The organism is Cupriavidus mimosae, from assembly GCF_023952485.1.
GTDB lineage: Bacteria > Pseudomonadota > Gammaproteobacteria > Burkholderiales > Burkholderiaceae > Cupriavidus > Cupriavidus taiwanensis_C.
This window is the reverse complement of record NZ_JALHRY010000004.1, coordinates 169,038-284,380: the sequence shown is the minus strand read 5'-3', so window position 1 is coordinate 284,380 and position 115,343 is coordinate 169,038. Positions and strand designations below refer to the sequence as shown.

Sequence of the window (115,343 nt, the reverse complement as noted above, 5' to 3'; positions counted from 1 at the left end):
GCGATCAGCGTCTGGCCCAATATCATCCCGCCCGGCATCTCGATCTGGGAGGCCGCGGGCCCGCCGCAAAGCCAGGGCTTCGCGCTGGTGGGCGCGCTCTTCATCGTGCCCTTCATCCTGATGTACACGGTGTGGGCCTACTACGTGTTCCGCGGCAAGGTCCGCCACGGCGAGGGCTATCACTGATGGTCGCGCCGCACACGGAAGCCGGCACCCGCACCGGCACCTGGCTGCGCCGCATCGGCTGGCTGGTGCTGATCTGGGCCGTGAGCGTGGCGGCGCTGGGCGTGGCCGCATGGGTGCTGCGGCTGATCATGCGGGGCGTGGGGTTCCACAGCTGACGCCCCGCGCTGCGTGCGTAAGCCTCAGAGCTGCACCGAAGCCTCGCCGATGCCATCAAACGCCACCGTCACCAGGTCGCCCGCCGACGCATCGAGGATGCCGACCCAGGTGCCGGTGGTGACCACCGTGCCGGCCTCGACGCGAGCCCCGTCGCGCGTGGCATGGCGCAGCCACTGCGCCAGTCCATAGGCCGGATCGCCGAGCGCGTGGGTGCCACGGCGCTCGAAAGAATGCGCGCCGATCTGCACCAGGCAGCGCTGGCTGGCCCAGTCGCGCGCGGCATAGTCGCGCCACGCGCCCAACACCAGCGCGCCATGCGCCTGCAGATCCGCCAGCTTCAGCAAGGCGGGTGCGGCCACGTACTGCTGCCAGCGTGAATCGACGATCTCGATGGACACCGCCATCGCCTCGACCAGCGCAGCCGCACCGGCATAGTCAAGGCCGGCGGCTTGCGCCGCATCCACGCCCTGCCCCAGCCGCAGCGCAATCTCCGCCTCGATGCCGCGCCATGTGAAAGGCCAGTTGCCGGCGTTGGCGGGACTGGTCCAGACCCCGGCCGCCGGCAGACGCGCATGGGTCAGCGTGGCTTCGCGCGAGGGGCCGCCGGATTTCCAGTACGCGGCTCCGGATTCCTGCCAGCCCAGAGACTGCGCAACGATGGCTTGCACTGCGTAGGCCTGCCCGGCATTCTCCAGTGCCGTGGCGAACGGCTGCGCATCAACGCAGCGCTGCTCGCGCCGTGCTCCGAGCAGCGCCTGGGCGACCTGGTCGATATGGGTGGATGTCATGACTTGGTTGGTTCCTTGTGGATTCATGGATATGTCTGGCAAGCCGCGCCCGCACCACGCTGGCCGGCGCGGCCGCGGCTTCAGGAAGCGCTGGCGTTGGCCGTCTCGGCGCGGACCTCGCGCTGGCCATCCGCGTCATCGTCGGTCTCGCCCATGGCGCGGCCGAAGGTTTCCGGCGCGAACTGCACCGCCAGCGCAAACACGCCATACATGGCCGCCAGCATGCTGAACATGCCGCCGACGCCGTAGGACTCGAACACACGCCCGCTGACCAGCGGTGTCAGCGCCCCCGCCAGCGTGCCAAGCGCCAGGATCAGCGAGGTGCCGAAGGCGCGCACATGGGTAGGATACTGTTCCGGCGCGAAGATCCAGATCGAGGTATTCAGCAACACCACGCAGAACGTAAAGGCCGCGCCGAACAGCAGCACCAGCGCTACGTTATACGTCAGGAAGCCAAAGCACAGCCCTGCGGCGCAGGCCAGGCCCGCGCCGACGGTCAGCACCCGTTTGCGCGGAATGTGATAACCGCAGTACGACGCCGCCAGCGCGCCGAACAGGCTGCCGCTCTGCATCACCATGGTGAAGAGAAAGCTCTTGGAGATGGTATAGCCCTGCGCCATCAAAATGGTCGGCATCAGCGTCAGCACCGAGATCTGCGCGCCGTAGGTCATCGACACCGCAATGCCCAGCGCGATGGTGCGCCGTCCCAGCCGGCCCTTGAAGATATCGCTCAGCCGCACTTTGGCGCGCGGTGCTTCGTCCTGCATCGCCGCCTTGATGTAAGGCGTCGGCTCGCCTTCGAGCTTGCCCAGGCGGCCCGATGCCAGCACGGACAGCACGCGGTTGGCCTCGTCGACACGGCCCTTGGACAGCAGGAAGCGCGGGGTCTCCGGGATAAAGCGCCGGTAGAAGATGACGAAGAACGCCGGCAGCACCAGGCAGGCAAAGAGCCAGCGCCAGCTGTCCGGTCCCGGAAACATGGCGAAGACCGCCAGGCCGAACGCGGGCGCCAGCATATTGCCGAGGCCGCCGCTGCCAACGCTGACCAGCCCCACCGCCGTGCCGCGGAAGCGGGTCGAGCACAACTCCGCCAGCATGGTGACGGCGATCGAGATCTCGCCGCCAAGGCCGATGCCGACGATAAAGCGGCCCGCCGCCAGCACCCAGTAGTTCGGCGCCAGCGCGCAGATGATGGCGCCCAGCGTGAACAGCAGCAGGTTGGCGCTCAGCATCGCGCGCCGACCGTAGCGGTCGGCGATATAGCCGGAGCCGATGCGTCCCAGCGCGGCGGCGCTGAACGTCAGCGTGTTGAGAAAGCCGATTTCCGCCACCGAAATCCCCCACTGCTCGCGCAGCATGGGACCGATCAGGCCGACGGCGTTCTGCTCGAACACATCGAACATCACGCCCAGCATGATCATGAAGATGATCTTCTTGTGCGAGGCGGTCACCCCGATGCCGTCCATGGCCCGGTCCAGCTCGTGTTGCTGGGGGGAATCCGGCGATTGAACTACAGTTTCTGCGCCCATCTTTTGTCTCCTCCTCGTCTAGAGGTCGCCGCGGTGTGTCCGCGACGGTGGCGCCGCCGCGAGCGGCGGGCATTTGTCGAGCAGCGATAAAACTTCGTTCCGGCGCGCCGTTACTCCAGGGCCGGCGTCGAGTGCGGCGGCCGGCGGGCCTGCAAGGTCTGCTCGGCCGCGAACGCCAGGCGTATCAGCACGGGTTCCGTGAAAGGCAGGCCGAAGAATTCCAGCCCCACCGGCACGCCCTGCGGCGCATTGCGCTCCGGCGCGGAAAAACCGGCCGGGATGACGATGGCGGGGAAGCCGGTCGCCGACGCCAGCACGCCGTTGCGCTCGGCCTGGGTCTCGCCGACCGGAACCACCAGCCGCCGCTGGTGCGGAAACACCAGCGCATCAAGCCGATGCCGCGCCATCAGGTCGCGCAGCCACTGGCGCAGGGTGTGCTGGCGCTGCATGCGCTCGCGGTATTCGGCCTGCTGGTCGCTCAGCGCGACCGCGGTGGCCAGCGTTCCGGCCACGCTGGGATGCACGCCGCCCGCGGCGATGATGTCCTGCATGGACCGCACCCGCACGCCGGGCGCCAGCTGCGACAGGTAGGCGTCGAGATCGCGCGCCATCTCGTAGTGGTGCACCAGCGTGGAAGCCAGCAGTTCGTCCGGGCTGATCGCGTCGTCGATGTCGACCAGCGCGGCGCCCTGTGCGGCGATGACGGCCAGCGCCTGCTGCATCACGGCGTTGACCGGTCGATGCACCTCCTGGCCGCCGAAGAAGCTGCGCAGCATGCCGATGCGCGCGCCCCTGAGTCCGTCGCGGTCGAGGCTGGCCGCATAGCTTGCCGGGATATGGCCGGCGCCTTCGCTGGTGACCGGATCGGCCGGGTCATGGCCGGCGATGACGTCGAGCACCAGCGCGGTATCGGCAACGGTGCGGGTGATCGGACCGATGGTGTCCTGCGTCAGCCCGCACGGGACCAGCCCGGCCCGGCTGATCAGCCCCATGGTTGGCCGCAGTCCGACCAGGCTGTTGGCCGACGCCGGCGAGCGGATCGAATTGACCCCGTCGGTGCCGAGGCCAAGCACGCCGAAGCTCGCCGCGATGCCGGCGGCGGTGCCGCCGCTGGATCCACCCGGCGTGCGTGCCGGGTCATAGGGATTCAGCGTCTGGCCGCCCAGCGTGCTGACGGTCTCGCCACCGGAGGCCAGCTCGTGCAGGTTGGTCTTGGCCAGCACCACGGCGCCCGCCTCGCGCAGCCGGCGGATGACGAAGGCATCGCTGGCGGACTGGTTGCCGCGCAGGCAGTCCGCGCCCGCCGTGGTGGCCGCGCCGGCGCACTCGATGTTGTCCTTGACCAGCACCGGCATACCATGCAGCGGCGCCAGCGGTTGCGAGGGATTGCGCGCCGCGATGGCGTCGAGGCGGTCCGCTTCTTCCAATGCCTGCGGATGGACCTGCAGGATGCTGCGCAGCGCGGGGCCGCGCTGGTCATAGGCGGCGATGCGGTCCAGGCAGCCGCTGGCCAGCTGGCGCGCCGTCAGCGTGCCGGCGCGCATCGCGGCATGCGCGCCGGCAACGGTGGCTTCGACCACGCTGAACGGCGCGTGCTGGCCCGGGCCGGGCGGCGCCGATTGGTACGAGGTTTTCATGAGGGAATTTCCATGCGCCGGCACGGGCGCGCGTAGGGTTGGTGGAAGCGCGGCGGGGCCGCGGCAAGGTGGCCGCGCCCCGCCTGGCCCGGCTATCGGTTGACCAGCCTGGCGGGAATGGTCCAGATCGCGAAGGCCCCAAGGACCAGCATGCCGGCGATCATGTAGTAGGCGCTGTTGCCGCTCTGGGTCACGTCGCGCAGGTAGCCGATCATGTAGCCGCTGGTGAAGCCGGCCAGGTTGCCGATCGAATTGCTCATGGCAATGGCCGTGGCCGCCGCCGCGCCGCTGAGGAATGCCGTCGGCAGGGACCAGAACAGCGGTGTGCAGGTCAGGATGCCGGCAGCCGCGATCGACAGGAACACCAGCGACAGCGCGGTGCTGTGCATCACCCAGGGCAGCGCCAGGAAGCCGATCGCGCCCATCATGCAAGGGATGATCAGGTGCCAGCGCCGTTCGCGGTGCTTGTCGGCGCTACGGCCGAAGAAATACATCGCGACAATGGCGGCCATGTACGGGACCGCGCTCAGCAGGCCGATATGGAGCGGATCGCTGACACCGGTCGACTTGATGAAGGTTGGCAGCCACAGCGTGATGCCGTACTGGCCCGTGACATAGCAGAAGCAGATCAGGCTGATCAGCCAGACGCGCGGATCGGTGAAAACCTTGCCGACGCGGGCCTGCGGGTCCGCCGCCTTGACGTCCTCCGCCTTGGCCTGCTCGAGCACGCGCTTCTCGTCGCTGGTGAGCCATTTAGCCTTGGCGATGGAGTTGTCGAGGTAGTAGAAGCAGAAGCAACCCAGCAGCACCGCCGGCACCGCCTCGATGATGAACATCCATTGCCAGCCGCCCCACCCGCCCACGCCGGCCATGCTGCCCATCAGGAAGCCCGACAGCGGATTGCCGATGATGCCGGACAGCGGCGAGCCCATGCAGTAGATCGCCATGATCTTGGCGCGCCGGTGCGACGGATACCAGCACGACAGGTAATACACGATGCCGGGCGTGAAGCCGGCCTCGGCCAGGCCCAGCAGGAAGCGCAGCGTGTAGAACTGGGCTGGCGTCTCGACGAAGGCAAAGCACGCGGACAGTATCCCCCACGTGATCATGATCCGGCCGATCCATACCTTGGCGCCGAACTTGTGCAAAGCCAGGTTGCTCGGCACCTCGAACAGGAAGTAGCCGATAAAGAAAATCCCGGCGCCCAGCCCATAAACCGTTTCGCTGAAGCCCAGTTGCTGCGACATCTGCAGCTTGGCAAAACCTACGTTGACACGGTCGAGATAGGCGATCAGGAAGCACACCATCAAAAATGGCACCAGCCTCCAGCTCACCTTGCGATACGTCGCATCCTCGAACGTCCTGATCCTTGTTCCCGCCTGCAGGGTCGTATCCACAGCGTCTCCTCTGTATTTTTGTCAGGTACGGCAGTGCTGCGCTGATCCGTTGCGATCAGTTTCCGTCTGGGGCGGCGCATGGGCCTGCCCCGGTCCGGATGGGAAGAGCTGCGTCAGGCTGCAGCCTGGAGCGACAGCGGCACGGTATGCGCTGCGAGGTAATCCATAGCGGCAACGGTGCCGCTGGCGGCGACCGGCACGCCGGAAATCTTCAGCCCCATCTCGCAGCCGGCCAGCGTGGCCATCAGCGTGAGGTCGTTGCAGTCGCCCAGATGGCCGATGCGGAACATGCGGCCCTTGACCTTGCCCAGGCCGGCGCCCAGCGACATGTTGAAGCGCTCGTAGATGTGGCGGCGGACCACATCCGCATCGACGCCGTCGGGCATCATCACGCCGGTCAGCACCGGGCTGTAGACCGACGGATCCGCGCACTGGATCTCCAGGCCCCAGGCCCTGACCGCGCGGCGGCAGGCTTCGGCCAGGCGCTGGTGGCGGGCAAAGACGTTGTCCAGCCCTTCCTCCAGGATCATGTCGAGCGCTTCCGACAGCCCGTACAGCAGATTGGTGCTGGGGGTGTAGGGCCAGTAGCCGGTCCGGTTCATCTCGATGATTTCATTCCAGCCCCAGAAGCTGCGCGGCAGCCGGGCCGAGCGCGAAGCCTCGATGGCCTTGGGCGATACCGCGTTGAAGCTGATGCCCGGCGGCAGCATCAGGCCCTTCTGCGAGCCCGACACGGTCACGTCGACGCCCCACTCGTCATGGCGGTAGTCAGCGGAGGCCAGGCCCGAGATGGTGTCGACCAGCAGCAGCGCCGGGTGTCCGGCCGCATCGATGGCGCGGCGCACCGCGGCGATATCCGACGTGACGCCGGTCGAGGTTTCGTTGTGCACAACGCATACGGCCTTGATCGCATGCGCGGCATCGGCGCGCAGTCGGGCCTCGATCATGTCGGCCTGCACCCCGTTGCGCCAGCCTTCGATGCCGGGCAGGCCGAGGAACTCAGGGCGGATGCCCAGGTTCTCGGCCATCTTCTTCCACAGCGTGGCGAAATGGCCGGTTTCGAACATCAGCACGGTGTCGCCGGGACTCAGCGTATTCGACAACGCCGCCTCCCATGCACCGGTGCCCGAGGCCGGATAGATCACTACCGGGTGCTCGGTCTTGAAGATCTTCTTGATCCCGTCCAGCACCTTCAGGCCCAGCGCGCCGAATTCAGGGCCGCGATGGTCGATGGTCGGGTAGCTGATGGCGCGCAGGATGCGGTCCGGGACCGGGCTGGGACCGGGGATTTGCAGGAAGTGACGGCCGGCGGGGTGAAAGTTGAGATTCAGCATGGAACTCCTCCGTTTGAGTTTTGAATGCAAAATCCTCTATCAAAGGAGTGGCAAAAAAACAGGGGCTGTCCGGGCCTTTTTAGCTAGCGTTTACCCGGTCACATGGCGGGTAATCGGGGTTTACGATCAATCTGGCATTCCTGTTAAGTGGCTGCTAAACTTGCATTCAATCTGTCCATCGGACGAATTGAATGCAAATCCAAGCCGATTCCAACCCTGACCTGCCGCGCCAACTCCCTCCGCTGGAACGTCAGCGCCTGCACGACACCGTGGTGACCCACCTGCGCACTTTGATCATCGAGGGCGCGCTGGAGCCGGGGCGCAAGCTCAATGAGCGCGAGCTGTCGGAAACCCTGGGGATCTCGCGCACGCCGCTGCGCGAAGCCCTGAAGGTACTGGCGGCGGAAGGGCTGATCGAGATCTCGCCCAACCGCGGCGCCAGCGTCGCGCGCCTGTCCGCCACCGAGATCCGGGACACGTTCGAACTGCTTAGCAACCTGGAGGCGTTTTCCGGCGAACTAGCTTGCGAGCGCATCACCGCCGTGGAGCTGGCCGAACTCAAGGCCCTGCACTACGCAATGCTGGCGTGTCGCGCACACGAAGACCTGCCCGGCTACTACCGCCTGAACCACCAGATCCATGACCGTATCAACCTGGCGGCGCGCAATGCGGCGCTGCGCCAGACCTACCTGTCGGTGAACCGGCGGCTGCAGGCGCTGCGCTTTCGCTCCAACTACCGCAAGCCCAAATGGGACAGCGCCATCCATGACCACGAAGAAATGCTGGCGGCACTGGAAGCCCGCGACGGCAAGCGCATGGCCGAGATCCTGCGCCAGCACCTGCTGGACAAGCGCGACGCCGTGCTGCTGATGCAGGCGGGCGTGGGCGGCGAAGCCGGGGGCACGCCGCAGGCCTAGCCCACGCTCACCCGGTCCCCCTCAAGAATCCGAATAGCCCCATCAGCATTCTTTGCCCCGCTGTCACCACGGTGACAACCCCGTTTCTTACTCTGCGAGCGCATTGCGGCACACGCAATCCGCCGCGCGGCCATTGCCGCCGGCGCACAACAACGCAGATGAACAGGGGAATGAACGATGGCAGGGAACCTTGCACCGGGCTGGCTGGCGGGCTGGTTGTCGGCGACGGCGCGCGGCCGTGTGCTGGCGGGCACCGTCATGGTCATGCTGGCCGCGACGCTGGCAGGCTGCGGCGGCGGCGACAGCGCGCCGTCCGGCGCGCCCAACGATACCGACACCAGCAAGCCCGCGCCGGAGCCTGACCGCGCCAGCGGCCCGCGCGTGCTGCTGGTCGGCGTCGACGGCGCCACGTATGCGCAGGTGCAAGGCGCGGTATTGCGGCGCGAGCTGCCGAACCTGGCCAGCCTGAACCTGGTGCCGACCGCCACCGGCGGCATGCCCGGCACCATTACCGCCCAGCCCACGCTCGACGCGCCCAGCTGGGCCACGGTGCTGACCGGCGCCTGGGCCAACCGCCACGGCATCGACGACGAAACCGGCAGCATCGCGCTGCGCGCGCCGACCGTGTTCCACTACCTGCGCGCAGCCGGCAAAGCCGGCGGGCAGCAAGGCGCGGTGGTCAGTGCACCGGCACTGCCGGTGCTGCTCAAGACCGCCCAGGAAGCCGGCGTGCTCGATACGCTGGTCGATTGCGCGGGCGTCGACCGCTGCATCACGCAGAATGCCGTGCGCCAGGTGCAATCCGGCTATGGCGTGGTGTTCGCACAGTACAGCGCCCCGGCGCAGGCCGCGCAAGCCAGCGGCTTCGGCAACGGAGACTATGCCACCGCGCTCGGCGAGACCGACCAGGCGCTGGGCGAACTGCTCGCCGCCGTGGCCGCGCGGCGCCAGGCGCAGCCGGGCGAGGACTGGCTGGTGCTGGTCACCACCAGCCACGGCCTGGATGCCACCGGCGCCACCACCACGGTGCCGACCGTGGAGAACCGCACCGCCTTCCTCGCCAGCAACAAGAGCCTGAACAGCGCACTGGCCCGGCCCGGCGCCCCGGCCCCCGACACCCCGGCGGACCTGTCCGCGCTGCCGACCGAGGCCGATATCGTACCGACCATCCTGGCCCACGCCGGCGTCGCGCTCGACCCCGCGGCAACGCGCCTCGACGGCTCCGCGCTGACCACCAGCACAGCGGGTGTGCGCGCCATCGGCGCCAGCATCAGCCAGTACAACGACGCCATCACCCTGAGCTGGCAGAACCCGAGCCCGGCTTACGGCATCACGCGGGTGCTGCGTGACGGCGTGCAGATCGCCGCGCTGGGACCCGAGGTGCGGACCTTCACCGACAAGGGCTTCGACATGCCCACGGGCCTGTACCAGTTCAACTACACGCTGGTGCGCAACGACGTGCCGGTGTCGTACCTGGCGCAGATCCACTACGTCAAACCCGTGACGCTGATGCCGTCGCTGCTCACTGGCCTGGCGTCGTATTTCAGCCTGGACAGCAAGCCGTTCGCCGACGCAAAGAACGCGGCCACGCCGGGCCCGTGGGTGGCAAGCCTTGACGGCGGCACGCTGGCCGCCGACAACTTCGGCCGCCAGTCGCTGCAGCTGGACTCGCGCATCGACAGCTACCAGCTCAAGCACAACGCGGCCGATATCGCGCAAAGCCCGCAATTCACCATCGGCCTCTGGTTCCGCACCGACTGCACCCAGGGCAACAGCACCGGCGAGCCGATCCTGTCGAACAAGAACTACATCTCGGGTGGCAATGCCGGCATCGCCATCGCCCTGTTCGGCAGCTGCGAGATCCGCTTCAACCTGGGCAGCGGCAGCGGCAAGCGCGACGACATCAACGGCATGAAGGTGTCGGCTAACCAGTGGGCCTACCTGGCGCTGTCGGTGGATGCGGCGGCGAAGCGCTTCAGCGCCTATGTCGTCGACCCGGTGCTGGGCCTGCAGAAAACCGAGAACAAGGCGATCGCCAATACCGACGTGACCAAGCTGGTTGGCCTCGGCACCGGCTGGGGCGTCAACGACGATGCCACCCACAACTACGTCGGCAACAACCCGGGCGCGCTCAAGGGCGTGATGGGCCTGAACGACCTGGCGATGTGGACGCGCGTGCTGACGCTCGACGAGCTGAAGGCCATCACCGGCGCACGCCAGCCGCTGTCGACGCTGAATCCCTGACCCCTGAATTTCTGGATCCCAGAATCCGGCGGGGACCCGTTTCCTGAGCAGACGGGTGCCGGCCGGCCATCACCCTCCCCGCACCCCTCCCTGCAGGAGATTGACACCATGACCTTTCGACCTTCCACCCTGGCCCGCCCGCACTGGCTGGCCGCCTTGCTGCTGAGCGCGGCGCTCGCCGGCTGCGGCGGCGACTCCGGCGAGGGCACCAGCGGCGCCCCGGCCGCCGCCCCGACCACGCCCGGCGCGCCCGGCACCGGCGGCAATCCCGGCCAGGGGAACGGCAGCGACCAGCCTGGCGAGACCCCGGCGGTCAAGCCGCAGCTGCGCTGCGCGCCCTGAATCCGGCCTGGCCTGTCTACCTCCCCGCAACCATCCGGCACGAATCCAATGAACCCCCAAAGCAGACGCAACTTTCTCAAGCTCGCCGGCGGCAGCGCCGCCGCCACCGCGGCGCTGGCGGCGTTCCCGCCATCCATCCGCCGCGCCCTGGCGATCCCGGCCAACAACGCCACCGGCACCATCCGCGACGTCGAGCACGTGGTCATCCTGATGCAGGAGAACCGCTCGTTCGACAACTACTTCGGCACGCTGCGCGGCGTGCGCGGCTTTGGCGACCGCTTCCCGATCCCGCTGGCGGGCGGCCTGAACGTCTGGCAGCAGACCTATACCAACGGCAGCACCACCCGCACCGTGCTGCCCTACCACCTGGACAGCAGCGCCGGCAACGCCCAGCGCGTCAGCGGCACCCCTCACTCGTATCCCGACGCGCAGAACGCCTGGGACCTGGGCCGCATGAACAAGTGGCCCACCTACAAGCAGACCCAGTCGATGGGCTTCTACACCGAGGCCGAACTGGATTTCCAGGTGGCGCTGGCCAATGCCTTCACGCTGTGCGACGCCTATCACTGCAGTTTCCATGGCGGCACCAACCCCAACCGCCTGTTCCACTGGACCGGCACCAACGATCCGGCCGGTGATTTCGGCGGCCCGGTGATCGACAACAGCGGCGACTCGTTCACGGGCTCCAACACGCCCTACACCTGGAAGACCTACCCGGAGCGGCTGGAAACCGCCGGCGTGAGCTGGAAGGTCTACCAGAACATGCCGGACAACTTCACCGACAACCCGCTCGCGGGTTTCAAGCAATACCGCGACGCCAATGCCGCGCGCGGCAACCAGGCCAACGGCAGCCCTTATCCGCCGTACACCAGCGCCGACGACGCGGTCAGCCCGCTGCTCAAGGGCGTGGCCAACACCATGCCCGACGGCGGCTTCCTGCAGGCGCTGCGCGACGATATCGCCGCGGGCCAGCTGCCGCAGGTGTCGTGGATCGTTGCGCCGGCCACGTACTCGGAGCATCCCGGGCCGTCCAGCCCGGTGCAGGGCGCCTGGTACACGCAGGAGGTGCTCGACGCCCTGACCGCCAATCCCGCGGTCTGGAGCAAGACCGTGCTGCTGATCAACTTCGACGAGAACGACGGCTATTTCGACCACGTCCCGCCACCCTGTGCGCCCGCCTATGATGGCGACACGCTGGCCGGCGCCACCACGCTCGACCCCGAACAGGTCAGGCCGGAATACCACGTCGACAAGCATCCCTACGGCCCCGGCCCGCGCGTGCCGATGTACGTGGTCTCGCCGTGGAGCCGCGGCGGCTGGGTCAACTCGCAGGTGTTCGACCACACCTCGGTGCTGCGCTTCCTGGAAGCGCGCTTCGGCGTGACGGAACCCAATATCAGCGGCTTTCGCCGCGCGGTGGCGGGCGACCTGATCTCGGCCTTCAACTTCGTCAGCCCCAACACCAACCCCCTGCCGGAACTGCCGAGCCGCGACAAGGCCAGCGCCGACGCCATCCGCACCGCGCAGGGCGTGCTGCCGCAGGTGCCGTTGCCGCCGGCCGGCAGCCAGCAGATGCCGCAGCAGGACCCCGGCACGCGCCCGTCGCGCGCCCTGCCCTATGAACTGCACGTCAGCGCGCGCGAAGACGCCCGCGACCAGCGCGCGGTGTGGCTGCTGTTCAGCAACACCGGCAAGGCCGCGGCGGTGTTCCACGTCTACGACCGGCTGCACCTGGACCGCGTGCCGCGCCGCTATATGGTCGAGCCGGGCAAGGAGCTGCATGGCAGCTGGGACGTCTTTGCCACCGACGGCGGCAAGTACGACCTGTGGGTGCTGGGCCCGAACGGCTTCCACCGCGCCTTCCGCGGCGACGTGGCGGCGGTGACCGCGGCCGGCGCCAGCGCGCCGGAGATCCGCGTCTGCTATGACATTGCCAACGCCGCGGTGTACGTGGACATGATCAATACCGGCAGCGCCCCCTGCACCTTCACGGTCCAGGCCAACGCCTACCGCACCGACGGCCCGTGGACCTACGAAGTGCCCGCCGGCATGCAGCTGCAGCAGCACTGGCCGGTGGCGCGCCAGGGCAACTGGTACGACTTCACCGTCACCACCGCGCAAGGCGGCTTTACGCGCCGCTTTGCCGGGCGCATCGAAACCGGCAAGGACGGCGTGTCCGACCCGGCGATGGGCGCGGCCGGCTGACGCAAACCGTCGACCCGGCGCAACGCCAGGCCCCGCCCCGGCTGGTCCCAAGCGGACCGGCCCGGGCGGGCGTAGCCGTTTTGTCATATTGGGCCGCTAGACTGCGCGGTCGTCCGGGCCGGTCCGGACCCCTTCCCCAAACTCCGCGCGGATGACCATGCTAGGCGACCTGCTGATGACCTTTTTCGAAGTGGCGCGCCAGGGCAGCATCACCATGGCGGCACGGCAGTTGCGCGTCAGCCAGCCCACGGTCACGGGACGCATCCGCCAACTGGAGGAAACCTACGGCGTGGAGCTGTTCCATCGCCGCGCCAGCCGCGTCGACCTGAGCGACGTGGGCGTGGCCCTGATGCCGGTGGTCGAGCAACTGATGCAGCAGGAAGGCAATGCCGACTACCTGTTGCGCAACGCGGGCAACCTGCGCTTTGGCAACCTGCGCATCGGCGCCACCGGGCCGTATTACATCCTGCGCGCGGTGGCGGCGTTCCGGCAGCGCTATCCGGCGATCGACGTGAGCCTGGATATCGGCAATTCGCAGCAGATGCTCGAAGCGCTGTTCGAATACCGCATCGACGCGGCGGTATCCTCGCACCCCGTGGACGATGACCGCCTGGCCAGCATCCGGCTGGCGAGCGACCCGATGGTGCTGGTGGTCCATCCCGAACATGCGCTGGCACGGCTGGCGCAGATCGACCTGCCGCAGTTGCGCGGCTATCACCTGCTGGTGCGCGAGCACGGCTCGATGACACGCAGGACGATCGAAACCGCGCTGGCTGCGTGCGGGCTGGAATTGCCACCGCACACGGTAATCGGCAGCCGCGAGGCCATCTACGAGGCGATCCGCCAGGGCCTGGGCGCCAGCGTGGTGCCGCTGGGCGAGGTGCCGCGCGACCCGCTGCTGCGCGTGGTACCGTTTGCGTCGGGTGCGCCGGTGCTGCATGAATACCTGTACTGCCTGCAGAGCCGGCGGCAGACGCGGCTGGTCGGCGCCTTCCTGCATTGCGTGGCGCCGGATGCCGCGACGCTCACCGCCCACGCTGCCTGACCCGGCGGTTTTCATCTTCGGAGCCCCGCTGCATGCCAGCCGCACCACGCCTTGTCCCGTTCAATCTCATGGCCGCCACCCGGTGAGCCCATGCACCCGCGCACCGACTTTCCGGAATATGACCAGTTGCTGACCTTGCTGGATGCCGGCGGCCACGTGCTCGAAACCCAGGTGGTGTGCGAGACCACCGTGCAGGGCCACCGCTTTGGCGTGCATGTCGCCACCCTCGGCAGCCGCGACCCGGGTGCGCCTGCGATCGGCATCTTCGGCGGCATACACGGCCTGGAGCGCATCGGCACGCAACTGGTGCTGGATTACCTGCGCTCGGTGCTGTCCCGACTCGCCTGGGACGAGCTGCTGCACCGCGAGCTGCAATCGGTGCGGCTGGTGTTCATGCCCATCGTCAACCCCGGCGGCATGTGGGCCGGCACGCGCGCCAACCCCAACGGCGTCGACCTGATGCGCAACGGCCCGCAGGATGCCGACGCGCGCGTGCCCTTCCTGGCCGGCGGGCAGCGCATCGGCGCCTGGCTGCCGTGGTACCGCGGCGCCGCCGGCGCGCCGATGGAGCTCGAAAGCAGCGCCCTGCTGCGCGTGGTCCGGCAGGAACTGCTGCCGCGTCCCCTCAGCTTTGCGGTGGATTGCCATTCCGGCTACGGCTGGCGCGACAGCATCTGGTTTCCATACGCGCGCACGCGCCGGCCGATGCCGCACCTGGCCGAGATGTACCTGCTCAAGACCCTGTTCGAGCAGGCCCACCCGCATCATGGCTATACCTTCGAGCCGCAGAGCCACCAGTACCTGCTGCACGGCGACCTGTGGGACCATGCCTATGACCTGGCCCCGCGCGGCAACCTGTTCCTGCCGATGACGCTGGAGCTGGGCTCGTGGCTGTGGATCAAGAAAAACCCGCGCCAGCTGTTCTCGCGCGAGGGCATCTTCAACCCGATCAAGGCGCACCGCACCGCGCGCGTGCTGCGCCGGCATGTCAGCCTGTTCGACTTTCTCGGCCGCATCGCCTTTGCCTCGGACCGCTGGCTGCCCCGCGGCGCGCAGCGCGACGAGCTGCTGCGGCAGGCGCGCGCGCACTGGCACACGGAGCCACCATGAGCCGATGGGTATTCTTGCGGGGACTGACGCGCGAATCGCGCCACTGGGGAACGCTGCCGGCGCGCTGGGAGGCAGCCGGGCTGGGACGGCCGCTGTTGCCTGACCTGCCCGGCAACGGCGCGCTCTCGGCGCAGCCCGCGCCGTGGAGCGTGCGCGACATGGTGACGGCGGTGCGGCGCCAGCTGACCGCCGCCGGCGTGCCGGGACCGTACCGCGTGCTGGCCATGTCGCTGGGAGCGATGGCCGCGACCGAGTGGGCCAGTAAGTATCCGGAGGAAGTGAGCGGCCTGGTGCTGGTCAACACCAGCATGCGGCCCTTCTGCACGCCGGCGCAACGGCTGCGTCCGCGCAACTGGGCCAGGCTGCTGCGCGTGGCGCAGCGCTGGCAGGATCGCGCGTATTGCGAGCGGACCATCCATGCCATCACCTGCGCGCGCACCGACACGCTGGCCGGCGACCTTGCGCAGTGGCAGGCCATCGCGGCGGACGCACCGGTCAGTCGGCAGGCCGCGCTGGCGCAATTGCTGGCCGCCGCGCGCTATTGCGCGCCAGCCGAGCCGCCGCGCTGTCCGGTATTGCTGCTGGCCTCGGCGGCGGACCGCCTGGTCAACCCGGCCTGTTCGGCGCGCATCGCGCAGGCCTGGGACGTGCCCTTGCTGACGCACCACTGGGCCGGCCACGACCTGCCGCACGACGATCCGCAGTGGGTATGCGATGCGGTCGCACCCGCCCGATCAGGCTTCGGCTAGCGCCTCTTCAACTGGCATGGCGCTGACCAGCAGCGCCGCCGCGGCATCTGCACGTTCCCACGTACCGAACAGCCGCGCGCTGATAAGCCCGTTCTGCAGCGCGCCGAATACCACCTGCGCCAACTGTTGCGGCGGCAGCGAAAACGGCGCCGCGCCCCGGGCGGCGGCCTGTTCGAGCAGACGCGCCAGCCATTGCTCGTTAAGGCGGGTGAAGTCCTGCATCGCGGCGCGCACGGTATCAGGCATGGCCAGCACGTCGGCCGACAGCATGCCCACCACGCAAGCCTGGTCAGTGCAGGCACCGTCGCGCAGTGGCTGCAGGTATTGCCGCGCCTGCTCGGCACACGGCAGGCTGGTATCGATAGCCTGCAGCCGTGCCCGCTTGCGCGCGCTGTATTCGCGCACCGCTTCGAGCACCAGGTCGTCCTTGGACGGGAAGTAATAGTGGATGCTCGAGGTCTTGACGCCGACCAGTTCGGCCAGGTCGCGGTAGCTGAAGCCGTTGAACCCCCGGCGGCGGATCAGCACCAGCGCGTGTTCGACCAGTTGCTCGCGTACGGTTGGGGTATTCATGGCATCGACTCCTCGGCTTGCCGCCGGGCCATTCAGGCCGGCAGCGTTTGTGCGATCAGCGTGATGAGGGACCCGCTTGCAAGGCAAAGTCCGACCCATCCGCCCAGGATCAGCGCAGTGTCACGCCAACGCATGATCTACTCCTGAAGCGGGGCCGCACCTGGCGGCCCGGTGTATGTTGATGGCCGGCACCAGGCCGGCCGGCTCTCAGGCGATGGCGCCGTCGGTGTAGGGATCAGCCTTGCCGACGCGTGCACCGTCGGTGTACGGATCGAAACTGCGGGCCGGCGCCGCCGACACGTTGCTGCGATCCAGGCCGGCTACCGTGCGGGCGCCGTCGGTGTACGGGTCAGCCTTGCCCACGCGTGCACCGTCCGTGTACGGGTCGAAACTGCGGGCCGGCGCCGCCGACACGTTGCTGCGATCCAGCCCGGCTACCGTGCGGGCGCCGTCGGTGTACGGGTCAGCCTTGCCCACGCGGGCACCGTCGGTGAACGGGTCGGCCTTGCCGCTGCGGAAGTTGTAGCCGTAGCTGTCGGCCGGCACCGTGGCCGCGATCGTGCGTGCGCCGTCGGTGTACGGGTCAGGCTTGCCGACGCGTGCGCCTTCGGTGAAAGGATCGAACGTGCCGCTGCGCGCACCCTCCGTGAACGGGTCGAACTTGCCGGTGCGGGCTCCGTCGGTAAAGGCATCGGCGCTGCCGACGCGATAGCTGTAGCCGTACTTGTCGCCGGCGTTGGCGTTCACGCTGGCGGCCTGCGCGACTCCGCCGGCGAGCGCGGCGGCAAGGGTGGCGGCGGTGATCAGGGTCTTGGCGGTCTTGGTCATGATGGGCTCCTGGGTGCGATGGTTCGGGATCGCGTCAAATCCGGTATCAGTGGCTGTTGCAGTCCTTCTTCTGATTCCGCATCTATCAGTAGATAGACATCCGGTCTCAAAAAAATGACCGCTTCCGGTCGTGCAATGGGATCGCCGGGTGCCGCCTGGTCTTGCTTGTTGGAGGCGGTGCAGCGTTTCCATGGACTTGATACTATCTACTACTAGGTAGAGAGTCAAGGAAAAACATTTCTATCGATGCGATAGCTGTTTCGCATGACGCGTTACTCTCTTGTTTTTAAACTGATTTTCCGCAGGCAGAGGGCCGCGCGGCGGGCCATAAAAAAACCGCCATGCGGCTTGCGCCACATGACGGCTTCGGACGCGCCACTGATATCGCGCGCAAACTCAACCGGATACGGCAGCCATCAGCGTGTCGGCAGCGGCTTCAACGCGGTCCGAGGTGCCGAACAGGCGTGCCGCAATGAGCCCGCTCTGCAGCGAGCCGAATACCACCTGCGCCAGCCGCGCCGGCGGCACCGGGAACGGCGTACTGCGATGCGGCTGGGCGCGCTCCAGCAGCCCGGCGAGCCATTGTTCGTTAAGCAGGAAGAAGCCCTGCAGCATCTTGTGCACGGATTCGGGCAGGCACAGGGTCTCGGTCGACAGCATGCCGCACAGGCAGATCTGGTCCGAGCCGCAGCTGGCGCGGAATGGCGCCAGGTAGATGGCGGCCTGCTCGGTGACCGGCAGGCTGGTGTCGATGGCGTTGATGCGCTCGGACAGGCGGGCGCTGTATTCCTTCACCGCTTCCTGGACCAGGTCTTCCTTGGTCGGAAAGTAATAGTGGATGCTGGAGGTCTTCACGCCGACCAGCTCCGCCAGGTCGCGGTAGCTGAAGCCGTTGAAGCCGCGCCGCCGGATCAGGATCAGGGTGTGCTCGAGCAATTGCTCGCGTACGGATTGGGTTTTCATGCAAGCAGTTTATCTACGCGAAGATAGACGCTCAAGTTGAAATGCCCCGGGGCTGGGGTAATTCCCTAGCCTCGGGGCACAGTGCACTACATGGGCGTTAGCCAGGCAGGACCTGCGCGGCGAAGGTAATCATCGAGCCACTCGTCACGCAGAGTACCAGCCATCCGCCAAGCAACAGGATGCTGTCACGCAAACTCATGATGGACTCCATCGGACGGCGGCCACGTGCCGCCATCGTAAGTTGTGGGCCGCCGGCCGATGCCGGCGGCAATCAGGCCAGGGCGCCGTCGGTGTAGGGATCAGCCTTGCCGACGCGCGCACCGTCCGTGTACGGGTCGAAGCTGCGGGCCGGCTCGGCCGAGACGCCGATGCGGTCCAGGCCAGCCACGATGCGGAAGCCGTCCGTGTACGGGTCGGTCTTGCCGACCCGTGCGCCTTCGGTGAACGGATCGAACTTGCCGCTGCGCGCACCCTCCGTGAACGGGTCGAACTTGACGGTGCGGGCACCGTCGGTAAAGGCATCGGCGCTGCCGACGCGATAGCTGTAGCCGTACTTGTCGCCGGCGTTGTCCTGCACGCTGGCGGCCTGCGCCACACCGCCTGCGAGCGCGGCGGCAAGGGTGGCGGCGGTGATCAGGGTCTTGGCGGTCTTGGTCATGATGGGCTCCTGGGTGCGATGGTTCGGGATCGCGTCAAATTCGGTGTCGGTGGCTATTCGCTGGGTCGTTTTCCAGGCTCGCATCTACTAGTAGATAGATCCTCGGGCCTGAAAAAATGACCACTAAGGTCATGCAATGGAATCGCCACATTTCCGTGCCTTCTTGCTTCCGTGGGCAGTGCAGCGGTGCCATGGAGTGAATGCTATCTACTGATAGGTAGATAGTCAAGGAAAAAGATTTCTATCGAAGGGATAGCCGCCCCGCACCCGCCAGGGAAAAGCGCTCCTGAATGAACAATTCTTCACTTGCAGAGCACAGCCTGCTAGCCTGAAGAAGATGACTCCTGACCCCCGCCCCCCGTCTCAAACCACGCGGCACCGCTGGCTGGCCGCGGCAGCCGGCATGGCCGTTGCGGCCGGGGTCGCGCGGCATCTGCTGTTTCGTGCGCTGGAGCGCAAAGCCTTTGTCACGCCAACGGATGAGACAAGCCACGCGGAACCACCCGACAATTCCGCCCCTATGGTGCGGCACGCCACCTTCGCCAGCGGCGACCGCCTCCTCCACGCGGCCTACATGCCGGTGGCACACCCCGAAGCACCGGCCCTGATGGTGTGCCATGGCGACAACGAATGCCTGCCGGACTGGGCACCGGTGCAGGCCATGCTGGCCGCTGCGGGCATCGCTTCCTACGTGTTCGATTACAGCGGCTATGGGCGCAGCACCGGACGGCCAAGCGTGCGCCGGCTGCGGCAGGATGCGATGGCCGCCTACCAGCAGTTCATCGCCGCCACGCCGCAATCGAAACGGCGCGTGGTACTGGGACATTCGCTGGGCTCGGGCATTCTGCTCGATGTGGCACGGCGCTTCGAGCCACAGCCGGATGGCTATGTGATAGCCGCGGGCTTCAGCTCGGCACGGCTGGCCGCGGTGCAGACCGGGCGCATTCCCGCATGGGCGGCGTGGCTGCTGCCGGATCCGTGGAACAACGCAGCGCGTGCGAGCAAGCTGGAACGGCCACTTCTGGTGGTGCACAGCCGTGACGACGTGGTCATCGTGCCGCCCCACGCGGAACGCGTGGCAAGCGCTGCCAGGCATCTGCATGCGCTGGTCATGCATGAGGCCATGCCACACGATGCGGCCATATTGCCAGAGCATATCGACACCTTCTGGCCGCCGATCCTGCGCTTCATGCACGCGCACGCGACTGGTCCCGAAGCGCCATCGCAGCAAGCGCGCGATGCCGGTCCCATCAATGGCCGATCACATGGGCGATTAATCTAACGTAGAGTCCCGCAAGCGGCAATCATCCTTGTGGGCGAGGCGCCACGGCCAAGTGTCCGAGGGACGCGTGATCGATTTCTTGTCTATATTGGTCCTCATGGCGAAAGCCCGCAAACTCGCTGTTGACAGCACTGGAGGTACTGCCATGCGTTGGCTTGCAAACTTGTTCAGTCCGCCGACCCCGGAAAAAATTGCCGAAAGGGAACTGCAAGACATGAGGCTGACGCTATTCCAGGCCGAACGGCGCTTGCTCGAGGCACAGATGCAGGTCGCCTACTACCGCGATATGGTGGCGTTCCTGGAAGATGTCGCGGCCAAGGGCGTGGAAGACGTGGTCGACAAGCGCCGCGCCACACCGCCCGCCATGCCCGAACTGCCGGCGCGCACGCCCGGCCTGACCACGGTGCCGATCGTTCCGTCCGCGGCCTGAAGCGGACCTAAGCCGCGGCGCGTGCCAGGGCAAGCGGCAAGGCAGGTCCGGACCTGTGCGATACTCGCGCTGCCTGACGCCCCCGTGGCGCAGGCAGACCACCCACAGGAACCGGCCCCATGAGCGAACTGCTGCCCGCGATCGAAATTGAAACCGCGCCCAATCCCGGCTGCGCCGTCATCTGGATGCACGGACTGGGCGCCGATGGCAGCGACTTCGCCCCGGTGGTACCCGAGTTGCGGCTGCCGGCCGCGCCCGGCGTGCGCTTTATCTTCCCGCATGCGCCGGCAATACCGGTGACCTGCAATGGTGGCTATGTCATGCCGGCATGGTATGACATCGTTTCCCTCGACCAGGCAGGCCGCCGCGCCGACGAGGCCGGCATCCGCGCATCCTGCGAGGCCATTCGCGCGCTGATCGCACGAGAAAATACGCGCGGCATCCCAAGCGGGCGCATCGTGCTGGCCGGCTTCTCGCAAGGCGGCGCCATCGCCTACACCGCCGGACTGACCCATGCCGAGCCGCTGGCCGGCATCGTGGCACTGTCGACCTACCTGCCCGCACCGTCGACGCTCGCTGCCGAAGCGAACCCCGCAAATGCCAACACGCCGGTGTTCGCCGCGCACGGCACGCAGGACGATGTGGTGCCGCTGGCCATGGGCGTGGCCGCGCGCGATTTCGTGCAGGCGCGCCCGAATCCGGTGACATGGCACAGCTATCCGATGGGCCATGCGGTGTGCCTGGAAGAGATTGCCGATATCGGCGCCTGGCTGGCATCGCGCTTTGCGCAGGCCGGCGCCGCGCCCGCCTGATCGCCTTCGACATGACCACGGCCGGCCCGCTGCGCCGGTCCGCACCAAGCTGCCAGCATGACCCTCGCCCCACCCCGCCGGATCGATTTCAATACCCGCAAGGCGCTGCTGTTCGCGCTGGCCGCGGAACGCCTGTCGGCCTACTACGAACACCGCAAGTGGATGACCGATGCCCAGGGCGCCACGCTGGCCGGCGAATGGCTGTCGCGCTCGAAGCTGCAGTTGCCACTGTCGGAACGGCGCCTGCTGTCCGAACTGAGCGACCAGTTTGCGCGGCAGCTCGCCGACACCCTGTCGCGCGAAGCCGGCCTCTATGCCGCGCACGAAATGATGGAAGCGCTGGACCCGAACTACCAGTCCGCGTTCGCCTACGACATGCTCGAGGAATGCGAGCGGCTGCTGCACGAACACGGCGTCACGGAATAAGGACGACGGCCAACGAAGCCCGCAAGGCGGCTGCGTTTGCAAAGGTTGACAATCGCCCGGCGTATGCGCGCTTAAACTTCGCGCACCAATGACGCCCCACTGTCCGCCACCATGGAACGCAAGCACTGCCTGGCCTGGATTGCGCTGAGCATGATCGCAGCAGCCTTGCTGACGCTGCTGTGCCTGATCCTGAACGACCACGCCGAAACCCAGGCGCAGAAGCGCGTCGAGCAAATGGCTGTGCGCGTCAAGCCGGCAGGCGCGCTCCGGCCCGCAACTTCAGAACGACGACCAGATAGTTAAGAAGGATTGCGATGCGGACCGGAGCGCGGGCTCGAGTGTAGACGCGCCCCCTCCCGGCAACTGCAAAGAATTGACAACGCACTGGCCCGCGCACTCATGCGGCCGTTGCAGGCCATTGCAGCCCTGCAACCACAGCCAGCGCCTGGTAGGAGGTGGCCAGATGATAGGGCGAGGTCGAAGGCATCTCCGCACGCACCACGTCGCCGGTCGGCGCCAGGCACTCATGCCAGCCCTGCGCGTGCAGGAAACGGCTGCGGAACTGCGCGGCCCAGTCAGCCAGCGTGGCCATCGACTGCGCCGAGCCTTCCACTGCCAGCGCGCGCGCAAACTCGGTCTGCGCCCAGATGCGCTCGGTGCCGTCGATCTTTGCGCCGTCCGCCTCCAGCGCCGCGCAGACACCCAGCGTGCCGGCGGCCACGCCGTGCTGCCGCGCGAAGGCGAAGGCGCGGCGCAGGGCATCCGCTAGCGGCAGATCGCCAAACAGCGCCGGCCTGCCGGCCACCAACGAGAACCATTCGAACTGGTGCCCCGGTTCGATGCGATTGTCCGCGCTGCCTTGCGGCAGCTCCGCCACGCAGCCTCTGGCGGGATCGACAAAGCGCTCGTGCACCGCCATCGCAATCTCGCGCAGCCGTTCCGCATACCACTCGTCGCCGGTGGCATCCAGCGCGGCCAGGTAGGCCTCGGTCAGGTGCATGACCGGGTTCTGCAGCACACCCGCCCCCTTGGGCCGGAAGTGCTCGGTCAGCGCGGCGTGGTACAGGCCCTGTCCATCGGCGAAGCGGTCCTCGACGATATCGACGGTTTCATCGAGCACCTCCAGCGCATCCTCGTTGCCGAAGCGGGCGTGATACGCGGCGCAGGCGAAGATCACGAAGGCATGGGTGTAGAGATCGCGTGTGCTGTCGAGCGGCGCGCCGGCCGGGTCGACGCTGTAGATCCACGCGCCCTCGCCATTGCCGAAATAGGCCTGCAGCGAGCCGAACAGCGTATCGGCATGCGTCTTCTGCCCTGCCAGCGAAAACACGTACAACTGGCGCGCACATGCCATGGCGCGATAACGCGCCGGCGGCAGCGGCGCGGCGCTGCCACCGTCGAGCCCTTCATAGGGCAGCAACAGTTCGGGATTCCAGCCGGAGGCGGTCCACAGCGGCAGCACGACGGCATCGTAATGCGCCGTCAGGGCGGCGATCCGTTGGTTAAGCTCGGGCGAGAGAGGCATGTTCGGGCGACAAGATCCGGCGCGGCAACTGCCGCAAAGGCCGTATCTTGCCATGGCGCGGCCGCAATGCCTCATGGCATTTGCGGCGCACACTTGCTAGCATCAATGCGCCAACCTGCGAACGGGAGACACCCATGTCGACTTTGCCTCTCACGCTGACCGACAATCACCGCACCCTGGTGCTCCATGTCCTCGAGGACGGGACGGGCCAGTTCACCTGGCGCATCGTCATGGAAGAACGGTGCGGCGCCGCCGACGAGGACTGCACGGTCGCAGCCCCGGGCACTTACGGCTCTTATGCGGAAGCCGAAGCCGCATGCTGGGCCGCCGGCAATGGCATCCTGAACGGCCCGCGCGCCGCAGGGGAACTGCGCATCACCTGACCTCTGCAAATTATCGCGATTCACTTGCACTACGCGCCGCGTGACCTAGTCTGGAAGCGTGGCAGTGGCAACGCGGGCGATGCATTGCCCGCGATTATTCATTCCGGCCACGTCCCGGGCACACACCGCTGCCCGGTGCGCTTTTCCGCCACCTGCCTGTCATCTTCCTGGCCTTTACTGGCCTGGTCGCCATACCGCGCCAAGAAACGGGTACGGTGGCCAGGGCCGCAGGAGCATGCAATGGACAAGCCGGTCGTCACGCCCCAGCGCTTCGTTGAACTGATGAACGAACGCCTCACCAAGCATCCCCTGTTCCGCGAGGGCATGCGGGTCTACGCCATTCCGCAGCACAGCGATCATCCGCGCAGCCTGGTCTGCGTGGGACCGCGCGGCACCGAATGCGTATGCGCCACCATTGAGAGCATCGTGCGCGGCGAATGCGAGGTCTTTCCCGACATCGGCCCGGACTGGCATCACCCGCCCAGGACCGCAACGCCGCCCGAGGTGCGGGCGCGCTAAATCGACGCGGCGCCGTATGGCGCCGCGTGCGTTTCAGACGTCGATGGCCGAATCCGACTTCACCTTGCGGCGCAGCTCGAATTTCTGGATCTTGCCGGTGGAGGTCTTGGGCAACGGCCCGAAGTAAACCGCCTTGGGCACCTTGAAGCCCGCCAGCAGCTTGCGGCAATGCGCGATCAGTTCTTCTGCGCTGACGCTGGCCCCGTCCTTCAGTTCGACAAAGGCGCACGGCGTTTCGCCCCACTTGGCATCGGGCTGCGCCACCACCGCCGCGGCCAGCACCGCCGGATGCCGGTAGAGCGCGTCTTCCACTTCCACACTCGAGATGTTTTCTCCGCCGGAAATGATGATGTCCTTGCTGCGGTCCTTGATCTTGACATAGCCGTCGGGCATGCACACGCCCAGGTCGCCGGTATGGAACCAGCCGCCGGCAAAGGCTTCGCGCGTCGCCTTTTCGTTCTTCAAATAGCCCTTCATGCAGATGTTGCCGCGGAACATGATCTCGCCGATGGTCTCGCCATCGGCCGGCACCGGCTGCATCGAATCGGGATCGAGCACGGCCACCTGCGACTGCAGGTGATAGCGCACGCCCTGGCGCGCCTTCCTGACCGCGCGGTCCTGCTCGGACAGCATGCTCCAGTCGTCCTGCTCGGCGCAGACCGCAGCCGGGCCGTAGACCTCGGTCAGGCCGTAGACGTGGGTCAGCTCGAAGCCCATCGCCTCCATCTGCGCCAGCACCGCGGCCGGCGGCGGCGCGCCGGCCACCATGCCGCGCACCGGCCCGCGCACGCCCTCGCGCCACGCAGCGGGCGCATTGACCAGCGCGGTATGCACGATCGGCGCGGCGCAGTAGTGGGTCACGCCCTCGTCGCGCATCAGGTCGAACACCAGCCTGGGCTCGAACTTGCGCAGGCACACGTTGACGCCCGCGCGCGCCGCCACCGTCCACGGGAAACACCAGCCGTTGCAGTGGAACATCGGCAGCGTCCACAGGTAGACCGGGTGCTTGGGCAGGTCCCACTCGAGGATGTTCGAGATGGCATTGATGGCCGCGCCGCGGTGATGGTAGACCACCCCCTTGGGATCGCCGGTGGTGCCCGACGTGTAATTCAGCGCGATCGCGTCCCACTCGTCAGCAGGCAGTTGCCATGTGTACGACGGGTCGCCGCCGGCGAGGAAGGCTTCGTAATCGGTCTCGCCGAACGGCGCCTCCTGCGGGCCCAGCACGTCGCGCACGGCAATCACCTTCAGCCCCGGAAGCTCCAGCGCCATCTGCCGCGCCACCTCGGCAAACTCGGTATCGGCCAGCAGCACGCGCGCCTCGCCATGGCGCAGCATGAACAGCAGGTTGGCGGCGTCGAGGCGGATATTCAACGCATTGAGCACGGCACCGGCCATCGGCACGCCGAAATGCGCTTCCACCATCGCCGGCGTATTCGGCAGCAGCGCGGCCACGGTATCGCCCTTGCCGACGCCGGCACGTGCCAGCGCGCTGGCCAGGCGCCGCGCGCGCGCATAGGTGTCGCGCCAGTTCTGGCGCAGCGGACCATGCACGATGGCCAGCCGATCGCCATACACCTCGGCGGCGCGGACCAGGAAATCAATGGGTGTCAACGGCACGAAGTTGGCCGCGTTGCGGGCCAGGCCGCTGTCGAAATCGGTTGGCATTGCTAGTGTCTCCGCCTTGTCGGGGTCGTTCCGAATCATTCGGGCGCTACTGGTTCGCGCGCCTTGCGGCGCTGTCACTTTTTCCGGCACAAGGCTATCATCGCACACGCCGGCGCACTGTCGTCGAGACGACAAACCTGCCGCAAACCCGCGCCAGGCAAGGCTTACACGATTCTTACAGGATGCGGCGCAGCCCGCCCGTCCGTACCATGAGCGAACCCGCAGACCCCACCTCCCTCCCCGCCCCTGCGCCCGCCGCAATCCTTGCCGGCCATGCCTGGTTCGGCGAACTGGCGCCGGCGCACCAGACCCTTGCGGCGCGCGAAACCCTGCTGCAATCCTTTGCCGCGGGCAGCTTCATCGCCCGGCGTGGCGAGCCTTCGCGCCACTGGATCGGCGTCGACAGCGGCCTGATCAAACTGGCGGTGTACACGCCCGACGGCCGCGGCTGCACTTTCTCGGGCGTGCCTGCCGGCGGCTGGTGCGGCGAAGGCAGCGTGATCAAGCGCGAGGATCGCCGCTATGACGTGATCGCGATCCGCGACTCGCAGGTGCTGCTGGTGCCCGAGCCGGTCTTCAACACATTGCTGGCCCAGAGCCTGCCGTTCGCCAGCTTTGTCGTGCGCCAGCTCAACGAACGCATGGGCCAGTTCATCGCCACCGTTCAGAACGACCGCCTGCTAGGTGCCGATGCGCGCGTGGCGCAAGCCATCGCGCAGCTATTCCATCCGGACCTGTATCCGCGCACCAGCCCGGTCCTGGAACTGTCGCAGGAAGAAATCGGCCTGCTTACCGGACTCTCGCGCCAGCGCGTCAACCAGGCGCTGCGCCGGTTGGCCGATGCAGGCATGGTGCACCTGTCGTACCAAAGCATCCGCGTGACCGACCTGCCACGGCTGCGCCACTTCGGGATGTCTGACCTGTAACGGGGCAGCCACCAGGTGCCGGGCCGGCCGTAAACCGCTGTCCGCGGCCTTGCGCCGCCCGCCGAATCCTGCGACAGTTACCCGCCGCACCGCCGCCAGCTTCCGGGTCGTTTTCCGCATGCCGCTTGTCAGCCGTCACCACGTCCGCTTTGCCCGCCTGCGCTTTCCCTTTGCCGTCCATGTGCAAGCCCTGCACGGCACGGCCAGCCTGCGCGACGCCAACGCGCGGCGCGAAGTACGGCCCGGCGACCCGTTCGTGGTGCACGCCTTCGCCCACTTCGACTGCGACCTGCCCGGTACCTGGCAACAACCCTGCGCCATCGTCCTGACCGCCGTACCGGACAGCGACTGCCCGCGCCTGGCAGGCAAGCCCGCGGATCGTCCGTGGTCGCGCCAGTTTGCCGGCCTGGTCTTTTCCCGCCCCGACACCGACTGGAACGCCGAGCGCCTGGCGGCGCAATGGCAAGTGCCGGCGCGCCTGGTGCGCGCGCGCCTCTTTGCCGAAGGCGAGGCGCTGCATCCGCTGCTGCGCGAGCAACGAGCCGCGCATGCGCTGCACGCACTGGCGAGCGCCGGCGGCCTGGTGCCCGCACTGGACCAACTGGCCGCCCATGCGGGCCTGCGCTCAGCCAGCGCGCTGGCGCGCGCCTGGCACGACTGGTTCGGCATCGACGCCATGCGGCTGCTCGAAGATTGCCGCGCTGGTGGCCGCGCGCTCGCGCCGACGGCGACCTGGCCCGGGCTGGTGCGGGCGGCCGCCTGATTCGTCCTTCCTCGGCGGTAAGCCGCCCGCCACGCCGCGCGTGGTTTGTCAATCACCTCAACGCGGGTTGGGCACGCTGCCACCCTTCACGCAAAATCGCGCCCGCAGGGCGGGTCAGCCTCCCTGTGGGCGGGGTCCTGCATGAGCCAGTGTTCCACCACGCAGCGCCCTGCCATAACAAGAAAACCACAGAAATCAAAACTGGGATGAAAACAAAACATCTGTTTTTGACGGGTCTGGCGGCGGCCGTATTGACGGCCTGCGGAGGCGGCGGAGGAGACTCCACGGCCACGGCACCCGCCGCTACAAAGATCACCGGCACCGCAGCCGTGGGCGCTGCGTTGGGCGGTGCCACGGTCCAGGCCAAATGTGCAACCGGCAGTGGCACGGCCACTACCGCCTCGGACGGAACCTTCACGCTCAGCATCAGTGGCGCCACGCGCCCATGCGTGCTCAGCGTCAAGACGCCTGACGGCACCACGCTGCATTCAGTGGTCGAGGCCGGCACCGGCACCACCGCCGTGGCCAACATCACCCCGCTGACCGAACTGGTAACCGCATCGCTGGCACAGGGCAGCACCACGGCCTTCTTCGACCAGTTCGACGCCACCGCGCAGGCCAAGCTGACTTCCGGCAACCTGACCAGCGCCACAGAAGCGGTTCGCCTGGTGCTGACCGGCGTGGTGGACCTGACCAGCGTCGACCCGCTCAAGGATCCGCTGGTGGCCGCCAACGGCGCCAACGCCGGCAATGCCCAGGACAAGCTGCTCGACCAGCTCGGCGATCGCCTGGAAGCGTCGCAAACCACGCTGGGTGAGTTGTCCTCCGCGGTCGCTGCCAAGGCCGACGCCGCGGCGGTCCAGACCGCGCTGCAGCCGGCGGCGGCAACCTGCGCCGGGCTGAAGACCGGTAAATACCATGTAATCGGACTGGGCTCCGCAGCGGCGGAAGCCGGCGACCTCGACGCGGCCGCGCTCAAGCTGCAGGTCGGCAACGAGACCGTCCCCTTCACCGCCGTTGCCGGCGATGCCTGCCGCTTCACCGTACCGGGCGCAAACGGAACCACCAATACCGTCATGGTGGCCAAGTCGGGCATCGCGCTGGCCGTGCCGCCCGCGGGCCCGATGAGCGATCTGCCCACCCTGCTGGTGCCCGCACAGTCCGTTGCCCTGGCCGACCTGGCGGGCGACTGGAACGGTCTCGGCATGGAGCGGGACAACAGCGGAACGCCCTACGCATCCCGCCGCGTGACCTTCAGCATCGATGCCGCGGGCAAGCTGACCAAGGGTGCCGACTGCTCCGGCGTGAACACCTGCGAGGCATGGCTGCCGGAAGAACTGCCGACGCTCAGCGCCAACGCCGACGGCAGCTTCAGGATCACCGACAGCTTCGGCTCGCAGCTTGCCTATGCATTCAAGGGCACCGACGGCCAGGTGACGGTCGTCATCACCCACGACGATGGCTTCATGCTCGCCGCCAAGCAGGTGGTACGTCCCCTGCCGGTGGTGGGTGCGACCAATTCGTACTGGGACACGGTCATGTTTGGCGGCCTGGTGCCCACGCTGCAAAATGCCGGCACGTGGTCGACCGTCGTGACTGTGGTGGATGCGCAGACCGGCAGCTACACGCGCAAGCGCGTGGAAGACGGCCGCCTGGACAGCTGGAAGGTTAACAGCCCGGCCAACGGTCTGCGCTATCGTGCCGCCAGCAGCAACGCTTCCGAGATGATCTCCCTGGTTCCGGGCAATACCGGCCTGGGCCTGGGAATCGCCGTGAACGGATCGTTCTACGATATCTCTGTGAATCGCCCGTAACTTGCCCCGCGAGGCGCCGGCCCGGGCGTGTTGCGCCCGGGCCGGGTAAAGCCGGCGCCGCCATGCGGTGCCGGCTTTTTTCTTTTGCACCGGCACCTGGCGTGGCGCGCTCAAAAAAATACCCACAGCCGGGTGGTAGTGGGTAACAAAAGTGGTGCGGGCACGTCGCGGAACTGCCCACGCTCGCATCTTTGCACCGGGTTTCCCGCGCGCCAATAATCTTTCCGGACTAGTTGCGCCCCCACACTGGTTGCATGGACAAGCGCCCGCGATTCTTGTCCAATAGATCGCCCCTCGCACCGGCTATCTTCGATGCCCGACGCCCGCCTGCTGCTGATCGACGACCATACCCTGTTCCGCACCGGCCTGCGCCTGGTGCTGGCCGACAGCCCGAGCGTGGCGCATATCCTCGAGGCCGGTTCGGTCATGCAGGCGGTGCAGGACCACGGCGGCGCGGCGCTCGACATCATGCTGCTCGATATCCAGATGCCCGGCCTGAACGGCATCGAGGGTGTCAAGGTGTTGCGCCGGCATTTCCCGGCGGCGCGCATCTTGATCGTGTCGGGCACTTCGGGGCTGGAAACCATCCCGCCGGAAGTACGGCGCGAGATTTCGGGGTTCCTGCCCAAGTCCGCCGACGCATGCGAGATCGAGGAGGCGATCGCGTGCTGCCTGGCCGGCGGCACCCATTTTTCCGGCGAGGCCGATGCCGCGGCACCGCCCCAGCAGTCCTACGCCGCGAGCACGCTCACACCGCGCCAGTTGGAGGTGCTGCATCAGTTGACGCTGGGCCGCTCGAACAAAGTCATTGCCTACCATATGGGCCTGTCCGAGAACACCGTGCGCGTCCATGTCGCGGCCATTCTCAATCATCTCGGCGTGGTCAGCCGCCTTGAAGCCATCCTCGAAGCCCAGCGGCGCGGCTTGGTACAGGCGGTGCGATGACCGTGGAGACAAACGACCCGGCCGCCCCCGCGCGCAGCCCGCTGCGCTGGCTGCCCCGCTACGATGCGCCGCGCCTGCTCGCGGCGCAGATGAACCTGATCGACCAGAGCTTCGGCTGCGCGATGGCAGGCTGTTCGCTGGCAGCCCTCATCCTGGCGGTCGGCCTGACCCTGAACGGGGACCGCCCCGGTGCCCTGCCCTGGGCGGGCGCGATGGTACTGGTTTGCGCCGTGGCCTACTTTGGACGGCTGCGGTTGCCCGGGCGCCTGACCGAAGCCGGCGCCACGCGCTATGCGCGCGGCATGACCGCCATGCTGGTGCTGATCGGCGCGCTGTGGGGACTGGTGGCATGGCTATACCTGGACGTGCGCATGCCGGCGGTGGTGATCTGCATCCTGTCGCTGATCGCCGGGATGAGCGCTGCCGCGCTCGCGGTATTCTCGGCATGCCTGCCGGTGGCGATCGGCTTCTTCGTGCCGGCGATCGTGCCGGTATGGATCGCCTTCCTGGCCACCGGCGATATCGAATACTTGCCGATGTTCCTCGGCACGCCGCTGTACCTGTGCGTGCTGCTGGTCTTCGCGCGCAACTATGCGCGTGTAGCGCGGCAATCGATCGCGCTGCGCTTCGAGAACGTGGAACTGATCTCGCAGCTGCGCGAACAGACCGCGCGCGCCGAGGCCGCGCAGCACGCGGCCGAGGACGCCAGCCGCGCCAAGTCGGTATTCCTGGCCTCCGCCAGCCATGACCTGCGCCAGCCGCTGCACGCGATGGGGCTATTCCTGGTATCGCTGGGCCGCACCTGGCTGGATGAACGCCAGCGCCAGTTGCTGGCGCATATCGAAGCCTCTTCCGGGGCCGCGCGCGAGATGCTGAACTCGCTGCTGGACTTCTCCAAGCTCGAGGCCGGCGTGATCACCCCGCGCGCGCGCGCGTTCCGCCTGCAGCCCCTGCTGCACAAGCTGGAGAACGAGTTCGCACCGCAGGCCGAGGCGCGCGGGCTGGTGTACCGCACCCGGGATACCACCGTCACACTGCATGGCGACCCCACGCTGGTCGAACTGGTGCTGCGCAACCTGATTGCCAATGCCATCCGCTACACGCAGCAAGGCGGCGTGCTGGTGGCTTGCCGCCAGCGCGGCGTGCTGGCCACCATCGAAGTCTGGGACACCGGCATCGGCATCCCCGCCGCACAGCACCGCGACATCTTTCGGGAATTCCATCAGCTGGGCAATCCCGAGCGTGACCAGCGCAAGGGGCTCGGGCTGGGGCTGGCCATTGTCGAGGGCCTGGCGCGGACGATGCAGACGCGCGTGACCCTCGCGTCCAGCCCGGGACGGGGCTCGGTGTTTCGCTTCAGCCTGCGGCAGGCATGGGAGCCCCCGGAAGAGAGCCCGCTGGTGCCGGCAGCGCGCGCGCTCGATGGGCTCCGTGTGCTGGTGATCGATGATGACGAGGCCATCCGCAGCGCGATGTCCGAGCTGCTGTCGGCCTGGCGCTGCGAGTGCCGCACCGTCGAATCCGAAGAACAGGCGCTGGCGTCGCTGGCCGGGTTCACACCGGGGCTGGTTCTGGCCGACTACCGCCTGCGCGGACACCGTACCGGCCAGCAGGCGCTGGACGCGATCCGGCAGCGGCTGGGCCGGCACGTGCCGGCCATCATCATTACGGGGGATACTGCGGCCGACCGCCTGCGCACCGCGCACGCGACCGGCACGGCATTGCTGCACAAGCCGGTGGTACCGCAGGAATTGCAGGCGGCCATCGACACCATGCTGCGGGAATTCCCGGCACAGGGCAGAGGCGCCGCGCACCGCCAGGCAGCGGTGACGTAGTGAACGAAGCCCCGGTCACGCCGGGGCCAGGGCCATCAGCCGCCCGAATGCAGCGGCGACAGCGAATAGGCCAGCACCAGTCCCGCCACGATCGCCGGCGAGCCGAGCCTTATCGCCGTGCTGCGGGACAGTATGCCCAGATACACATACAAACACACCAGCACCATCGCAGTCACATACAGCAGGCTGTCATAGACTTGCATGGACGTCTCCCTTGCCATTGTTCTTATTGCTTTACTTCGGTGGGCTGCCAACGGGGCGGGATGCGTGGGGTATTGCGGAACTGCGTGGGGGCGCTCCGTCGACAGCATGCTATGGCTGTCTGTTGCAAGGATAGTCCGCACTTCGGCGGCGCGTGGCAATTATGGAAATCCCTCTGCGGCGCTGCACCAGCAGCGGGCAGCTCGGCTCAATCGGCCGGCAGCATCTCGGGGTTCCATGCAATTTCCCACAGATGTCCGTCCGGATCGTGGAAGTAGCCGGCGTATCCGCCCCAGAAGGTGTCCTGTGCCGGCTTGACCACGCTGGCACCGGCGGCCAGTGCCTGCGCCATCACCGCATCGACTTCGGCCTTGTCGGCGACGTTATGGGCCAGCGAGACATCGGTCAGCGCGCGCGGCGTTACCGGCAGTCCGGCATCATGAGCCAGGCTGGCGCGCGGCCAGAGCGCCAGCTTGAGGCCGGCCTGCAGGTCAAAGAACGCCACTGCGCCATGCTCGAACTGCTCGCCGACAATGCCCGCGGTAGGCAGGCCGAGCCCGTCGCGATAAAAGCGCACCGCACGCTGCAAGTCATCGACGCCCAGCGTGATCAGCGTAATCCTCGGTTTCATGGCGGTCCTCCACTATCATCGATTGCCTAGCGCTGCCCAAACGCCGCGCCGGCGAACAGGTCTTTCAGTTCGCGCGGCTGCGAACGCCAGTATTGCTTCGGCGCCTGCACGCTCGCACCCAGCCGCGCGGCGGCATGCCATGGCCAGCGGGGGTCATACAGCATGGCACGGGCCAGCGATACCGCGTCGGCCTCCTGGTTGGCGATGATGGCTTCTGCCTGCTCTGGCTCCGTGATCAGGCCCACTGCAATCGTCGGCAGGCCCACCTCTGCCTTCACGCGCTGCGCGTAGGGCACCTGGTAGCCGGGCCCCAGCTTGATCGCCTGCTGCGGCGAGACCCCGCCGGTGGTCACATGGATCGCCGCGCAACCGCGCGCCTTCAGCGCCTTCGACAAGGCGACTGTGCCTTCGATATCCCATCCGCCCGGCACCCAGTCCGTCGCCGAGATGCGCATCCACACCGGTCGCTGCGCCGGGAACGCCTCGCGCACCGCGTCGTAGACTTCAATCGGGAAACGCATGCGGTTCTCCAGGCTACCGCCGTATTCATCGTCGCGGTGATTGGCCAGCGGCGACAGGAACTGGTGCAGCAGATAGCCATGCGCGGCGTGGATCTCGATGCCATCAAGCCCCAGCCGCGCCGCGCGCCTTGCCGCGGCGACAAAGTCATCGCGCACCTTGTCCATCCCCGCGCGGTCCAGCGCCACCGGCGCGGCTTCCGCTGCGCCATGCGGCACCGCCGAAGGCGCCACCGCATGCCAGCCCAAGGGCGCGTCCGGGGCAATCTGCTGACCGCCGTCCCACGGCGCCTGGCTCGACGCCTTGCGGCCGGCATGCCCCAGCTGGATCGCGATGGCGATCGGAGAATGCGCGCGCATCGCGTTGACCACGCGGCCCAGTGCCGCCTCGTTGTCGTCCGAATACAGGCCCAGGTCATACGGCGTGATGCGCCCTTCCGCGGACACCGCCGTGGCCTCGACAATCAGCATGCCCGCGCCCGACAGCGCCAGCGAACCCAGGTGGATCATGTGCCAGTCGCCCGCATTGCCGTCGTGCGCGGAATACTGGCACATCGGCGCGATCGTGATGCGGTTGGCAAGCGTGAGGCCGCCGATGGCGAGCGGCTCGAACAGTTGGCTCATGCGTTGTGCTCCTTGCGGGAATCTTGCTGCCCTTGCGGACAGGAATCCTGATTCTAGGCCGATGCCGGCGTGGCTGCAGACAGCGGCTCACGCTCGCGCACGGTGCTGCGCAACCCATCCCAACACGAGCGCCAGCGCCACTGCCACCGCACCGCAGCCAAAGATCAGCGCGTAGTTCTCCCGGGAATGCGCGAACATCCACGCATAACCATACCCCGCCAGCGCCTGGAACAGCGCAAAGGCGCTGGTCGCATGGCTCCACGCCGCCCGCTGCGCGGCCGGGTCGTGCGGCAGCGTTTCCTGGATGGCGCCAAGTCCCAGCGGGGCAATACCCGGCGTAAACGCACCGAGAACCACCGCCGCCACGCCGATCGCCACTGGATGACCGGAAAGCGCCAGCACCGCCGTGGCCAGCCCCTGCAGCAGCAGCGCGCCGCGGTAAGCCGCCCCGAAGCCGATCCGGTCGCCGGCAAAGCCGCAGACCAGCGGCCCCGCAATCGCGCCGATGCCATACAGCACCCAGTAAGACGCGCCCACGCTGCTGCCGCGGCCCAGCCCGCGGGCCACCAGGTCCACCAGCAGCAGCATCGTCGGCACCAGCCCGAAGGCATTGATCGCGTACTGGGCGTAAAGCCACCGCAGCTTGCGGCGGGCTTCCGGCAAGATCGCAGCCGAAGCGCTTGTCGCAGTGCCCGCGCTCGCCGGGGCACCGGGCAACTGGCCCGGCCAGCCATACCAGCTCAACGCCGTGAGCGCCAGCGACAACACCCCCAATCCCAGCCATGTCTCACGCAGGCCGAACTGCAGCAGATGCGGCACCAGCGTGCCGGAGGCCGCGATACCCAGTCCCAGCCCGAGAAAAATTGTCCCCATCACCAGGCCGCGCCGCGGCGCCGGGACATGCGGCAAGATCGACGTCGCCACCAGCACCATGATGCCGCCGCCCGCCAGCCCCGAAATAAAACGCCACGCAAAGAACCAGGCCACCGACACCGGCCACGCGCAGGCAAAGAACGCCACCGTCGCCGCTACCATCAACCCGCGCAATACCGCCCGGTTCGACCAGACCGACACCAGCGGCCGACCCAGCAAGGCGCCTGCGAGATAGCCCGCAAAGTTCGCCGCCCCTAGCGCCACTGTCTGCGCCGCGGGAAACCAGTGGGCCTGGATCAGCGGAGGCACCAGCGCGGTATAGGCGAATCGTGCAAGACCGATTGCCACCAGGCTGGCACAAAGACCGGAAAAAGCCGCGTAGAGGTCGCGCATGCTCAGCGGTGCTTCGGGTATGGCGCACGGCTGCGGCGCAGAGACAGGGCGAGACATGATGTTCTCCAGTAACCGCTTGCCTTGCAGCAGGCAAGACGGGGCCACCGCCCCCAGTGCATGGGGCCGGAAAAAAGGATGCAGCTCACCCGCACACGGCCGGGCCGCGCGCACAGTGTCTACGGAAGAAAAATCAGGAAAATGCCGGCAGAGATCAGCCGGTGCCGGTGCCAAACGGCGGCAACCGCAGCAAGGCCAGCGTCGCGCGTACACCGCCCTCCAGCAATTCGCGCTCCGGCGCAGCGCGCGCCAGCACGCGCATGCCGAGCAGGACGGCCAGCAACTGCGCGGAAACCTCGTCCGCGGAGAAAGCCGCGTCCACTTCGCCGGCCTGCTGGGCGGCGGTGAACTGGCGGCGGAAGAAATCACGTATTTCCTCGAAGGCACTCGCCACGGTCTGTTGCACGTCCGGGGCGTCGGGCGTCACCTCAAGCGCCGTGTTCACCAGCAGGCAGCCACGGCGCAGCGGATCGCCAAGTGATCGCTCGATGCTTTCAGAGAAATAAGCCGTGATGGCGGCGGCCGGGGACAACGCCGCCTCCAGCCTCGCCATGCGTTCCCGCACCGTACCGTCGAGATAACCATCCAACGCCGCCAGGAACAGCGAACGCTTGTCACCAAAGGCGTTGTACAGGCTGGGCTGGGTCATGCCCATGACGCTGGTCAGGTCACGGGTGGATGTGGCTTGGTAGCCGCGGGCCCAGAAAGCGTTCAAGGCCGCGGTGAGGGCGGCCTGTTCGTTGAATTTGCGGGGGCGAGGCATGGGGCGTGGTTTTGTATCGTTCGCTATGGAATGAGATTATAGAGCGGTCGATACAAAACGCAAGGACCCCTCGGGCCCTGCTTCCCCGCTATTGGATACCAACTAGCTCTGGCATTGGCGGTGTCGTGGGCCGCAAGCGGATGCTCTTGAGCAAGGCATCCAGCCGTGGGCGGGCTTGCTCGTAAGGTGGTGCGTCCTTCGTCAGTTTCGGGTAGGAAGCACGGGCTGCGGACTCCATCACCACCTCGATGGTCGGCAAGATTTGCGAGCCCGCCCATCCGGCGTAGCCGGTGTACACGTGATAGCCCTCCCGCGGTGGTTGGCCCGGACGCTTTGCTTCCACCACGATTCCTCCCTGCTCTGAGGTCAGTGCCCCAATCTTTGCGGGACGAGGACCCAGGCGCTGCTTCACTGTTGTGTTTTCAGGCAACTGGCTGAGCAGTCCGGTCGCCGAGCGACCGGTCGCGTTCAATATCGTCGTCTCCGATGCTCCACCGCCAGGAATCGCGGCAACGCTGAGCGTGTAGATGACAGCGGGGCTGTCACCAAAGCGAAAGGAAGTGGAGATCTTGTTGCCATAGGTGCCATCGTCGCGCAGGAACGCATAGGGCAGGCAAAATCCGCGATCCTTGGGAATCTCGTAGAGATTGCGAGGTTGAAGTTGACCGACTAGTTTGCGAAGGGCGTTCTCGGCGACTTGCCATTGAACCTCGCTTGGCTCTTCGAACTGCGGGATATCTCCTTTCAGCATCGACTCAAAGGCGACCAAATGGTTGCCTAATACGATGGCACCGCGCAGGTAAGAAGCTCCTCCACGACGCTGATCGTGACGCAGTGCCATGCTATTTTCCCTTCCAAGGTCGATCGCTTTTTGGTAGCGATCGGCTTTAATTTCAGCAACGTCTTTCTCAAGCCTTGCTCGCTCCTCCGCAACATGCTCTTTAATACCAGGACCGAGAAGTTCCGGCCGCTCTTTGTACATGTCCTCGGTCTTCTTTTGTTGCTTGAGTGCGCTTAACAAGCCACTCAACGACGCCGCATTCATACGTGCTCTATAGCCTAGAAATTTTTCGCGCAACTCCTGTGTTACTGGGCCGTAGATAGCGAAGGTGGTGAGCAATTCTTTAGTCTCTATTTCGATACGCCCCTTTCCAGTTCCATTTTCAAAGTACTGGATTAGGTTATCGAAAGTATCTTGATTACTCGCCTTATAAGGAATCGCCCAATCAAATGGCATACCACCCGGCACATCGAACATCAGTCGCCCAAAGCACTCCACTCGGTTATTTTCAGAGCTGACATATCCCAAAGATATTGCTGCCAGTTTATCATTATTACTGGGATCGGGAGTTTCCACACGCTTGCCGGAACCGTTTGCACCGAACGTGGTTTCCGCTTCTTCCGCTTGCCCCTGCTGTCCGCAGGCGCTCAATGTCACTGCAGCGCTTAAAATGGCTACAAAACGTGATCTACCCATGAAAATTCTATTTCTCACCAATAAATCTCCGTGTTTATACACCGACTCTTTCTGAACCTGGCGAAGATAGCGCTGCCGTTTGCTGCGTCTTATCAATTTCCACTTTTGGCTCAACATTAGCCAGTGTAGTCAAGTTCATCTTGGAGTCGTTATTCTCCCCCAACGTCCACAAGATGGGAAACGCAGTAATGAAGCCAAGAATCCCGACTGGATTTTTCTCAGGTAGCAGCTTATTGGCATCCCACGTAAAACCTTCGTCGCGCGGCTGTGGGCTACGCCAAAAACGCTCATTAAATGGCATATAACCACCTGATTTATGCTGACTCGCATGCCAACTGGGCCAAATTGACGTAGGTGCGCTCACTTTTGGGACAAATGAAAAAGCTTTTTCATAGGCCCTCGCATTCAGTGATGCAACTTGCTTGATTGCCTGCCAAGTAGCGGGGTCACTGGGCCCGTCTAGCACGACGGAATTACCGAGATTTGCCGCTGGCGATGCACCGCCAAGTAAGCCAAAATGCTTTTTCCATAATTCCTTTCGCAAGTTGTATGGAAAGGTTCCGACAGATTGAAAATTTTTACCATTCAATCTAACCGACATCGGTTTGTCATCGTGAATGACTACTGCAAGCTCCGAATCTCTATCACCCAACTGACTACGATCATTAATATTTGCACTTCCAATTACCACGACGCGATCATCAACAATCAGCAACTTACTGTGTACGTAGATTTGCTCCGTAATGGGCCGTCCACCTACTACGTCCCAGTTTCGTAAGTTGAGCAGCGTAAGGTATTGCTCCCAATCTGCCTGAAGGATATTTCTATCGAGCTCGTCCGGAGCGGCGCTTTCCGCAGAATCCATCGCCCTCTTCACCTCCATCTTCCGCTCACGCACATACTTCATCGCCAGCAACGCGCGCCGAATCCTATTCACCAGACTATGGCTGCCAAACACCAGCGACTGCATCGTCAGATGCTGTTGCGTCATGATGTTGATCGTGTCCAGTGTCCCTTCCGGGTGTACAGGCAACACCATGTAGACATGGAACGGCTTGCCGTCGTAGATGGCCCGTGTAATCCGGTCACCCAACGCCTTGCAAATCGGATTCTTCAGGGACTTTTGAGACGGTCCCAGGGCACTGAATCCTGCGATTTGCGCTTGCGTGGCCATGACCCGCTTCAGGTCATTGACAAAGTCGGCGCCGCCGCCCCTGATGTCCCGCTGCACGTCGTCGATCTGGCTCCATTTGAGGGACTTATAGATCTGTCCGGGCGGCACACCAAGTATGCCGAGTTGCGCGGCATATTTTTGATATCCCGGCGACCCTTTGAGGTCCATCAACGCATGCATCGGTCCTGAGGCCGGGGCACCGCCGCCCGCTTCCTCGTTTCCGATCATGGTGCTCCCATAATCGGACTGAAAAAACTGGCCCTCGATGTAAATAAAATGCGACGCGCCCTCGATGTTCTTCAGCATTGCGCTCAGGCAGCTGCTTTCCGCAATGCTCGGCGTAGTCTTTTCCGCCTCTCCGGCAGCCTCGGCCACCCGCATCTTCTTCGGGGCGCTTCGGAGGACCTGGACCCAGCATGACCCTGGCTGGGTCTTGGATCGGACAGGCCGGTGTGCAGCCCCGATGCGGGGGGCCTTGAGACGGGCCGCGATGCCGAGTTGCCGCAGCAGCGCGTCGATCGTCTTGCCATCGCTGCGCTCATACTGCAGCGCCACGCCATTCCAGCGCCGTACGAAATTGCGGCTCAGGTCATACACCGATGGTCCTTCGATTCTGCAATGCACGTCATGCCATGGCATGCGAGGCTGCACACTGCTGTCGGGGCACTTTCCGCCGGCCGGCAAGAGTTTTCCTAGTTTTTCCAGGTTCGCATAGCACTGCTTGCGCTGGCTGCCTTCCGCCTGCAGGGCGAGTACCAGGCGCATGACAAAGGCCTGGATCGTATCGGCTGTATTTTGCAGGAGGCTGGGCGGCAAGCTGTCCAGCGTGGCGCCGTTCAGCCACGCCATCAGCGCGGTGGTGGCGTCCGCTATTTGCGCGCCGCCGTACTCGCGCAATTTTTCGACCTTGGTCTGAAGGGTCGTTCCCAGCTGCTGGTGGGCCCACTTGCTTGCACTGGCTGCGGTTTCCTGTGCGGCGTCGATGACTTTGTCCTGGGCCTTTCGCACGAATTCCGGCACGACGTCGCTGGTCACCCACCAGTCAGAGATCTGCTTGTTGACGTCCTTGACTTTGTCGCTCGCCGCGGAATACACGTCCATCGCACCAGCCAGCGGCTTCATTGGTGCGGATAGAAAGAATTGCGCCGCACGACCCGCCTTGTTATCGAAACAAGCCGCCACCAGTTCGGCGCGTGTCAGGTATGCCGTTTGTTCTACGCTGCTGAGGCTATGAATCGGTGGTACGCAACTGTTATAGAACTCGCTGCCCTGCCGCCCGTCTGCCTTAAGCGAATACTTGCCATCATCCCGCCTGCCGTAAGCAAGGTCGATGCCGCCCACGTACGCAGACTTGTTATCGATGACCACCAGCTTCTGGTGATGCGAGAAGGCAATGCCCAATGCACCGGGTTGATCGCATTGCGATACAGCCGGCAGGACGAAGGCTCGCGGAGCGGGCAGCCCGGCGTTGAGCTGAATCACCGTTAGCGCGGTCTCCAGGTCTCCTGTGTCGACGCCGACCTTGGGAGACATCCAGGGCATGACATAAACGCTGGCCCCGTTTCGGACGGCGGTACGAAGGCATGTCCAGAGCGTCTTCTTGCCGGTCAGCACGACATCGAAATTCACTTGCCAGCCGGTGATAAACACGCTCGACTGCGCGCCTTCTATCGCCTTGGCAACGTTGTCGAAGTACTCTGTCCCCGTGACAAAGAACTGCACCGCGTTGCCCTTCACGGGCTCGGAGAATACGTCCTTGCCGTGCACGAAGCAGCCGGGCGCAGACGTCGCCGTCTTTGCGGCCTTCTGGTCTTCACCAAGGATCTGATACACCTGCTTGTCTGGCGCACCCATAGCTTCTTATTTACTGAGTTTTTTTGTAGATCTGATTGGGCGACCCCGCAGTCAGCGCATCGCGCGCATAGCGCAGGCGTTGCTGGGTATTGTCGTCCGACATGGATTGCGGCAAGCCACCGCTGAAATCACCGGCATTGAGCGCGTGGCGTGCTGCCTCCTCGTCCGTCCACGACGGATCCTGCTCGGCGACGTGCACGCGTACGGTCTGGCCGGGATATACCAGCCAGGTGTTGGCTGGACTGGCGCAATAGGCCCGCGCCAGGGCTTCTTGCTGGGCCTGGCTGAGGACCACGTTGCCATCCGCGTCGGTAACGCCATGTGCCACCAGTTCGTCGTCAGCCACCATGCCGAGTCCCAGTGGCGCTTCGCCAACAGCGATCTTCCAGGGCGCGTGAGCCAGCGCGTGCCCGCCTTCGCCCGGGGTATTTGCCAGTCGCATGCGGAATTCCATGGGCTTGTAAGACATCGGAGCTTGCGGAAATTCCGGGAGCGCGTAGGCACTATTCACCGCCCCCTCGAACTTCCTCTGCGCCGCCTTATAGGTAATCGCCCCCGGACACTCCACCGTAATATTCCCGCCCTCGATCAATATCGACGCCCCGCCCGCCGTGGCAATGCGGATCCGTTTCGCCGCGGCGAAATCCACGTTCATGTTGGCCGACACTACGGTCAAGTCGTCCCGTGCCGCCAGCTTCAGCAGATCGTGCTGCGCCTGGATATCGATATCATCCTGCCCCGCCGTCAGTTGCAGGCCGATATTGTTGTCCCCCGCGCCCGACAGTCCTGCCGCAACCCCAATCGCCTGCCCGGCGTGTACGCGGGCCTGGCCGGCTACCGCGATGTTGCTGTCCTGGCCGCTGGCCAGTGCCACGCTTTCGCCGTTGGCAATCTGCAGGTCCTGGCCGGCAACCAGTGTCAGCCCGGCTCGGCCGTTGAGGTGCACCATGGCCGCGGCCTGGTGCGGAACCTTGCCTGGGGTTGTGGTGTTGCCGCTGGACGCATCGTCCTTGGCCGTTTCAAGCGCTTGACCATCGACCATGCCGGAAGCAGCCTGGGTCTGCTTCTGCAAGGGGGCTTCGTCATCCTTGCCGGTCGACAGCGCCTGCGTCTGGTGCGTGGTCGCGCCCTGGCTCAGGGTTTTGACGAGATCGCCCGCCTGGCGCAGCAACGCGATGCCGGCGGCGTTGTCGCCGGTAGGCAGCGCACGGCCGGTGGCGGCGTCGCGGTAGGTGGTCAGCAACAGGCCGTTCTGGCCGCGCACGGCGGCATGGCCGTCGGTGCGCAGCTCGAAGCCCTGGCCGCGGAAGCTGCCGCGCCGGTTGTCCTGCTGGTGGATCAGGTGGCCAAGGTTGAGCTGGGTCGATTGCAGCGTGGTGGCCAGTTGCGTGCGCAGCTGGCTGTCGCTGTCGTCCAGCACCAGCTGGTTGTAGCCTTTGCAGCCGTGCTCCTGGCTCTTGAAACCCGTCAGCGCGGCGGCATTGCGGTGGCCGTCGGGCTGCGCGCCCAGGCCGTGCCAGGCGGGACTGTGGCCACCGGCGAGGTTGCCTTGCGCGCTGGCTGCGCTGTCCGTGCCCTGCGTGTACAGGGACTGGCTGTCACCGCCTGCCGCTGCGGTCTTGCCGCCTGGCGTGGGCGCGTGGCCCGCTTCACCCTGGCCGTTGTACAGCGCGCCGATGACGAATGGCTGGTCGATGTCGTCGTCGGCGAACTTGACCAGCACTTCCTGGCCGATGCGCGGCAGCCACTGCCAGCCCATGCCGGCGCCGGCCTGGCGCTGTGCGACGCGGATCCAGCGGCTGCTGCGGTCGTCGGCGCGCTCGCCGCGCTGCCAGTGGAAGCGCACACGGATCTCGCCGGCGGGGCTGGCGTGGTGTTCGGCGTTGCCATCCGCCTGGCATTGGCCGTCAGGGCCGACGACGATCGCGCTATGTACCCCCAGCGGGCTGGACCGGCTGTAAAGACGTGGGCAATCGACGTCGATGACGCAGGCGCGCCAGGGACGGCGGGCGTCGATCGCGCGGAAGATGGCGGCGTACCCCTGTTCGCGGGCCGCAGCCTGCAGCGCCTGGCTGGGAGCCAGGCGCAATGGCTCGTGATCCGGCAGCACGCCCAGCAGTCCGGGGGTTGCCTCCGCGGCGTCGGGTGCCGGCGGCGGTGCGTCGAAACACAAGGCTGCCTCGAGCGGTCCCATGCGATCGGCTAACGCCGCGCGCGTGTCGGCCGCCAGGTTGTTGATGCCGCAGTGCTCCACCGCATCGAGCAGCAGCGGGTACCCCGCCGCATCGTCATCCTGCAGCGGCAGGTGCGGCCAGCCAGTGACGGTCAGGCGCATGCCGCTGCGCAGCGTGCGCACGGACGCCCGGCCGGTGAACAGCAGTGCGCGGGCCTCGACGGCTTCGATCACCTGCTCGGCGACACGCTGCGCGCTCGCTGCGTCCGGCGCCAAGGACACGCTGACGGACAGGTACGGATCCGGGCTGACCGCCCGGCCCACATTGCCAACATAACGTGCCGGCGCGTGGCCGCGGATCGCACGCTTGGCCTCCGGGTCCCATGCCGTCACGGCCACCCCGCCCACAGTCGTGCGGGTCTCGCACGCCAGCTGCTGGATGGCGTCGGCCGATTCCTGGCTGTGCGCGCGATGGAAGCGGATGCCGCCACCTGCCGCAGATTCTTCGTCTTCCGGCAATTGCGCGCTATCGGCAAAGATCACCACGGCATGTCCGCTGGGCGCTTCCTCGTCTTCCACGACGGTATAGCCCAGGCCGGCTTCGGCCAGCATGCGCGACAGGAAGTGAAAGTCGGTCTCTCGGAACTGCGCTACATGGGCACGCTCGCCGATGGCGGCGATGCGCGCTTCGGCGCCGGCCGCGTAGCGCCATTGCGCATGCGGCGCATAGGGTTGCAGCACGCTTTCGATGATGCTGTCGAGCTTGCGGTTCTGGAACACCTGGCTGTTACGCTGCTGCGTGGTCAGCCACAGCCACGGCACCACCGTCAGGCGATAGCGCGCCAGGCTGCCGTCGGCGCCGAGCTTCTCTGCCTGTCGGATCAGGCCGGTGCGGCGCGACTGGCCGCCGCCGGCGAGCGTGGTCAGCAACGTGACCCGCTGGCCAAGCAGGCTGTCCAATGGGATATCGGCGTTGGCGCTGACCGCGACGATGCGCGACTCGGCCAGCGCGGAAACGCCTTCGCGGCCGATCCAGGCTTCGACGGCGAGCTCGCCCAGCGCGCCTTCACCTTCCAGCGCATACAGGCGGTGCGCCGCGCTGAAAAGATGTTGGTAAAGAGTGGTTACATCCATTCGCTGTCCATTCGTGCAGCCGCAACTGCTTCAGGGCCCGACATGCCCGCAGGGCTACCGTTGCTGGCGCCCGCCTGGATTGCAAGCACAGTGTGGCGCATGCCGGCCCGCCACACCGAGTCTCTGTACTTCGATCGAACCGTCGCGGTTCAGTTGCGCGCCTTGGCGGTAGACCGCGTGCTGGCCGTCGCCGTACTGATCGGCTTGCCCTCGGGTTGCGACAGCAGTGCCGCCAGGACTTCGGCATCGGGGTCAGCCGCCGTGGCAGATGACTTGCGACGTGTCGTTTTCGACTTGGCGGAGGTGCTGGTCTTGGCGACGGTCTTCTTCTCTTTGCTGTTCGCAGCGGTAGTGGTGGCGCCCTTTTCCACCGCCGCCGTTGTCTTCGACGTCGCTGTCTTTTTGGTATTTTTGCTGACTTCAGCAGTCTTCGACCCCGCCACGGCTGGCTGGCTACCCAGGGAGGTCAGCGCGGCCAGCGTCGTCGCTCCCGCCAAAGCACCTGCAGCAACCGCCGCGCTGTCCACCTTGCCTAACCGATCCAGCGCAGGGTCACTGTTATCGGCATCGACGATGGTTGCGGCCTGCGGCTGGGAATTCTCGGCAACTGATTGAGAGGATTCCGCTGACGCGGCGGAAGCAACCGGCGTCGCCGCGGGCGCATTGTCGGGCAGCGTCCGCCCGCCGGGCGCCGCTGCGCCAGCGTCAGGCTGTGCGGGGACCGCCGGATTGCCCGCCTGGATCGATAGGGGCGCGTCGGCGCCCGGGTCCAACCACAGCCAGCCGGCCACGGCCGTCGCGGCAACAGCGACCAGGCCCGCCCCCAGGTAGCGCCCAGCGGGCTTCCTGGCCGGAGCCTTGGCCGCCATCGGCACGCGGCCTTCCAGGCTGGCCAGGATGCGGGTCTGCCCGGCAGCGTCGGCGCCAGGCTCGCTGCCAAAGAGCGTTGGTGGCGCTGACGGCTTCACATCGTCGCTATTGCTCATCTGTCATCAAGAAATTTGAAATAAAATGCGCGGCGGACGCTACCGGCCGGATTTACAATTACCGACCCGTTGTGTCATATATGGCAGATTCGATCTTTTTGGCCTTAGACTCCCGGATTCTACGGCTGGCATCGTCGAAAGACAAACCCGATACGGGGCACCGCCACCGCGGATTGAGATCAAATCGAATACAGATGTAAAAAATACTGAATATGCTCGGCGCCCTTGCGGACCTTCACCGCCCGGGGCCAGCCCGGTCAAGCAGGTAAGCATGGTCTTTGTCGCACTGGTCCTCTATTTCGTGTTGATGGTTGCCGCTGCTGCCGTGCTGCTTCTTCCCGCAGTACGGCAGCGCTGCTTTGCGATGGCGCGCTCGCAATGGCGCCGCCTGAGCACCAGTGCGGCGACGGCAGGCTCGCAATCGGCCAGTTCGATCCGCCACTCGGTCGGCAACGCCACCTCGACGCTGGCCTCAGCCCGGGACTTCCTGGCCAAGCGCCGCGCGCTGGTGCTGGCGGCTGCAGGGGTGGTGACGCTGCCACCGGTGCTGGCGCTGGCGTTGCGTCACCGGCAGGTGTTCCAGTTCGAGGACGATGACGGCGTGCGCGAGCCGGATCCGCAGATCGCCGCGCTGCTCAACGGCGAGCGGCTGGTGCCGCCGCCACCGCTGCCGCCAGAGGTGTTCACCACGCGCGAGGTGGAGCTGATCCGCCCCGCGATCCGCGAAGCCAGCCGGGATTGGGAACAGCTGGATGCCGAATTCAGGCAGCGGCTGCTGCTGGTCTACAAGATCATGCGCGACGAGCACGGCTATGAAATGGCGCTGCTGGAGGGCTACCGCAGCCCGGAACGGCAGGCCAAGCTGGCGGCGATGGGCAGCCATGTGACGCAGGCCGGCGCCTACCACAGCTACCACCAGTTCGGGCTGGCCGCGGACAGTGCCTTCTACCGCGACGGCAAGCTGGTGATCAGCGAGAAAGACCCGTGGGCCATGCGCGGCTACGAGCTGTATGGCCGTGCCGCCGAGTCGGCCGGTCTTGTCTGGGGCGGCCGCTGGAAGATGATGGATCTCGGGCACGTCGAGCTGCGTCGTCCGGGAGTGCTTGGCAAGCGACCGGCACAGCAATAGCGGCACGATCGCCCCGCATGGCGGGGCTGGCAGGAACATGGACACAGGACCGGCAGCGGTTGGCCGGCGCAATTTGGGGAGAGCGTAGTGGCACGTCCTTTCATTCTGCTGGGCGACAAGACTGACCACGGCGGCGTGGTGATCACGGCCTCGGGCAACACTAGCACCAACGGCAAGGGCATTGCGTGCGTGGGAGATCGCGTTACCTGCCCTCGCTCCGGCCATGGCGGCACCACCGTCATCGTCACCGGTGACCCCAACGTGATCATCGACGGCCGTGCCGCCGCGCGCCACGGCGACAAGACCGCTTGTGGCGCAACCTTGCTGTCCAGCCAGGGCGTGACCGGCAGCGCATGAAGTCCCGGCAGCGAACGGCCGTTTCAAACGCCCTTGCGCCGCTACTCGACACGAAACCATGTTTCCAAGACTGATCAAGTCCACACTGATCCTGTTCGCGGTGTTCGCCGTGGTGTGGATCGCGACCATTGCCTGGTGGCAGTCGATCAACCGGATGCCGACCACCACGGACATCGTCACGCACCTGGCGCTGATGCCGGCGGGCATGGTGGCTGCCTACCTGGTCATCAAGCGTGCCCTGGACGGGATCCGTACCAATGTCGCGGCCGCCAGCCAAGCGCCCGCCACTGCGGCGCCGGGAGAAGCCGGCAATGCCGCGGAGGGGGCGCATGCGGAGGCCAACGATCCGACCCGCAACTGGCGCGCGGCGCTGCTTGCCACTGCCGTGCGCACACCCGCCGGCAACGCGCCCGATGCGCTGGCGGAGGCCGCCAAGGCCGGCAACCGGCCTGGCCTGGTGGCGATGGATGGCTTGCCCGCACCTGTCTTTGCTGCCCAGATCGAGTCGATCGATATCGAAAGCCTGCACACAGAATTCGCCGCGCGCACGCCTGATCTTGTCTGGGACGACGAGGCTCTGCGGGCGCTCGCGCTGGCAGCCGAGGTCACCGACGAACTCGCCATGCAGGCGGCGGTCTACGCGCCTGCCGGCCACGACATGGCCGTGCCGGACAGCACCGCGCCATTGGTGGTCACGATGCTGCTGCCGCGCGGCTGGCCGGAAACGCGGCAGGCCGCGGCAGGGGACTGGCTGCGCGAGCGCCTGTCCCAGTATTGGCCAGCCGCACGACTCACACTCGAAGCCACGGCCGCGCGCGGCGACGGCGATGCCCTGCTGTTACTGGATCGCGCCACCCAGGCCGTGAACCGCCCGGTGGACGGCCAGCCGGCGCTGCGCATGCTGGTGGCCGCCGATTCGCTGATCGGCGCCAATGCCGTCGAAGCGCTGGAACAGGAAGACCAGCTCTTCAGTGCGCGCTGCCCGCACGGCCGGACTCCGGGCGAGGCCGCAGCCGGCGTGCTGCTGGGCGCGCACCAGCCTGCCGCCGGGGCGGCCAAGACCGGCACGGACGAGGATGCCGACGCCCTAGCCGATAGCGCACCGATCCTCATCACGCGCACGGCAATGGCCCGCCTGGAAGCGCCTACGGCAGACCACGGCCAGCCACGGCTCGAGGCACTGGCCCAGGCTGTCACCCAGGCGATCGAGATCATTGCCGGCAAGGCCGAAGCCGCGCCCCAGGATGCAGCAGACACCGCGCCGCAGTCCGAAGAAGCCCCGGCGGCAGTGGCAACCATCGTCACAGACACCGGCGTCCACCCCGTGCGCACCGTCGAGATCGCCCAGGTCGTCAGCACCCGTTTCCCGACGCTGGACCCCGTGGCCGACCTGCTGGCGCTGGGCCTGCCGTGCGGCTACGCCGGCGCCGCCGGTGCGCTGCTGCCAGTGGTCGTGGCCCATCAGCTGGCGCTCGATGGCGGCCGGCCCGTGCTGGCACTGAGCGCCGGCGACGCGCAGCAGCGTGGCGCCGTCGCGATCCTGCCGGCGTGATCCATCGCCTGACCCGAACCACGCCCCCGAATCCCGTATTGCTCCCGAGCCAAAGGCAACATGCATCGCATCCTTAACTTCCTGACCCACACACGCACGCTGTCGGTATTCGGCGTGGTCGTGCTGACCGTCTTCCTGTTGCTGATGGCGCAGACTTTAGAAATCGGGCTGGCCTGGGTCGCCATCGTCCTGGGTGTGTTGTTGCTGGCGTGGCTGGCCACCTACCTGTGGAAGCGCTGGCGCGCACGCCGGGCCAGCGGCAAGCTCGAAGGCATCCTCGAGCAGCAGGCCGACATGGCCGCCAAGGCCGCGCCACCCGACAAGCGCGACGAGGTCGAGGCGCTGCGCACGCGCCTGGCCAGCGCCGTAAAGACCATCAAGAGCTCGAAGCTGGGCCAGATGTCGGGGAGCGAGGCGCTCTACGAGCTGCCCTGGTACATCGTGATCGGCAACCCCGCGGCGGGCAAGAGCACGGCCGTGCTGAACTCCGGCCTGCAGTTTCCGTTCGCCGACAAGAACAGCGCCGTGATCCACGGCATTGGCGGCACGCGCAACTGCGACTGGTTCTTCACCACCGAAGGCATCCTGCTCGATACCGCGGGCCGCTATGCCGTGCATGAGGAAGACCGGCGCGAATGGCTGGGCTTCCTGGACCTGCTCAAGCGCTATCGGCCCAAGGCGCCGATCAACGGCATCGTGGTCACGGTCAGCATTCCGGAACTGACGCAGAACCGGCCCGAGTTCGCCATCAACCTGGCCAAGAACCTGCGCCAGCGCGTGCAGGAACTGACCGAGCGGCTTGAAGTATTCGCGCCGGTCTACGTGATGTTCACCAAGGCCGACCTGATCACCGGCTTTACCGAATTCTTTGGCGACAACGAGAAGCAGGAGCGCGACCGCGTCTGGGGCGCCACCCTGCCCTTCGCTCCCGAAGAGCGCCGCGATGTCGCTTCCGTATTCGACCAGCGCTTCGACGAACTGTGCGACGGCCTGAAGGAGATCAGCGTGGCGCAGATCGCGCAGCACCGCAACGGCAAGCTGTCGCCGGGGCTGCTGAGCTTTCCGCTGGAGTTCGCCTCGGTCAAGCCCACGCTGCGCGCCTTCCTGGTCACGCTGTTCGATGAGAACCCGTTCCAGTACAAGCCCGTGTTCCGCGGCTTCTACTTCACCAGCGCGGTACAGGAGGCCAGCACCACCAGCGTCTCGGCCGAGCGCATCGCGCGCCGTTTCGGGCTGAAGCTGGAAGGCGTGGCCGGCAATCGCGAGGTGTTCTCGAAGAACGGCTTCTTCCTGCGGGACCTGTTCTCGAAGGTGATCTTCGCCGACCGCCGCACCGTGCGCCAGTTCGCCAGCCCCGCCAAGACGCGACTGCGCTTCGCCACGTTCTTCGGGCTGGTGCTGGTGCTGGGCCTGCTGCTGGGCGGCTGGACCTGGTCGTTCCTCGGCAACCGGCAGCTCACCGCCAACGTGCAGGCGGACCTGGACAAGATCGTCAAGATGCAGCAAAACCGCGTCGATCTGCAGGCGCGGCTAGAAGCGCTGGACATCCTGCAGGACCGCATCGAGCAGTTGGAACGTTTCCGCGCCGACCATCCACTGGCGCTGTCGCTGGGCCTGTACCAGGGCGACACGCTGCAGCACAAGCTGCTGGACGAGTACTACAACGGCCTGCGCCAGGTGATGCTGAAACCGGTCGGCGGCGCCATCGAGACCTTCCTGGCGGAAGTCAACGCGCATCCCGAGCAGCTTGCGCCGATGGTGCGCCCGCCAGAAACCGGCGCAGTCGTCGCGACGTCGCTGCCCTCCGCAGCACCGGCTTCCGCCCCCGCTGCCACGGCGGCGGCAACCGCCGCCGCGCCCGCCGCTGGCAAGCGCTACACCGACGCCTCCCCCACCAACGTGGAAGACGCGTACAACGCGCTCAAGACCTACCTGATGCTGGCCGACAAGCGCCACGTCGAGGTCGCGCACCTGACGGACCAGATGACCCGCTTCTGGCGCGGCTGGCTCGAAGACAACCGCGGCAACATGCCGCGCGAGCAGCTGATCCGTTCCGCGGAGCGCAACCTGTCATTCTTCCTTGCCCGCGTCAATGACGACAACTGGCCGCTGCTCGAAGGCAACCTGTCGCTGATCGACCAGTCCCGCGAGAACCTGCGCCGCGTGGTGCGCGGCATGCCCGCGCGCGAGCGCGCCTACGCCGAGATCAAGGCCCGCGCCTCCACCCGCTTTGCCCCGATGACCGTGGCCCGCATCGTGGGCGACACCGGCGCCTCCGTGGTCGCCGGCAGCTACGCCGTGCCCGGCACCTTCACGCGCGAGGCCTGGCTCGGCTACGTGCAGCCCGCCATCCGCGAGGCCGCCAGCAAGGAACTGCAGAGCAAGGACTGGGTGCTCAACGTTGCCGCGCGCGACGACCTGACCCTGGAAGGCAGTCCCGAGCAGATCCAGAAGACGCTGGTCACGATGTACAAGACCGAGTACGCACGGGAATGGCAGCGCTTCATGCAGGGGGTGACGATCCAGGACTTCGGCAGCTTCGAACAAGCCGTGGCCAGCATGAACCTGCTCGGCGACCCGGCCAACTCGCCGATCCGCAAGGTGCTGGACACCGCTTATGAGCAGACCTCGTGGGACAACCCGTCGCTGCTCAATGCCGGCCTGAAGCAGGCCAAGTCCGGCATGCTCGACTGGTTCAAGCGCCTGATCTCGCGCGGCACGCCCTCGCAAGTCAGCGTCAATGTCGATGTCAGCGGCGCCAATAGCGCGGCGGGCACCATCCCGATGGGCCCGGTCGGCAAGGAGTTCTCGGGCCTGGCGCGCATCGTTGTCATGCATGACAACAACTCGATGCTGCGTGGCTATATGGAGTCGCTGTCTAAGGTGCGCACGCGCTTCAACCAGCTCAAGAACCAGGGCGACCCCGGCCCTGGCGCACGCCAGCTGATGCAGCAGACGCTGGATGGCAATGGTTCGGAGTTGTCCGACGCCCTGAAGTATGTCGACGAGCAGATGATGACCGGCCTCACCGACAGCCAGCGCCAGGCACTGCGGCCGCTGCTGGTGCGCCCGCTGCTGCAGTCTTACGCCGTGGTGATCCGCCCGGCCAGCGTCGAGATCAACAAGGTCTGGAACGCACAGGTGTACCAGCCATTCAGCCAGACCCTGGCGACCAAGTATCCGTTTGCCTCGGATGCCAAGATCGAAGCCAGCGCGGCAGAAATCGGCCAGATCTTCGGGCCGGAGGGCGCCATCGCCAAGTTCACCACCGCCACCATCGGCCCGCTGTCGGTGCGCCGCGGCGACATGCTGGCCGCGCGCACCTGGGGCGACCTTGGCCTGACGCTGGCGCCGGAGTTCACCACCAACTTCACGCGCTGGGTGGCGCCTCTGACCGGCGGCGCGGCGGGCGGCAATGGCGGCGCCACGGCCGCGGCAGCCCAGCAGACCGTGTTCCAGATCCTGCCGACGCCCGCGACGGGCACCACCGAGTACACCATCGAAATCGACGGCCAGCAACTGCGCTATCGCAATACGCCGGCACAGTGGGCCAACTTTGTCTGGCCCAACCCGCAGGGTTCGCCCGGTGCGAAGATCACGGCGACGACGTTCGACGGACGCTCGGTCGAGTTGCTCAACGAGCCCGGCCGCTTCGGCCTGGAGCGCCTGATCGCCACGGCCGCGCGCAAGCGCCGCCCGGATGGCGCCTTCGACTTGACCTGGAGCCGCGACAACATCGCGGTAAGCGTGGCATTGCGCATCATCAGCAGCCCGCAGACCGCGGGCAACGCCAGCGCATCCGACTCGCCGCAGAGCCAGGGCCTGCGCGGCCTGCGCCTGCCGACCGCGATTGCGGACGCCAATGCGCCACTCAACACCGCGACGCCCCCGGCCGCTTCGCCGTCGACTTCCCCCGCGGCGCCTCCGTCCGCACCCCCTGTCCCGAACCCGCAGGCCAGCATGCAGGGCAGCGCGCAGGCCTCGGCCCAAGTCAACCAAGGAGGTACGGCGCAATGAGCCAGCCGACCCAACTGCAGCTGTCCTATTTCGGCAAAATCCCGTCCCGGGGCGACTTCGTCAAGAGTGCCAATAACACCCAGCTGCTCGATACGCTGGACCGCTGGCTCGCGCAGGGCATGGAACTGCTGGCCGAAGACCCGGCCTGGAAGGCTTGCTATGACGCGTGGAAGCCGATGCACTTTGCCTTCCTGGGTTCGCAAAGCAAGCTCGCCATCGCGGGTGCGCTGATGGCCAGCAGCGACCTGTCGTCGCGGCGCTTTCCGTTCCTGACGGCAGCGGCGATGGAGGTGGAGCGCCCCCTGCAATTTATCGCCCGCAGCCCGCTGGCGCTGGCCCGCCTGTGGACGCGCGCCGGGCAGCAGATGCATGCGCTCGCACAGGCATCCGATGCGACCGAAGGCCTGCAGCAACTGGCCCAGGCCCAGCTGGGCGTGGAAACCGGTGCCGGCACGCAGAGCCACGACGCAAGCTTTGCCGACTTCATCGACTTCCAGACCGTGGCCGGCCTGGAGCACATGCTGGCCGGCCAGGGCCAGCATGTGCGCTTGCGCCGCACGCTGCTGGCGCTCGGCATCCTGCTGCAGCCGCTGATGTCGTCCGGCTCCTCGCACCTGGAAAAGGGCCTGACCCTGCCGCTGCCCGCCGACCCGCTCTACCGCAGCCTGGTGGCGAGCTTCTGGCTGGAACTGGTCTCGCGCTTCCTGCACCGGGCCGACTTTGAACTGTCGATCTTCCTCGGGCAGGTTGGCGGCAACGAGCGGCTGGTGATCGGCTTCAACGGTGCCTCGTCACGCACGCTGCACGGCGTGATCTCGCCGCTGGCCTATGCCGAGCAGAACATCAATATCGATGACCCGGAATGGGTCGAGCAACACGTCAACGGAGACTACGGCATGGCCAAGTTCGTCAGCTACATGGACCAGCCGCAGCTGTCGCTGCGCCTGGCGCTCGACACCTTCCGTGAAGTCTTTGCCGGGGAATGAGCATGGGTGTCAATGCAGTACGCAACCGGGTGGCCCACTTCAAGGCTGCCTCCGCCGCCGTTGGAACACGCACGCCTGCACTGGCTGCGGGCTTGCTCGCGGTGCTGGTCATGCTGCCCGGCCATGCCGCGCCGGGCGATCCCGGCACCACCGCCACGCCTGCCGCGTCCGCAGCCGCCCCTTCAGGCCGCGTCGTCGCAGGCGGCGCGGTCCCTGACGAAGCCACCAAGGCCAGTGTGCTGGCGCGCCTGCGCGAGCTGTATGGCAGCGCCAACGTGGTGGACCAGATCGAAGTCGGCAACGTGGTCTCGCCCCCGAACTGGTCGGCCAATGTGCAAAAGATCCTCTCGCCGCAAATCAAGCAGGTCAGCCGCGGCCAGCTGAGCATCGATGGCACGCAGGTATCCGTGCACGGCGACGTGCGCAACGAAGCCCAGCGCCAGCAGATCGCCAGCGACATGGCCACCGGCCTGGGCCAGAGCTATACGGTGAAGAACGGCTTGCGCGTGCCGGCTTCCGAACAGAACCTGCTGGACCAGACGCTGGCCAACCGGATCATCGAATTCGAGACCGGTGCCGCCACGCTGACGCCCAAGGGCCGCGCCATCCTCGATGAAATGGCCGCGGTGCTGCCGCGCCTGAGCGGGCGCAAGATCGAGATTGTCGGCCACACCGACAACTCCGGCAGCCGCGCGCTGAACCTGACGCTAAGCCAGGCACGCGCGGAGACGGTGAAGAACTACCTGATCGGCAAGGGCGGCGAGCCCGGCATGCTGACGGCGGTGGGTGTGGGTCCGGACCAGCCGGTGGCGCCGAATGACAAAGAGGAAGGACGGGCGAAGAACCGGAGGATCGAGTTCCGGGCGGGGCAGTAATCCGGCATTGCAGTGCGTCACGCCGGCGCATCGATACTGCCGGCGTGGCCTGGAATTACGCGTCGTGATCAGCCGAAGGATCCGAGGTAACGCCGAGCAGCTCCTCGATCTGCGACAGCGTGGCATCGTCCTTGACCACCGTGCGCAGCCACGCGTGCAGTGGCATGTCCCCCCACTTCGCAGCGCGTGCGGCCAGATAAGCCACCGGACTGTGCGGTTCCGTGCGACGGAAAAACTCCGCGACCTCACGCAATTGCGCCAGTGCCTGGGCGCGCGTGCGAATGGGACCGGAGTGCATGGCATCGGCAGCGTCAGCCGACACGCTTGCATGCCCGCTATGCGCAGGCGAGGACGATGCCTGGTTTGCCTCTGCGCCGGCGGGACGCTCCACCGGCTTGCCGACGAAGCGCTCCACCAGCATACGCACTGCCTCCAGCGCCTCGCGCGCCTGGCGGAAACTTGGCGCATGTTCGCCGGCCCGCTCGTCCAGTACATCGCCCAATAGCTTCAGGGCTGCCTCGCAGGACACCAGGTCCGCATGCAGCGCCGTATAGAATGCCGCCGGCGTCTTCTTCCGCGCCGCCTCGAACTGCTCCTGGCTGACCTTGCCCTGTGCCAGTTCATCCGCCTGCTCAGGGTCGCGGCGGATCGCTTCGGCCAGATGCGTCGCAACCTCCCAGTCAACGTACGAGTAGCCGCCGGCCGATTCATCGACCAGCGGAATCTCGCGGATCAGCTGGCTCGATCGCCCTGCCAGCCACGTTACGCTGCCGGTGCGGTAGTCGACATCATCGGCTTCCATCACCGGGTGCAGGTGATCCCAGTACTGGCTGCAAAGTTCCGCCGTCAGGTGATAGCCGTCGCGCAGCCCGGCGAGCCCGCGTTCCTTGGAGAGCGCCTCGGTCAGCCAGACCGCAAGGCGAAGGTCCTTGGTTCGGTCCTGCAGCAGCGTGGTGGCGATGCCGATGACCTCGCGCCAGTCAGCCTCCTTGATATCCGTCACCCAGTCACCCTGGTCCAGCGACGGGTCATCGAAGCGGCGCGCCTCCTGAATGCGGTCGAATTCAGCAGAGAAGAGCAGGTCTTCACCACAGGGTTGGTCGCCAGGAAGGGGGGCAAGCAGGCGGTCGAACTGGAGGGAAGCCATGATGGTCAATCAGCTTTGGAAACAAGGGGGAAGTGTACCGCTGGAAGGGCCATCTAATCTCAAAGTGTTACCCATCGTATCCAAATTACAAACAACGAAGCTAACGCACCATCGCCTCGTCGAGGCCCTCTGCAGTACCCCAGCGCCTCATGAACTCCACTTCATCTGCCTGGGCCAGTTTGCCTTCTGCGCGATACACCATCGCAGTCATCACAGCACCTGTCTGCACCGGCCTATCCTCTGGCTCTCCAAAACCCGAATCGCTCTCCCAGGCCTTCGGAAAGCGCGGCCACGCGCAAGTGGATTGCGCCAGGGCCATATACAGGGGTAGATAGAACGACGCATCCATCTCCAGCCTGCATTGCGCAGCGCTTGGCATTCCGCAGTAGGTGCTGTAGGCAGGTGGCAGGTAGCGGGGTACCTGTTTGAATGTCGTCGGCGCATTGGGTGGGATCACGTCGACCGAAGGACCTTCCTCCATATATTGGCGAATGTATTCCCACAGGCCTGCAACGCCGTCCGGGTAGTACGCGGTCGTCGCGGACTCGATAAAGATAACGTCCTCGCCCTCCGCGGCGGGATCCTCAGCCTTGAATGGCGGGTGGTAAAGCGCCAGTGGCTGGGCCTGCTTGTAGCGGACCACTTTGGGCTCCATGCGTGCGGGAAAGGGCTTCAGCACGGCCTCCAGCCGGCCCCATGCAAACACCTTGTTGCCGCCACAATAGTCTGGGCGCAAGACATAGACCTGGCGCGTCTTGCGATTGAACCGAATACGCCCGCGCAGGGGGCCGAAGAATGCCGTACGCCCTCCCAGACCAACGAACATCATGATTACGAGGAACACGAAGCCGGCCGAGAGGAACAACAAAATCGTCCAGCCTCCGATCACCAACGGAAGCATCGCCGATTCATAGGGCTCGGACCAGCCCAGGAAAAATATCCTGCCAGACAGCAGCGGGTGGAGAGCCAGGCCATACCAGACCCAAACCGTGAACAGGCAGCCAAGCAGTACCAGCAACGCCCATGACGTCACCATGCTCTGCACACCGAAGCCCGGGTTGGCAAGTTCCAGGTAGGCATCGTTCTGCGCATAGACGCATCGGCCAGGGACAAACACCCCTTCAGCTGCGCCCGCCTCGTTGACACGCCAGCGGCGCTGTCCTTCAATGTTCAACAATTCACGGCCCTTGGCGACGGACCGACGCCTTGCGCGTGCGTATTCGTATTCGCGACCGAACATGAAATTCCTTGTAAATCTGCCCCGGCTTAACCGCCCTGCAATTCAGCCTGTGCGTTCGCCAACTGCTGCAGGGTATCCTTAAGATTATCGTGGATCGGCGACTTCCGGTCCTTGTTGCGTAGCTTGTTCAACGGATTGTCCTGCAACCAGTTGACCCATGGCTCGTCGCTCAATGCCCAGATGGCAACGATAGCGACCACGGCGACCACCGCGCCAATCAGGCCAAATACCGCGGCCGCAGCGGCCCAACCGGCCGATATACCCGCCGCAGCGCCTCCAGTCATCAGCGCCACAATGCTTGCCCCGGACCCCGCGATCGTGAACAGCGTCCCGACAGCACTGACGATCTGCGCCAGCATCAGTCCATATTCTTGCCGCTGCGCCGACTTGACCGCATCCATGGAGTCAAGGACCATGGAAATCACTGCTGCCGGCGCCAGGAACTTGAACGCGGTCACGCGTAGTGCTTTGAGGTGCCGAACCTGCAGACCTTCAAACGTACTACGCATCCCCGGAGCGGTGAACAAGTCATGCGCCTTGACGCTCTTGAAGATCGTCTCTTCGTAGGCTTTGGCACGCCAGTCCATGACACTGCCAATGCCTTGCAAGATGCCACCGACCATGTCGGTCCCGCTTCGGGCATCCATTTTCACACCGAACTGAACACCCTTGATAATTCCTTGAGCTACGTCCAACACACCTGCCAGCGCTGATGCTCGCGCGTTGGGAACGGCCTTCGCAGCCGCAGCCGGAAGGCCTCGCCTCACGCGGACTGTTGCGGCATTCTTGGCGTTCCTGAGCCGGTCTCGTTCGGCCTGCGCCAACAGTGCGGCATGGCGGTCTGCCGTGCTGCCAACTGTTGCAACAGCAGTCAGGGAAAGAAGACGTGTCAGGGCCGCTTCGGCACGCGTCACCGGCATCCCCTGCACGGTCTGCACCATCTTGACACTCATCAAGCTGGCCACATGTGCGGGCCACGCAAGCTTCTGCAGCTTGTCGCTCTGACTAATGGCCGGAAACTCATCCAGGAAACCCAACGCCTTGTCGCCAAGCGCCACGCGTGCGCCAAATGGCTTGAGCCAGTTGGCTACTTTGTCGGCGATCGGTGTCGTAGGATCGACCGATGGAAGCGTCACGCTGCCCTCACCCAGGATCTCACGCATGGCTGCCTTCAGTGTGCCATTCCCGCGCGTCAGCATCAAAGACAGCGGCTTTCCATCGACCAGCTTGGCCGCCTTGATCCATGCGTGCCCGGACCGGTTGCTCTCCGTGCCGGCAAGCGCATGTGCCAGTTGTTTGGACAAGGCTGCTCCACCTCCCAGAGATCCGATCCGGTCATCGGCGGCACTGTAGCAATTTGCAACCGTAAGCAACGCGTGGCTGTTCAGCCACGCCACCTGGTCCTTGCCCAGATTGGCTCGAAGTTGCGCGTCCAGCTCAACCTGCTTCCGTTGTTCCTCCAGAATTTCCTTGCCCTTTGCCTCGTCATAGTACTTGCCGTACTCCGCCTCTCCGGCAGCTGCGGCGCGTGCCCGCTCACGGGCCAGTTGCTCTTCGCGCCGGCGCATCATCATTTCCTGCTGCTGCCGGCGCATAGCCTCGTCCGGATAGATCATCGGCGGCATGCGCTGAATAACCTCCATGCGCTGCTTGATATCCGCCTCGGTGCGAGCAACGGTGCCCTCCTTAATCAGCTTTCGGAGGCTTTGGGCGGCAACCGCCGTCTGGCACACCCACTCATTGCTGATGCTTTCGTGCAGGCCATTCGCGCTTCTGGCCTGCCAGGCGGTATAGGCCACTTGCGCTTCGGCCTGCAGATGCCCGAGTTCCTGGGAAATTCCAAGCGGATCCTCGCAGGCAACGACCGCTCCTTTTCCTGACATCAGCATTTCGCGCATGGCCAGTAGCCGAATCGCATGTGCCTTGCCATAGGTTGGCTGCTTGACCGTCATCGGAATGGTTTCGGTCGCGCCGACGGGGCTGATGTAATCGTACGAATACACGGGCATTTCGACGTCTTCAAGGTAGTCGCCCCAGCCACGCTCCCTGGCACTGCTGCCCATCAGACCATACAGCAGCGGCTCGCACGCATCACAAATTTTGAGCTTATTGGAGAACGCCCCGTAGTCCAGCATATCTGCAAATAGATTCTCTGGCTCCGCGGTGTCTTTTTGCGCGTGATTGCCCGTGAACCATCCCTTCGCGTCAAAGCTCTGCATGTAAGTATCGAGCTTTGCCTCTACCTCGCGCTTGAGATGCCTGGGGTCCAGCAGGTCCGGATGGAACATGTACCAGACTTTCGTGACCTCAGTCGGCTTGTCGATCCAGACCAGACTGTTGTTTGCCTGGCGTGGCCCGCGGGCGCAGGCGATCTTCACCTTTGCCGTGGCGGGAAGCATTACATCAAACTTGTTCAGGAACCCTTGCGGATGGACGGCATAGCCTTCCCATGCCTTTCCGGTCAGACGCTCTATGCAAAGATACAGGTAACCTGCCCGCAGCATTCGCAGGTTATAAACGGCCTTATCCAGCCCGATGCCTCCCGGCTCGGTCTGCAGATGGCCCTTCGGCGTATATCGCTTCAGCAATGCCATCGCGGAAGCCTGCGAATGGTAGGCGACACCATACCGTCCGAACAGGATCGGCAACCCAGTACGGGAGCAATTTGAGCACGGCGTCTTGCAAGGCTGACTTGCGGTCATGGGATATTCCTCTCCAGTACGGATTCATGAAGCAGGCCGGCAAACGACGCCTCGGGGTCGGACTTCAGCCGCTGCAGTATCCCCGCAAGGCGTTCGCGCAGCCCGGGCTGATCCCAATTCAGGGGCACGGAGCCTGTGCGCGCCAGCCAGCTTTCTCGCACAAAGGCTTCCAGGCAGGCACCTGCCAGACCTGCTCCAATACCTTGCGCCACCATGCTGCTCATCGTGATGCCATCAGGTTGCAAGGCCATGTCAACGTCGTCTGCTGCCAGCCGCTGCCATACCTTGCTGGCGACGGGGGAAGCATCAGCCCATGACCATTGTTCGTCATCGAGCAGGCGGCTGAACAGCATGCCAGGCGCGGCCCGCACCGCCTGTGGCTTGGAAACGTGCTGCCATGCCGGCGCGGCGGTGGTGGTCGGGATGCCCTCGATTAGTTCATCAGGATCCCACGGCTCCCACGGCTGCTCCAACGACCACCAGTTGTCGATCGGCCCCATCCAGGCGGACTGCTGGGCCGCAGACAGATGCTTCCACACGCGTTGCATGACACGGGGATCGTGATAGCGGAACAGCCGCGCTGCCTCCTCGTTGCCCCGCATTTGGAAGCCCAGCCGCAGCAGATGCGCTGCGACGGCATGTCCAGGTGCGCGGCTAACCAGCACACCGCACAGCGGCTGCCGCACCATGCGTTGCCTGGACGCGAGCCAGGCCATGGCCAGATGGCTGGCCAGCCACTGCTGCGCCTTGGCCTCGGCGAACGATCCGGGTATTGCACATTGCATGGCCGGCGGCAGGGGAACGAGGCACGGTGCGCTACCCGCCCTGCCTTCAAAGAATGGATCCGGCACTGCGACCCTGGCCTCGGCATGTTCGGCAAAATCAAGGGCAAATGCCTCACCGACGGGATTGTCTTGCCAGCTGTCGAGCAGCAGCCACGCAACCGGCGCCTCATCGCTTTTGCGTTCGCCATCAAGGCCCGCCGAGGCCTGGCAATGCTCGGCAAACATGCGTGCTAGCGCCAGTGTTTGTAGATACAGCGGAGTTCCTGGCAACGCGAGGTCGGAAAGCATGGGTTTTGACGTGATAATCGGTAAGGTTAGTCAGCCTGCAAGCGATCAACGGGAAACCGACGCCAAACCAAGGTTAGCGGCCTCGTCCTCCTGGATGTCGCATCCCTTCATCGCCCCCTTCGGCAACCCCGCCTCCGCCCCACTCCCCCCCGGCCCCACAAACAAATGCCGCGCCCCCTTTAACGTAGTCATCCCCGGCGCATGCACCTCAATCGTGTTCCCCACCACCCGAACCTGCGCCCCCGCAGCATTCAGCAACACATGGTCCTTGGCTTGCACCTTCACCGCCCCCTGCGACGACGAAACCGTCACCAGCTTCTCCGCGGCGATGCGCCCCTGCCCCTGCAGGCTGGCAACTCCCACTTTCCCACTCGCTGCATGCATGGCAATACCCGCGCCGGAATCTCCACCAGCCTTGCCGTGTGTGAACAGGCTCAGCCCGTCCGCAACCGCCACTGACAGATTCCCGCCAGCCGCCACATTGGCATCTTTCTGCGCGGCAAGGGTCAGTTGCGTACCGGCGATCAGCACAGCATCGGCAGGCGTGGTCGCGGCAATGCCCTTGGGTGCGGAGACTTGAAGATGCGGTTCGTTGTAAGCCGTGGCGCTGGCCTTGCCGTCTGCGCCAGCTTCCGTATGGCGCAGGACTTCGGTGGTGTGCTTCAGCTGGGCAATGGCCGGCAGTTCCGCTGCGGCGGGCTCTTCCGGGAGATTCGCCTTCTGCTTGCGCGCGACGTCTGCCAGCGAGGTCAGCAGATCGGTGCTGGCCTCCACCTGCGCAGCGGCTGCTTCGCTGTCGAGCAACGGCACGCTGGTGCCCGCGCCGTGCGCTGTCAGCAGCATGCCCGCACCGCCACGCAGCGCGCCGCTGTCCGCAGTTTCCAGCGCGGCCCCGTGGCCGAGTGCAGCCTGCCGGGCATTGTCGCGCTGTTCCAAGTGGTGGCCGAGCGTCAGTGCGGAGGCAGCCTGTGTGGTCGACAGCAGCGTGCGGCTTTGCCCTGCGGTGTCGTCAAAGACCAGCTGGTTATAGCCACCGGTACCGTTCTGGCTGTTGCCGAGCGCCTGTGTCTTGATGCCGGATAGGACCGCGTTGTGGGCGTGTCCTTGCTGGCCATTGGCCTGGCCGGCGCCGTCCTGCTTGCCATCGGCCGCTTCGGTGCTGCCTGCAAACCAGGCCGGCGCATTGCCGGTGGCATTGGCAGCGCCGGTCTGGTTCTGGTTGTACTGGGCGCTGGCCTGGCCGCGGCCGTTGTAGGCGGCACCGATCACGACCGGGCGGTCGATGTCGCCGTGCTGGAACTCCACCACCACTTCCTGGCCGACGCGCGGCAGTGCCACGCCGCCCCAGTTTGCGCCGGCAACCGGGGTCGCTACGCGCACCCAGGTGCCCAAACCGGCTTCGGCGCGGGCGTTGTCGTCGCCCGCCGGATGAGACAGCCGGCTGGCCGAGCGGGCCCCGCGCTGCCAGTGGAACTGGACCTTTACCCGATGGTCGCGGTCGGTGTGCACGGGACCGTCCGTGCCGATGACGATGGCAGTCTGTGCCCCGGTTACGGTGGGGCGCGGGTGTAGCTGCCGCCCTTGTCCGTCAAGCCGCTGCGGGCGGTATGGGACCTTTGCCGGTACTACCGTAAATTGATTGCGGTAGAACGGCACATCCGCGGCGGCCGACGTACCGTCGGCTGGCGCAGCGGCAGGCTGGCCTGTCCCGAGCAATTGATCGATGACGCCCCGGAAGCGCTCGTTCAGGTTGTTGCGGGCCGCGTGCGTCACCGCCAGGACCACAAAGCTGCGCTCGTCGTCTCCCTGCACGCGCTCGTAGTCGAAGTGGCCGGTCAGCACGAAGCGGCTGGCGGGCGCCAGCGTGCGTACGCTGCCCTCGCCAGAAAACGACAGGCGTCGGACTTCCAGCGCCTCCACCAGTTGCCGGGCATGGCGCTGTGCCTGGTCGCCGTCCTCGAACCAGTATTGGCCGGGATAGTCGGTATCCTGGAGGGTCGGGGCAGCGGAATTGCCTTCGGCCGGCGCACCGGCCTCGGCGCTGCGCACCGCCTTGGCGCGATAGTCCCAGCTTGCCACGGCCACGGCATTGGTCTGCAGCCTGCGCGCGCCTTGCCAGCGATCGATCACGTCTTCGGCAGCGGTGGCATCGGCGCGGCCGAAGCGGATCCTGGCCTGTTCGTTGTCCTGGAAAACATCGTTGGCATCGGCGATCACCATGCGATGCGTGCCGAGTGCCTCACCATCGGCGGCTTCATGCTCGAAGTAATAGAACAAGCCTTCTTCGGCGAGCAGGCGCGTCACGAAATCGAAGTCGCTCTCTTCGTACTGCGTAACGATGCTGCGGCGCGGATAGGCCGACGCGTCGCGCAGCGCCCAGCGCCACGCCGGCACCAGCTTGCCCTGGCCGTTGTAGTCGCCGAACACGCTGTCCACCACGTCTACCACCGACATGTCCTGGAACAGGAAGCTGTCGCGGCGATGGCGCAAGAAGGCCAGCCAGGGCTCCACCACGATCCGGTAGCGCGCCAGCCCGCCGTTGGCGCCCACGCGCTCAAAGCGGGTAACGTGGCCATGGAAGGGCCGCAGCGTGGTGCGGCTGCGCTGGGTCAGCAGGTCGATGCGCACAGCCTGGCCCAGAAGACTCTGCGCCTCGATGCCGGCGTTATCCGACACCGCTGTCAGTTCGATGCGAAACCCGCCGCCGTCCAGCCGCTCTGCCGCCTGCAGCTGCTCCGGCATCAGCGCGTCTTGCCCAAGGGGCGTCTGCAGGCGCAGCAAGCGGTTGGCCTGCAAGAATGCGGCGCCAAGCAGTTTGGCCAGGTCGGTCGCTGAAACCATGAATTACTCCCGCGATGTCACGAGTCTGCGCATGCCGATATCAGCTGATGCGGTACTTGAACTCACCGTTCTTGCCGGTGGTGACTTTGATCTTGTCGACGCCGCCACCCTCTGCCATGCGCACCAGCACGGTCTGCGCGATCTCCGGAAGCAACGTCCCGTTCAGGATATGGTCGACCGCACGCGCACCGGCATCGACTTCGGTGCAGCGCGCCAGCACCGCCTCGACCAGCGCGTTGTCCCACTGGAATTCCGCCTGGTGGTTGGTGGCTACCCGGTCGCGGATGCGGCCGAGCTTGAGCGTGATGATTTCGACCAGCACGTCATCCGGGATCGGGTAGTACGGCACGACCTTGGTACGCCCCAGGAAGGCCGGCTTGAAGGCCTTGTACAGCGTCGGCCGCAACACCTCGGCCAGGGCATCGGCGTCAGGCAGTTCCTCTGCGGGCTTGTTCAGGCAAGCCTGCATGATGGCCGACGAGCCGACATTCGATGTCAGGATGATGATGGTGTTGCGGAAGTCGATGGGCCGCCCCTCGGCATCGTCCATCTCGCCCTTGTCGAACACCTGGAAAAACATCTCCAGCACATCCGGGTGGGCCTTCTCGATCTCGTCCAGCAACACCACGCTGTAGGGGTTGCGGCGCACGGCCTCGGTCAGCACGCCGCCCTCGCCATAACCGACATAGCCCGGCGGCGATCCCTTCAGCCCCGACACGCTGTGCGCTTCCTGGTACTCGCTCATGTTGATGGTGATGAGCTTGCGCTCGCCGCCATAGAGGATGTCTGCCAGCGCCAGCGCGGTTTCGGTCTTGCCCACGCCAGACGGGCCGGCGAACAGGAACACGCCACGCGGCTTGTTGGGATCTTCCAGGTTCGCCGTGGCGGTGCGCACGCGCTGGGCGATTGCATCCAGCGCATGGTCCTGGCCGATCACGCGCGCGGCCAGCAAGGGTTTCAGGTTCAGCACCGTGCGCAGCTCATCCTTGACCATGCGGCCAAGGGGAATCCCGGTCCATGCCGATACGATCTCCGAAACCACGTGACCGTCCACCTGCAACGGCACCATCGGCGCTTCACCCTGGAGCGCACGAAGTTCCGCCAGCAGCCGGTTGAGTTCGTCGGATTCCACAGCCGCAGCGGCCGCCTTGCGGCTGCCCTTGCGCGGCATTGCCACCACATCGCTGTTGGCGGCCATGGCCGGGGCGGCTGCTTCCTCCGCATCGTTGCCCTGCTCTCGTGCCGTGCGTAGTGCCTGGATACGGGCCACCAGCTCGCGCTCCTGCGCCAAACGCGCATCTGCGGCAGTCACGCGTTGTTCCAGTTCGGCACGCTGTGCTTCCAGCGTTGCCAGGCGCTCGGCGTGCGCGGCGCCGGCGCGCTGCTCGCGCTGCAGCGCGGCCAGTTCCACGGCAAGGCGCTCAAGCGCCTTGCGATCGTCCTCGATCGCGCCTGGCGTGGCGTTCTGCCCCAGCGCCACCTTGGCGCAAGCGGTATCGAGCACGCTGACCGCCTTGTCCGGCAGCTGGCGGCCGCTGATGTAGCGATGCGACAGTCGCACCGCCTCGGTAATGGCTTCGTCCAGCACGCGCACGCCGAAATGGCGCTCCATCAGCGGTACCATGCCGCGCAGCATCGCCGCAGCCAGCGTTTCGCTGGGCTCATCCACCTTGACCACCTGGAAGCGCCGCGCCAGTGCGGCGTCCTTTTCGAAGTACTTTTTATACTCGCTCCAGGTGGTCGCGGCGATGGTTCGCAGCTCGCCGCGCGCCAGCGCCGGCTTGAGCAGGTTGGCGGCATCGTTCTGCCCGGCCTGGCCGCCCGCACCGATGATGGTATGGGCCTCGTCGATAAACAGGATGATGGGTTGCGGGCTCTTGCGGACTTCCTCGATGACGTTCTTCAGGCGATTCTCGAATTCGCCTTTAACGCTGGCGCCGGCCTGCAGCAGCCCCATGTCGAGCGTACGCACGGTCACGCCCTGCAGCGGCGGCGGCACGTCGCCCACCGCAATACGCTGCGCAAGGCCTTCGACCACCGCGGTCTTGCCGACGCCGGCCTCGCCGGTCAGGATCGGGTTGTTCTGCCGGCGCCGCATCAGGATGTCGATGACCTGGCGGATCTCGGCATCGCGCCCGATCACCGGATCGATGCGGCCATCGCGGGCGGACTGGGTCAGGTCGACGGTGAACTGGCCGAGCGCCGGCGTCGCGGTCAGCGCGGGCGCCGCCGTGGCACCGCCGGCGCTTGCCGTGGTCCCGCTGCCATCGGCGATGTCCACCGCCTGTACCCGCTCCTCGGAACCGGCGGTCAGCTTGTCGAAATCATGCTTGAGGCGATCCGCATCGAACTCGGCAAAGCGATGCGAGCCGCGTACTGCCAGCGGCGCCAGCGCCGGCTCTGTCAGCAAGGCCAGTAGCAGGTGGCCGGATCGGATGCGGGTGGTCTGGGAGTCGAGCGACGCAATCAGCCACGCATGTTCGAACAGCTTCGGCAGATAAGGCGAGAAAGCCGGCGTGCGCGTGTTGCCATCCTTGAAGCGCGCGATTTCCGCTTCCAGGTCGCGCTGCAGCGCCGAAGGATCGATGCCGCTGGCGCGCACGGCCACCGCGAAATCGCTGCGCGCGTTCTCCAGCAACGCCAGGAACAGGTGCTCCAGGTCGACCTCATAGTTGCCGCGCGCCATGCACAGCGACGCGGCGCGCTCCGCGGCCTGCCGGCAGCTTGCATTCAGTTTGGCGATCAACGTCTTGAGGGGAATGGCCATGGCGGCTTGGGCTCCGGTAGGTGTGAATCGCGTTGGTGGCGCGCGTTAGTGGCGAAATCTGGACGAAATCAAAGCTGCTCAGTGCACCGGCGCAAGCGTGTAGCGCGCATCGCTGCGGTCCTGGCGCGCTGGCCTGGTACTGAGGAAGGTGTCCCAGCCAAGCCTGCCGCTGCCTTGAACGCCAAGTGCGCAGCCGGAAACATCGCTGGCGCGCAGGATAAGGCCCACTTCGTACTCCAGCGTCGCGCCGCACAGCACCGTCACCATCTTGCGCAAGGCCAGGGCGCCTTCGGCGCCGGGCAGGAAGTTGCGATACTGCTCGCGCCCCAGCGGCCCCATCCAGATGCGCACGCGCAGGTCCCGCTGCCAGACGCGCGCGCCGGCAAGGGCGGTGGCGCCCAGCAAGTTGTTGGTGCCGCCGAGACGCGAATACTGTGATGGCGGCACCTGGTACCAGCCGCCGACGAATTGCTCCACGCGCACTTCCGCCTGGAAGTAATCGGACAGCACCTGCTGCAAATAGGAAGCCGACACCGGCCGATGGCGCACGGCGGTGGCATACCCGGCCAGCGCTTCGTCATGCACGACCCCGGCCGTGGCCGACAAGCCGCGCCGCATGGACTTGTCCGCCATGCCGGCCAGCGACAGCAGCAGTGGCAGGTAATGCCGGTTGCGGTCGACTTCATGCTGGAACGGCAGCCGGTATTTCTTCCACGCCTGGTAGAACAACGCGGTGGCGCGATTGGAGAAGATATCGAAAAATGCGCGTGCGGCGCGGTCGCGGCGCAGGGTTTCGCGCTCCGCCACGATCTCGGTGTAGTGCAGCGGCAGCGCGCCCTGCGCCCCCAGCATGCCGAAGAAGGTGGGCGTGATCGACACCTGATCCAGCGCACCATCAGCCAGGGCCTGGGCAAAAGCCGCATCGCTATCCAGTTCGCCATTCAGCGCGGTGGCGGCCTCGATGGACTGCAGCTCGCTCGGCGGGAACGACAGCGACAGGGTATTGCGAAAGGCGACGCGCGTGGCCAGCACCTGCTCCGGTGTGCCCGCCCCTTCGCGCGCATAGTGGAGCTCGAGCAACCGCACCGCCTGGAAGAACTCGTAGCGGTAGGGCTGCCTCAGCAGCGCGCGGATTACACCAGGATCGATTCGCCGCTGCGGGGTGCGCATCTTGCCAGTTCCTTGCCGCCGCGGCGCGATACCGCGACCAGCTGCACAAAGCTGTTCAGGTGGACATAGAGGCCAAAGAAATGGTCCATGACCCGGATAAAGCGATGCAGGCCGGTGCCGACGAAGGCATCCTCGTCCAGCGTCAGCTGGATCTCAAGGCCGCGCACAAAGGTTGCAAACGGCTTGCCGGCCAGCCACTGCGTCGTCGGCTTGTAGTCCAGGCCGACGATGCCTTCAATTTGCCGCGCCGAAATCGCGCTGCGCGGCAGGTCATGCAGGCGCAGCATTTCCTTGAGCGTCGTCAGGCCGTTCTGCACCAGGGACAGATGATTCAGCGCCAGCAGCGATACCAGCCGCCATTGCGACGAGCGCCCGCTGTTCAGCCGCATCGACGGCGTCGGCTTGCGCAGGAAGCTGATGCGGCGAGCGATCGAGCTGCCCTCCATGGTCAGGTCGCCATCGGGCTGGCCGAACGCCAGCAGCGCCGGCAGGTCCCGGTTGGTACAGGTGACGCTCAGGCTCAGCGTTTCCGTGCGGGGGCTGGCGGGATCGAAGTCCGAATCGACAATGGAGATCTCGGTCTCGAAGCCGGGGCTGCGTTCCGCCACCAGCGCATTGCGGCGGGCGATCCAGTAGTGGCCGGCCTCACCCGGTTCTTCGCCATGGTGCAGGGAATAGAACGGCCGGAACTCCACCACGTCGTGGCTGGCGGCAGTTTCACGCACCAGTTGCACCTGGTCGATCGAATAGATCTCGAAGCCGTGCGCGCGGCGGCTGTCGGCCACCACCGGATAAGCGGTGGCGGTGTGTTCGACGCGGATCGGGTCGGCCTTTTGCCGGAACAAGTTGACCACCGGCGTGCAGTGCAGTCGCAGGTGGCCAGCGCCAAGCCCTTCAAGCAGGCGCGCGGTGTTGCTGTCGCTGCGGACATCGGTCAGTACCAGATGCAGCGTCAGGCGGCGCGCTGCCGCGGCGGCGCTGGGCGACAACGCCCGCTGAACCGGATCCAGGTCAAGATCGAAGAAATTGAATTTCTCGGCGAAGCCGAAATGCTCGCTTAGCAGCCGGTACGCCGGATGCGAGCGCGCCGGGGTGTCGATCAGCGCCTCATCCGCGCCAAAACCAACCTCGCGCAGCGGCACGCGCTGCAGGCGCTTCCACAATCCGGGGCGCTCTTCCACGTACGCTGCGGCCACGTGCAGGAACAGTGCGTCCCCCAGCGCCGCCACGAACGATGGCTCGCCATCCAGGTAGACGCGCACGGCCTGGCGACCCAGCGCATCGAAGCCACCCTGCTCGCCCAGATACTCCAGTTCGATCGAGATGGCCCCGGTTGCGCCCTTGGGCAGATTGACCGTCGACGGCGCGGACACCGCCCGCTCAAAGCCGGCCGCAGCGATGCGCAGCGGCAGGAAGGTCACGTCATAGGCCGTGCGGAAACGGCACTCGACCTTGCGCACCGGCCGCGTGGTCAGCAACGTGCCGCGCGGCACCGTGACCGGTGCGCTCAGTTGCGCAGCCATGCCAGCCACGTCGAAATGCGCAATCGAACAGGACGGAAACGGGCTCAGGTAGTGCGGGTACAGCACCTCCAGCAGCGCTTCGGTGAATTCAGGGTACTCGTCGTCGAGCTTCTTGCTGATGCGTGCAGACAGGAAGGCGAACGATTCGATCATCCGCTCGACGTGAGGGTCGTCGCAGCCATCCGCCGACATTGCCAGGCGCGCCGCAATCTTCGGATAGCGCTCGGCAAAGTCGCGCGAGTACCGGCGCAGAAAGGCCAGTTCTCGTTCGTAATATGGCAGCAAGTCTTCCATTCTGTGTGGCCGGTGTTGGCACTAGTGACGCAGGTGGCGCGTTGGCAGTCGGGCGGCGGGCGGTGCCCGCAGCAACCTGATCCGGTCGCCGCGCCTCAGCCTCGCCCTCGCGTGACCGAGTACTGCAGCGTCGATGGCTGCAGCATGGCATCGAAGCTGACCGGCTCGCGCGCGGGGCCCACCAGCAGCACCGCGCTGATGCCAAAGCACAGCACGCTGGTGGCCCGCTCGTTGACCGACAGCGCGACGCTGACGTTCTGCAAGCGCGGCTCATGACGCTCGATTGCATTGCGCAACGACTGGCATATGTACTGGCGGTCATCGAAGCTGGCCAGGCTCAGCCCGGCAAAGTCATTGAGCCCATAGGTCAGCAGCGACCGGCGGCACTCGGGCAAGCCGTTGAAATCGGCATCCTCATGGACGATGCGCGTATTCAGCAGCGCCTCGATGTCGCGGGCCACCGTCGCTTTCAGCTCCTCCAGCGACAATTGCCGCAACGCGCTGGGCAGCGGCGCGTGCGGCTCGTCGTCGAAGAGCTTGTCGAGCAGGCTGGGCTCAAAGCCTTTCATGGGCGTGAACAAGCAAAATGCCGCGGCAACGCTGCCGCGGCGAGGCTTGACTGCAGGAACGTCAGACCGAGTAGGTCTTGTCGTTCTTGGTCAGGCTCCAGGCGCCCTGCGAGTTGCCGCCCTGGTTGCCGCCGATCTTCTGCTGCGTGTACTTCCACTGCACGGCAGCGTACTTCAGCGTGAAGCTGTCGCTGGGGATGCCTTCGGCAACGACGTTGGCCGCCACCGCGCCCAGGATGGCGTTCTTCAGCTTGATTTCCAGGTACTTGACCCGCTTGCCTTCACCGTCGGCACGCAGGAAGTCGATGGTGACTTCGTCGAACGTGGTGCCGCCCGACACGTGCTGGTACAGCAACGGGCTGACCACGTCCAGATCCTTGGTGAACACCATCTCACCGTGTTCGCAACGCTCGGCGGTATGGCCGCCTGCGGTCGACGCGGTGGCCGAACGCGGCTGCGTGATGCTGTGCTTCCAGGTGTTGACCTCGATCCAGTCCTTGTGGTCCTTGTCTTGCGATTCGCCCTTGATTGCCGGGCTGCCGAACTTGACGTAGATATCCTTCATGGAAAGACCCTCGATGAAAATCGCTATTTAGGCTTCTTGCCAGTTTCCCGGCATTGCTAGGTACTGCGCCCGCATTCCCCCGCAGGGATCGCGGTCAGGAGTTTGCCGCTTTGGGCAAATCCGCAACCAGCCGCAGCGAGATCGAAAGTTCATCAAGCTGGAAGTGCGGGCGCAGGAAGGCGACGGAGCGGTAGGTGCCCGGCTTGCCGGGTACCTCCGACACCTGGATCGAGGCTTCCCGCAGGGGGAACTGCGCCTTCTGCTCCTGGCTGGCGTTGTCGTCCAGCAGAACGTATTGGGAGATCCAGCGGTTCAGGAAGCTCTCCACGTTCTGCGCTGAAGCAAAGCTGCCGATCTTGTCCCGCATCATGGCCTTCAGGTAATGCGCCACGCGCGACACCGAGAAGATGTACTGCAGCTGTGCCGACAGCACGGCATTGGCGTTGGCGCTGTCGGTGTTGTACTTCTTGGGCTTCTGCACCGACTGGGCGGCGAAGAACGCGGCATAGTCCGAGTTCTTGCAGTGCACCAGCGGGATGAAGCCAAGGTCGCTCAGCTCCTTCTCGCGCCGGTCCGTAATGGCGATCTCGGTCGGGCACTTGAGTGCGATCTCGCCATCGTCGGTCTTGAAGGTATGCGTCGGCAGGTCCTCGACCAGGCCGCCGCCTTCGACGCCGCGGATGGCTGCGCACCAGCCAAAATCCTCAAAGGCTGCGGTCAGACGCGCGCCGAAGGCCCAGGCGGCGTTGCACCACAGATATTTGCCATGGTCGGTGCCGTCCACGTCCTCGACGAAATTGAAGCCCTCGACCGTGGTGCCATCCTTCGGGTTGTACGGCAAGCGCCCCAGGAAGCGCGGCATGGTCAGGCCGACGTAGCGCGAATCCTCGGATTCGCGGAACGACTTCCACTTGGCATATTCGACCGTGTCGAACACCTTGGCCAGGTCACGCGGTTTGCCGAGGTCGGCGAAGGACTCCAGGCCCAGCAGCTCCGGCGACGCCGACGCAATGAACGGAGCGTGCGAGGCCGAGGCCACGTGCGACATCTGCTCGATGAAATACACGTCCTCGGGCTGGCGCGTGATTTCATAGTCGCCGATCAGCGCGCCGAACGGCGCGCCGCCGAAGGTACCGAACTCTTCTTCGTAGACCTTCTTGAACAGCGCACTCTGGTCGAAGTCGATGGCAGTCTTGAAGTCACGCACCAGGTCGCGCTTGGTCGCGTTCAACGCCTTGATCTTGATCATCGTGCCGGTCTGTGTTTCCTTGACCAGGTACGACAGGCCGCGCCACGTGCTCTCCAGCTTCTGGAACTCCGGCGCGTGCATCACGGCGCTCAGCTGGGCCGAGATCAGGCGATCCAGCTCGGCCACGCGCGCATCCAGCGTCGCCGACAGGTTGTCTGACACCACCACGGTGCCGTCCAGCACCTGGCTGACCAGCTCGCCGATGATGTCCTTGGCGCGCGCATGTTCGGAATCCGACTTTGCAACCTTGCTTTGCTCGACGATCTCGTCGAGCAGGTTCAACGTGCCGACAGCCACGTCGGGCTGGGCAACTGCAGCGGACTGGTTATCAAGCATCGTCGCCACCGTTCCTGGCATTGGCACCGAGCTTTTGCAGCGACTCGGTATTGGTCAGCACTTCCGAAAGCAGGTCTTCCAGCTTGTCGTTGCCGGCCAGCTTGTTGCGCAGGTCGGCTAGCTTGGAGCGGGCTTCGAGCAGCTTGCGCAATGGCTCGATCTGCTCGACCACGGCTTCCGGATTAAAGTCTTCGAGGGAATGGAACTTCAGGTCCACGCCGAACTTGCCGCCCTCTTCAGAGAGCGTGTTCGGCACCTGGAACGCCGCGCGCGGCTCGATGCCGGCCATCACGTCGTCGAAGTTGTCGCGGTCGATATTGACGAACTTGCGGTCGCGCAGCTTGGGCTGCGCCACTTCGGACTGGCCCGACAGGTCAGCCACCACACCCACGACAAAAGGCAGTTCCTTCTGCTCGATGGCATCGCCCTTCTCGACGTCGTACGTCAGTTGCACACGCGGGGGACGCACCTTCTGCAGGCGCTTCTGGACACTTTCTTTCTTGGCCATCACTACTCTCCGATCTGGCGGAATCCGGTCTGGGAATCAGCGCAGGGCGCCGAACGGGTCTGCGCTGCCGCCGCCAGAAGCCGCGGGCTGTGCCGATTGCGCCGCGGCGGCGGTCGGCTTGGCAGGCGCGGCACGGCGGCGCGGCACCGGCTTCGCCGCAGGCGCGGCATTCTTGTCGCGGGGGAACAGCACTTGCTCGCCCAGCGTGTCACGCAGCATCTGGGCCAGCAACTGGGCGTCGGAGCGGACGTCTCCGGCCAGGGCGCTGTCGGCGCGCAGTTCCTGCAGCGAGCGGCGCGCCACGCGCAGGCCGCTGACCGCCAGCACGCTCTTGGCCTTGCGGTCGGTGGCGTCGCGCTGCAAAGCTTCTTCGGCCGCGACGATCGCCTGCGGATAGTGCTCGGCACCAAACTCGATTTGCGCCATGCGCGACCACGGCTCCTCGCGCGTCGGATTGTTCTTGGCGATCTGCTCGAACAGGTTGATGGCCTGCTCGCGCTGTCCGCTGGCCAGGGCCGCTTCGGCCTCGGACATGCTCTGCTTGAACGACTCATCGCTCTGCGGCCCCGGGTTGGAGGTTGCGCAGCCGGCGAGCAGCACGGCGGTGCTGGCCAGCATCACCAGGGTGCGATGGATTCCTGACTTGGGCTTGTAGTCGTTCACGGCGAGTCTCTGTGAAGGTTCAAGATTACGGCGGGGCAATCCGGGGCCTTGGCATTGGCGAGATCCGCTGGGGGAAAAAAGCGCCAAATGCCAATAATGTCAGAACTGTGTTGAACCCGAATTGGCCGGAATAGTACACTCTGCCGCTTACGGCTGACAACAGATCGGTGGATATTGTCAGGCTTAGTACTTTTTGGTAGTTCTCTACCGTTTTGTTGGATAGGTCTCCAACTGCTGAATTAGATAGTTTTAAGTTCTGTCATGCGACAAATTAAATTCAGTCGGGAGCCGTACAGCGCGCCAGCCGGCGACCGCACGCGCCACGCCCCTGCGGCGATGCGAGCCAGGCCGGCTGCGGGCCTGGCAGCCGCTGTATGTATTGCGGCGCTGGCGGGTTGCTCGGTCGGCGGCACGCTGCTGGCGGGCGCCGCCAGCGGCGCGCTGGAGGCCGTTGGCCTGAAGCCGTCCAACTTGCCGGAATCCCAGAAGCCGCCGCGCGAAGTCCCGCTGAAGCTGTACGCCGGCAACAACCTGAATGCGGCAGCCGATAACCGGCCGGCTGCCATCGTGGTGCGGCTCTACAAGCTGAAGGATCCCACCAGCTTCCTGCAGGCACCGTTCGATACCTTCATCGATCCGCAACGAGAGCAGAAGACACTCGGCGCTGACCTGGTACAAGTTAGAGAGATGACTCTAATTCCTGGCCAGCGCTATGAAATCGTGGAAAAGATCACGCGCGAGGCGGGCACCTTCGGCGTGGTGGCGCTGTTTCGCAGCCCTGCCCCGCAGCGCTGGAAATTCGCGTTCGACAGCGCCAGGAGCGAAAAGTCCGGCGTGACCATCGGCCTGCACGCCTGCGCCATGACGTTGACCGTGGGCGATGCCATCACGCCGGCGGGCGCCGCAGCCAGCAGCAACCTGAACCTGGTCTCGGCAGCCGGCTGCCGTACCTGACGTAGCCGACAGGCACCAACAAGGACAACAAAGGCAAACGTGAGTTATTCCGCCAAGATTCTGTGGGGCGAAGGCCTGTTCCTGCGGCCCCAGCATTTCCAGCGCCAGGACGCATACCATGAGTCGCGCCTGCACGCCACCGCGCAAGTGATCCAGCCCTACGGCTGGGGCGTGCGCAATGCCAGTTTTGACACGGATGCGCTCGCCAGCGGGGTGCTGCGCGTGACCGAGCTGGCGCTGTTCTTTCCCGACGGCGAACTGTATTCCGCGCCCCAGGCCGACGAACTGCCACCGCCCGTGGTACTCGACGCAATTCCCGCGGGCACCTCGGAACTCACCTTCTACCTGGCCTTGCAGCCGCTGCACGATGCCGGCGGCAACTACCGCGACGACGCGGAAGGCTCGCTGTCGTCCCGCTATGTCGGCCTGCAGGCCGAAACGTCGGACCTGTTCACGGAAGCCGAGCCGGCCGCCATCACCTACCTGAAAAAAGCGGTGCGGCTGGTGGCCGAGACCGAGCCGCGCGACCAGTTCATCTCGCTGCCGGTCGTGCGCATCCGGCGTACCGCGACCGGCGGCTTTGAACTGGACGAGACCTTTGTCGCCCCCAGCCTGTCGATCAATGCCTCGGCCGTGCTGTACCTGCGGCTGCGGCGGCTGATCGATGCGCTGCAGGCCAAGGTCAATGCGCTGTACGGCTTCCATCGCGAGCCCACCAAGAACATCATCGAGTTTCGCTCGGGCGATATCGCGTCGTTCTGGCTGCTGCACACTGCTAACGCCTCTTTCGCTGCGCTGGCGCATCTGTTCCACCATCCCGAACTGCATCCGGAGCGGCTGTTCCAGGAGATGCTGCGCCTGGCCGGCGCGCTGATGACCTTTTCAAAGAGCCACACGCTGGCTGATCTTCCGGTCTATGACCACGACAGTCCGGGCCCGGTCTTTGCGCGGCTGGACAGCATCATCCGCGACCTGCTCGATACCGTCATCTCCACGCGCTACTTCTCGATCGCGCTGGACGAGACCCGTCCCTCGTTCCATCTGGGACGGCTGGATTCCGGCAAGATCGACGACAAGACCAGCTTCTACCTGTCGGTTAGCGCCGACATGCCCGTGGCCGAACTGGTCGAAGCCATCCCCAGCCGATTCAAGGTCGGCGCCCCGGACGATGTGGACAAGCTGGTGCTGTCGTCGATGCCGGGCGTGCCGCTGACCTACACGCCGCAGGTGCCGCCCGCGATCCCGGTGCGTCCGGGCGCGTGCTATTTCGCGATCGAAGCGCGCGGCGCGCTTTACGATCGCATGCTGCAAGCCCAGACCATCACCATCTACACCCCGGCCGGCATCCGGGAACTCAAACTTGAACTGATCGCGGTGACCTCATGAGCGCTACTTCCACGCCTTCGCTGTTCGGCGCCTCGCCGGCCGGCCAGCCCTCTCCCGCCGCCGCGGGTTCCGCCGACGGCGCCATGCACGCCCGCACGCTGCTGGACCTGCTTTACGATGGCTTTTTCATGCTGTTCCTGCTGCGCAATGGCCAGCAGCCGGGCAGTGCCGAGGAGTTCCTGCAGAAGGTGCGCGACTTCCTCGATGATTTCGAGCGTGGCGCCAAGCGGCTAAACGTAGCCGCCGAAGACATCTTCGACGCCAAGTACGCCTTCTGCGCCGCCATCGACGAGACCATCCTGGCGTCGAACTTCAGCATCCGCAGCACGTGGGAGCGGCGGCCGCTGCAACTGGTGCTGTTCGGCGAGCAACTGGCCGGCGAAGGCTTCTTCACCAAGCTGGAAGAACTGCGCGCGCACGGCGCGCCACGGCTGCAAGCACTCGAAGTCTTCCACATGTGCCTGCTGCTGGGGTTCCGCGGCAAGTACATTCTGGAGGGCCCCGAAAAACTGGCCTATCTGACCGCGAGGCTGGGCGACGAGATCTCGGCGATCAAGGGCAAGCGCGCCGCCTTTGCCCCGCAATGGCCGATCCCGGACAAGATCTCGCACGCGCTCAAGCGCGAGACCCCGCTGTGGATCTTCGGCGCGGTCTTTGCACTGATCGCTCTGCTGGCCTTCCTGGGGCTGTCGACCACGCTGCGCTCGCAGACCAGCGACACGCTGCAGGGCTACTCGCAGGTGATCAAGCTGGGGCCGCGTTATTCGCACCTGACCATCTCGCTGCCCTGATGCCGCGTTGATGCCATCGAAGGCGGTCCTGCCGTCTCCAGGCCCGCATGCCGAACCCTCTAGCGCCGACCCTGCTCCGATGAAGCCCTTGTCCTCTTACCCGTCATCCGTGATGGCCGCCCTGTCCGGGCTGCTGGGCCAGCGCACGCGCCAGATCACGCTGGAAACGGCGCTCACCGCCGACGACCTGGTAGTGGAGCGCTTCGTCGCGCACGAGGGTATCTGCGCGCCCTTCCAGCTCCATATCGATTGCCTTAGCCCGTCGGCACACCTGGACACCGCGCGCCTGGCCGCCGAGGAAATCACGCTGCGGCTGATGCTGGCCGACGGCACGCGCCGCGCCTGGCACGGCTATGTGCAGAGCTGCGCGGCCATCGGCGGCGACGGCGGCCTGGCTCGCTACCGGCTGATAGTGGGGACCTGGTTCGATCGCCTTCGCGCGCGCACCGATTGCTACGTCTACCAGGACAAGACCGCGCTGGAGATCGTCGAAGACGTGCTGGCCGACTACCCGCTGGCCCAATTCCGCACGGCGGTGAGCCAGCCGCTGCGCAAGCGCTCGGTCTGCTGCCAGTACCGCGAGACCGATCTTGCCTTTGTCACGCGGCTGCTGGCGGAAGAAGGCCTGTCTTACCGCTTCGAGCATCAGCAGGACCACGCCGAACAATCCAGCCAGGACGACAAGGCCCAGTCCCGCCATTGCCTGGTGATCTTCGACAATCAGGCCGAACGCCCCGCCTGCGCGCAGCCCAGCATCCGCTTCCACCGCAGCGACGCCACCGAGCGCGAGGATGCCATCGACCATTGGTCGCTGCAGGCCGCCACCGGCACCAACGCCGTTACCGTCGCCTCATGGGACTACAAGTCCCTGTCCGCCACCGCCGCCGACGCCGGCAGCGAAAGCCTGGGCGAATGGCCCGCGCTGGAGTCCTTCGAAACCCGCGGCACCTACCGTTTCCCCGACGCCGATGCCGCCCGCCGCGCCGCGCAGCTGCGCGCGCAAGCGCATGAAAGCAGCTACCTGCGCTACGAGGGCGAAGGCAGCGTGCGTGCTTTGGGCGCTGGCGAATGCTTTACGCTGACCGGGCACTTCGACACCGCCGCGAACGAGTTCGTCACGCTGGCCGTGCGCCATGAAGCGGCCAACAACCTGGGGGCCGAGGTGGCGTTGCTGCTGGGCCTGTCCGACATCGAGGCGGGCAGCTACCGCAACCGCTTCGAAGCCGTGCGCGCCGATGCCCCGATCGTGCCGGTTTACTCGCCCAAGCCCACCGCACCGGAAGGACAGCCTGCCGTCGTCATCGCCGAAGGCGGCGCCCCGCTGACCACCGAGCGCGATCACCGCGTGCGCGTGCGCCTGCCCTGGCTGCGCGCGCCGATGGCGGACCCCAGAGCCGACACCGCCGCCGACCCGGCCCAGGACGACCTGACCCAGGTCACCGCCTGGGTGCGCGTGGCCACGGCCGCGGCCGGCCCCAACTGGGGCACGCATCACCTGCCCCGCGCCGGCACCGAGGTCATGCTGACCTACCTCGATGGCGACATCGACCGCCCGATGGTGGTGGCGCAACTGCACAACGAACAGGACGCCCTGCCCTGGCCCGCCACCGAGGCGCCGCTGAACACAGCGCTGTCCGGCTGGTATTCGCACAACCTTGGCGACGGCGGCTACAACCAGTGGGTGGTCGACGACAACACCGGCCAGCTGCGCATGCGCCTGGCCAGCTCGGCCGCCGACACCCAGCTCAACCTTGGCTACGTCATCGCGCAGGCTCCCGCCAGCGGTGAACGCGGCGTTTGGCGCGGCACCGGCGCCGAACTGCGCACCGACGCGTGGGCCATCGTGCGCGCCGGCAACGGCTTGCTGCTGTCGACCACGGTCCAGGCCAGGGCCGCCGGCACCATGCTCGACATCCGCGAAGCCCGCGGCCAGATCACCGCCGCCGAGCGTACCGCCCAGCGCCTGTCCGATGCCGCCACCTCGCAACAGGCGCTGCCGCTGGGCGCCGTCGCCGCTTTCGAACCGCTGATCAAGGCCATCGACCCGCAACAGGACGGCCGCTATCCGGACCGCGTCAACGAGCAGGACGCCAAGCGCCCGGATACCGGCACCGCTGCCGAGCACTTCGGGCAACCGTGGCTCGTCGCAGAATCGCCCAGCTCGATTGCGCTGGCCACGCAAGCCACCACCTCCATCTTTGCCGGACGCCATCTGCTGGGCCTGGCACAGGCCGACTGGCATGTCGGCGCCGGCAACACCGTCGCCGCAGCCGCGGCCAAGGGCGTGAGCCTGTTCAGCCAGAACAACGGGATTCGCGCCATTGCGGCCGGCGGACCGGTTTCCATCCAGGCCCATACCGATGCGCTGGCAGTGATGGCGGACAAGGCCGTGACGGTGACTTCATCGACCGACGGCATCGAGGTGCTGGCGCAGAAGAAGGTGGTGCTGCACGGTGGCTCGTCGCGGATCGTGCTGGACGGGAATGCGATTACGTTTGAGACGCCGGGGTTGTTGTCGGTGAAGGGGGCTGGGCATCCGTTGGTGGGGGCTGGGGGGAGTCCGGCGGAGTTGGCGGCGCTGCCGGTGGGGGCGATGTCGCCCTCGACGCTAATGCTTGATCACCGATATCACGACGACGAAGGCCTTGCAGGCGCCCAATACTTTGCGAAGTTGGCTGACGGCTCTCAACGTCAGGGAACACTCGATGCGCAGGGACGCGCCGTCATTGAAGGCATTCCTCCGGGGCCCGTGCAGGTCAGCTTCGGCCCGATGCCAGGCGCCTTCGAACGCAAAGACAAGACACCGACGCCCGGCCACGACCCTAATCCGACGGAAGCCAAGTTAGCCAGCCTGGTGGACAAATACCTGTCCACTGAGACGGATTCGGAAGCAAAGTCCGCTTAGCCCACTCCAGAAGCAAGAAAACATGCCTTCAGTTGCAAACACAACGCCACCGGGTGGCCTCACCTGGAGTCGCTTCCGTGCCATCTGCGCCGACGTCGGCAGTTGGACCTGGGGTACGGTCCAGGGGGCCTTCAATGAGAAGGCAAGTTTTTCACAGATACTTGTCGATGCGGTCATCGGGATGATCCCGTTGGTTGGCGACGTGACCGCCGTGCGCGATATTATCGCCGTGGTTATCGGTTTGGTCGACAAGCCAGAAAAGCGGGAAAGCGTCTGGGAATGGGTGCTGCTCGTCGTTCTTGTCGTCGCCTTGATTCCTGTATTCGGTGGCGTCGTCAAGGGCGTCGGCCGTATTCTCATCAAAGTCTGCAAGGAAGCCGCTGCGCTGAAAGGCGCTGCGCGGGCCGCTAAGTTGCTTGAAGGTGCCAATGAAATCATCGCGTTCCTGAACCGCATAGGCGTCAAGAATGCCGAACGGTGGCTGCTGAAACTACGTTTCTCTGATCATCAGGCCGCGATCATGGAACGATTCGCGGCATTGATGAACAACCTGTATACGGTGCTCGGTCAGATCAAAAATAAGGCCGGTGCTGCGATTCCGTCGGCATTGTTACGACGGATCGATTCTTTGCGCAGCGGGCTGCTCCAACTCAAAACCAAGGGGAATGAAATGATTCCCAAGGCCATCAAGGAGTTGGACCAACATCTAAGAGAGGTCCAAGCCTACATTCGGTCTGGTGGCGAATCGACAAGTCGTAAGACGATGCATCAGGTGGCCACAGGGCAGCGGGTGGTTACTCGCGCCGATGAGGCGAGGTTGATTGAAGACGGCGCATTGCCTGTGCGCTCTGCCAAGGGTGGATGGAAGCAGAATGAAGCTCTCGTTCGAGCTCCGGAAACTTGGAAGAGCAAGTATCGACCAGCTCCTGGATATCCCGACCTTACCGCGCGAACGTCATCTGACGGAAAATTTTATCCCGCCATTCGCGCTTATAGCGGGAGGTTGGTCAATCGTGAACTGAAGCAGGGCGAAAAAATATTTCGGTTCTTTGGACCTGAAGGAACAACTCACGGTAGCAAAATAAATGAAACCTTCCCTGGTGGCGCTTGGTGGGGCCTCGGCGCACCGCCAAAGTCCGCAAAGGAATGGCGCGAAGGAGCAGCTGTGTTGGATGAATTCAATCGCGATGGCTTCTTCGTCACTGGAAGCGTGAATGGAAAAACCGGTCCCAAGGCGGTAGTCGGGACTGTCGCAGAGCAACGTGGCAAAATGCTACCAGGGCAATACCTTCCCGGAGGGGCCACTCAGGCGTTCTTCTTCCTTGATAAGAGAGTTTCCGACGCGCTTGAAGTACTTGGAAAAAAAGTTCTTGCGTCCGGAAAAGCGACCACGTGGACAGATGAGGTCAGTGGCCTGACTTTTCGCATCGCACCCACTGGATGGACTGATGCAAACGGTATCTGGGGATACAAGTCACCGTTTGGAAATGGCACTGTTCAAACTCTGCGGCTTGGTGCGCGCGAGAAAGCGACCAAAGAAAGCCAGCAAGTATTGGTGAAACCATGAAACCAAGCCCAGTTAAGATTCTCCAGCTACCCAACGACGATGAACGGCGAAAACTCTTTCATTGGCTCAAGCAAATCAGTTCGTACACGGCATGGAAACGCATTCTTGGATACTACGAGAGCTGGACGTTCGCCATCGAAAACTGCAGGCAACTGGCCAGCAAATTAAATAAAGAACAATCTTCTCAAATCAGCGAGTCTCACTATATCGGCGCGCTGCAAGGGCTTGCACATTTCGAAGATGCAATACTTCGACTCAAACGCGGCGACAAGCGAGTTTTCAAATATGACGTAAATGGCCTATTTTCAATGGCGGATCGGCCTCGCTCATATTGGGATAATTACCTGGTCCGTATAGAGTGGAGAGAACATCCAGCTATCGAAGAGGCTAGTACTCCTGGGGCAATCAGATTTCTCGATACCTTTAATAATCTCTCTCAGGCTTGGGGAGAATGCTCCGATATACTCGAAAGCGAATGGCTTGACGACGCGGCCCCATTTAACTTTGGCAACTGGCTGCGAGACCAACTCGCCAGCATGCATTTCCCCGGCTTCCTAGTCGATGTACCTGACCCCAAGGTACCAGTGCTCATTTCAACCGGAAACACCATTCCTTATTCCGGCATATGGGAACCTGTTGAGGTTTCGAAATCAGTTGGATTTTCGCTATTCAAGAAAAAGGAAGAACCCAAAGGACCATTCCCGATCAGCGGATGTATGAACTACTTGCACGCGGGATCGCCAGCCCCAGCATCGAGGTACGAACATCAGGATGAAAGCTTTTCAGAACCTGTAACCTGGCGTCTGCTATGGAAGGATACGCGCTACGAAGATGGTTCAATCCCTGCGGAGGAAGACGAGTATGTCTTCCAGAAGCCAAATGGAGCTACAGATAATTCTTCCGCGACAAGCGAAACGGATAGCACCATGATTTGGTTCGAAACAGGCCAGCCCGCCCCAAAAGCGGGACGTTGGCTTCCAGAAGATGACCTCTCCGTGAGCATCGTCGTGCAAGCCGGCGAAAAACTTCCTATGCATCGAGGCCGCTCGACCCGGTGGGTTTTTGCCTCCGATTAGACGCTTCATTGATTCAGGAATACGAGGCAAGTCCCGAAACTGCGTGTGGTCTGGGGTACAAGGGCGAACGCCCCGCCCGCGCACAAGCCAGCGTTCCTGACGATATTCAATGAGTTCCACCAACCTGAAACGCTATCCAATCGCGCAGCGAAATCTCGACCAGGATGCTTGGTTCCTGTATCAAACCAGTTCGCTCGCGTACTATGAGTGTTGCGCGCGTCTGTGCGAGGACTTCGCCCACCTCTATGACTCCCTGATCACCGATAACGGCGTACACGGTGCAGCAGCGCTAGACTACTGGTAGCACGTTATCGCTCCCATGCAAGCAGCATCAGGCGGGGCATCCGGTTCGTTGAACTCGGCGGCGACTACATGTCGCTCCTTGATCTGATCGAGACACCGTCAACCGATTTTCGCGGCATGCTCGAACAGCCGCTTGGCTGGATGTCGGATGAGGAGCGATCACGCTGGGACCTTGCCATCCAAAGGGTGATCTATGCCTCCGGCACCGCAGCTACCACACTTAACAAAAACCGCGGCAAGGGCAGCCTTTGGCTGCAGCGAATGAATAACGGTGCCGACCAGGTTTACTTGGACCGTGACGACAGCCATGCTGGTGACAGCACAGAGGCAATCGAGCTTCTAAACAGGCAAGGTCTCCTTCCTAAACTCTCCGTTTATCGTCGCCACACCATCGACCAAATTTTGACCACCGCCCCAGGACATGCATGCCCTCGAAGCGGAGTTTGGGTGCCCAAGCAATGGCTCGATGGCGCGAGAGATTTCAGTTTGGCCTTCGGCGTACACGGCCAGCCAATGCAGCCCGCCTATCGCATCATCGGACTGGAGACAGATAATCCCTTTGCCGAATTCGATGACGAAATGGCCGAGGATTATGAAGCGGTGGCCCAGGGATCGCCTGTCACCGAGGCAATGGATACAACGTGGTTCTTCATCGATGCGGCACCAATATCGACTCAGGGTATGGTGATTAAATAACAGTGCAAATCATCTCGACATCCAAGATGCGATCGTGGACGCCGATCGACCGGGACTACGGCTTAGACGCACCAATTGGCTAGAACGAATGAGCATCCGCAAGAATGAATAGCACCATGAATCGCCTACTAACCCCGGTCCTCTCCGCACTCCTCGGTGCCATAGTTGGCGCAATCGTGGTACACCAACTCGCGCACGAAGAATCGCCGAAGGTGCACAAGCTGCAGTATCCGTTGATGCTTACCGGCGGAAATTCGGATAGCCCTGCCGCAATGCTGCCCCGAGGGACGTCTCTATATTTCGATCGCGCCTTCCCGGAGGGCTTTGTCCGATACAAGGTCTACATCAATGTGGAGGGCACAAAGCTTGAGCCTCGGGACGCAACGGAAGAATTCTGGCTAGACCCGCTGACTGCAACGCCCTTCGATCAGGACAGCCTGCATGCGCTGCTCACGCGCTTTCCGCTAGGGAAGGATGATTTTTCAGCGGTGCTCGGCTCGGGCCAGTTGACCAGGGAAGAGATACGCGACCTGCTCCGCGCGTACAGCGAATAGTCCGCGTGCAACTATCGCGCGCAGCTATTCGTCGGGCATTTCACCGCCCCCTCTCCCGTTCCCGCTCCATCCTCTCAATCACCGCCACCCTCTGCCCACAATCCCCCTCCACCGCCTTGCACAGCGTCTTGTCATCCACCCCCAGCTCGCGCTGCAAGGCACGAAACTCCCGCAGATAGACCCGCGCCGCCGCCTCGGCCCCTGGCAACGACAATCGCGCCGAACTATTGGCCCCAACCCACGCGTAGTAGTAATGCCCGAGCAACCGCGCCGTCGTATCGCTGCGGCCGCGCGGAATCTCGCGGGCGACGGCGTCGGTGCAGGAACGGTACTCGTCGGCGTCGTCATGCATGTATTCCTGGCAAGCCGCCATGGCATGCCGGCTTGCCTGCGCCACGGCTGGCGGCAGTTCCGTGGTGGCGGCTTGGGTAATGCCCGTGCACACGGCCAGTGCGCAGGCGATCAGGGAGAGATGCATTGGCGTTCGGTGCATGGCGTTGATGGCGCTTCAGGTTAGCGCCAGGGCATGACATCCCCGCGTCATGAAGCAGTCACGATGGGCCCATAGAGTGGCTGCCTGCAGCCGCTTCCCAAAGGATTGGCCACATGACACGCAAACGGTATGTCGTCGCGAGCCTGGGTGCGCTCGCTCTTGCAGGCATCGTTGCAGCCTGCGGTTCCGGGAATGACGAAGGCGGCTCGGCGCCGGCCAGCCCTGCGCCGGCCGCGGATGCTCCGGTATCGGTCAAGATCATCGGGCTCAATGATTTCCACGGCAACCTGGAAGCGCCGAGCGGCAGCGTGGTGGTGGAGGATGCCGCCAACCCGGCTGGTACCCGGGTTTCGGCGGGCGGTGCCGCGTACCTTGCCGCGCTGATCCAGACCCTGAAGGCGAAGAATCCGAATAACGTGGTGGTGGCTGCCGGCGACATGGTCGGCGCTTCGCCGCTGGTTTCCGGGGCGTTCCATGAGGAGCCGGCCATTGATGTGCTGGGCCAGATGGGCCTGGAGATCTCGTCGGTAGGCAATCATGAGTTCGACAAGGGCCGCGATGAACTGCTGCGGCTGCAGAACGGGGGCTGCTTTCCGCGGTCCGCCGACGGCCGGCGCGGCATTGTCGGCGTGGACACGTGCATGACCAACGGCGCCTACGCCGGGGCGAAGTTCAAGTACCTGGCCGCCAATGTCATCGACCAGGCGACCGGAAAGCCGCTGCTGCCGGCCTACCAGATCAAGACCTTCGACTGGGCCAAGGTGGCCTTTATCGGCATGACGCTGAAGGACACGCCGTCGGTGGTGACGCCCGCGGGCACCGCAGGCCTGACGTTCGAGTCCGAGGCGGATACGGTCAACAAGCTGATTCCGGAACTGCGGCAGCAGAACGTCAATGCGATCGTGGTGTTGCTGCATGAAGGCGGAGCCACGACGGCGGGCACGGTGAACGACAAGAGTTGCCCCGGACTGAACGGTGCCATCGTGTCGATCGTCGACAAGCTCGATCCCGCCGTGGATATCGTGGTCAGCGGCCACACCCACCAGGAATATGTCTGCACCCGGCCGGACGGCAAGCTGCTGACGCAGACGGGCTTCTATGGCCGACTGGCTTCGGAAATCGATATCACCATCGATCCGGCCACGCGCCGGGTCTCTTCCAAGCTGGCGAACAACCGCGTGGCGGTCAACGATCTGGTGATCAAGGACAGCCAGGGCAAGCCGATCCCGCTGCCCCCGGGCTATACGGCGCTGGCCAGGGATAGCGCGGTCGACGCAATGGTCAATCGCTACGTGGAACTGACCGCGCCGATCAAGAATGCGGTGGTGGGCGCCATCACCGCGAGCATCGATCGCACCCAGACCGCGGCGGGCGAGTCGGCATTGGGCGACCTGGTGGCGGACGCCTACCTGGCCGGCACGTCCGATGCGTCGTTCGGACCGGCGGTGATCGCCTTCACCAATCCGGGCGGGCTGCGCCAGAACCTTGCGTACGACGCCGCCACCAATGGCCAGACCACGTTCGGGCAGCTCTACGCCGTCATGCCTTTCGGCAACAGCATGGTGACGATGGACCTGACCGGCGCGCAGATCCTGCGCCTGCTGGAACAGCAATGGGAGGCGCCGCAACCTGCGGGCGGTCGCGTGCTGCAGGTTTCCAGCGGCTTTACCTATACCTGGGACGAGAGCAAGCCGGCAGGCGCCGCCGCGGGACAGGGCAATCGCGTCGACACGGCATCGCTACGGCTCAACGGCGTCGCCATCGACCCGGCCAGGACCTACCGCGTCACGGTGAACAACTTCATGGCCTCCGGCGGCGACAATTTCACCGTGCTGAAGCAGGTTACGAACCAGCAGGCCGGGCCGGTCGATATCGACGTCTTCGAAGCCTACTTCAGGGCAAAATCCCCTGTCAGTCCCGGCGCAGCGAACCGGATCACTGCCTGAACTGAAGGAGCGAGCGGCGGCCCGCGCCGCTAGGGCCGCGGCGTGTCAGCTGCCAGCCGCATCCAGCTGGCCACGGCACCGGCGCCGGCAAACGCCGCGCCCAACGCCAGCGCCAGACCCGGCCCGTGGTCGCCGGCGATGCCGAAGCACAATGCCACCAGCGCCGCCCCCGTGGACTGCCCCAGCAGTCGGGCCGTGGCCACCACGCCGCTGGCGCCGCCGCTGCGCTCGCGCGGGGCGCTGGTCATCAAGGCCTTGAGATTGGGAGACTGGAAGAAGCCAAACCCGGCGCCGCACAGGCACATGCGGATGCCGATATCGAGCGCGCTGGGGTTCGTCGGCAGCAGCGCCAGTGACAGCATGCTCGCGCTTAGCACGGCCAGGCCCACGCCACCGAGCACGGCCGGCGGGTAACGGTCGGACAGGCGCCCGGCCAACGGCCCGATCAGCGCCACCACCACGGACCAGGGCGTCAGCAGGAAGCCGGTTTCCACCTGCCCTCGCCCCAGCACGTGCTGAAAGTAGAACGGCAGCGACACAAAGGCCAGGCCCTGCGCCGCGAACGAGCACACCGCGGTCAGCGTCGACAGCGCGAACATCGGCCGCCGGAACAGGTCCACCGGCAGCATCGGCGCCGGATGGCCACGCTCGCGCCACAGCAGCAGGCCGAACGCCACCACGAAGACGGCGGCCGCGGCCAGCGAAAAGTGCAGCGGCGCGCGCTGCGCGCCCTCGCCCAGCGCGAGGATCAGCGCGGCGAAGGCAATTACGCTGAGCGCTGCTGCCACACGATCGAAGCCGTGCGTGCTGCGCGCCGTCTGCGGCAGCGAGCCGCGCCCGATCGCCAGCGCCAGCAGGCCGATCGGCAGGTTGACAGCGAACAGCCACGGCCACGTGCCGAACGACAGGATCACCGACGCCACCGTCGGCCCCACCGCGAACGAAACCCCGACCACCAGCGCATTCAGCCCCAGCCCGCGGCCAAGCCGGTGCGTCGGAAAGATCGCGCTGATCAGCGCCGTATTGACGCTCATGATGGCGGCCGCGCCGATGCCCTGCAGCACCCGCGCCGCCGCCAGCGTCGGCAGCGACCATGCCAGCGCGCATACCACCGACGCGGCCGTGAACAGCAGCACGCCGCCGAGGTAGATGCGCCGGTGGCCAACCACGCCGCCCAGCGCCGCGAACGGCAGCAGGGTTGCCACCATCGCCAGCTGGTAGGCGTTGATCACCCACACCGAGGCGGCAGGCGTGGCACGCAGGTCCGCCGCAATCGAGGGCAACGCCGTATTGGCGATGGCGGTATCGAGGGTCGCAAGGGCGACGGCAATCAGGATGGCGGCCATGCCACGCCGCTCGCGCGAGGTCATGGCGTCCGCCGCTGAGGTGGTCTGGAGGGGGGCTGTGCTGGACACTGTCTTTACCGGTTGACGCAGCGGCTGGGTCGGCGGCGCAAGGGCGTCGCGCTGGCTAGCGGCGATTAACAGGCAAGACGATACGGGAAAACCCTTCAACGTGCTGAAGACGTCTTCATATGTATGTACATTACCGCGGCCGCACATCAATAGATGATGCACAACATCTATTGAATAAATGATGTTCATCATCTAAACTTCGCGAAAGCCAGATCCGAAGCGAGGTGGACAGATGGCACGCGCATCACGTGAGCAAACCGAGAAGAACCGCGAGGCGATCGAGCAAGCGTCGTCGCGGCTGTTCCGCGAACGCGGCCTCAGCGGCGTCAGCGTGGCGGAGTTGATGGCCGATGCTGGCCTGACGCATGGCGGCTTCTACGGCCACTTTGCGTCCAAGGACGCCCTGGCCGCGCAGGCCTGCAAGCGCGCGTTCGAGGAATCGACCGCGCGCTGGGAGCGTCGTCTCGCCCGTGCGGACGGTGACCGCAAGGCCATGCTCGCCAACCTGGTCGAGCCCTACCTGAGCGCCGCGCATTGCGCCAACCCCGGCATCGGCTGCGCGGCTGCCGCGCTGGCTGTCGATGTCGCCCGCGAGCCCGCCGGCAAGCCGGTGCGCCAGGCCTATGCTGACGGCCTGCGAATCATGGTCGATGACATGGCGCAGACCGTGGCGTCGGACGATCTGCGGGAACGCCACGACCAGGCGCTGGTGCGCATGGCATTGCTGGTCGGCGCCCTCACGCTCGCGCGCGCAACGGAAGGCGATCCGCTCTCCGACGAAATGCTGGATGCGGCGCGCGCCCACCTGCTGGGCAGCACCGGCTAGTCCCGCGCTTTCCCCAGAACCAGACCGGCATCCCGCCGCCGCGTGCGGCTGGACGGTCCTTCCTTTGCCTTTTTCAAAACCGTCCCGCGATTCCCCACGACGAGAGCCCCATGTTTGCGCAAGCCCTTTCCCGCCGGCTCGACCGGCGCGGCATCCACTACGCGTGGCTGGTTGCCGCCCTGACCTTCCTGGTGATGCTCACCACCTCGGCCGCGCTGGGCTTGCCCGGAGCCTTCCTGCAGCCGCTGACCAGGGAGATGGGCTGGAACACCGACCAGATCTCATCGATCCTGGCGTTCCGCTTCGCGCTGTTCGGGCTGATGGCGCCGTTTTCGGCGCTGCTGATGGACCGCTTCGGCGTGCGCAACGTGGTCTGTGCCGCACTGGCACTGATTGCAGGCGGCATGGCGCTGGCCACTGTGTCGACCAAGCTTTGGCAGCTCTTTGTGGCATGGGGCCTGATGCTCGGGGTCGGCTCCGGGCTGACTGCGCTGGTGCTGGCGGCGGTGGTCGCCAACCGCTGGTTCAGCGCGCGGCGCGGCCTGGTCATCGGCATCCTGACGGCCAGCGCCGCCACCGGACAGCTGGCGTTCCTGCCGGTGGCGGCCTGGCTGATCGAACGGATGGGCTGGCGCGTGGCCGTGCTGCCGGTGCTGGCGGCGTGCGCGGTGCTGGCATTGCTGGTATTCGGCCTGATGCGCAGCCGGCCCGCCGATGTCGGCCTGGCCGCGTTCGGCGAAGTCCCGGCCTCCACGCCAGTGCCGTCCGCACCTCAGCCCGCTGTGCCGCTTACGCTGAGCGGCCCGTTCCGTGTGCTGCGCGATGCGGCGCGTACCCAGGCGTTCTGGGTGCTGGCCGGCACCTTCTTCATCTGTGGCCTGAGCACCAACGGCCTGATCCAGACTCATTTCATCGCGCTGTGCGGCGACTTCGGCATGGGTCCGGTACCCGCGGCCTCGGCGCTGGCGATGATGGGCGCGTTCGATTTTGTCGGCACCATCCTGTCGGGCTGGCTCTCCGACCGCTACGACAGCCGCAAGCTACTGTTCTGGTACTACGCGCTGCGCGGCCTGTCGCTGTTCTGGCTGCCCCATTCCACCTTCACGCTGTACGGCCTGTCGATCTTTGCGATGTTCTACGGCCTCGGCTGGATTGCCACGGTGCCGCCGACGGTCAAGCTGGCGGCCACGGCGTTCGGGCGCGAGCGCGCGCCGATGGTATTCGGCTGGATCTTCGCGGCACACCAGATCGGCGCGGCCGTAGCCGCGTTCGGCGCGGGCCTGAGCCGTACGCTGCTGCTGACCTATACGCCGGCACTCTACGCGGCAGGCGCGGCCTGCCTGGTGGCCGCGCTGATGGCGCTGATGGTCAGCCGCCAGCGTGCGGGGGTGGCCACGGAGGCTGCGCGCGCCTGAGCAAGGCGCGAGGCACTGTTCGCCTCAGAGCTGGCAGAGAGAGAACGAAAACGAGAGATTGCCGGCGCCATGCGCGCCGGCCATTCAGAACTTCGGGATGCGCAGGGTCTTGCTGACCATCAGCGTGCCCGACAGCGCGAACAGCAGCACCAGCGGATGCAGCACGGCGGGGCCTAATACCCATGCGCCGCCAGGCAGTTCGCCGCCCAGCTGGCCTTGCGACGCGCACCAAGTCAGCACGGCAGTCAGCAGCACGCTGGTGGGGATGGGCGTGCCTTCGAAGTACGCCACCTTGCCGCTGTCGCTGCCGGCCGCCAGCGATTCGGCGGTGACGTTGAATCGCGCCAGCCGGCTGACGCCGCAGCAGACAAAGTAGATCAGCACCGCCAGGTCCCAGCCGCCGCGCATGCCGGCGGCAAAGGCCAGCGTGGCGGGGCCGACGCCGAACGAAATCACGTCGGCCAATGAGTCCAGCTCGCGCCCCAGCGCGGAATGCGCGTGGCGCCAGCGCGCGATGCGGCCGTCCAGCACGTCGAAGATAAAGGCCAGCGGCGCCAGCGCCGCGGCCGTATAGAAATGCGCCAGCTGCTGCTCCGCGACGAAAAACATCGCGAAGAACACCGACCCCATGCCGCAGGCCGCGTTGCCGAGCGTGAAGACATCGGCCAGCTGCAGTTCGCGCAGCATCGAGAAATGGCGTGGGCGTTCGGGCCGGGTGTTCATGGCGCGGGCTTACAGGACCTTGGACTCGTGGTGCACGTTGGGCGGCGCGGCGAAGGTTTCCGCAACCAGGCCGCGCCATTGCTGGAACTCCGGCGATTCGCGGAACAGCACCATATGGTCGTCCACGGTCTCCCAATCCACCACCAGCGTGTACTGGTCGGGCTGCTCGATCGAGCGGAACAACTGCACCCCGTGGCATCCGTGCGAGCGCAGGAACAGCGGCGTGGCCTGGCTTACACCTTGTTCGAACTGCTTGTCCATGCCGGGCTTGATAGTGATTTGCGCGATTTCCTTGATCATGTCGTCGTGGCGATAAAGTGGTTGCCGGCGCCGGCCGGGTACCGGCGGGTCTCTACTACCTTAGCACGATCGCGACGTCACATGCCTGCGGCAAGCATTCCGTTACAAGCAGGGGTTAGCATCGTCCACCTTGCCTCGACCTGCCGAAACCGCCATGCGTTCGCCTCTGCCTGAATGCAGCATTGCGCTGCCCGCCCTGTACCTGGCCTGCCTGATGGGCTTGCCGTCCGGCGCGGATGCTGCAATGCAGCCATGCGGCAGCCCTGCGACCGCGCTGGCCGATATCCGCAGCCCCGGCCAGGTTTCGCCGCTTGCCGGCCGCACGGTCGAAGTCCAGGCCATCGTCACGGCAGACTTCAGCGGCGACGGCGGCCTGCGCGGCTTCTTCCTGCAGACCGCGGACGCGCAACGCGTGCATCGGCCGGGCCTTTCTGAGGGTCTGTTTGTCTACGCGCCACGCGCCCGGGCCAATGCGGGCGACATGGTGCGCGTGTCCGGAAGGATCGAAGAACGATTCGGACAAACGCAGCTGGTGCTGTCAGGTTCGCCGGTGGTGTGCGCGCACGGCCTGTCCGTGGCGCCGCGGACGCTGACGCTGCCGCTTGCCAGTGAGTCTGACCTGGCTGCAATGGAGGGGATGCTGGTTCGCCTGCCGCAGACGCTGACGGTCAGCGATACGCATGAGCTGGGCCGTTATGGCACGGTGGTGCTGAGCCACGGACGCCCGATCGCACCCACGCAACAGGACCTGCCCGGACTAGCCGCGCGGCAAGCCGCGGCGGCCAACGCCCGCAACCGGTTGTTGCTTGACGACGGCTCGACACGCCAGTTTCCCGCCGTGCTGCCCTACCCGTCCCCGCGCCTGTCGGCCGAACATCCGCTGCGCGCCGGCGATACCGTCACCGGCGTGCAGGGCGTGCTGGAGCGACGCCACGGACAGTGGCGGCTGCAGCCGGCGCGCGGTACCGGAGCACTGGGGTACCAACGCGCCAACCCGCGCCCCGCTCCCCCGCCGCGGCATCCCGCCACCACGCTGCGCGTGGCGGCCTTCAACCTGCAGAACTACTTCAATGGCAATGGCCAGGGCGGTGGCCTCGATGCGCCCGGCAACCGCGGCGCGCAGGACACGGCCGCGCTGGCACGGCAGCAGGCCAAGCTGGTGGCCGCGCTGCGCGGCCTGGACGCCGACGTGATCGGCCTGATGGAGGTCCAGAACAATGGCTATGGCCGGTACGGCGCGATCCGCCAGCTGGCCACGCTGCTGGGGCCGGACTGGCGCGTGGCCGATCCCGGCACCCCGGCGCTCGGCGCCGATGCCATCGCGGTGGGGCTGCTGTACAACGCCCGCACCGCGCTGCCCGCCGGCCTGGTGGCCACCACATGGCTGGGCGAGCGCAGCCGCCAGCCGCTCGCGGCCAGCTTCCGCGCCGCGGCGGGCGGCGCGCCGGTGACGGTGGTGGTCAATCATTTCAAATCCAAGAACTGCGCCGAGGCCGCCGGCGCGCAGGCCGACCAGGGCGACGGCCAGGGCTGCTGGAACCCCGCGCGCGTACAGGCCGCCGACACCCTGGCCCGCTGGCTGGGCACCGCGCCGACCGGCGTCGCCGACGCGGGCGTGCTGGTGATCGGCGACCTGAACAGCTACGCGATGGAAGACCCGATACGCCTGCTGGCGCGGCGCGGCTTCGCCGACCTGGTGGCGCGCTTTGCCGGTCCGAACGCCTACAGCTACGTCTACGCCGCGCAGGCCGGCTACCTGGACCATGTACTCGCCGACGCCACGGCCGCGGCCCACGTGGTGGCCGTACATGCGTGGCATATCAATGCCGACGAGCCCGTGGCCTTCTCCTATGCCACAGCCCCGGGCTCAAGCGCCGCGCCGGCCTTCTATGCGCCCGACCCGTACCGGTCTTCCGATCACGACCCCCTGGTGGTCGATTTCGCCAGCAGCCCGCGCGCCAGGTAGAGCACCACCAGCAGGTTGGCCGCGGCCAGCGTGCCATGCAGCCAGCTGGGATGGAACAGGGCCTCGTACAGTTCCAGCGGAATGTAGATGCCGCCCGACCATACTCCAAGCCAATTGCCCCAGGCCAGCCCGCGCCACAGTCCATAGGCCTCGGCAAAGCGCATCAGCGCATAGACCGCGGCGGACCCGCCGATGGCCCACAGGCGCGCATTGTCGGGATGCTCAAGCAATGACAGGAAGATGGTGGGATAGCGGCTGGCCGGATTGACATGCCAGCGCTGGATGATGGCTTCGGCCAGCGCCTGGGCATCGCGATGCAGCAATGCGGCCAGGCCCAGGCCGGCCACGATCACCAGCAGCCCCTTGGCGGCCTCGAACAACGCAATGCTCCTGAGGCCCAGTGCGCCCTGCTTTGCCATGCGGTATCTCCGGTCGATGCAAGATCTGCAAAGCCGGTATTGTGCAATATCGGCAAACGCGAGGGCTGGGCGGGCCCGGGCGCGCCGCCTACGGGCGTGACTTCTGGTAAGTGCCGATCAGTTCCGCCTTGGCCAGCACGTGGCCTTGCATCGATCGCTCCAAGGCGGCCTTGTCCGGCTTGCCGATGTCCGGCAGCGCCACATCCAGCGCATAGAGCTTGAAGACATAGCGGTGCCGGCCGACCGGCGGACACGGGCCGCCATAGCCGGTGCGGTGCCAGTCGTTGAGCCCTTCGCGCGTGCCGGCCGGGAGCCCCGCCCTGGCGATGTCGGCGGCAAGCGCGGTGGCGTCGCCCGGCAGGTTGTAGAGCACCCAGTGGACCCAGGTCATCTTCGGCGCGGCCGGGTCGGGCGCATCCGGGTCGTCGACGATCAGCGCCAGGCTTGCCGTGCCGGGCGGCAGGCCGCTCCAGGCCAGCGGTGGAGAAATATCGGCGCCCTCGCAGGTGTGCTGTGCCGGAATCGCGCCGCCCGCGGCAAATGCGGTCGATTGCAACTGGAACGGCATACGGGCCTCCCTGGACGCAATGCGCAATGGCTCCAACTTAGGCCGGATCGGTGCCGCACGCAAGGCGCCACGCTGCGATGGCGGCGGCTCGGTCTCGAGCAGCGCCTTGAGCCGGCGCACTGCTTCGGTGGACTCGGCCTGCAACTGGTCGCGCAGCATCAGGCGATTGATCAGCGCAAACAGCAACGTCGGCGAACGGTAGTGGAATTCGCGCTCGAAGCGCGTGCGTTCGGCCGCTGGCGTCAGCGAGGGGGTGATGGCCGGCGTCAGCCGGTAGGTGATGGTGCCGACGCGGCGCCCCGCGGCCACGCCCTCGATCGACCACGTGCGCGGCCGCTGGCTTTCGATCACCGTCCAGACCACCACGCCGCCGCGCCGCGCCAGCATGAACGTTTCGGCAACGCGCTCGCCGCGCTCCAGCGGATGGTCGGTGGCGCCCGCCACGCCGAGCGAGGCCGGATGCCAGGCGGGCCAGTGCCGCGGGGTCGCGACAAAATCGAAGACCAGCGCCAGCGGGCGCGCGATCACTACCTCGTCATGGATGGCGGTGCGGTCCAGCCCCGGCAGCGGTGCCAGCAGCGCGCCCACCGTGACCGCGGCGAAGACAAAACCCCAGAGCAGTTTCCTGTGTCGGACAAGCATGGCAGCGGGACCGGATGCAACCGGGACGCACCCGTGCATCCCTGGCGCATGGCGCGATGCTTACAGTGTAGTGACTGCCCGGCATCGCGCCAGTCCCGTGCGTGGCTCAGCGCGCCACCGGCGCGGCGGCGCCCTCGGCCGCAGGCGCCGCGGCCACGGATGCCGGCAGCGGCCCCCAGCCCCCGCCCAGGCGACGCACCAGCGAAACCGTGGCGGCCGCGCGCAGGCCGGCAACCTGGTTGGCCTCGCGCTGCGACTGCAGCACGGTGCGGTCGGCATCGATCACCGTCAGGTAGTCGACCGCGCCCGCGTCATAGCGGCTGCGCGAAATCCGCGCCGCCCGCTTCGCGCCGCCGAGTGCGCTGTCCAGCGCGCCGGCCTGCTGGCTGAGCCAGCGCACGTCCGCGAGGCTGTCTTCCACCTCGCGGAAGGCCACCAGCACGGTCTGGCGGTAGCTGGCCACCGTTTCCTCGTGCGCGGCGCGGGCGCCGGCCAGGTTGGCGCTGTTGCGGCCTCCGTCGAACACGGTCTGCGCGATGCTGGAGCCGATCAGCGGCCCGAGCATCCAGGTGCGCGAGGACCATTTGAACAGGTTGGACAGGTCGGCCGATTCAAAGCCGAACAACCCGGTCAGCGTGATGCGCGGGAAAAACGCCGCCTTGGCCACGCCGATGCGCGCGTTGGCCGCCGCCATCTGGCGCTCGGCCGCGGCGATGTCCGGGCGCCGCTCCAGCAGCTCGGACGGCAGGCCGGCGGGGATCGCCACCGGCGCGGCGTCGAACGGCTTTGCCGGCAGCGAGAACGCCGCCGGCGGCACCCCCGTCAGCACCGCCAGCGCATGCTCCTGGTTGGCACGGCGGCGCTCGATGCCGGCCAGGTCCGCGCGCGCGGTGCCCAGTTCCGCTTCGGCGCGGGCGGGATCGAGGTCGGTGGTTTCCCCGGCGTCATAGCGCTTCTTCAGCAGCGACAGCGCATCTTCGCGCAGCTTGATGGTGGCGTTGAGCAGGTTGCGCTCGCTGTCCAGCGTACGCAGCGCGAAATACGCCTGCGCTACGTCAGCCTGCAGCGCCAGCTGCACCGAGCGGTACAGGTCTTCGGCAGCCTCGCCTTCGGCGCGGGCGGCGTTGACGCTCGACGCGACGCGGCCGAACAGGTCCAGCTCATAGCTGGCGAAGGCGCGCGCCTTCAACACCGTTTGCGGCGGCACGCGGGTGCCGTCGGGCAAGCCCTGCGACGCCGCCGACGGCTGCGAGCGGGTCGGGTCCAGCCCCACGCTCAACTGCGGATAGAGGTCCGCCTCGGTTGCGCCGGTGAAGGCGCGCGCCTGCTTCAGGCGGGCCGCGGCGATGGCGAGATCCTGGTTGGATTCACCGGCCGCTGCGATCAGGCGGTCCAGTTCGGCGTCGCCGAAGATCTTCCACCATTCGCCGCGGTGCAGGCCCTCGGCCGGCGTCGCGGTCTTCCATTGCGCGCCTTCGGCCTGGGCGGCCTCGGCTTCCTTGAAGGCCGGCACGGTGGCCGTCTCCGGCACCTTGTAGGTCGGCGCGAGCGAGCAGCCCGCCAGCACCAGCGCGGCGGCCAGCGTGGCGATTCGGGGCAGCTGCCTTGAGATCTGGGCAATCATGTTCATTCCTTGACTGTTCTGTGCTCTGGCGGTATCAACGCCGCCGAGGTAGCTCCCCTCTCCCGCTTTCGGGAGAGGGGTTGGGGGAGAGGGGAGCAAACAAGCGCTATTCTGCGGACGCCATCGCCTGGTGTTCCACCGACGCCGACGACTTGCGCCGCTGGCCGCGCGTTGCCAGCAGCCGCAACGCCACGTAGAACACCGGCGTCAGGAACAGCCCGAAGAAGGTCACGCCGAGCATGCCGGCGAACACCGCCACGCCCATCGCATGGCGCATCTCGGCGCCGGCACCGGTGGAGACCACCAGCGGCACCACGCCCATGATGAACGCGAACGACGTCATCAGGATCGGGCGCAGGCGCAGGCGGCTGGCCTCGATCGCGGCCTGCACCACGGTGCGGCCGTGATGCTCCAGCTCGCGCGCAAACTCGACGATCAGGATCGCGTTCTTCGCTGACAAGCCCACCAGCACGATGAAGCCGATCTGCGTAAAGATGTTGTTGTCGCCCTGCGTCAGCCACACCCCGGTCATTGCCGCCAGCAGGCTCATCGGCACGATCAGGATCACCGCCAGCGGCAGCGTCAGGCTCTCGTACTGGGCAGCCAGCACAAGGAACACCAGCAGCACGCACAGCGGGAAGATCCAGATCCCGGCATTGCCGGCCAGGATGTCCTGGTAGGTCAGCTCGGTCCATTCGAACTTGATGCCCTTCGGCAGCGTTTCCGCGGCGATGCGCTCGGCGGCGGCCTGTGCCTGGCCCGACGAGAAGCCGGGCGCGGGCCCGCCGTTCATGTCGGCGGCGGTAAAGCCGTTGTAGCGCACCACGCTGTCCGGACCGAAGCCCTGCCTGACCTGCACCAGCGACGACAGCGGCACCATGTCGCCGGCGGCGTTGCGCGTCTTCAGCTGCAGGATGTCCTCGGCATGGGCGCGGAACGGCGCGTCGGCCTGCACCTTGACCTGGTAGGTCCGGCCAAACTTGTTGAAGTCATTGACATAGGCCGAGCCCAGGTAGGTCTGCAGCGTGTCGAACACGTCCGTCACCGGCACGCCCAGCTGCTTGGCCTTGACGCGGTCCAGCCTGACGTCGAGCTGCGGCACGTTGACCTGGTAGTTGCTGAAGATGCCGGTCAGCTCGGGCGTGGCACGCGCCTTGTTGGCGAACGCGTTGGTGGCCTCGAACAGCGCGTCGTAGCCCAGCGCGGCACGATCCTCGATCATCAGCTTGAAGCCGCCGATGGTGCCCAGGCCCTGCACGGGCGGCGGCGGGAACACCGCGATAAAGGCATCCTGGATCGCCGCGTACTTCTGGTTCAGCTCGGCCGCGATGGCCGCGCCACCCAGCTCGGCGCTCTTGCGGTCCTCGAACGGCTTGAGCGTGGCGAACACGATGCCGGCGCTCGGGCTGTTGGTGAAGCCGTTGATCGACAGGCCCGGGAAGGCCACCGCCGATTCCACGCCCGGATGCTTGAGCGCGATGTCGCTCATCTTGCGGATCACGTCTTCGGTGCGGTCCAGCGTGGCACCGTCAGGCAGCTTGGCAAAGCCCACCAGGTACTGCTTGTCCTGCGCCGGCACGAAGCCCTTGGGCACCAGCTGGAACACACCCCAGGTCAGCGCCAGCATCACCGCGTACACGCCGAACACCGAGCCCTTGCGGCGGATCACGCCCTTCACGCCGCGGCCGTAGCTCTCGGCGCTGCGGCCGAAGAACCTGTTGAAGCGCTTGAAGAAGCCGCCGAAGACGCGGTCCATCCAGCGCGACAGCCAGTCCTTGGGCGCGTCGTGGCTCTTGAGCAGCAGCGCCGACAGCGCCGGCGACAGCGTCAGCGAGTTGAACGCCGAGATGATGGTCGAGATCGAGATGGTCAGCGCGAACTGCTTGTAGAACTGGCCGGTCAGGCCGGTCATGAAGGCCAGCGGCACGAACACGGCGATCAGCGTCAGCGCGATGGCGATGATGGGGCCGCTGACCTCGCGCATGGCCTTGTAGGTGGCCTCCTTCGGCGTCAGCCCTTCCTCGATGTTGCGCTCGACGTTCTCCACCACCACGATCGCGTCATCGACCACGATGCCGATCGCCAGCACCAGCCCGAACAGCGACAGCGCATTGATCGAAAAGCCGAACAGGTGCATCAGCCCGAAGGTACCGACGATCGACACCGGCACCGCCAGCAGCGGGATGATCGACGCGCGCCAGGTCTGCAGGAACAGGATCACCACCAGCACCACCAGCGCGATCGCCTCGAACAGCGTGTGCGTCACCGCCTCGATCGAGTGGCGCACGAACTGCGTCGGGTCATAGACGATGCTGTAGTCGATGCCGTCGGGGAAGTTCTGCTTCAGCTCTTCCATGGTCTTGCGCACGTCATCCGAGATCTGGATGGCGTTGGAACCAGGCGCCTGGAAGATGGGAATCGCCACCGCGGGCTTGTTGTCCAGCAGCGAGCGCAAGGCGTATTCCGACGCGCCCAGCTCGATCCGGGCGACGTCCTTCAGGTAGGTCACGGCGCCGTCGGCGGAGGTGCGCACGACGATATCGCCGAACTCTTCCACCGTGCTCAGGCGGCCCTGCGCGTTGACCGACAGCTGCAGGTCCGCGCCCGGCAGCGACGGCGACTGGCCGATCACGCCGGCCGCCACCTGCACGTTCTGCTCGCGGATGGCCTTGATCACGTCGCCGGTGGCAAGCTGGCGCTCGGCCATCTTTTCCGGGTTGAGCCACACGCGCATGGCGTAGTCGCCCGAGCCGAACAGCTGCACCTGGCCCACGCCCTGCAGCCGCGCCAGGCGGTCCTTGACGTTGATGACCGCGTAGTTGCGCAGGTAGGTCATGTCATAGCGGTCGTTGGGCGAGACCAGGTGGACCACCATGGTCAGGTCGGGCGAGCTCTTGACCGTGGTGATGCCCAGCCGCCGTACGTCTTCCGGCAGCCGCGGCTCGGCCTGCGAGACGCGGTTCTGCACCAGCTGCTGTGCCTTGTCGGGGTCGGTGCCCAGCTTGAAGGTCACCGTCAGCGTGAGCAGGCCGTCGCTGTTGGACTGCGACGACATGTACAGCATGTCCTCGACGCCGTTGATCTGCTCTTCCAGCGGCGACGCCACGGTTTCGGCGATCACCTTGGGGTTGGCGCCAGGATATTGCGCGCGCACCACCACCGACGGCGGCACCACTTGCGGGTACTCCGAGATCGGCAGCTTGAACATCGAGATGGCACCGATCAGGAAGATCAGCACCGACAGCACCCCCGCGAAGATGGGGCGGTCGATAAAGAATTTCGAGAGATTCATGTTGGTCTCTGCTAAAAGCGTCCCCCTGGCGGCCCGCTTGTGGCGGGCACCATCAACTGCCTGGGGAGCGATGCAAAACTAGGGGCGCTGGCAACACGCCACATCAAGCAAGGCCGGCGGTTTTTGGATGCTCCAACGCCGCCCGGGCTTGTCTGGGCCTTGTACTTCCTCTCCCCTCACGGGGACGGGGAGCAAACCCTCAGCAAGCGTTCATGGCGCTCAACTCACCGGCTTCACGTCCGCCTCGCCCTTCTCGCTCGCGGCCTGCTTGCGGTCAGGCGCTGCCGGACGCGGTTCCAGTTCGCTGCGGTAGGCCATGGCCACCGCCTTGGGCTGCACCGTGTCGCCCGGCCGCACGCGCTGCAGGCCATTGACGACGATGTTCTCGCCCGGCTTCAGCCCCTTGCGGATCACTCGCAGGCCTTCATAGTTGGGCCCGAGCTCGACTTCGCGGTAGACCAGCTTGTTGGCCTTGTCGACCACCAGCACGAACTTCTTGCCCTGGTCGGTGCCGACCGCCCGGTCGTTGACCAGCACCGCCGCATGCGGCGCGCCGCCGCCCATCTTGACCTTGGCGTACAGGCCCGGCAGCAGGCGGCCGTCGTCGTTGTCGAACACCGCGCGCACGCGGATGGTGCCGCTGCGGGTATCGAGCCGGTTGTCGACCGACTGGATCTTGCCCTGGTGCGGATGGCCGTCTTCATTGGCCAGGCCGAGGTAGACCGGCAGGTTGGCCTGTCCGCCGCCGGCGCCGGGAGCGGTGTAGCGCAGGTAGCTCTGCTCGTCGATCTCGAAGCTGGCGTAGATCGGCGACACCGACACCACGGTGGTCAGCGGCGGCGTCGCCACGCCGGGCGCCACCAGGTTGCCCACCGTGATTTCGGCGCGCGACACGCGGCCGGACACCGGCGCGGTGATGCGGGTGTAGGCCAGGTTCAGGCGCGCGGTTTCCAACTGCGCCTGCGCGGCGCGCACGTTGGCGCCGGTTTCGCGCGCGGCGTGGATGCGCTCGTCGAACTCGCGCCGCGAGATCGCGTTGTCGTCCAGCAGGCGCTGCGCGCGTTCGCCTTCGCTCTTGGCATGGGCCGCACGCACCTGCGCCGCGGCCAGCGCGGCCTCGGCGCGGGCCACCTCCGCGGCATAAGGCCGCGGGTCGATGGTGAAGAGCGCATCGCCCTTCTTCACCAGCGCGCCTTCGCGGAAGTGCACGGCGTCGATGGTGCCGCCGACGCGCGGGCGGATCTCCACCCGGTCCACCGCTTCCAGGCGGCCGGAGAATTCATCCCACTCGGTGATGGTCTGCCCGACCACCGCGGCCACCTCGATGGCGGGGGCCGGCGGCGGCGTGTTGGCGTGGGCTTCGCCGCTGTGCCACGGGCGCAGGATCGAACCGGCCACGCCGGCACCGAGCACCACGACGATGGCGAGGGCAATCAGGGTACGTCGCTTCTGCTGCTGCATTTCTCAAACTCCTGGATCGGGTTTTCTTCAACCGGAAAAGCAAATGGCCGAACGCCGCCTGCCGGTCCGCGCGGGCGGATCGGAACCATGGTCAAACTGATGGTCGGACTTGGGACCGCGCGCATGACGGCGCGCGCTGCGGTCCTGGCTCTGGCCGAAACAGAGCCGGCTGGCGGTTGTCTGGAGCGGCTCAGCCGGCGGGCTTGGCTCCAGGCCGGCTGGCGTTGGCGCCAGCGCGGCGTTCAGTCAAGGTGAGGCAGCGTCGGCCACGGCCAGACATCGCCGCAGGAACCGCGCACCTTCGTCGACCCATGCCTGACAGCTGTCATGGGCCTCTTCCACGCCGTCGCCGCAGGCGCCGGGCATGATCATGGCTTGGGCCGGCACACCGGCCTTGCCCAGGCGCCCGGCGAAGGCTTCGCCTTCGGCACGCAGCGCGTCGTGTTCGGCCACCTGCACCAGCGTGGGCGGCAGCCCGGCCAGGCGCGAGGCCAGCGCCGGCGCGGCATACGGATGCACCGTATCGGCCGGCGTCGGCAGGTAATCGCGATAGTTGTCGGCCAGCCGGCGCAGCGTTTCCATCGGCACCGTACCGCCGCCAAAACCCGCGCAGGAGGCATGCTGCAGGCACGGGTCGGTCACCGGGCGGATCAGCCACTGGCCGCGCGGCTGGGCGGTGCCGCGGTCGCGCAGCATCTGCGCCAGCGCGATCGCCAGGTTGCCACCGGCTTCCTCGCCCACCAGCGCGAAGCGGGTCTTGTCTACCTTCAGGCGCCGGGCATTGCGCAACACCCATTGCACGGTGCTGTGCGCATCCTCGGGCGCCGCCGGGAACGGGTGGTCGGGCGCCAGCGAATACGCCGGCGTAACCACCACCGCGGGCACCGTCGTGGCCAGGTCCTGCACCAGGTGGCAGGCGTGCTCCAGGCCGCCGTCGACGAAGCCGCCGGCGTGCAGGTACACCAGCCAGGGCAGCAGCGCGGCGCTGTCCATGCCCGGTGCCGGGTAGCCCGGCGGATAGCACACCCGCACCAGGATCTCGCGGCCGTCGCTGGTCACCGTGTGCTCGGCCACGCGCGCCTGTCCCGGTCCGGCTGCCGCGGGGGCAGTGGCGGCGCTGGCGGCTGCGGAGCGTTGGCCTGGCTTCTGTGACATGGCATCGGCGCACGACATGACAATGCGCTTGAGTGTTGCGATGCAACGGATTATGGTGATTGACGAGGATGGGATAAAGCGAGAGATCGCCAATGCACTGTTCCGGGATTGGAATAATCGCAAACCCGCCTGTCATGCGTCTGAAGACCGAAATCCCCACGCATGACAAGGTCTTGGATTTTGTGATTCACTCCCGCTCTCGGCACGCGCGGCGGTTGGCCAGGCCGTTGCGCGCCCGGCCCGTCGGGTGAACGCCCGCGGCGCCGTACGCCTGACTGAACCCATGCCGGCAGCGCGCCCAGCCAGCGCGCATCCCGTACCAGCAACCGGCAGACTCCCCATCACAACAACAAGACAGGCCGCGTGCGCCACGAGCGCGGGCGGCGCGCCGTTCGGATCTATCGTCGGAACCTCATCATGGACCGTCTCGTATCAATGCAGGCATTCACCCGGGTCGTCGACGTCGGCAGCTTTGCGCGTGCCGCCGAGTCGATGGACCTGCCCAAGGCCACGCTGACCCGCCTGATCCAGAACCTGGAAACCCACCTCGGCGTGAAGCTGCTGCACCGGACCACGCGCCGCATCAGCGTGACCAACGATGGCGCCGCGTACTACGAACGGTGCGTGCGCATCCTGGCCGATGTCGAGGAGGCCGAGCAGTCGCTGACGCGTCAGAACAATTCACCGCGCGGCACGCTGTCGGTCGACACCACCGCCGGGCTGGCGCAACTGGTGCTGGTGCCGCACCTGCATGAATTCTTCCAGGCCTATCCGGACCTGAAGCTGGAACTGACCATCAACGGCAAGCCGATCGACCTGCTGCAGGAAGGCGTCGACGTGGTGCTGCGCGTCGGCGTGCCGCTGGACGAAGCCATGGTGGCCCGCCGCATCGGCCACGTGCAACTGGCGTTCTACGCGTCGCCGATCTACCTGAACCGCGCCGGCACCCCGCATGACCTGGCCGAGCTGGCGCAGCACAAGGCGGTCAATTTCCTGTCCAACCGCACCGGCCGCGAGATGCCCTGGCCGCTGGCGCGCGGCATGGAGCGCAGCGAGGTGCTGCTGCCCTCCGCCATTTCCACCAACGACGCCGATGTCTACCTTGGCTGCGCGCTGGAAGGCCACGGCATCGCCCGCGTCTCGCGCGCGATGGCCGAGCCCTATGTGGCCAGCGGCAGGCTGGTGGAAATCCTGGCCGACTGGCAGACCGATGAACTGCCGATCTCGGCGATGTATCCGCAGAACCGGCACCTGTCGGCCAAGGTGCGGGTGTTCGTGAACTGGGCCGCGGAGCTGTTCTCGCGCCATCCGCATTTTGGTGCGGCACAGCAGCCGCTGCCCGTGGCGGCCTGAATGCTTGCGTGGCCGGCCTGCGCGACTAACCTGCGCTGGCGCGATCCGCCAGCGGCGCGTATGCCCGGCGGCAGGTAGGACAAAACCGGAAATCCGTTCAGCGGCCGCCGACCTATACTGTTTCTTCCGAAATCACGACAAGAACAGGATTCCGATGAAACAAGTGCTCCTCCCCATGGCGGCGTGCATTGCCGCAACCCTGGCACTGGCCGGTTGCGCCGGCTCCGGCATGCCTTCGTCGTCCGCGGCCCAGCCGTCCGCCACCGGCGCCACCAGCGGTGCCCGGGCTTCGGCCACGCTGCAGCCCAAGAGCGGCTCCAATACCGCGGGCACCGTCACCTTCCAGCAGCAACCCGGTGGCGTGATGATGACCGCCGCGATCACCGGGCTGCCGCCCAATTCGGTCCACGGCTTCCACGTCCACGAGAAGGGCGACTGCTCCGCGCCTGACGCGATGAGCGCGGGCGGCCATTTCAACCCGGCCGGCAAGCCCCACGGGCAGGTGACCATGCCGGACCACCATGCCGGCGACATGAACAACGTCACCGCCGATGCCAGCGGCAACGTGCGCGTCAGCATGCTGCTGCCGTCGCTGTCGGTAGGCACCGGCGCCAACAGCGTGATCGGCCGCGCGGTGGTCGTGCACAAGGATCCGGACGACTACAAGACGCAGCCCACCGGCAATGCCGGCGGCCGCATCGCCTGCGGCGTGGTGGCGGCGTCCTGAGCGCCCTGCGGTCAGCGGGCCTGGACCAGATGTGTCCGGGCTCGCCGGGCTGCCCGAATCGCAACGCCCGCGGCGCGGCATGGCAACATGGCGCCATCGCCGCAACCATAGGGCTCCGCAACGGGGCCGTCCCGACGCCCAATGCCATTGCCGACCGACGCCGCATTCGTCCCCCACCGCCGCCTGGGCGCCGGTTCGCTGATGCTGTGCTGCGCCGCCCTGCTCGGCGGCTGCGCACTGCCGCCGCTGAATCCCCGCACCGAATCCTCTGCGCTGACGCCGGCCGAAGCCCAGGCCACGCGGCTGGGCCAGGCGCTGGCCGGCGAAGTGGCGCGCCACCCGGGGCTGAGCGGCATCCATCCGCTGCAGAACGCCTACGCCGCCTTTGCCGCGCGCGTGCAACTGGCGCGCACCGCGCAGCGCACGCTCGACGTGCAGTACTACATCTGGCGCGATGACCTGACCGGCACGCTGCTGCTCGACGCCCTGCACGAGGCCGCCGATCGCGGCGTGCGCGTGCGCCTGCTGCTCGATGACAACGGCATTGCCGGCATGGACGAACTGCTGGCCGCGATGGACGCGCACCCGCAGGTCGAAGTGCGCCTCTTCAACCCGTTCGTGATCCGCCACCCCAAGGCACTGAATTTCCTGACGGATTTCCGGCGCCTGAACCGGCGCATGCACAACAAGTCGTTCACCGCCGACGGCGTTGCCACCATCATCGGCGGGCGCAATGTCGGCGACGAGTACTTTGGCGCCACCGACGACGTGCTGTTCGCCGACCTCGACGTGATTGCCGTCGGCCCCGCGGCCGGCGAGATGGCGCAGGATTTCGACCGCTACTGGTCCAGCGCCTCGGCCTACCCGGTGGACCGTCTGCTGCCGCCGGTCAGCGTGGAACGGCTGCAGGCGCTGGTCGGGCACGCCCGCGAGGTCGAGCGCAATCCGGCGGCGACGGCCTACCTGGCCGCGGTGCGCGAACTGCCCGACGTGCAGCGGATGCTGGACGGCACGCTGCAATTCCAGTGGGCAAGCACCCGCATGGTCAGCGACAACCCCGCCAAGGCGCTGGGCGAAGCCTCGCGCCGCACGCTGGTGGCGCATCAGCTGCGCGAGATCCTGGGCGAGCCGCAGCGCGAGCTCGACCTGATCTCGCCCTACTTCGTGCCCTCGAGCGGCGGCACCTCTTTTTTCACCGACATGGCCAAGCGCGGCGTCGCGGTACGCGTGCTGACCAATGCGCTGGAGGCCACCGACGTGGCCGCCGTGCATTCGGGCTATGCCAAGCGGCGCAAGGCCCTGCTCGAGGCCGGCGTGGACCTGTACGAACTGCGGCGCGCGGCCGCGCCGCCCAAGAAGGAAGAGCGCGCCGGCCCCTTCGGCAGCTCGGGCTCCAGCTTGCACGCCAAGACCTTCGCGGTCGACGGCAGCCGGGTCTTCGTGGGTTCGTTCAACTTCGATCCGCGTTCGGCCATGCTCAACACCGAGCTTGGTTTCATCATCGACAGCCCCGCGCTGGCGGGCCGGATCGAATCCACCTTCGCCAGCGTGGTCCCGCAAGCGGCCTACGAGGTCAGGCTGGACGAGACCGGCCAGCTGTACTGGCTGGAACGGCGCGGCGATGAAGTGATCCGCCACGATACCGAGCCGAACACCAGCTGGTGGCGCCGTCTTGGTATCTGGTTCCTGTCGATCCTGCCGATCGAGTCGATGCTGTAGCGGTGCGGTCGCTCAGGTCCGGGCGCTCAGATCTGGTCGATCAGGCTGCGTACCACATCGGCCAGCCGGCCGGCGCGGTGGCGCCCCTTCTCGTCCAGCCCCATGCCGCTGCCGCCGGCCAGCGCCTTCAGGCCGAACAGTGCATCGCCCACGTCGCGCCAGGCCGGGAAATCGGCATGGATCTTCTCCAGTGCGGCGGCGCCCGCCGCCACCTGGGCGGGCGCGGGCGTGTTGCCGGCCGCCAGGTCCTCCAGCGCCATGGCGGCGTCGACCAGGCCTTTGCGATTCATCTGCTGTCTCCCCGGAAGCTCTTTTGTCATGGCCGCCTGCATGGCGGCCATGACACTGTAGCAGGCCTGATGCTGACCTTTGCCGGGATGGGGGAAAGTCCGGGGGCGGGCTCGGTAACGGCGGCTCAGTTGCGGCCGATATCCTGCAGAATCCGCGTCATCAGGTACAGGCGCGGCACGATCGAATCCAGTTCGATGTATTCGTCGCGCGCGTGGTAGCCGAAGCCTGCCAGGCCGAAGCTTTCCACCACCGCGGGCTTGCCTGAGCGGGCCGCGTAGCTGGCGTCGGTGGCGCCGCCGGTGCCTTCGGCCAGCGCCAGCGTGCGGCCGTCCAGCTCGGCATAGATTTCCTGCGCACGCTTGGCCAGCGCGCGGCCGCGCGCATCGGCCACGAACGGCGGGCGGCCCTCTTCCATCGTCACCGTGGTGTGCGTGTCGGGCACCAGCTGGCTGGTCTTGACCTTGTCCTGCAGCGCCACCTTCAGCTTCTCGGCGGCACCGGCGGCCGTGGTGCGCACGTCGCCGTAGGCCACGGCGCTTTCCGGAATCTGGTTGCGCACCGTGCCGGCCTGGGCCTGGGTCCAGTTCAGCTGCGAGCCCGGCACCAGGCTGGCCGCGTCGCGCGTCTGCTGCAGCTGGTGGGCCAGCTCGATCAGCGCATTGCGGCCGCGCTCGGGCGCCGCGCCGGCGTGGGAGGCGCGGCCCTTGACCTGCATGGTGGCGGTGGCGGTGCCGGAGGCGCCCAGCAGCAGCGCCTCGGCCTTGACCACATCCTTGGCCGCGGTGGGCTCGCACGAAAGCACCACGTCATGCTGCGCGGCCAGCGTGGCGATGGTTTCGGCCGAACCGACCGAGCCGACCTCCTCGTCCGGGTTGAACAGCACCGTGATCTGCGCGTAGTCGCGCCAGCCCTGCTGCTTCAGGATTTCGAGCGAATGCAGGATCACGGCGATGCCGCCCTTGTCGTCTGCGATGCCCGGGCCATAGAGCCGGTTGCCTTCCTCGCGGATCGGCTGCGTGGCGAGCGTGTTGTCGGGATAGACGGTGTCGAGGTGGGCAATCAGCATGACGCGGCGCTTGCCGGTGCCGGTCAAGGTGGCCTTGACCATGGTGCCCGGGCCCTTGGTCACGGGCAGCCGCTCGACCTTTGCGCCGAGCGCCTGCAGGCGCTTCCCGGTATAGCTGGCCATCTGCGCCAGCCCCTTGGCATTGGCGCTGCCGGATTCGATCGACACCATCTCCTTGAGCGACTGCACGACCCTGGGCTGCGCGGCCTGCGCCGCGGACAGCAGCGCGGCATCGGGCTGCGCGGCAATGGCCGGCGTGCCGGCCCCGGCAAGCGTCAGGGCAGCGGCAATGGCAACGTGGCGAACGGAAAACGGCATGGAATCTCCTCGGTGTGGTGTTGTTGGCAGTGCCGCGATCATGGCCGTTCGCCGCGGCACAACGGCACGATGCTAGTCCTTGCCAGCCACTATGGGGAGGTTCAATATCGCCAATCCGGATGCCGATCCCGCCACGGCGTTTCGGCATCCGACCGATCTTCAACCATTCGAACGGTTCAAGGCATGCCAGCCCCCACCGCCGCCATCGCGCCATCATCACAGAACGTCCCGCTGCATGTGCGCCTGCTGTGGCTGCCGCAAGCCATGCCCGGCAGCCTGTTCACCACGCTCGACGTGCTGCGCACGGTGGCCGGCGTGGCCAGCCTGCAGCGCCCCGGTGCCGCGCCGACGCTGAGCTGGCAACTGTGCCGCGCCAACGGGCGCACACTGGCCACCGAGCTACCGGGATTGGTATCATCGACGCGGCGCGCACGCGTGCCGGGCAGCCGCACGCTGCTGGTCATTCCCGCGCTGTTGGCCAGCAATGCGCCGCAGCTGGGCGAACTGGTGCCGCGCGATGCCGCGGCGCTGCGCCTGGTGGAGCGCCATGCGCGCGGCGGCGGCTGGATCGCCGCGTGCGCATCGGGAATGGTACTGCCGCTTCAGCTCGGCCTGCTGGATGGCGCCAGCGTGGGCGCGCCGTGGATGTTCCAGAGCTGGATGGCGCGCCAGTACCCGCTTTGCGATCTGACCAGCGATGCGGCCATGAGCGTGCACGGGCAGGTGTTTTCCTGCGTGGCGCCCGCGCTGCAGGTGGAATTCATGCTGCGCGTGCTGGGCCATCTGCACGACCCTGACCTGGCGCAGGCGGCGTCGCGGCTGATGCTGTTCCAGCCCGAACGCCAGCGCAGCGTGCCGGCGCTGGTGTCGCAACGCTGGCTCGGCCGCACCGCCGACAGCCCGGTCTACCGCGCCATCCAATGGCTGCGCGACCATGTGTCGGAGCCCTACCGGCTGGCTGCGGTGGCGCAGGCGGCGGCGGTCAGCGAACGCACCCTGCTGCGGCATTTCGGCCAGGTCACCGGCATGACGCCGCTGGATTACCTGCACACGCTGCGTGTGGAGCGTGCCCGCATGCTGCTGGAAGTCACGCTGCACGGCACCCATGCCATTGCCGAGGCATGCGGCTACAGCGACGCCGCGGCGTTCCGCCGGCTGTTCCAGCGCGCCACCGGCATGTCGATGTCGGACTACCGCGCCCGCTTTGCGCTGCGGGCGCGGCGGCGCTACTGGCGCATGGAAGATACCGCCGCAAAGCGCGCCGCGCAGCACGGCGCGCACCGATAGCCGGTCCGCGCCCGCGCTCAGGGGCGCAGCGAGATGTGGTTGACCACGTCCTCCACGCCCTGCACGTACCACGCATCGCGCTCGGCCTGGCGGCGCGTGCGCTCGTTGTTGACGCAGCCCTCGAGCGTGACCACGCGGTCCTGGGTATGCGCGCTGACCTGGGCCGCATCGACGAAGGGATCGGTCTCCAGCACCAGCATCAGCGCCTCGGTGATCTCATCGTCGCGGTCGGTCTCGGCGGGGGCCACCACCAGTTCATTGACCACGCAGCGGCAGCCGCGCGACCACCATGCCAGCACGCCGGCCAGGCGCATGTGCGACAGGCTGATCACCTGCCCCCACAGCGTCACCACGCCGTCCTGCACCGCGACTTCGATCCAGCCGTTGCGTTCATTGACCGGTTCGCGCATGGCCTCTGGCTTGCCCTTGACGCGCGCACAAATCTTGCAATTGTGGAATTCGACGGCATTGAGCAGGCGCTCGCACACCGCGTCGCGCAGTTCGCCGTCGCCGACCGGGGCGCCGCCGTCGGTCACGCGCAGGTGGTCGACCACGCTGGTGACGCCGTCCACGCGCCGCAGCGTCGCCGCGGCCCGGGTCTTGTCAACGATATCGGCCACTTCGCCCTCGAGGATCAGCGCCCCGTCCGAGAGCCGCAGCTGGATGGTGGGATGGAGGACATGGCCCTGATAGGGCACATGGGCCAGGGCTGCGCGCGCCTGCGTCAGCACCGCTTCGCTACTCTGCATGTTGTCGCCTCGCCGGTTGGTCTGGAGATAGAGGGATGCGCGCCCCTGCCTGCAGGCGCGCGGGAGCGGCGCCGCGGCCTCCTTCACCCCCGGGACCCCGGCAACCGCTTCCTCATTATAGGAAGCGGTCCGCCGCCGGCCCGACCGCCACCGTCCGCCCCATCCGTGCCGGCAGGGGCTCAGGCGCCCGCCGCCTCGCGCGCGCGGGCGACTTCCTGGTTGCGCAGGATAAAGCGCTGGACCTTGCCGCTGGGGGTCTTGGGCAGTTCGGCGACGAACTCGATCTCGCGCGGGTAGGCATGGGCGGCGAGGCGCTTGCGCACGTGCAGGCGCAGCGTCTCGGCCAGTTCTGACGAGCCCTGGTGGTGCGGGTCCAGCACCACGAAGGCCTTGATCAGCTCGGTGCGCTCGGGGTCGGGCTTGCCGATCACCGCCGCCTCGACCACCGCCGGGTGCTCGATCAGCGCGCTTTCCACGTCGAACGGCCCGACCCGGTAGCCGGAGGTGGTGATGACGTCGTCGGCGCGGCCGATAAAGCTGATGCTGCCGTCGTCGTTGAGCTCCGCGGAATCGCCGGTCAGGTAGTAGTCGCCGGCAAAGGCGCTGGTGGGCGTACCGTGGTAGCCGCCGAACCAGCACATCGGCGAGCGCTTCAGGTCCAGCGCCAGCGTGCCCGGCTGGCCGGCCGGCAGTTCGCGCAGCGCGTCGTCGACCACCACCACGCGGTGCCCGGGGCTGGCAAAGCCGGCCGCGCCCATGCGCACCGGGTGGGCCAGGGCGTGGTGGTTGCAAAGCACCATGCCCAGCTCGGTCTGGCCATAGTGGTCATGGATGGTGACGCCCAGTTCGCTGGCGAACCAGCGGATCACTTCCGGGTTGAGCGGCTCGCCGGCGCTGCTGACGGCGCGCAACTGCCCGCGCAGCGGGCCGGATACGGCCTCGCCCGCCGCAATCAGCATGCGATAGGCGGTGGGCGAGCCGGCGAGGTTGGTGATGCCGTATTTGCGGATCACGCGGCAGGTGCTGTCGACCGTGAACGGGCCGTCGTAGAACGTGGTGGCATGGCCCAGCGACAGCGGCCCGGTGACGGCGTAGTACAGGCCGTAGGCCCAGCCCGGATCGGCCAGGTTCCAGAACGCGTCGTCGTCGCGCAGGTCGACCGCATCGCGCATATAGCCGGCAAACGCCGCAATGGCCTTGAGCGGCACCAGCAGCGGCTTGGCCGGGCCGGTGGTGCCGGAGGTGAACATCATCAGGAAAGGGTCGTCGCCGCGCCGCATCACCGGCGCGAACGATGCCGGCTGGCGTGCCAGCTCGGCCCAGAAGCTGAAGTCGCCCGCGTTCGGAGCGCGTTGCTCCGCGCTCCCTTGGGTGCCGGCCGCCGTGACGATGGCGGGACAGCCGGCTACCTCGTCCAGCTTGGGCCGGTTGGCCGTATCGGTGACCACCACCTTTGCCCCCGACGCATTGAGCCGGTGCTCGATGGCCTTGGGCCCGAAGGCGGTAAACAGCGGCTGGTACACGGCCCCGGCGCGCCACGTGCCGAGGATTGTCACCAGCAGTTCGGCGTTGCGCGGCAGCAGGCCCGCGACGCGGTCGCCCGGCTGCACGCCCTGTGCCTTCAGGAAGCCCGCGAACTGTGCCGACAGCGCCTGCAACTCGGCGAAGGTCCAGCTGCGCGCGTCGCCGTTGCGCCCTTCCCAGTTCAGCGCAATGCGGCCGGGCTGTGCGTGCCGGTCGCAGCATTCGACGCAGGCGTTCATCGCCGCCAGGCTGCCGTGCAGTTGCCGGGCCACGGCGTCGTCATAGGAAAATCCGTCGAAAGCTTGGGCGTAGTCGCGCATTGGGTCTCCTGGATCCGGCTTGTGCCTTGTAGTCGGTGGCCGTGCGCGTTGGCCGCGCCACGGCTGCCGCAAGAGTGTGCGCCACGGCGCGCCGATCCGGCAATAACCGATTCCGCCAGCGCGGCTGACGGTTTTTGCCATCCCTGCCATGCGCATCAACGGGGCGCCGAAGCGCGCTTGACGCGGCGCCGCCGGCCCCACACGATACGGGCATCACCTACGGGAGACAGCGCATGTGCACCAACTATGCCCCGGTCCAGCGCCGCATCCTGCGCGAAATCTTCGGCGTGGAGCCACCCGCGGGCGTGTACAAGTCCGAGACCTACCCCGACTATGCGGCGCCGATCGTGCGCGCCGATGACGGCGGGGCACGCAGCGCCGGCCTGGCCTCGTTCGGCATGGTGCCGCGCTCGCGCATTCCACCGGGCGCACGGCGTTACGACACCACCAATGCCCGCAGCGAGACCGTGGGCGAGCGACCCGCCTTTGCGCGCTACTGGCGCCAGGGCCAGCTCTGCCTGATACCGGCCACGGCGTTCTACGAGTTTGCGTACCCCGAAAATGTGGCGGACGGTGCCGCGCCGGGCAAGCCGGTGCGCTGGCGCGTCTGGCTGCCCGGCGAGCCGGCCTTCGGCATTGCCGGGCTGTGGCGCGGCTGGCCTGACCAGGCGCTGTCCTTCACCATGCTGACTGTCAACTCCGCGCAGCACCCGCTGCTGCAGCGCTTCCACAAGCCGGGCGACGAGAAGCGCGCCGTGGTCATCGTGCCGCGCGCACAGTGGGACGACTGGCTGGCGTGCCGGGACCCCGAGATCGCACGAACCTTCCTGAAGCTGTTGCCGGCCGATGCCCTGCAGGCCGAGCCAGCGCCCAAAGTGCAGGGAGCGCCCATTCCCGACGCGGATTAGCGTGACCGGCGCGGCGGCGGCAAGGCTCGATCCGCCGCTGCCCTTGCCATGGCGCTTTTCCCGACTACACTCGTTGCTGGACGCCGACGGGCGTCTGATTGCTGATCGGGCCCCCGACCACCCCGGCCGGGGGCCCGATTCTTTGCGGCGATCACGCTCAGAAGCGATAGGTGACGGTGCCCACCACCGTGCGGCGCGCGCCGAAGTAGCAGTCGCCGCGCGCGAGGCAGGTGGTCAGGAACTGCTTGTCGAACAGGTTGTTGGCGTTCAGCGCGACCCGCAGCGGGCCGTGGTCATAGGCGATCATGGCGTCGTACAGCGTCACGCCGCCAACGCGGTTCTGGTCGTTGCCGTCATAGCTGGGCCCGACGTAGCGCAAGCCGCCGCCCGCCACGAAGCCCGGGATCCCGAACAGCTTGAAGCGATAGTTGGCCCACAACGAGACCATGTTCGACGGCGTGCTGGCCAGCTTCTTGCCGACCTCGGCCGGGGTGCCGTCGATCACGCGCGCATCCAGGTAGGTGTAGGTGGCGATCAGGTCGAGCCGGTTCGTCAGTGAAGCCAATGCCTCCACCTCGATGCCGCGCGTGCGCGCTTCGCCCACCTGCACCGAATCCGGAATGCCGTTGACCACGCCGGCGGTCTTGCGGTTCTTCTCGCGCATGTCGAATGCGGCGATGGTCAGCGTGGCGTTCTTGCCCGGCGGCTGGTACTTGATGCCCGCCTCCCACTGCGAGCCGCGCAGCGGCTTGAACGCCTGGTTAGCCTTGTTGAAGCCGGCCAGCCCCTGGAACGACTCGGAGTAGCTGACGTACGGGTTCAGGCCGATATCCGAGCGGTACATCAGGCCGGCGCGCTTGGTCAGTTCGCTGTCGTCGCGGCTGGCCGACGGCGTGTTGTCCTGCGCGGCGCGCGACCAGTCATAGCGCAGCCCCAGCATCAGCAGCCACTTGTTCCAGGCCAGCTGGTCCTGCACGTACAGGCCGGTTTGCGCTTGCGTGGCAGGGCTCAGGGAGCGCGTGCCCGGCGGCGTGAAATTGCCGTAGACGGGGTTGAACACATCGAGCGGCGCGGCGGAGCCGCCCACGCCGGTGTTCCCGGTGATTTCAGCATGCTGGTAGTCAACGCCCGTCAGCAGCGTGTGCTGGATCGGGCCGGTGCGGAAGTTGGTCTGCGCCTGGGTATCGACCGCAAACGAGTTCAGCGTCGGCTGGTTGACGTACACCGTGCGGCGCAGCAGTGAATTGCTACCCGGCACCCAGCCATGGCCGGCACCGTTGAAGCCGGCGGCATAGATGCTGCGGTAGTCCACCGAACTGTGCGAGTAGCGCAGGTTCTGCCGCACAGTCACGGTGTCATTGAACTTGTGCTGGAACTCGTAGCCGACCGACTGCTGCTCCGCGGTGTAGCGGTCAAAGCCGGGTTCGCTGATGAACAGGTGGTCGGGAATCTGGCCGCCCGGGTTCGGGTACAGCGTGCCGCGCCACGGGAAGAAACCGACCGAAGTCCCGCTCACGTCGCGCTGGAAGTTGGCCAGCAGCGTCAGCGAGGTGTCCTGGGTCGGCCGCCAGGTCAGCGACGGCGCGATCAGATAGCGGTTGTCCTGCACGTAGTCGACCTGCGTGTCGCTGTCGCGCGCCAGCGCCACCAGTCGGTACAGCCACTTGCCGTCCGCATCGAGCGGGCCGGTCACGTCCGCCTGCACCTGCTTGCGGTTGTAGTTGCCGAACTGCACCCCGATCTCGCGCGCCGCTTCCGCCTGCGGACGCTTGCTGACCAGGTTGAGGATGCCGCCGACCGCGCCCTGCCCGAACAGCATCGACGACGGGCCGCGCAGCACATCGATGCGCTCCAGCGCGTACACGTCGGGCCGCACGTTGTTGTAGTAGCCGACCTGGTTCAGCAAGCCGTCGAGATACTGCGTGAAGTCCGTGCCGCGAAACTTGCCCCAGTCGCCGCGCGCGTCATTGCCGAACGGACCGGCGTAGACACCGGCGCTATAGCCGATGGCCTGCTGCACGGTCTGCGCGCCCTGCGCCTCCATGCGGTCGCGCGTGATGACAGTGATCGACTGGGGCGTCTCCATCACCGGCGTGTCGGTCTTGGTGGCGGTGGCGCTGCGTTTCGCCACAAAGCCATGGACCGGGCCGGTGGCGGTTTCATCGTCGCTGCTGGCGCGCACCGTGACCGCCGGCAGTTCCGCCGCGGCTGCGGCCGCCGGCGCGGCAGGCACAGGGCGTTCGACGGACTGCGCAAACACGCCGCCGGCCTGCAGGCTCAGCACGAGGGTGGTCAGGGAAAGACGGCAAGGGGTGACAAGCGCGGAGCGGGCAAAGCGCGGCTTCGCCCGACGGTTCGGGTGCAGAGACATCACTCAGGGGTCAAATTGTGGCGGTGCCGCCAAGCGGCATCACAAGTGGAAAATTCTGATTACGAATAGGAATGATTCGTGATTACACAGAATTGTAGCTGAATGTGTCAGACACGAGACATATGATCCGCACTTTTCGTGGAATTCTTTGTCCGGGGTGACCGATTTTCCGCTTTGTACGAGGTCAGCCTCGCATTTTTACGCTGTAGCATAAAAATATTGCTCGCCTTATTTTCTGCTGCTACAGTAAATCCGAATGGAAATCGAGTTTGACTTGGCAAAGGACGCCATCAACCAACGTCATCACGGGTTGTCACTGGCCGCTGCAGGGTTGACTGACTTCGATAACGCCCTCCTGAAAATCGATGACCGCAAGCCGTACGGCGAAGCCCGTTACATCGCCTATGGACCGATTGGTACGCGCCTGTATTGCCTGGTATTCACGATGCGTGGCGACACACTCAGGGCAATCAGCCTGCGTAAAGCCAATTCAAGAGAGCTGCGAGACTATGAACAGGAAACCTGACCTCATCCGCCCCACCTCGGAAGAAGACGCCGCCATCTCGCAAGGGATTGCGCAAGACCCCGATGCGACGTCCGTGCCGACAGAGCAGTTCGGGAAGTTGCGCCCGGCACGGGAACTGCTCGGCAACGATAAAGCCGATGCACTGGCTAAACGTCGCGGCAGGCCTGCCAAACCGGCCGGCGAGCGCAAGGTCAATCAGACGCTGCGCATCGATCCCGACGTGCTGGCCGCCTACAAGGCAACCGGCAGCGGCTGGCAAACACTGATGAATGAGGCCCTGCGCGACTATGCGGCGGCACGCCGGATGCTGCCCCGGCGCTAGTGCCGGACGATCCCGTCAGTTGCCCTGCAAGCGGCCAAGGAACCGCCTGCCGGCCTCGATCACCGCGCTGTCCGGCTGCATCTGGTAGCGCACGATCATGCCCTCGATGCACAGCATCGCCTCCGCCGCCACCGCCTGTGGCGCGCGCAGGCCGAGGCGCGCCGCGAGGTCGGCGACGAACGCCTCGAGGTCGGCCTTGTGGGCCGCCGCCTGCTGCTGCGCCTCGGCGTCGCCGCCGGCCTCGGCCACCACGTTGATGAAAGCGCAGCCGCGGAAGTCGCGGCCGAACCAGCCGGCCAGCGTGTCGGCGATCACGTCAAGGCGGGGCCGCTCGGCAAGGCGGGCTTCCACGTCCTGCCGGAACCACGCCATCCACTCGTCATGCCGGCGCGCCAGGAACGCCGCGATCAGCGCGTTCTTGGAGGCGAAATGCCGGTAGAGCGACATCTTGGCGACGCCGGATTCGGCAATGATCCGGTCGATGCCGGTGGCGCGGTAGCCCTCCTGGTAGAACAGGCGGGCTGCGGTGTCGAGAATGCGGTCGCGGGCGGAAGGCGTAGCCATGTGGTGCAAGCGGAGTAGCGAAAACAGGAGAACGCCCGGGGCTGCGTTAAGCGCCGCCCCGGGCCTGTGCTTCGATACTATGACAGACAGACCTGTCTAGCAATCGCCCGATCAGCCTTCCAGCTGGGCGGCAGCATCGCGCAGCGCCGTGCGCAGGCCCTCTTCCACCACCGGGTGGTAGAACGGCATGGTCAGCATCTGCGCGATGGTCAGCCCCTGCTGGTACGACCATGCCAGCAGGTGGGCGATGTTCTCGGCGCGCGGGCCGGTCCATTCGGCGCCCAGGAAGCGGCCCGTGGCCTGGTCGGCATAGACATGCATCAGCCCCCGGTTCTTCAGCATGACGCGGCTGCGGCCCTGGTCTTCAAAGCTCACCTCACCGGTGACGAAGCTGCCCTCGGCCAGGTCCGC

The 115,343-nt window shown here is 66.1% G+C and carries 97 protein-coding genes (2 of these 97 cut by a window edge); 47 read left to right on the top strand and 50 right to left on the bottom strand.

Annotation, left to right across the window (positions count from 1 at the left end; translation table 11 throughout):
* Positions 1-186, top strand: the final stretch of a protein-coding gene (gene cydB, locus MKD50_RS09890; protein ID WP_115700290.1) for a cytochrome d ubiquinol oxidase subunit II. 822 nt of this gene lie to the left of the window's left edge; only the last 186 of its 1,008 coding nucleotides appear in the window; its start codon lies beyond the left edge, outside the window; its stop codon occupies positions 184-186.
* On the top strand, positions 186-341 hold the full coding sequence (locus MKD50_RS09885; protein ID WP_252667017.1) for a DUF2474 domain-containing protein: 156 nt from the start codon (positions 186-188) through the stop codon (positions 339-341). Before cydB ends, MKD50_RS09885 begins: the two co-directional genes overlap by 1 nt.
* 24 nt (positions 342-365) lie before the next feature.
* Here the strand turns inward: MKD50_RS09885 and MKD50_RS09880 are convergent, their stop codons facing one another.
* The 5 genes from MKD50_RS09880 to MKD50_RS09860 all read right to left on the bottom strand — a co-directional run bounded on the left by MKD50_RS09880 (position 366) and on the right by MKD50_RS09860 (position 7,027).
* Positions 366-1,130 (bottom strand): fumarylacetoacetate hydrolase family protein, encoded by a 765-nt coding sequence (locus MKD50_RS09880; protein WP_252667016.1) that lies wholly within the window; start codon positions 1,128-1,130, stop codon positions 366-368.
* Positions 1,131-1,210: 80 nt separating this feature from the next.
* Entirely contained in the window at positions 1,211-2,659 is a 1,449-nt protein-coding gene (locus MKD50_RS09875; protein ID WP_252667015.1) for an MFS transporter, read from the bottom strand.
* 110 nt (positions 2,660-2,769) lie between these two features.
* Positions 2,770-4,296 carry an amidase family protein gene (locus MKD50_RS09870; protein ID WP_252667014.1) on the bottom strand — a complete coding sequence of 509 codons (1,527 nt, stop codon included), beginning with the start codon at positions 4,294-4,296 and terminating at the stop codon, positions 2,770-2,772.
* Positions 4,297-4,388: 92 nt separating this feature from the next.
* A complete protein-coding gene (locus tag MKD50_RS09865; RefSeq protein WP_115700283.1) occupies positions 4,389-5,693 on the bottom strand; it encodes an MFS transporter in 1,305 nt (434 codons plus the stop codon).
* Positions 5,694-5,806: 113 nt separating this feature from the next.
* Positions 5,807-7,027, bottom strand: coding sequence for a pyridoxal-phosphate-dependent aminotransferase family protein (locus tag MKD50_RS09860; protein WP_116380297.1), 1,221 nt, complete (start codon positions 7,025-7,027; stop codon positions 5,807-5,809).
* Positions 7,028-7,218: 191 nt separating this feature from the next.
* Between MKD50_RS09860 and MKD50_RS09855 the strand changes: the two genes are divergently transcribed.
* The 7 genes from MKD50_RS09855 (at position 7,219) to MKD50_RS09825 (ending at position 15,639) form a co-directional block, all read left to right on the top strand.
* Positions 7,219-7,944 (top strand): GntR family transcriptional regulator, encoded by a 726-nt coding sequence (locus tag MKD50_RS09855; RefSeq protein ID WP_115700279.1) that lies wholly within the window; start codon positions 7,219-7,221, stop codon positions 7,942-7,944.
* Positions 7,945-8,121: 177 nt separating this feature from the next.
* A complete protein-coding gene (locus MKD50_RS09850; protein WP_252667013.1) occupies positions 8,122-10,188 on the top strand; it encodes a LamG-like jellyroll fold domain-containing protein in 2,067 nt (688 codons plus the stop codon).
* Positions 10,189-10,296: 108 nt separating this feature from the next.
* A complete protein-coding gene (locus MKD50_RS09845) occupies positions 10,297-10,530 on the top strand; it encodes a hypothetical protein (RefSeq protein WP_240072066.1) in 234 nt (77 codons plus the stop codon).
* 48 nt (positions 10,531-10,578) lie between these two features.
* Positions 10,579-12,735: a phosphocholine-specific phospholipase C gene (locus MKD50_RS09840; protein WP_252667012.1), complete on the top strand. Its 2,157-nt coding sequence runs from the start codon at positions 10,579-10,581 to the stop codon at positions 12,733-12,735.
* Between the two features lie 157 nt (positions 12,736-12,892).
* A complete protein-coding gene (locus MKD50_RS09835) occupies positions 12,893-13,780 on the top strand; it encodes a LysR substrate-binding domain-containing protein (protein ID WP_115702495.1) in 888 nt (295 codons plus the stop codon).
* A gap of 90 nt (positions 13,781-13,870) precedes the next feature.
* A complete protein-coding gene (locus MKD50_RS09830) occupies positions 13,871-14,890 on the top strand; it encodes a M14 family zinc carboxypeptidase (protein WP_240072064.1) in 1,020 nt (339 codons plus the stop codon).
* Positions 14,887-15,639 carry an alpha/beta fold hydrolase gene (locus MKD50_RS09825; protein WP_252667011.1) on the top strand — a complete coding sequence of 251 codons (753 nt, stop codon included), beginning with the start codon at positions 14,887-14,889 and terminating at the stop codon, positions 15,637-15,639. The genes MKD50_RS09830 and MKD50_RS09825 overlap by 4 nt, the downstream gene beginning before the upstream one ends.
* Here the strand turns inward: MKD50_RS09825 and MKD50_RS09820 are convergent.
* The 4 genes from MKD50_RS09820 to MKD50_RS09805 all read right to left on the bottom strand — a co-directional run bounded on the left by MKD50_RS09820 (position 15,625) and on the right by MKD50_RS09805 (position 18,661).
* Positions 15,625-16,212 (bottom strand): TetR/AcrR family transcriptional regulator, encoded by a 588-nt coding sequence (locus MKD50_RS09820; protein ID WP_115700273.1) that lies wholly within the window; start codon positions 16,210-16,212, stop codon positions 15,625-15,627. The two genes, MKD50_RS09825 and MKD50_RS09820, sit on opposite strands and share 15 nt — an antisense overlap.
* Before the next feature lie 207 nt (positions 16,213-16,419).
* On the bottom strand, positions 16,420-17,040 hold the full coding sequence (locus tag MKD50_RS09815; RefSeq protein WP_252667010.1) for a copper resistance protein CopQ: 621 nt from the start codon (positions 17,038-17,040) through the stop codon (positions 16,420-16,422).
* 396 nt (positions 17,041-17,436) lie between these two features.
* Positions 17,437-18,003, bottom strand: coding sequence for a TetR/AcrR family transcriptional regulator (locus MKD50_RS09810; RefSeq protein WP_115700271.1), 567 nt, complete (start codon positions 18,001-18,003; stop codon positions 17,437-17,439).
* Between the two features lie 271 nt (positions 18,004-18,274).
* The gene (locus tag MKD50_RS09805; protein WP_252667009.1) at positions 18,275-18,661 is read right to left on the bottom strand and encodes a hypothetical protein; all 387 of its coding nucleotides are present in this window, start codon (positions 18,659-18,661) and stop codon (positions 18,275-18,277) included.
* 337 nt (positions 18,662-18,998) lie between these two features.
* Here MKD50_RS09805 and MKD50_RS09800 point away from each other — a divergent pair, with 337 nt between their 5' ends.
* The 5 genes from MKD50_RS09800 to MKD50_RS09780 all read left to right on the top strand — a co-directional run bounded on the left by MKD50_RS09800 (position 18,999) and on the right by MKD50_RS09780 (position 21,914).
* The gene (locus MKD50_RS09800; RefSeq protein WP_252667008.1) at positions 18,999-19,943 is read left to right on the top strand and encodes an alpha/beta hydrolase; all 945 of its coding nucleotides are present in this window, start codon (positions 18,999-19,001) and stop codon (positions 19,941-19,943) included.
* A 145-nt stretch (positions 19,944-20,088) separates the two neighbouring features.
* The gene (locus MKD50_RS09795; RefSeq protein ID WP_010812500.1) at positions 20,089-20,373 is read left to right on the top strand and encodes a hypothetical protein; all 285 of its coding nucleotides are present in this window, start codon (positions 20,089-20,091) and stop codon (positions 20,371-20,373) included.
* A 119-nt stretch (positions 20,374-20,492) separates the two neighbouring features.
* Positions 20,493-21,185, top strand: coding sequence for an alpha/beta hydrolase (locus MKD50_RS09790; RefSeq protein WP_115700268.1), 693 nt, complete (start codon positions 20,493-20,495; stop codon positions 21,183-21,185).
* 57 nt (positions 21,186-21,242) lie between these two features.
* Positions 21,243-21,611 (top strand): hypothetical protein, encoded by a 369-nt coding sequence (locus tag MKD50_RS09785; protein ID WP_112775198.1) that lies wholly within the window; start codon positions 21,243-21,245, stop codon positions 21,609-21,611.
* 111 nt (positions 21,612-21,722) lie between these two features.
* Entirely contained in the window at positions 21,723-21,914 is a 192-nt protein-coding gene (locus tag MKD50_RS09780) for a hypothetical protein (RefSeq protein ID WP_115700267.1), read from the top strand.
* Positions 21,915-22,008: 94 nt separating this feature from the next.
* On the opposite strand, the gene MKD50_RS09775 is transcribed toward MKD50_RS09780, so the two are convergent.
* A complete protein-coding gene (locus tag MKD50_RS09775) occupies positions 22,009-23,136 on the bottom strand; it encodes an AGE family epimerase/isomerase (RefSeq protein WP_252667007.1) in 1,128 nt (375 codons plus the stop codon).
* Positions 23,137-23,270: 134 nt separating this feature from the next.
* Between MKD50_RS09775 and MKD50_RS09770 the strand changes: the two genes are divergently transcribed.
* Positions 23,271-23,519 carry a hypothetical protein gene (locus tag MKD50_RS09770; protein WP_240072059.1) on the top strand — a complete coding sequence of 83 codons (249 nt, stop codon included), beginning with the start codon at positions 23,271-23,273 and terminating at the stop codon, positions 23,517-23,519.
* A gap of 240 nt (positions 23,520-23,759) precedes the next feature.
* Positions 23,760-24,038 carry a hypothetical protein gene (locus MKD50_RS09765; RefSeq protein ID WP_115700264.1) on the top strand — a complete coding sequence of 93 codons (279 nt, stop codon included), beginning with the start codon at positions 23,760-23,762 and terminating at the stop codon, positions 24,036-24,038.
* 33 nt (positions 24,039-24,071) lie between these two features.
* Here the strand turns inward: MKD50_RS09765 and MKD50_RS09760 are convergent, their stop codons facing one another.
* The gene (locus tag MKD50_RS09760) at positions 24,072-25,706 is read right to left on the bottom strand and encodes an acyl-CoA synthetase (RefSeq protein ID WP_252667006.1); all 1,635 of its coding nucleotides are present in this window, start codon (positions 25,704-25,706) and stop codon (positions 24,072-24,074) included.
* Positions 25,707-25,915: 209 nt separating this feature from the next.
* On the opposite strand from MKD50_RS09760, the gene MKD50_RS09755 reads away from it, so the two are divergent.
* From MKD50_RS09755 to MKD50_RS09735, 5 genes are all read left to right on the top strand, one after another.
* On the top strand, positions 25,916-26,632 hold the full coding sequence (locus MKD50_RS09755; RefSeq protein WP_252667005.1) for a Crp/Fnr family transcriptional regulator: 717 nt from the start codon (positions 25,916-25,918) through the stop codon (positions 26,630-26,632).
* A gap of 118 nt (positions 26,633-26,750) precedes the next feature.
* Entirely contained in the window at positions 26,751-27,395 is a 645-nt protein-coding gene (locus tag MKD50_RS09750; RefSeq protein WP_115700262.1) for an AraC family transcriptional regulator, read from the top strand.
* A gap of 149 nt (positions 27,396-27,544) precedes the next feature.
* A complete protein-coding gene (locus MKD50_RS09745) occupies positions 27,545-29,209 on the top strand; it encodes a hypothetical protein (RefSeq protein ID WP_371925317.1) in 1,665 nt (554 codons plus the stop codon).
* Positions 29,210-29,521: 312 nt separating this feature from the next.
* A complete protein-coding gene (locus MKD50_RS09740; protein ID WP_115700260.1) occupies positions 29,522-30,154 on the top strand; it encodes a response regulator transcription factor in 633 nt (210 codons plus the stop codon).
* On the top strand, positions 30,151-31,989 hold the full coding sequence (locus tag MKD50_RS09735; protein ID WP_252667004.1) for an ATP-binding response regulator: 1,839 nt from the start codon (positions 30,151-30,153) through the stop codon (positions 31,987-31,989). Before MKD50_RS09740 ends, MKD50_RS09735 begins: the two co-directional genes overlap by 4 nt.
* A 35-nt stretch (positions 31,990-32,024) precedes the next feature.
* Here MKD50_RS09735 and MKD50_RS09730 read toward each other — a convergent pair whose 3' ends face one another.
* The 9 genes from MKD50_RS09730 to MKD50_RS09690 all read right to left on the bottom strand — a co-directional run bounded on the left by MKD50_RS09730 (position 32,025) and on the right by MKD50_RS09690 (position 44,847).
* Positions 32,025-32,192, bottom strand: a complete 168-nt coding sequence (locus MKD50_RS09730; RefSeq protein WP_167330465.1) for a hypothetical protein — start codon at positions 32,190-32,192, stop codon at positions 32,025-32,027.
* A gap of 206 nt (positions 32,193-32,398) precedes the next feature.
* Entirely contained in the window at positions 32,399-32,821 is a 423-nt protein-coding gene (locus tag MKD50_RS09725; RefSeq protein WP_252667003.1) for a VOC family protein, read from the bottom strand.
* Positions 32,822-32,847: 26 nt separating this feature from the next.
* Positions 32,848-33,963 carry an NADH:flavin oxidoreductase/NADH oxidase gene (locus MKD50_RS09720; RefSeq protein WP_115700257.1) on the bottom strand — a complete coding sequence of 372 codons (1,116 nt, stop codon included), beginning with the start codon at positions 33,961-33,963 and terminating at the stop codon, positions 32,848-32,850.
* A gap of 87 nt (positions 33,964-34,050) precedes the next feature.
* Complete coding sequence (locus MKD50_RS09715) at positions 34,051-35,286, bottom strand: YbfB/YjiJ family MFS transporter (RefSeq protein ID WP_371925326.1); 1,236 nt, start codon at positions 35,284-35,286, stop codon at positions 34,051-34,053.
* A gap of 154 nt (positions 35,287-35,440) precedes the next feature.
* Entirely contained in the window at positions 35,441-36,049 is a 609-nt protein-coding gene (locus tag MKD50_RS09710; RefSeq protein ID WP_252667002.1) for a TetR/AcrR family transcriptional regulator, read from the bottom strand.
* 88 nt (positions 36,050-36,137) lie between these two features.
* The gene (locus MKD50_RS09705) at positions 36,138-37,568 is read right to left on the bottom strand and encodes a T6SS immunity protein Tli4 family protein (RefSeq protein ID WP_371925316.1); all 1,431 of its coding nucleotides are present in this window, start codon (positions 37,566-37,568) and stop codon (positions 36,138-36,140) included.
* On the bottom strand, positions 37,561-40,554 hold the full coding sequence (locus MKD50_RS09700; RefSeq protein ID WP_252667001.1) for a phospholipase D-like domain-containing protein: 2,994 nt from the start codon (positions 40,552-40,554) through the stop codon (positions 37,561-37,563). Before MKD50_RS09700 ends, MKD50_RS09705 begins: the two co-directional genes overlap by 8 nt.
* A 10-nt stretch (positions 40,555-40,564) precedes the next feature.
* A complete protein-coding gene (locus tag MKD50_RS09695; RefSeq protein ID WP_252667000.1) occupies positions 40,565-43,861 on the bottom strand; it encodes a type VI secretion system Vgr family protein in 3,297 nt (1,098 codons plus the stop codon).
* A gap of 149 nt (positions 43,862-44,010) precedes the next feature.
* Positions 44,011-44,847, bottom strand: a complete 837-nt coding sequence (locus tag MKD50_RS09690) for a hypothetical protein (protein WP_252666999.1) — start codon at positions 44,845-44,847, stop codon at positions 44,011-44,013.
* A 271-nt stretch (positions 44,848-45,118) separates the two neighbouring features.
* On the opposite strand from MKD50_RS09690, the gene MKD50_RS09685 reads away from it, so the two are divergent.
* The 6 genes from MKD50_RS09685 (at position 45,119) to MKD50_RS09660 (ending at position 53,763) form a co-directional block, all read left to right on the top strand.
* Positions 45,119-45,976, top strand: coding sequence for a M15 family metallopeptidase (locus MKD50_RS09685; protein WP_115700251.1), 858 nt, complete (start codon positions 45,119-45,121; stop codon positions 45,974-45,976).
* Positions 45,977-46,063: 87 nt separating this feature from the next.
* Positions 46,064-46,333: a PAAR domain-containing protein gene (locus MKD50_RS09680; protein ID WP_018007548.1), complete on the top strand. Its 270-nt coding sequence runs from the start codon at positions 46,064-46,066 to the stop codon at positions 46,331-46,333.
* A gap of 58 nt (positions 46,334-46,391) precedes the next feature.
* Positions 46,392-47,885 (top strand): hypothetical protein, encoded by a 1,494-nt coding sequence (locus tag MKD50_RS09675; RefSeq protein WP_252666998.1) that lies wholly within the window; start codon positions 46,392-46,394, stop codon positions 47,883-47,885.
* Between the two features lie 60 nt (positions 47,886-47,945).
* Positions 47,946-51,902 (top strand): type VI secretion system membrane subunit TssM, encoded by a 3,957-nt coding sequence (gene tssM, locus MKD50_RS09670; RefSeq protein WP_252666997.1) that lies wholly within the window; start codon positions 47,946-47,948, stop codon positions 51,900-51,902.
* Positions 51,899-52,888: a type VI secretion system-associated protein TagF gene (gene tagF, locus MKD50_RS09665; RefSeq protein WP_252666996.1), complete on the top strand. Its 990-nt coding sequence runs from the start codon at positions 51,899-51,901 to the stop codon at positions 52,886-52,888. Before tssM ends, tagF begins: the two co-directional genes overlap by 4 nt.
* 2 nt (positions 52,889-52,890) lie before the next feature.
* On the top strand, positions 52,891-53,763 hold the full coding sequence (locus MKD50_RS09660) for an OmpA family protein (protein WP_371925315.1): 873 nt from the start codon (positions 52,891-52,893) through the stop codon (positions 53,761-53,763).
* 55 nt (positions 53,764-53,818) lie between these two features.
* Here MKD50_RS09660 and tssA read toward each other — a convergent pair whose 3' ends face one another.
* The 13 genes from tssA to MKD50_RS09595 form a co-directional block, all read right to left on the bottom strand.
* Positions 53,819-54,910, bottom strand: coding sequence for a type VI secretion system protein TssA (gene tssA / locus MKD50_RS09655; protein WP_252666995.1), 1,092 nt, complete (start codon positions 54,908-54,910; stop codon positions 53,819-53,821).
* 100 nt (positions 54,911-55,010) lie between these two features.
* The gene (locus tag MKD50_RS09650) at positions 55,011-56,150 is read right to left on the bottom strand and encodes a DUF6708 domain-containing protein (RefSeq protein WP_252666994.1); all 1,140 of its coding nucleotides are present in this window, start codon (positions 56,148-56,150) and stop codon (positions 55,011-55,013) included.
* Positions 56,151-56,176: 26 nt separating this feature from the next.
* Positions 56,177-58,852, bottom strand: a complete 2,676-nt coding sequence (locus MKD50_RS09645; protein ID WP_252666993.1) for a T6SS effector BTH_I2691 family protein — start codon at positions 58,850-58,852, stop codon at positions 56,177-56,179.
* A complete protein-coding gene (locus tag MKD50_RS09640) occupies positions 58,849-59,925 on the bottom strand; it encodes a DUF4123 domain-containing protein (protein WP_252666992.1) in 1,077 nt (358 codons plus the stop codon). Before MKD50_RS09640 ends, MKD50_RS09645 begins: the two co-directional genes overlap by 4 nt.
* Before the next feature lie 45 nt (positions 59,926-59,970).
* Positions 59,971-62,766, bottom strand: coding sequence for a type VI secretion system Vgr family protein (locus MKD50_RS09635; protein WP_252666991.1), 2,796 nt, complete (start codon positions 62,764-62,766; stop codon positions 59,971-59,973).
* Between the two features lie 40 nt (positions 62,767-62,806).
* Positions 62,807-65,533 carry a type VI secretion system ATPase TssH gene (gene tssH, locus MKD50_RS09630; protein WP_252666990.1) on the bottom strand — a complete coding sequence of 909 codons (2,727 nt, stop codon included), beginning with the start codon at positions 65,531-65,533 and terminating at the stop codon, positions 62,807-62,809.
* A 78-nt stretch (positions 65,534-65,611) separates the two neighbouring features.
* The gene (gene tssG / locus MKD50_RS09625; RefSeq protein ID WP_252666989.1) at positions 65,612-66,703 is read right to left on the bottom strand and encodes a type VI secretion system baseplate subunit TssG; all 1,092 of its coding nucleotides are present in this window, start codon (positions 66,701-66,703) and stop codon (positions 65,612-65,614) included.
* Positions 66,667-68,520, bottom strand: coding sequence for a type VI secretion system baseplate subunit TssF (gene tssF, locus MKD50_RS09620; RefSeq protein WP_252666988.1), 1,854 nt, complete (start codon positions 68,518-68,520; stop codon positions 66,667-66,669). The genes tssG and tssF overlap by 37 nt, the downstream gene beginning before the upstream one ends.
* A 95-nt stretch (positions 68,521-68,615) precedes the next feature.
* Positions 68,616-69,089 (bottom strand): type VI secretion system baseplate subunit TssE, encoded by a 474-nt coding sequence (gene tssE / locus MKD50_RS09615; protein ID WP_115700238.1) that lies wholly within the window; start codon positions 69,087-69,089, stop codon positions 68,616-68,618.
* A gap of 61 nt (positions 69,090-69,150) precedes the next feature.
* The gene (locus tag MKD50_RS09610; RefSeq protein ID WP_115700237.1) at positions 69,151-69,654 is read right to left on the bottom strand and encodes an Hcp family type VI secretion system effector; all 504 of its coding nucleotides are present in this window, start codon (positions 69,652-69,654) and stop codon (positions 69,151-69,153) included.
* Positions 69,655-69,748: 94 nt separating this feature from the next.
* Positions 69,749-71,239, bottom strand: coding sequence for a type VI secretion system contractile sheath large subunit (gene tssC / locus MKD50_RS09605; RefSeq protein WP_252666987.1), 1,491 nt, complete (start codon positions 71,237-71,239; stop codon positions 69,749-69,751).
* A complete protein-coding gene (gene tssB / locus MKD50_RS09600) occupies positions 71,232-71,747 on the bottom strand; it encodes a type VI secretion system contractile sheath small subunit (protein WP_012355842.1) in 516 nt (171 codons plus the stop codon). The genes tssC and tssB overlap by 8 nt, the downstream gene beginning before the upstream one ends.
* Before the next feature lie 36 nt (positions 71,748-71,783).
* Positions 71,784-72,365, bottom strand: coding sequence for a tetratricopeptide repeat protein (locus MKD50_RS09595; protein WP_252667107.1), 582 nt, complete (start codon positions 72,363-72,365; stop codon positions 71,784-71,786).
* A gap of 381 nt (positions 72,366-72,746) precedes the next feature.
* Between MKD50_RS09595 and tssJ the strand changes: the two genes are divergently transcribed.
* The 9 genes from tssJ to MKD50_RS09550 all read left to right on the top strand — a co-directional run bounded on the left by tssJ (position 72,747) and on the right by MKD50_RS09550 (position 82,642).
* On the top strand, positions 72,747-73,364 hold the full coding sequence (gene tssJ / locus MKD50_RS09590; protein ID WP_252667106.1) for a type VI secretion system lipoprotein TssJ: 618 nt from the start codon (positions 72,747-72,749) through the stop codon (positions 73,362-73,364).
* A 39-nt stretch (positions 73,365-73,403) separates the two neighbouring features.
* Positions 73,404-74,750 (top strand): type VI secretion system baseplate subunit TssK, encoded by a 1,347-nt coding sequence (gene tssK / locus MKD50_RS09585; protein ID WP_252666986.1) that lies wholly within the window; start codon positions 73,404-73,406, stop codon positions 74,748-74,750.
* Complete coding sequence (gene icmH, locus MKD50_RS09580) at positions 74,747-75,541, top strand: type IVB secretion system protein IcmH/DotU (protein WP_018007531.1); 795 nt, start codon at positions 74,747-74,749, stop codon at positions 75,539-75,541. The genes tssK and icmH overlap by 4 nt, the downstream gene beginning before the upstream one ends.
* 79 nt (positions 75,542-75,620) lie before the next feature.
* Positions 75,621-78,446, top strand: a complete 2,826-nt coding sequence (locus tag MKD50_RS09575; RefSeq protein ID WP_252666985.1) for a type VI secretion system Vgr family protein — start codon at positions 75,621-75,623, stop codon at positions 78,444-78,446.
* A gap of 22 nt (positions 78,447-78,468) precedes the next feature.
* Positions 78,469-80,013 carry a hypothetical protein gene (locus tag MKD50_RS09570; protein ID WP_252666984.1) on the top strand — a complete coding sequence of 515 codons (1,545 nt, stop codon included), beginning with the start codon at positions 78,469-78,471 and terminating at the stop codon, positions 80,011-80,013.
* Positions 80,010-81,089: an Imm71 family immunity protein gene (locus MKD50_RS09565; RefSeq protein ID WP_252666983.1), complete on the top strand. Its 1,080-nt coding sequence runs from the start codon at positions 80,010-80,012 to the stop codon at positions 81,087-81,089. Before MKD50_RS09570 ends, MKD50_RS09565 begins: the two co-directional genes overlap by 4 nt.
* 109 nt (positions 81,090-81,198) lie before the next feature.
* The gene (locus MKD50_RS09560) at positions 81,199-81,393 is read left to right on the top strand and encodes a hypothetical protein (RefSeq protein ID WP_252666982.1); all 195 of its coding nucleotides are present in this window, start codon (positions 81,199-81,201) and stop codon (positions 81,391-81,393) included.
* 68 nt (positions 81,394-81,461) lie between these two features.
* Positions 81,462-82,088: a hypothetical protein gene (locus MKD50_RS09555; RefSeq protein WP_252666981.1), complete on the top strand. Its 627-nt coding sequence runs from the start codon at positions 81,462-81,464 to the stop codon at positions 82,086-82,088.
* Between the two features lie 116 nt (positions 82,089-82,204).
* Entirely contained in the window at positions 82,205-82,642 is a 438-nt protein-coding gene (locus MKD50_RS09550; protein WP_252666980.1) for a hypothetical protein, read from the top strand.
* Between the two features lie 40 nt (positions 82,643-82,682).
* Here the strand turns inward: MKD50_RS09550 and MKD50_RS09545 are convergent, their stop codons facing one another.
* Complete coding sequence (locus MKD50_RS09545) at positions 82,683-83,120, bottom strand: hypothetical protein (RefSeq protein ID WP_252666979.1); 438 nt, start codon at positions 83,118-83,120, stop codon at positions 82,683-82,685.
* 128 nt (positions 83,121-83,248) lie between these two features.
* Here MKD50_RS09545 and MKD50_RS09540 point away from each other — a divergent pair, with 128 nt between their 5' ends.
* Entirely contained in the window at positions 83,249-85,081 is a 1,833-nt protein-coding gene (locus MKD50_RS09540) for a bifunctional metallophosphatase/5'-nucleotidase (RefSeq protein WP_252666978.1), read from the top strand.
* 29 nt (positions 85,082-85,110) lie between these two features.
* Here the strand turns inward: MKD50_RS09540 and MKD50_RS09535 are convergent, their stop codons facing one another.
* Positions 85,111-86,451: an MFS transporter gene (locus MKD50_RS09535; RefSeq protein ID WP_252666977.1), complete on the bottom strand. Its 1,341-nt coding sequence runs from the start codon at positions 86,449-86,451 to the stop codon at positions 85,111-85,113.
* 277 nt (positions 86,452-86,728) lie between these two features.
* Between MKD50_RS09535 and MKD50_RS09530 the strand changes: the two genes are divergently transcribed.
* Positions 86,729-87,322, top strand: a complete 594-nt coding sequence (locus MKD50_RS09530; protein ID WP_252666976.1) for a TetR/AcrR family transcriptional regulator — start codon at positions 86,729-86,731, stop codon at positions 87,320-87,322.
* 110 nt (positions 87,323-87,432) lie between these two features.
* A complete protein-coding gene (locus tag MKD50_RS09525; protein WP_252666975.1) occupies positions 87,433-88,737 on the top strand; it encodes an MFS transporter in 1,305 nt (434 codons plus the stop codon).
* An 84-nt stretch (positions 88,738-88,821) separates the two neighbouring features.
* On the opposite strand, the gene MKD50_RS09520 is transcribed toward MKD50_RS09525, so the two are convergent.
* A complete protein-coding gene (locus MKD50_RS09520) occupies positions 88,822-89,460 on the bottom strand; it encodes a CDP-alcohol phosphatidyltransferase family protein (RefSeq protein ID WP_115683142.1) in 639 nt (212 codons plus the stop codon).
* Between the two features lie 9 nt (positions 89,461-89,469).
* Positions 89,470-89,760: an antibiotic biosynthesis monooxygenase family protein gene (locus tag MKD50_RS09515; protein WP_115683143.1), complete on the bottom strand. Its 291-nt coding sequence runs from the start codon at positions 89,758-89,760 to the stop codon at positions 89,470-89,472.
* A 154-nt stretch (positions 89,761-89,914) separates the two neighbouring features.
* Here MKD50_RS09515 and MKD50_RS09510 point away from each other — a divergent pair, with 154 nt between their 5' ends.
* The gene (locus MKD50_RS09510; protein WP_252666974.1) at positions 89,915-91,726 is read left to right on the top strand and encodes an ExeM/NucH family extracellular endonuclease; all 1,812 of its coding nucleotides are present in this window, start codon (positions 89,915-89,917) and stop codon (positions 91,724-91,726) included.
* Here MKD50_RS09510 and MKD50_RS09505 read toward each other — a convergent pair.
* The 6 genes from MKD50_RS09505 to MKD50_RS09480 all read right to left on the bottom strand — a co-directional run bounded on the left by MKD50_RS09505 (position 91,678) and on the right by MKD50_RS09480 (position 100,887).
* Positions 91,678-92,145: a DUF2127 domain-containing protein gene (locus tag MKD50_RS09505; RefSeq protein WP_252666973.1), complete on the bottom strand. Its 468-nt coding sequence runs from the start codon at positions 92,143-92,145 to the stop codon at positions 91,678-91,680. The genes MKD50_RS09510 and MKD50_RS09505 overlap by 49 nt on opposite strands.
* Positions 92,146-92,233: 88 nt before the next feature.
* On the bottom strand, positions 92,234-93,355 hold the full coding sequence (locus tag MKD50_RS09500) for a YbhB/YbcL family Raf kinase inhibitor-like protein (RefSeq protein ID WP_115700224.1): 1,122 nt from the start codon (positions 93,353-93,355) through the stop codon (positions 92,234-92,236).
* A gap of 106 nt (positions 93,356-93,461) precedes the next feature.
* Entirely contained in the window at positions 93,462-94,979 is a 1,518-nt protein-coding gene (locus MKD50_RS09495) for an efflux transporter outer membrane subunit (protein WP_256503692.1), read from the bottom strand.
* A 106-nt stretch (positions 94,980-95,085) separates the two neighbouring features.
* On the bottom strand, positions 95,086-98,271 hold the full coding sequence (locus MKD50_RS09490; protein WP_252666972.1) for an efflux RND transporter permease subunit: 3,186 nt from the start codon (positions 98,269-98,271) through the stop codon (positions 95,086-95,088).
* A 219-nt stretch (positions 98,272-98,490) separates the two neighbouring features.
* Positions 98,491-99,732 carry an efflux RND transporter periplasmic adaptor subunit gene (locus MKD50_RS09485; RefSeq protein WP_240072021.1) on the bottom strand — a complete coding sequence of 414 codons (1,242 nt, stop codon included), beginning with the start codon at positions 99,730-99,732 and terminating at the stop codon, positions 98,491-98,493.
* A 246-nt stretch (positions 99,733-99,978) separates the two neighbouring features.
* Positions 99,979-100,887 carry an alpha/beta hydrolase gene (locus MKD50_RS09480; protein ID WP_115702474.1) on the bottom strand — a complete coding sequence of 303 codons (909 nt, stop codon included), beginning with the start codon at positions 100,885-100,887 and terminating at the stop codon, positions 99,979-99,981.
* A 417-nt stretch (positions 100,888-101,304) separates the two neighbouring features.
* Between MKD50_RS09480 and MKD50_RS09475 the strand changes: the two genes are divergently transcribed.
* From MKD50_RS09475 to MKD50_RS09465, 3 genes are all read left to right on the top strand, one after another.
* On the top strand, positions 101,305-102,240 hold the full coding sequence (locus MKD50_RS09475) for a LysR family transcriptional regulator (protein WP_252666971.1): 936 nt from the start codon (positions 101,305-101,307) through the stop codon (positions 102,238-102,240).
* A gap of 154 nt (positions 102,241-102,394) precedes the next feature.
* The gene (locus MKD50_RS09470; RefSeq protein WP_240072019.1) at positions 102,395-102,967 is read left to right on the top strand and encodes a superoxide dismutase family protein; all 573 of its coding nucleotides are present in this window, start codon (positions 102,395-102,397) and stop codon (positions 102,965-102,967) included.
* Positions 102,968-103,108: 141 nt separating this feature from the next.
* On the top strand, positions 103,109-104,686 hold the full coding sequence (locus MKD50_RS09465) for a phospholipase D family protein (protein ID WP_252666970.1): 1,578 nt from the start codon (positions 103,109-103,111) through the stop codon (positions 104,684-104,686).
* A 26-nt stretch (positions 104,687-104,712) separates the two neighbouring features.
* On the opposite strand, the gene MKD50_RS09460 is transcribed toward MKD50_RS09465, so the two are convergent.
* Positions 104,713-104,976: a hypothetical protein gene (locus MKD50_RS09460; protein ID WP_115700217.1), complete on the bottom strand. Its 264-nt coding sequence runs from the start codon at positions 104,974-104,976 to the stop codon at positions 104,713-104,715.
* A 125-nt stretch (positions 104,977-105,101) separates the two neighbouring features.
* Entirely contained in the window at positions 105,102-106,361 is a 1,260-nt protein-coding gene (locus MKD50_RS09455) for a M20/M25/M40 family metallo-hydrolase (protein ID WP_115700216.1), read from the bottom strand.
* A gap of 183 nt (positions 106,362-106,544) precedes the next feature.
* On the opposite strand from MKD50_RS09455, the gene MKD50_RS09450 reads away from it, so the two are divergent.
* The gene (locus MKD50_RS09450; RefSeq protein WP_252666969.1) at positions 106,545-107,648 is read left to right on the top strand and encodes a GlxA family transcriptional regulator; all 1,104 of its coding nucleotides are present in this window, start codon (positions 106,545-106,547) and stop codon (positions 107,646-107,648) included.
* 17 nt (positions 107,649-107,665) lie between these two features.
* Here the strand turns inward: MKD50_RS09450 and MKD50_RS09445 are convergent, their stop codons facing one another.
* Together MKD50_RS09445 and MKD50_RS09440 are read right to left on the bottom strand one after the other, a co-directional pair.
* Positions 107,666-108,397 (bottom strand): BON domain-containing protein, encoded by a 732-nt coding sequence (locus tag MKD50_RS09445; RefSeq protein WP_115700214.1) that lies wholly within the window; start codon positions 108,395-108,397, stop codon positions 107,666-107,668.
* A 179-nt stretch (positions 108,398-108,576) separates the two neighbouring features.
* The gene (locus tag MKD50_RS09440) at positions 108,577-110,241 is read right to left on the bottom strand and encodes an AMP-binding protein (RefSeq protein WP_252666968.1); all 1,665 of its coding nucleotides are present in this window, start codon (positions 110,239-110,241) and stop codon (positions 108,577-108,579) included.
* Positions 110,242-110,474: 233 nt separating this feature from the next.
* Between MKD50_RS09440 and MKD50_RS09435 the strand changes: the two genes are divergently transcribed.
* Positions 110,475-111,149 (top strand): SOS response-associated peptidase, encoded by a 675-nt coding sequence (locus MKD50_RS09435; RefSeq protein WP_115700212.1) that lies wholly within the window; start codon positions 110,475-110,477, stop codon positions 111,147-111,149.
* Positions 111,150-111,306: 157 nt separating this feature from the next.
* Here MKD50_RS09435 and MKD50_RS09430 read toward each other — a convergent pair whose 3' ends face one another.
* A complete protein-coding gene (locus MKD50_RS09430; protein ID WP_252666967.1) occupies positions 111,307-113,520 on the bottom strand; it encodes a TonB-dependent siderophore receptor in 2,214 nt (737 codons plus the stop codon).
* A gap of 256 nt (positions 113,521-113,776) precedes the next feature.
* Here MKD50_RS09430 and MKD50_RS09425 point away from each other — a divergent pair, with 256 nt between their 5' ends.
* Both MKD50_RS09425 and MKD50_RS09420 read left to right on the top strand, forming a co-directional pair.
* Positions 113,777-114,046: a BrnT family toxin gene (locus MKD50_RS09425; protein WP_240072014.1), complete on the top strand. Its 270-nt coding sequence runs from the start codon at positions 113,777-113,779 to the stop codon at positions 114,044-114,046.
* Positions 114,030-114,368 carry a BrnA antitoxin family protein gene (locus MKD50_RS09420; protein WP_240072013.1) on the top strand — a complete coding sequence of 113 codons (339 nt, stop codon included), beginning with the start codon at positions 114,030-114,032 and terminating at the stop codon, positions 114,366-114,368. Before MKD50_RS09425 ends, MKD50_RS09420 begins: the two co-directional genes overlap by 17 nt.
* Positions 114,369-114,383: 15 nt before the next feature.
* Here MKD50_RS09420 and MKD50_RS09415 read toward each other — a convergent pair whose 3' ends face one another.
* Together MKD50_RS09415 and MKD50_RS09410 are read right to left on the bottom strand one after the other, a co-directional pair.
* Entirely contained in the window at positions 114,384-114,932 is a 549-nt protein-coding gene (locus tag MKD50_RS09415) for a TetR/AcrR family transcriptional regulator (protein WP_240072012.1), read from the bottom strand.
* Between the two features lie 111 nt (positions 114,933-115,043).
* Positions 115,044-115,343: the end of a dihydrolipoyl dehydrogenase gene (locus MKD50_RS09410; protein WP_252666966.1), read on the bottom strand. Its footprint extends 1,092 nt past the window's final position; only the last 300 of its 1,392 coding nucleotides appear in the window; its start codon lies off the right edge, out of view; it ends in the stop codon at positions 115,044-115,046.

Bases quoted from the DNA above. Each gene is read 5' to 3' on its own strand.
- MKD50_RS09885 (WP_252667017.1), top strand. From the start codon at position 186: ATGGTCGCGCCGCACACGGAAGCCGGCACCCGCACCGGCACCTGGCTG.
- MKD50_RS09880 (WP_252667016.1), bottom strand. From the start codon at position 1,130: ATGACATCCACCCATATCGACCAGGTCGCCCAGGCGCTGCTCGGAGCA.
- MKD50_RS09875 (WP_252667015.1), bottom strand. From the start codon at position 2,659: ATGGGCGCAGAAACTGTAGTTCAATCGCCGGATTCCCCCCAGCAACAC.
- MKD50_RS09870 (WP_252667014.1), bottom strand. From the start codon at position 4,296: ATGAAAACCTCGTACCAATCGGCGCCGCCCGGCCCGGGCCAGCACGCG.
- MKD50_RS09860 (WP_116380297.1), bottom strand. From the start codon at position 7,027: ATGCTGAATCTCAACTTTCACCCCGCCGGCCGTCACTTCCTGCAAATC.
- MKD50_RS09855 (WP_115700279.1), top strand. From the start codon at position 7,219: ATGCAAATCCAAGCCGATTCCAACCCTGACCTGCCGCGCCAACTCCCT.
- MKD50_RS09850 (WP_252667013.1), top strand. From the start codon at position 8,122: ATGGCAGGGAACCTTGCACCGGGCTGGCTGGCGGGCTGGTTGTCGGCG.
- MKD50_RS09845 (WP_240072066.1), top strand. From the start codon at position 10,297: ATGACCTTTCGACCTTCCACCCTGGCCCGCCCGCACTGGCTGGCCGCC.
- MKD50_RS09840 (WP_252667012.1), top strand. From the start codon at position 10,579: ATGAACCCCCAAAGCAGACGCAACTTTCTCAAGCTCGCCGGCGGCAGC.
- MKD50_RS09835 (WP_115702495.1), top strand. From the start codon at position 12,893: ATGCTAGGCGACCTGCTGATGACCTTTTTCGAAGTGGCGCGCCAGGGC.
- MKD50_RS09830 (WP_240072064.1), top strand. From the start codon at position 13,871: ATGCACCCGCGCACCGACTTTCCGGAATATGACCAGTTGCTGACCTTG.
- MKD50_RS09825 (WP_252667011.1), top strand. From the start codon at position 14,887: ATGAGCCGATGGGTATTCTTGCGGGGACTGACGCGCGAATCGCGCCAC.
- MKD50_RS09820 (WP_115700273.1), bottom strand. From the start codon at position 16,212: ATGAATACCCCAACCGTACGCGAGCAACTGGTCGAACACGCGCTGGTG.
- MKD50_RS09815 (WP_252667010.1), bottom strand. From the start codon at position 17,040: ATGACCAAGACCGCCAAGACCCTGATCACCGCCGCCACCCTTGCCGCC.
- MKD50_RS09810 (WP_115700271.1), bottom strand. From the start codon at position 18,003: ATGAAAACCCAATCCGTACGCGAGCAATTGCTCGAGCACACCCTGATC.
- MKD50_RS09805 (WP_252667009.1), bottom strand. From the start codon at position 18,661: ATGACCAAGACCGCCAAGACCCTGATCACCGCCGCCACCCTTGCCGCC.
- MKD50_RS09800 (WP_252667008.1), top strand. From the start codon at position 18,999: ATGACTCCTGACCCCCGCCCCCCGTCTCAAACCACGCGGCACCGCTGG.
- MKD50_RS09795 (WP_010812500.1), top strand. From the start codon at position 20,089: ATGCGTTGGCTTGCAAACTTGTTCAGTCCGCCGACCCCGGAAAAAATT.
- MKD50_RS09790 (WP_115700268.1), top strand. From the start codon at position 20,493: ATGAGCGAACTGCTGCCCGCGATCGAAATTGAAACCGCGCCCAATCCC.
- MKD50_RS09785 (WP_112775198.1), top strand. From the start codon at position 21,243: ATGACCCTCGCCCCACCCCGCCGGATCGATTTCAATACCCGCAAGGCG.
- MKD50_RS09780 (WP_115700267.1), top strand. From the start codon at position 21,723: ATGGAACGCAAGCACTGCCTGGCCTGGATTGCGCTGAGCATGATCGCA.
- MKD50_RS09775 (WP_252667007.1), bottom strand. From the start codon at position 23,136: ATGCCTCTCTCGCCCGAGCTTAACCAACGGATCGCCGCCCTGACGGCG.
- MKD50_RS09770 (WP_240072059.1), top strand. From the start codon at position 23,271: ATGTCGACTTTGCCTCTCACGCTGACCGACAATCACCGCACCCTGGTG.
- MKD50_RS09765 (WP_115700264.1), top strand. From the start codon at position 23,760: ATGGACAAGCCGGTCGTCACGCCCCAGCGCTTCGTTGAACTGATGAAC.
- MKD50_RS09760 (WP_252667006.1), bottom strand. From the start codon at position 25,706: ATGCCAACCGATTTCGACAGCGGCCTGGCCCGCAACGCGGCCAACTTC.
- MKD50_RS09755 (WP_252667005.1), top strand. From the start codon at position 25,916: ATGAGCGAACCCGCAGACCCCACCTCCCTCCCCGCCCCTGCGCCCGCC.
- MKD50_RS09750 (WP_115700262.1), top strand. From the start codon at position 26,751: ATGCCGCTTGTCAGCCGTCACCACGTCCGCTTTGCCCGCCTGCGCTTT.
- MKD50_RS09740 (WP_115700260.1), top strand. From the start codon at position 29,522: ATGCCCGACGCCCGCCTGCTGCTGATCGACGACCATACCCTGTTCCGC.
- MKD50_RS09735 (WP_252667004.1), top strand. From the start codon at position 30,151: ATGACCGTGGAGACAAACGACCCGGCCGCCCCCGCGCGCAGCCCGCTG.
- MKD50_RS09730 (WP_167330465.1), bottom strand. From the start codon at position 32,192: ATGCAAGTCTATGACAGCCTGCTGTATGTGACTGCGATGGTGCTGGTG.
- MKD50_RS09725 (WP_252667003.1), bottom strand. From the start codon at position 32,821: ATGAAACCGAGGATTACGCTGATCACGCTGGGCGTCGATGACTTGCAG.
- MKD50_RS09720 (WP_115700257.1), bottom strand. From the start codon at position 33,963: ATGAGCCAACTGTTCGAGCCGCTCGCCATCGGCGGCCTCACGCTTGCC.
- MKD50_RS09715 (WP_371925326.1), bottom strand. From the start codon at position 35,286: ATGTCTCGCCCTGTCTCTGCGCCGCAGCCGTGCGCCATACCCGAAGCA.
- MKD50_RS09710 (WP_252667002.1), bottom strand. From the start codon at position 36,049: ATGCCTCGCCCCCGCAAATTCAACGAACAGGCCGCCCTCACCGCGGCC.
- MKD50_RS09700 (WP_252667001.1), bottom strand. From the start codon at position 40,554: ATGGGTGCGCCAGACAAGCAGGTGTATCAGATCCTTGGTGAAGACCAG.
- MKD50_RS09695 (WP_252667000.1), bottom strand. From the start codon at position 43,861: ATGGATGTAACCACTCTTTACCAACATCTTTTCAGCGCGGCGCACCGC.
- MKD50_RS09690 (WP_252666999.1), bottom strand. From the start codon at position 44,847: ATGAGCAATAGCGACGATGTGAAGCCGTCAGCGCCACCAACGCTCTTT.
- MKD50_RS09685 (WP_115700251.1), top strand. From the start codon at position 45,119: ATGGTCTTTGTCGCACTGGTCCTCTATTTCGTGTTGATGGTTGCCGCT.
- MKD50_RS09675 (WP_252666998.1), top strand. From the start codon at position 46,392: ATGTTTCCAAGACTGATCAAGTCCACACTGATCCTGTTCGCGGTGTTC.
- tssM (WP_252666997.1), top strand. From the start codon at position 47,946: ATGCATCGCATCCTTAACTTCCTGACCCACACACGCACGCTGTCGGTA.
- tagF (WP_252666996.1), top strand. From the start codon at position 51,899: ATGAGCCAGCCGACCCAACTGCAGCTGTCCTATTTCGGCAAAATCCCG.
- MKD50_RS09660 (WP_371925315.1), top strand. From the start codon at position 52,891: ATGGGTGTCAATGCAGTACGCAACCGGGTGGCCCACTTCAAGGCTGCC.
- tssA (WP_252666995.1), bottom strand. From the start codon at position 54,910: ATGGCTTCCCTCCAGTTCGACCGCCTGCTTGCCCCCCTTCCTGGCGAC.
- MKD50_RS09650 (WP_252666994.1), bottom strand. From the start codon at position 56,150: ATGTTCGGTCGCGAATACGAATACGCACGCGCAAGGCGTCGGTCCGTC.
- MKD50_RS09645 (WP_252666993.1), bottom strand. From the start codon at position 58,852: ATGACCGCAAGTCAGCCTTGCAAGACGCCGTGCTCAAATTGCTCCCGT.
- MKD50_RS09640 (WP_252666992.1), bottom strand. From the start codon at position 59,925: ATGCTTTCCGACCTCGCGTTGCCAGGAACTCCGCTGTATCTACAAACA.
- MKD50_RS09635 (WP_252666991.1), bottom strand. From the start codon at position 62,766: ATGGTTTCAGCGACCGACCTGGCCAAACTGCTTGGCGCCGCATTCTTG.
- tssH (WP_252666990.1), bottom strand. From the start codon at position 65,533: ATGGCCATTCCCCTCAAGACGTTGATCGCCAAACTGAATGCAAGCTGC.
- tssG (WP_252666989.1), bottom strand. From the start codon at position 66,703: ATGCGCACCCCGCAGCGGCGAATCGATCCTGGTGTAATCCGCGCGCTG.
- tssF (WP_252666988.1), bottom strand. From the start codon at position 68,520: ATGGAAGACTTGCTGCCATATTACGAACGAGAACTGGCCTTTCTGCGC.
- tssE (WP_115700238.1), bottom strand. From the start codon at position 69,089: ATGAAAGGCTTTGAGCCCAGCCTGCTCGACAAGCTCTTCGACGACGAG.
- MKD50_RS09610 (WP_115700237.1), bottom strand. From the start codon at position 69,654: ATGAAGGATATCTACGTCAAGTTCGGCAGCCCGGCAATCAAGGGCGAA.
- tssC (WP_252666987.1), bottom strand. From the start codon at position 71,239: ATGCTTGATAACCAGTCCGCTGCAGTTGCCCAGCCCGACGTGGCTGTC.
- tssB (WP_012355842.1), bottom strand. From the start codon at position 71,747: ATGGCCAAGAAAGAAAGTGTCCAGAAGCGCCTGCAGAAGGTGCGTCCC.
- MKD50_RS09595 (WP_252667107.1), bottom strand. From the start codon at position 72,365: ATGCTGGCCAGCACCGCCGTGCTGCTCGCCGGCTGCGCAACCTCCAAC.
- tssJ (WP_252667106.1), top strand. From the start codon at position 72,747: ATGCGAGCCAGGCCGGCTGCGGGCCTGGCAGCCGCTGTATGTATTGCG.
- icmH (WP_018007531.1), top strand. From the start codon at position 74,747: ATGAGCGCTACTTCCACGCCTTCGCTGTTCGGCGCCTCGCCGGCCGGC.
- MKD50_RS09575 (WP_252666985.1), top strand. From the start codon at position 75,621: ATGAAGCCCTTGTCCTCTTACCCGTCATCCGTGATGGCCGCCCTGTCC.
- MKD50_RS09570 (WP_252666984.1), top strand. From the start codon at position 78,469: ATGCCTTCAGTTGCAAACACAACGCCACCGGGTGGCCTCACCTGGAGT.
- MKD50_RS09565 (WP_252666983.1), top strand. From the start codon at position 80,010: ATGAAACCAAGCCCAGTTAAGATTCTCCAGCTACCCAACGACGATGAA.
- MKD50_RS09560 (WP_252666982.1), top strand. From the start codon at position 81,199: ATGAGTTCCACCAACCTGAAACGCTATCCAATCGCGCAGCGAAATCTC.
- MKD50_RS09555 (WP_252666981.1), top strand. From the start codon at position 81,462: ATGTCGCTCCTTGATCTGATCGAGACACCGTCAACCGATTTTCGCGGC.
- MKD50_RS09550 (WP_252666980.1), top strand. From the start codon at position 82,205: ATGAATCGCCTACTAACCCCGGTCCTCTCCGCACTCCTCGGTGCCATA.
- MKD50_RS09545 (WP_252666979.1), bottom strand. From the start codon at position 83,120: ATGCATCTCTCCCTGATCGCCTGCGCACTGGCCGTGTGCACGGGCATT.
- MKD50_RS09540 (WP_252666978.1), top strand. From the start codon at position 83,249: ATGACACGCAAACGGTATGTCGTCGCGAGCCTGGGTGCGCTCGCTCTT.
- MKD50_RS09535 (WP_252666977.1), bottom strand. From the start codon at position 86,451: ATGACCTCGCGCGAGCGGCGTGGCATGGCCGCCATCCTGATTGCCGTC.
- MKD50_RS09530 (WP_252666976.1), top strand. From the start codon at position 86,729: ATGGCACGCGCATCACGTGAGCAAACCGAGAAGAACCGCGAGGCGATC.
- MKD50_RS09525 (WP_252666975.1), top strand. From the start codon at position 87,433: ATGTTTGCGCAAGCCCTTTCCCGCCGGCTCGACCGGCGCGGCATCCAC.
- MKD50_RS09520 (WP_115683142.1), bottom strand. From the start codon at position 89,460: ATGAACACCCGGCCCGAACGCCCACGCCATTTCTCGATGCTGCGCGAA.
- MKD50_RS09515 (WP_115683143.1), bottom strand. From the start codon at position 89,760: ATGATCAAGGAAATCGCGCAAATCACTATCAAGCCCGGCATGGACAAG.
- MKD50_RS09510 (WP_252666974.1), top strand. From the start codon at position 89,915: ATGCGTTCGCCTCTGCCTGAATGCAGCATTGCGCTGCCCGCCCTGTAC.
- MKD50_RS09505 (WP_252666973.1), bottom strand. From the start codon at position 92,145: ATGGCAAAGCAGGGCGCACTGGGCCTCAGGAGCATTGCGTTGTTCGAG.
- MKD50_RS09500 (WP_115700224.1), bottom strand. From the start codon at position 93,355: ATGCTTGTCCGACACAGGAAACTGCTCTGGGGTTTTGTCTTCGCCGCG.
- MKD50_RS09495 (WP_256503692.1), bottom strand. From the start codon at position 94,979: ATGATTGCCCAGATCTCAAGGCAGCTGCCCCGAATCGCCACGCTGGCC.
- MKD50_RS09490 (WP_252666972.1), bottom strand. From the start codon at position 98,271: ATGAATCTCTCGAAATTCTTTATCGACCGCCCCATCTTCGCGGGGGTG.
- MKD50_RS09485 (WP_240072021.1), bottom strand. From the start codon at position 99,732: ATGCAGCAGCAGAAGCGACGTACCCTGATTGCCCTCGCCATCGTCGTG.
- MKD50_RS09480 (WP_115702474.1), bottom strand. From the start codon at position 100,887: ATGTCACAGAAGCCAGGCCAACGCTCCGCAGCCGCCAGCGCCGCCACT.
- MKD50_RS09475 (WP_252666971.1), top strand. From the start codon at position 101,305: ATGGACCGTCTCGTATCAATGCAGGCATTCACCCGGGTCGTCGACGTC.
- MKD50_RS09470 (WP_240072019.1), top strand. From the start codon at position 102,395: ATGAAACAAGTGCTCCTCCCCATGGCGGCGTGCATTGCCGCAACCCTG.
- MKD50_RS09465 (WP_252666970.1), top strand. From the start codon at position 103,109: ATGCCATTGCCGACCGACGCCGCATTCGTCCCCCACCGCCGCCTGGGC.
- MKD50_RS09460 (WP_115700217.1), bottom strand. From the start codon at position 104,976: ATGAATCGCAAAGGCCTGGTCGACGCCGCCATGGCGCTGGAGGACCTG.
- MKD50_RS09455 (WP_115700216.1), bottom strand. From the start codon at position 106,361: ATGCCGTTTTCCGTTCGCCACGTTGCCATTGCCGCTGCCCTGACGCTT.
- MKD50_RS09450 (WP_252666969.1), top strand. From the start codon at position 106,545: ATGCCAGCCCCCACCGCCGCCATCGCGCCATCATCACAGAACGTCCCG.
- MKD50_RS09445 (WP_115700214.1), bottom strand. From the start codon at position 108,397: ATGCAGAGTAGCGAAGCGGTGCTGACGCAGGCGCGCGCAGCCCTGGCC.
- MKD50_RS09440 (WP_252666968.1), bottom strand. From the start codon at position 110,241: ATGCGCGACTACGCCCAAGCTTTCGACGGATTTTCCTATGACGACGCC.
- MKD50_RS09435 (WP_115700212.1), top strand. From the start codon at position 110,475: ATGTGCACCAACTATGCCCCGGTCCAGCGCCGCATCCTGCGCGAAATC.
- MKD50_RS09430 (WP_252666967.1), bottom strand. From the start codon at position 113,520: ATGTCTCTGCACCCGAACCGTCGGGCGAAGCCGCGCTTTGCCCGCTCC.
- MKD50_RS09425 (WP_240072014.1), top strand. From the start codon at position 113,777: ATGGAAATCGAGTTTGACTTGGCAAAGGACGCCATCAACCAACGTCAT.
- MKD50_RS09420 (WP_240072013.1), top strand. From the start codon at position 114,030: ATGAACAGGAAACCTGACCTCATCCGCCCCACCTCGGAAGAAGACGCC.
- MKD50_RS09415 (WP_240072012.1), bottom strand. From the start codon at position 114,932: ATGGCTACGCCTTCCGCCCGCGACCGCATTCTCGACACCGCAGCCCGC.